92 protein-coding genes and 1 tRNA gene (2 of these 93 running past the window's edge) are annotated in these 115343 nt (G+C 47.3%); 49 read left to right on the top strand and 44 right to left on the bottom strand.

What is annotated here, in order from left to right; translation table 11 throughout:
* Positions 1-899, top strand: partial view of a PP2C family protein-serine/threonine phosphatase gene (locus F0P94_RS00670; protein WP_150901778.1) — the 3' portion only. The gene continues 325 nt to the left of window position 1, outside the view; 899 of the gene's 1224 nt are visible here — the last part of the coding sequence; its start codon lies beyond the left edge, outside the window; the stop codon is at positions 897-899.
* Here the strand turns inward: F0P94_RS00670 and F0P94_RS00675 are convergent.
* Both F0P94_RS00675 and F0P94_RS00680 read right to left on the bottom strand, forming a co-directional pair.
* The gene (locus tag F0P94_RS00675) at positions 876-2345 is read right to left on the bottom strand and encodes an O-antigen ligase family protein (RefSeq protein WP_150901779.1); all 1470 of its coding nucleotides are present in this window, start codon (positions 2343-2345) and stop codon (positions 876-878) included. The two genes, F0P94_RS00670 and F0P94_RS00675, sit on opposite strands and share 24 nt — an antisense overlap.
* Complete coding sequence (locus tag F0P94_RS00680; RefSeq protein ID WP_150901780.1) at positions 2342-3475, bottom strand: GumC domain-containing protein; 1134 nt, start codon at positions 3473-3475, stop codon at positions 2342-2344. The genes F0P94_RS00675 and F0P94_RS00680 overlap by 4 nt, the downstream gene beginning before the upstream one ends.
* A 162-nt stretch (positions 3476-3637) precedes the next feature.
* On the opposite strand from F0P94_RS00680, the gene F0P94_RS00685 reads away from it, so the two are divergent.
* From F0P94_RS00685 to F0P94_RS00715, 7 genes are all read left to right on the top strand, one after another.
* On the top strand, positions 3638-5038 hold the full coding sequence (locus F0P94_RS00685; protein WP_225307106.1) for an oligosaccharide flippase family protein: 1401 nt from the start codon (positions 3638-3640) through the stop codon (positions 5036-5038).
* 98 nt (positions 5039-5136) lie between these two features.
* Positions 5137-6195, top strand: a complete 1059-nt coding sequence (locus tag F0P94_RS00690; protein WP_150901782.1) for a glycosyltransferase family 4 protein — start codon at positions 5137-5139, stop codon at positions 6193-6195.
* Complete coding sequence (locus tag F0P94_RS00695) at positions 6195-6839, top strand: polysaccharide deacetylase family protein (protein ID WP_150901783.1); 645 nt, start codon at positions 6195-6197, stop codon at positions 6837-6839. The genes F0P94_RS00690 and F0P94_RS00695 overlap by 1 nt, the downstream gene beginning before the upstream one ends.
* Positions 6836-7930 (top strand): glycosyltransferase, encoded by a 1095-nt coding sequence (locus F0P94_RS00700; RefSeq protein ID WP_150901784.1) that lies wholly within the window; start codon positions 6836-6838, stop codon positions 7928-7930. The genes F0P94_RS00695 and F0P94_RS00700 overlap by 4 nt, the downstream gene beginning before the upstream one ends.
* A 280-nt stretch (positions 7931-8210) precedes the next feature.
* Positions 8211-8981, top strand: coding sequence for a TatD family hydrolase (locus F0P94_RS00705; protein WP_150901785.1), 771 nt, complete (start codon positions 8211-8213; stop codon positions 8979-8981).
* Complete coding sequence (locus tag F0P94_RS00710; RefSeq protein WP_150901786.1) at positions 8982-10052, top strand: asparaginase; 1071 nt, start codon at positions 8982-8984, stop codon at positions 10050-10052.
* Between the two features lie 71 nt (positions 10053-10123).
* A tRNA-Ser gene (locus F0P94_RS00715) sits at positions 10124-10211 on the top strand.
* Between the two features lie 408 nt (positions 10212-10619).
* Here the strand turns inward: F0P94_RS00715 and F0P94_RS00720 are convergent.
* The 13 genes from F0P94_RS00720 to ftsH form a co-directional block, all read right to left on the bottom strand.
* Positions 10620-11279, bottom strand: a complete 660-nt coding sequence (locus F0P94_RS00720; protein ID WP_150901787.1) for a response regulator transcription factor — start codon at positions 11277-11279, stop codon at positions 10620-10622.
* Entirely contained in the window at positions 11251-12075 is an 825-nt protein-coding gene (locus tag F0P94_RS00725; RefSeq protein WP_150901788.1) for a sensor histidine kinase, read from the bottom strand. Before F0P94_RS00725 ends, F0P94_RS00720 begins: the two co-directional genes overlap by 29 nt.
* Entirely contained in the window at positions 12042-12701 is a 660-nt protein-coding gene (locus F0P94_RS00730; RefSeq protein WP_150901789.1) for a hypothetical protein, read from the bottom strand. The genes F0P94_RS00725 and F0P94_RS00730 overlap by 34 nt, the downstream gene beginning before the upstream one ends.
* A gap of 123 nt (positions 12702-12824) precedes the next feature.
* Positions 12825-13319, bottom strand: coding sequence for a hypothetical protein (locus F0P94_RS00735; RefSeq protein WP_150901790.1), 495 nt, complete (start codon positions 13317-13319; stop codon positions 12825-12827).
* A 536-nt stretch (positions 13320-13855) separates the two neighbouring features.
* Positions 13856-18688 carry a carboxypeptidase regulatory-like domain-containing protein gene (locus F0P94_RS00740; RefSeq protein WP_150901791.1) on the bottom strand — a complete coding sequence of 1611 codons (4833 nt, stop codon included), beginning with the start codon at positions 18686-18688 and terminating at the stop codon, positions 13856-13858.
* Positions 18689-19586: 898 nt separating this feature from the next.
* On the bottom strand, positions 19587-20870 hold the full coding sequence (locus tag F0P94_RS00745) for a PQQ-dependent sugar dehydrogenase (RefSeq protein WP_150901792.1): 1284 nt from the start codon (positions 20868-20870) through the stop codon (positions 19587-19589).
* Between the two features lie 608 nt (positions 20871-21478).
* Positions 21479-22114: a class I SAM-dependent methyltransferase gene (locus tag F0P94_RS00750; protein ID WP_150901793.1), complete on the bottom strand. Its 636-nt coding sequence runs from the start codon at positions 22112-22114 to the stop codon at positions 21479-21481.
* A gap of 327 nt (positions 22115-22441) precedes the next feature.
* A complete protein-coding gene (locus tag F0P94_RS00755; RefSeq protein ID WP_150901794.1) occupies positions 22442-23953 on the bottom strand; it encodes a response regulator in 1512 nt (503 codons plus the stop codon).
* An 11-nt stretch (positions 23954-23964) separates the two neighbouring features.
* A complete protein-coding gene (locus tag F0P94_RS00760) occupies positions 23965-27504 on the bottom strand; it encodes a hybrid sensor histidine kinase/response regulator (protein ID WP_150901795.1) in 3540 nt (1179 codons plus the stop codon).
* Between the two features lie 388 nt (positions 27505-27892).
* Positions 27893-28354, bottom strand: coding sequence for an Hsp20/alpha crystallin family protein (locus F0P94_RS00765; protein ID WP_225307073.1), 462 nt, complete (start codon positions 28352-28354; stop codon positions 27893-27895).
* 288 nt (positions 28355-28642) lie between these two features.
* Positions 28643-29887 carry an MFS transporter gene (locus tag F0P94_RS00770; protein ID WP_150901796.1) on the bottom strand — a complete coding sequence of 415 codons (1245 nt, stop codon included), beginning with the start codon at positions 29885-29887 and terminating at the stop codon, positions 28643-28645.
* 635 nt (positions 29888-30522) lie between these two features.
* Entirely contained in the window at positions 30523-32166 is a 1644-nt protein-coding gene (locus tag F0P94_RS00775; protein ID WP_150901797.1) for a T9SS type A sorting domain-containing protein, read from the bottom strand.
* A gap of 796 nt (positions 32167-32962) precedes the next feature.
* Positions 32963-34906 (bottom strand): ATP-dependent zinc metalloprotease FtsH, encoded by a 1944-nt coding sequence (ftsH, locus tag F0P94_RS00780; RefSeq protein ID WP_225307075.1) that lies wholly within the window; start codon positions 34904-34906, stop codon positions 32963-32965.
* Positions 34907-35740: 834 nt separating this feature from the next.
* Here ftsH and corA point away from each other — a divergent pair.
* The 5 genes from corA to F0P94_RS00805 all read left to right on the top strand — a co-directional run bounded on the left by corA (position 35741) and on the right by F0P94_RS00805 (position 42366).
* A complete protein-coding gene (gene corA, locus F0P94_RS00785; protein ID WP_150901798.1) occupies positions 35741-36691 on the top strand; it encodes a magnesium/cobalt transporter CorA in 951 nt (316 codons plus the stop codon).
* Positions 36692-37268: 577 nt separating this feature from the next.
* Positions 37269-38237, top strand: coding sequence for a CapA family protein (locus F0P94_RS00790; RefSeq protein ID WP_150901799.1), 969 nt, complete (start codon positions 37269-37271; stop codon positions 38235-38237).
* A gap of 333 nt (positions 38238-38570) precedes the next feature.
* Entirely contained in the window at positions 38571-40919 is a 2349-nt protein-coding gene (locus tag F0P94_RS00795; protein WP_150901800.1) for a TonB-dependent receptor, read from the top strand.
* Positions 40919-41725 carry a DUF4249 domain-containing protein gene (locus F0P94_RS00800; protein WP_150901801.1) on the top strand — a complete coding sequence of 269 codons (807 nt, stop codon included), beginning with the start codon at positions 40919-40921 and terminating at the stop codon, positions 41723-41725. Before F0P94_RS00795 ends, F0P94_RS00800 begins: the two co-directional genes overlap by 1 nt.
* 431 nt (positions 41726-42156) lie before the next feature.
* Positions 42157-42366: a heavy-metal-associated domain-containing protein gene (locus tag F0P94_RS00805; protein ID WP_150901802.1), complete on the top strand. Its 210-nt coding sequence runs from the start codon at positions 42157-42159 to the stop codon at positions 42364-42366.
* Positions 42367-42469: 103 nt separating this feature from the next.
* Here the strand turns inward: F0P94_RS00805 and F0P94_RS00810 are convergent, their stop codons facing one another.
* On the bottom strand, positions 42470-43525 hold the full coding sequence (locus F0P94_RS00810) for an MBL fold metallo-hydrolase (RefSeq protein WP_225307076.1): 1056 nt from the start codon (positions 43523-43525) through the stop codon (positions 42470-42472).
* Between the two features lie 262 nt (positions 43526-43787).
* On the opposite strand from F0P94_RS00810, the gene F0P94_RS00815 reads away from it, so the two are divergent.
* From F0P94_RS00815 to F0P94_RS00845, 7 genes are read left to right on the top strand one after another with little or no spacing between them, the layout of a single operon-like run.
* The gene (locus tag F0P94_RS00815) at positions 43788-44471 is read left to right on the top strand and encodes a DUF4178 domain-containing protein (protein ID WP_150901804.1); all 684 of its coding nucleotides are present in this window, start codon (positions 43788-43790) and stop codon (positions 44469-44471) included.
* Positions 44458-45825, top strand: a complete 1368-nt coding sequence (locus F0P94_RS00820) for a DUF4178 domain-containing protein (RefSeq protein WP_150901805.1) — start codon at positions 44458-44460, stop codon at positions 45823-45825. Before F0P94_RS00815 ends, F0P94_RS00820 begins: the two co-directional genes overlap by 14 nt.
* A gap of 2 nt (positions 45826-45827) precedes the next feature.
* On the top strand, positions 45828-46013 hold the full coding sequence (locus F0P94_RS00825) for a hypothetical protein (protein WP_150901806.1): 186 nt from the start codon (positions 45828-45830) through the stop codon (positions 46011-46013).
* A 7-nt stretch (positions 46014-46020) separates the two neighbouring features.
* The gene (locus F0P94_RS00830; protein WP_150901807.1) at positions 46021-46239 is read left to right on the top strand and encodes a DUF350 domain-containing protein; all 219 of its coding nucleotides are present in this window, start codon (positions 46021-46023) and stop codon (positions 46237-46239) included.
* Positions 46240-46245: 6 nt separating this feature from the next.
* Positions 46246-47757 (top strand): polyamine aminopropyltransferase, encoded by a 1512-nt coding sequence (locus F0P94_RS00835; protein ID WP_150901808.1) that lies wholly within the window; start codon positions 46246-46248, stop codon positions 47755-47757.
* A gap of 1 nt (position 47758) precedes the next feature.
* On the top strand, positions 47759-49396 hold the full coding sequence (locus F0P94_RS00840) for an NAD(P)-binding protein (protein WP_150901809.1): 1638 nt from the start codon (positions 47759-47761) through the stop codon (positions 49394-49396).
* Complete coding sequence (locus tag F0P94_RS00845) at positions 49393-50466, top strand: hypothetical protein (RefSeq protein ID WP_225307078.1); 1074 nt, start codon at positions 49393-49395, stop codon at positions 50464-50466. The genes F0P94_RS00840 and F0P94_RS00845 overlap by 4 nt, the downstream gene beginning before the upstream one ends.
* Before the next feature lie 41 nt (positions 50467-50507).
* Here F0P94_RS00845 and F0P94_RS00850 read toward each other — a convergent pair whose 3' ends face one another.
* Complete coding sequence (locus F0P94_RS00850) at positions 50508-54209, bottom strand: BamA/TamA family outer membrane protein (RefSeq protein WP_150901810.1); 3702 nt, start codon at positions 54207-54209, stop codon at positions 50508-50510.
* A 460-nt stretch (positions 54210-54669) separates the two neighbouring features.
* On the opposite strand from F0P94_RS00850, the gene F0P94_RS00855 reads away from it, so the two are divergent.
* A complete protein-coding gene (locus tag F0P94_RS00855) occupies positions 54670-55518 on the top strand; it encodes a hydroxymethylglutaryl-CoA lyase (RefSeq protein ID WP_150901811.1) in 849 nt (282 codons plus the stop codon).
* A gap of 2 nt (positions 55519-55520) precedes the next feature.
* A complete protein-coding gene (locus tag F0P94_RS00860; RefSeq protein WP_150901812.1) occupies positions 55521-56258 on the top strand; it encodes a (Fe-S)-binding protein in 738 nt (245 codons plus the stop codon).
* Positions 56259-56380: 122 nt separating this feature from the next.
* Here F0P94_RS00860 and dapA read toward each other — a convergent pair whose 3' ends face one another.
* The 3 genes from dapA to F0P94_RS00875 form a co-directional block, all read right to left on the bottom strand.
* The gene (gene dapA, locus F0P94_RS00865; protein WP_150901813.1) at positions 56381-57244 is read right to left on the bottom strand and encodes a 4-hydroxy-tetrahydrodipicolinate synthase; all 864 of its coding nucleotides are present in this window, start codon (positions 57242-57244) and stop codon (positions 56381-56383) included.
* Positions 57245-57527: 283 nt separating this feature from the next.
* Positions 57528-59579 carry an NAD-dependent DNA ligase LigA gene (gene ligA, locus F0P94_RS00870; RefSeq protein ID WP_150901814.1) on the bottom strand — a complete coding sequence of 684 codons (2052 nt, stop codon included), beginning with the start codon at positions 59577-59579 and terminating at the stop codon, positions 57528-57530.
* A gap of 476 nt (positions 59580-60055) precedes the next feature.
* Entirely contained in the window at positions 60056-60568 is a 513-nt protein-coding gene (locus F0P94_RS00875; RefSeq protein ID WP_150901815.1) for a DUF4920 domain-containing protein, read from the bottom strand.
* 172 nt (positions 60569-60740) lie between these two features.
* On the opposite strand from F0P94_RS00875, the gene F0P94_RS00880 reads away from it, so the two are divergent.
* From F0P94_RS00880 to F0P94_RS00900, 5 genes are all read left to right on the top strand, one after another.
* Positions 60741-60944, top strand: coding sequence for a hypothetical protein (locus F0P94_RS00880; protein ID WP_150901816.1), 204 nt, complete (start codon positions 60741-60743; stop codon positions 60942-60944).
* Positions 60945-60950: 6 nt separating this feature from the next.
* The gene (locus F0P94_RS00885; protein WP_150901817.1) at positions 60951-61310 is read left to right on the top strand and encodes a hypothetical protein; all 360 of its coding nucleotides are present in this window, start codon (positions 60951-60953) and stop codon (positions 61308-61310) included.
* A gap of 261 nt (positions 61311-61571) precedes the next feature.
* Positions 61572-62204 (top strand): cytochrome c oxidase subunit 3, encoded by a 633-nt coding sequence (locus tag F0P94_RS00890; protein ID WP_150901818.1) that lies wholly within the window; start codon positions 61572-61574, stop codon positions 62202-62204.
* Positions 62205-62310: 106 nt separating this feature from the next.
* A complete protein-coding gene (locus F0P94_RS00895) occupies positions 62311-64287 on the top strand; it encodes a M1 family aminopeptidase (RefSeq protein WP_150901819.1) in 1977 nt (658 codons plus the stop codon).
* A 275-nt stretch (positions 64288-64562) separates the two neighbouring features.
* Positions 64563-65003: a hypothetical protein gene (locus tag F0P94_RS00900; protein WP_225307080.1), complete on the top strand. Its 441-nt coding sequence runs from the start codon at positions 64563-64565 to the stop codon at positions 65001-65003.
* A 99-nt stretch (positions 65004-65102) separates the two neighbouring features.
* Here F0P94_RS00900 and F0P94_RS00905 read toward each other — a convergent pair whose 3' ends face one another.
* Positions 65103-65534: a DUF2147 domain-containing protein gene (locus F0P94_RS00905; protein ID WP_150901821.1), complete on the bottom strand. Its 432-nt coding sequence runs from the start codon at positions 65532-65534 to the stop codon at positions 65103-65105.
* A gap of 302 nt (positions 65535-65836) precedes the next feature.
* Between F0P94_RS00905 and F0P94_RS00910 the strand changes: the two genes are divergently transcribed.
* Both F0P94_RS00910 and F0P94_RS00915 read left to right on the top strand, forming a co-directional pair.
* A complete protein-coding gene (locus F0P94_RS00910; RefSeq protein ID WP_150901822.1) occupies positions 65837-66223 on the top strand; it encodes a hypothetical protein in 387 nt (128 codons plus the stop codon).
* A gap of 605 nt (positions 66224-66828) precedes the next feature.
* The gene (locus F0P94_RS00915) at positions 66829-67773 is read left to right on the top strand and encodes a DUF6089 family protein (RefSeq protein WP_150901823.1); all 945 of its coding nucleotides are present in this window, start codon (positions 66829-66831) and stop codon (positions 67771-67773) included.
* Positions 67774-68162: 389 nt separating this feature from the next.
* On the opposite strand, the gene F0P94_RS00920 is transcribed toward F0P94_RS00915, so the two are convergent.
* Positions 68163-68750, bottom strand: coding sequence for a C40 family peptidase (locus F0P94_RS00920; protein ID WP_150901824.1), 588 nt, complete (start codon positions 68748-68750; stop codon positions 68163-68165).
* Positions 68751-68970: 220 nt separating this feature from the next.
* Here F0P94_RS00920 and F0P94_RS00925 point away from each other — a divergent pair, with 220 nt between their 5' ends.
* The 3 genes from F0P94_RS00925 to F0P94_RS00935 all read left to right on the top strand — a co-directional run bounded on the left by F0P94_RS00925 (position 68971) and on the right by F0P94_RS00935 (position 71902).
* Positions 68971-69414 carry a hypothetical protein gene (locus F0P94_RS00925; RefSeq protein WP_150901825.1) on the top strand — a complete coding sequence of 148 codons (444 nt, stop codon included), beginning with the start codon at positions 68971-68973 and terminating at the stop codon, positions 69412-69414.
* A gap of 139 nt (positions 69415-69553) precedes the next feature.
* The gene (locus F0P94_RS00930; RefSeq protein WP_225307082.1) at positions 69554-71362 is read left to right on the top strand and encodes a M61 family metallopeptidase; all 1809 of its coding nucleotides are present in this window, start codon (positions 69554-69556) and stop codon (positions 71360-71362) included.
* Positions 71363-71404: 42 nt separating this feature from the next.
* Positions 71405-71902 carry a DinB family protein gene (locus tag F0P94_RS00935; protein WP_150901826.1) on the top strand — a complete coding sequence of 166 codons (498 nt, stop codon included), beginning with the start codon at positions 71405-71407 and terminating at the stop codon, positions 71900-71902.
* Between the two features lie 570 nt (positions 71903-72472).
* Here F0P94_RS00935 and F0P94_RS00940 read toward each other — a convergent pair.
* The 3 genes from F0P94_RS00940 to F0P94_RS19950 form a co-directional block, all read right to left on the bottom strand.
* A complete protein-coding gene (locus F0P94_RS00940) occupies positions 72473-74407 on the bottom strand; it encodes a KUP/HAK/KT family potassium transporter (RefSeq protein ID WP_150901827.1) in 1935 nt (644 codons plus the stop codon).
* A gap of 255 nt (positions 74408-74662) precedes the next feature.
* Entirely contained in the window at positions 74663-75277 is a 615-nt protein-coding gene (locus F0P94_RS00945; RefSeq protein ID WP_150901828.1) for an FKBP-type peptidyl-prolyl cis-trans isomerase, read from the bottom strand.
* A 152-nt stretch (positions 75278-75429) separates the two neighbouring features.
* Entirely contained in the window at positions 75430-75558 is a 129-nt protein-coding gene (locus F0P94_RS19950; RefSeq protein WP_262714320.1) for a hypothetical protein, read from the bottom strand.
* Positions 75559-75915: 357 nt separating this feature from the next.
* On the opposite strand from F0P94_RS19950, the gene F0P94_RS19540 reads away from it, so the two are divergent.
* From F0P94_RS19540 to F0P94_RS00960, 4 genes are all read left to right on the top strand, one after another.
* On the top strand, positions 75916-76059 hold the full coding sequence (locus tag F0P94_RS19540; RefSeq protein WP_191906873.1) for a hypothetical protein: 144 nt from the start codon (positions 75916-75918) through the stop codon (positions 76057-76059).
* Positions 76060-76172: 113 nt separating this feature from the next.
* On the top strand, positions 76173-77729 hold the full coding sequence (locus F0P94_RS00950) for an FMN-binding glutamate synthase family protein (RefSeq protein ID WP_191906874.1): 1557 nt from the start codon (positions 76173-76175) through the stop codon (positions 77727-77729).
* Position 77730: 1 nt separating this feature from the next.
* A complete protein-coding gene (gene rnk / locus F0P94_RS00955; protein ID WP_150901830.1) occupies positions 77731-78138 on the top strand; it encodes a nucleoside diphosphate kinase regulator in 408 nt (135 codons plus the stop codon).
* 169 nt (positions 78139-78307) lie between these two features.
* A complete protein-coding gene (locus tag F0P94_RS00960; RefSeq protein ID WP_150901831.1) occupies positions 78308-78805 on the top strand; it encodes a DUF421 domain-containing protein in 498 nt (165 codons plus the stop codon).
* A 424-nt stretch (positions 78806-79229) separates the two neighbouring features.
* On the opposite strand, the gene F0P94_RS00965 is transcribed toward F0P94_RS00960, so the two are convergent.
* From F0P94_RS00965 to F0P94_RS00980, 4 genes are all read right to left on the bottom strand, one after another.
* Positions 79230-82628 (bottom strand): methylmalonyl-CoA mutase family protein, encoded by a 3399-nt coding sequence (locus F0P94_RS00965; RefSeq protein ID WP_150901832.1) that lies wholly within the window; start codon positions 82626-82628, stop codon positions 79230-79232.
* 137 nt (positions 82629-82765) lie between these two features.
* A complete protein-coding gene (locus F0P94_RS00970) occupies positions 82766-83647 on the bottom strand; it encodes a toll/interleukin-1 receptor domain-containing protein (protein ID WP_150901833.1) in 882 nt (293 codons plus the stop codon).
* Between the two features lie 44 nt (positions 83648-83691).
* Entirely contained in the window at positions 83692-84105 is a 414-nt protein-coding gene (locus F0P94_RS00975; protein WP_225307083.1) for a hypothetical protein, read from the bottom strand.
* A complete protein-coding gene (locus tag F0P94_RS00980) occupies positions 84095-84868 on the bottom strand; it encodes a hypothetical protein (RefSeq protein ID WP_150901834.1) in 774 nt (257 codons plus the stop codon). Before F0P94_RS00980 ends, F0P94_RS00975 begins: the two co-directional genes overlap by 11 nt.
* 402 nt (positions 84869-85270) lie before the next feature.
* Between F0P94_RS00980 and F0P94_RS00985 the strand changes: the two genes are divergently transcribed.
* The gene (locus tag F0P94_RS00985) at positions 85271-86263 is read left to right on the top strand and encodes an aldo/keto reductase (protein WP_150901835.1); all 993 of its coding nucleotides are present in this window, start codon (positions 85271-85273) and stop codon (positions 86261-86263) included.
* A gap of 309 nt (positions 86264-86572) precedes the next feature.
* Here F0P94_RS00985 and F0P94_RS20055 read toward each other — a convergent pair whose 3' ends face one another.
* Entirely contained in the window at positions 86573-87181 is a 609-nt protein-coding gene (locus F0P94_RS20055; RefSeq protein ID WP_449369374.1) for a hypothetical protein, read from the bottom strand.
* Between the two features lie 124 nt (positions 87182-87305).
* On the opposite strand from F0P94_RS20055, the gene F0P94_RS00995 reads away from it, so the two are divergent.
* Positions 87306-87647, top strand: a complete 342-nt coding sequence (locus tag F0P94_RS00995) for a carboxymuconolactone decarboxylase family protein (RefSeq protein ID WP_150901837.1) — start codon at positions 87306-87308, stop codon at positions 87645-87647.
* A 133-nt stretch (positions 87648-87780) separates the two neighbouring features.
* On the top strand, positions 87781-87996 hold the full coding sequence (locus F0P94_RS01000) for a hypervirulence associated TUDOR domain-containing protein (RefSeq protein ID WP_150901838.1): 216 nt from the start codon (positions 87781-87783) through the stop codon (positions 87994-87996).
* Between the two features lie 359 nt (positions 87997-88355).
* On the opposite strand, the gene F0P94_RS01005 is transcribed toward F0P94_RS01000, so the two are convergent.
* From F0P94_RS01005 to F0P94_RS01020, 4 genes are all read right to left on the bottom strand, one after another.
* Positions 88356-89258, bottom strand: coding sequence for a manganese catalase family protein (locus tag F0P94_RS01005; RefSeq protein ID WP_150901839.1), 903 nt, complete (start codon positions 89256-89258; stop codon positions 88356-88358).
* Between the two features lie 407 nt (positions 89259-89665).
* Positions 89666-90805 (bottom strand): SMP-30/gluconolactonase/LRE family protein, encoded by a 1140-nt coding sequence (locus F0P94_RS01010; protein ID WP_150901840.1) that lies wholly within the window; start codon positions 90803-90805, stop codon positions 89666-89668.
* A gap of 570 nt (positions 90806-91375) precedes the next feature.
* A complete protein-coding gene (msrA, locus tag F0P94_RS01015) occupies positions 91376-91948 on the bottom strand; it encodes a peptide-methionine (S)-S-oxide reductase MsrA (protein ID WP_225307084.1) in 573 nt (190 codons plus the stop codon).
* Between the two features lie 238 nt (positions 91949-92186).
* The gene (locus F0P94_RS01020; RefSeq protein ID WP_150901841.1) at positions 92187-94472 is read right to left on the bottom strand and encodes a T9SS type A sorting domain-containing protein; all 2286 of its coding nucleotides are present in this window, start codon (positions 94470-94472) and stop codon (positions 92187-92189) included.
* Positions 94473-94594: 122 nt separating this feature from the next.
* On the opposite strand from F0P94_RS01020, the gene F0P94_RS01025 reads away from it, so the two are divergent.
* Complete coding sequence (locus tag F0P94_RS01025) at positions 94595-94825, top strand: hypothetical protein (protein WP_150901842.1); 231 nt, start codon at positions 94595-94597, stop codon at positions 94823-94825.
* An 83-nt stretch (positions 94826-94908) separates the two neighbouring features.
* On the opposite strand, the gene F0P94_RS01030 is transcribed toward F0P94_RS01025, so the two are convergent.
* Together F0P94_RS01030 and F0P94_RS01035 are read right to left on the bottom strand one after the other, a co-directional pair.
* Positions 94909-95478 (bottom strand): DUF1003 domain-containing protein, encoded by a 570-nt coding sequence (locus tag F0P94_RS01030; protein WP_150901843.1) that lies wholly within the window; start codon positions 95476-95478, stop codon positions 94909-94911.
* 495 nt (positions 95479-95973) lie between these two features.
* On the bottom strand, positions 95974-96684 hold the full coding sequence (locus tag F0P94_RS01035; RefSeq protein WP_150901844.1) for a LuxR C-terminal-related transcriptional regulator: 711 nt from the start codon (positions 96682-96684) through the stop codon (positions 95974-95976).
* 312 nt (positions 96685-96996) lie between these two features.
* On the opposite strand from F0P94_RS01035, the gene lepA reads away from it, so the two are divergent.
* The 4 genes from lepA (at position 96997) to F0P94_RS01055 (ending at position 102933) form a co-directional block, all read left to right on the top strand.
* Complete coding sequence (lepA, locus tag F0P94_RS01040) at positions 96997-98784, top strand: translation elongation factor 4 (protein ID WP_150901845.1); 1788 nt, start codon at positions 96997-96999, stop codon at positions 98782-98784.
* Between the two features lie 393 nt (positions 98785-99177).
* Entirely contained in the window at positions 99178-100074 is an 897-nt protein-coding gene (locus F0P94_RS01045) for a bifunctional 5,10-methylenetetrahydrofolate dehydrogenase/5,10-methenyltetrahydrofolate cyclohydrolase (protein WP_150901846.1), read from the top strand.
* A gap of 335 nt (positions 100075-100409) precedes the next feature.
* Complete coding sequence (locus tag F0P94_RS01050) at positions 100410-100991, top strand: 7-carboxy-7-deazaguanine synthase QueE (RefSeq protein WP_150902380.1); 582 nt, start codon at positions 100410-100412, stop codon at positions 100989-100991.
* A gap of 4 nt (positions 100992-100995) precedes the next feature.
* Entirely contained in the window at positions 100996-102933 is a 1938-nt protein-coding gene (locus F0P94_RS01055; protein ID WP_150901847.1) for an OmpA family protein, read from the top strand.
* Positions 102934-103025: 92 nt separating this feature from the next.
* Here F0P94_RS01055 and F0P94_RS19545 read toward each other — a convergent pair whose 3' ends face one another.
* Both F0P94_RS19545 and F0P94_RS01060 read right to left on the bottom strand, forming a co-directional pair.
* Positions 103026-103256, bottom strand: coding sequence for a hypothetical protein (locus tag F0P94_RS19545; RefSeq protein WP_191906875.1), 231 nt, complete (start codon positions 103254-103256; stop codon positions 103026-103028).
* A 635-nt stretch (positions 103257-103891) separates the two neighbouring features.
* Positions 103892-105181: a citrate synthase gene (locus tag F0P94_RS01060; protein WP_150901848.1), complete on the bottom strand. Its 1290-nt coding sequence runs from the start codon at positions 105179-105181 to the stop codon at positions 103892-103894.
* Positions 105182-105545: 364 nt separating this feature from the next.
* Between F0P94_RS01060 and F0P94_RS01065 the strand changes: the two genes are divergently transcribed.
* The 4 genes from F0P94_RS01065 (at position 105546) to F0P94_RS01080 (ending at position 108618) form a co-directional block, all read left to right on the top strand.
* Positions 105546-106550, top strand: a complete 1005-nt coding sequence (locus tag F0P94_RS01065) for an NAD(P)/FAD-dependent oxidoreductase (protein ID WP_150902381.1) — start codon at positions 105546-105548, stop codon at positions 106548-106550.
* A gap of 4 nt (positions 106551-106554) precedes the next feature.
* Positions 106555-106875, top strand: a complete 321-nt coding sequence (locus F0P94_RS01070) for a 2Fe-2S iron-sulfur cluster-binding protein (protein WP_150901849.1) — start codon at positions 106555-106557, stop codon at positions 106873-106875.
* Between the two features lie 137 nt (positions 106876-107012).
* On the top strand, positions 107013-107792 hold the full coding sequence (locus tag F0P94_RS01075; protein ID WP_150901850.1) for an SDR family NAD(P)-dependent oxidoreductase: 780 nt from the start codon (positions 107013-107015) through the stop codon (positions 107790-107792).
* 64 nt (positions 107793-107856) lie between these two features.
* Positions 107857-108618, top strand: a complete 762-nt coding sequence (locus F0P94_RS01080) for a ZIP family metal transporter (RefSeq protein ID WP_225307085.1) — start codon at positions 107857-107859, stop codon at positions 108616-108618.
* A gap of 199 nt (positions 108619-108817) precedes the next feature.
* Here the strand turns inward: F0P94_RS01080 and F0P94_RS01085 are convergent, their stop codons facing one another.
* From F0P94_RS01085 to F0P94_RS19550, 4 genes are all read right to left on the bottom strand, one after another.
* On the bottom strand, positions 108818-109228 hold the full coding sequence (locus F0P94_RS01085; protein WP_150901851.1) for a group III truncated hemoglobin: 411 nt from the start codon (positions 109226-109228) through the stop codon (positions 108818-108820).
* Positions 109229-109433: 205 nt separating this feature from the next.
* Positions 109434-109763 carry a cupin domain-containing protein gene (locus tag F0P94_RS01090; protein ID WP_150901852.1) on the bottom strand — a complete coding sequence of 110 codons (330 nt, stop codon included), beginning with the start codon at positions 109761-109763 and terminating at the stop codon, positions 109434-109436.
* A complete protein-coding gene (locus F0P94_RS01095; protein WP_150901853.1) occupies positions 109747-109971 on the bottom strand; it encodes a hypothetical protein in 225 nt (74 codons plus the stop codon). Before F0P94_RS01095 ends, F0P94_RS01090 begins: the two co-directional genes overlap by 17 nt.
* A 112-nt stretch (positions 109972-110083) precedes the next feature.
* Entirely contained in the window at positions 110084-110233 is a 150-nt protein-coding gene (locus F0P94_RS19550; protein ID WP_191906876.1) for a hypothetical protein, read from the bottom strand.
* 141 nt (positions 110234-110374) lie between these two features.
* Here F0P94_RS19550 and F0P94_RS01100 point away from each other — a divergent pair, with 141 nt between their 5' ends.
* The gene (locus F0P94_RS01100) at positions 110375-112795 is read left to right on the top strand and encodes a heavy metal translocating P-type ATPase (RefSeq protein WP_150901854.1); all 2421 of its coding nucleotides are present in this window, start codon (positions 110375-110377) and stop codon (positions 112793-112795) included.
* A 560-nt stretch (positions 112796-113355) separates the two neighbouring features.
* Here F0P94_RS01100 and F0P94_RS01105 read toward each other — a convergent pair.
* Complete coding sequence (locus F0P94_RS01105; protein ID WP_150901855.1) at positions 113356-114303, bottom strand: bifunctional helix-turn-helix transcriptional regulator/GNAT family N-acetyltransferase; 948 nt, start codon at positions 114301-114303, stop codon at positions 113356-113358.
* A gap of 436 nt (positions 114304-114739) precedes the next feature.
* A protein-coding gene (locus tag F0P94_RS01110; protein ID WP_150901856.1) for a phosphatase PAP2 family protein crosses the window boundary here: on the bottom strand, positions 114740-115343 show its 3' portion. The gene runs 215 nt beyond the window's last position; 604 of the gene's 819 nt are visible here — the last part of the coding sequence; the start codon falls outside the window, past its right edge — the gene reads right to left on this strand; it ends in the stop codon at positions 114740-114742.

A 115343-nucleotide genomic window follows, 5' to 3' on the forward strand; every position in this document is an offset into this window, starting at 1 on the left:
TTGCCATTCCGGTAATTCAGGATAACCGGGTGTTGGCGTTTGTGCTCATTGGCAACATTCATCCGTATTATTCCAGCTTAGGGGCACTTTCTTTTATTCAGACCCTGAGCAATATCCTGATCGTAGCCATGGAAAACCATAAGATGGCCAAGCATCGCCTGGCCCAGGAAGCCATGCGCAATGAGATCCGGATTGCCCGGGAAGTGCAGACCATGCTTTTTCCAAAATCCCTGCCCAACGATAAGGACGTAGCCGTACATGCCAGCTATATTCCGCACTCTACCATTGGCGGCGATTACTACGATTACGTGAAGATAGACGATGATCAGTTATTGCTGTGCGTGGCCGACGTTTCAGGTAAAGGAGTACCGGCTTCGCTGCTGATGTCTAATTTTCAGGCCGGTTTGCGTACCATTCTGCGCCAGACCTCCGATCTGCAGACGGTGGTTTCCGAACTGAATTACCTGATCTACCGAAATGCGATCGCGGAGAAGTTTATTACGGCTTTCTTTGGTATTTACAACCGCAAAACGCGGGAGCTGCATTACGTAAATGCGGGCCACAACGCGCCGGTGCTACTTTACGAGAATAATTCCTACCATTTGCTGAACGAAGGCTGCACTATGCTGGGAATCTTTGAGGAACTTCCGTTTATGTCAGTAACCAAGGTGCTCATTCCGCATAAATCCACGCTCATGTGCTACACCGACGGCCTTACGGAAGTGTTCAACAAAGATGAAGACGAGTACGGCCTGGAAAACGCCATTAAGTTCCTGCAGAATTCCCGGTACATGAACCTGCAAACCCTGCACAGAGAAATTCTGAATGATATTAAGGAATACAACGAAGCGGCCGGTTTCAGCGACGATATTACCTTACTTTCCTGCCGTTTCAAGTAGCGTTTCCTGCCGGCGTTCTTCCCTGGTCCAGAGGTCTAGCTTCACCAGCAGGGCTATGGAAATGTAAAAGAAAGAGCCCACTTTATCTACTTCGATCAGCTCATTCAGGGTAAGGTGGAAGATGATGACCACCAGGCATAAGCCGGCGCCGGTTATAAGGGCGCGGTATTCCGGTTTCCGGGTGCGGTGGTAAAGCGTTTGCGGTAATATGAGCAGGTAAGCCACCAGAATCAGCAAAAGTACGGCCCCGATAATGCCCTGTTCGGCAAGCTGCAGCAGAAAGTAATTGTGGGTCGTAGATTTTTCCGGGTTATCGCTTACGTAGGTCCGGAAGCTTTTAACGGTGTGCTTTTTGTATTCCGGGTAAAAAGTATTCGGGCCGCTGCCAATTAAGGGCTTATCGTAGGCCATGTTCACGGCTGCCACCCAGCGGTAAACCCGTTCCATGCCGGAAACATCCTCGAAGTTATAAGTTGCTTCCAGGTGCTTTTCAAAGTTATCGCCGTAAAAAATGGTTTTTTCGTATTCCGGCGCATACAACATGTAGGTGTTCTGGTTTATCATATAGCCTAACCCCAGAGCGGCTCCCAGGTAAGCGGTAGCCACTCCCAGTTTGGTGATTTTAAACCGGATGGCAAGGTAATAGAAAGCAGCTATGGGCAGGGAAAGCCAGGAGGCCCGGGTATAAGAAAACGCTACCCCCAGCAGCAGAATAACCAGAATAACGAGTAAGATTCCTTTCAGGCTTTTCCGTTCGAGCTGAAGTAAGGTAAATACATAGGGAATGGCCAAGGCAATAATGGCGGCGTAGATCACGTGGTTCCGGAAAAAAGGAACAACCGCCTGCTGCACGGCATCGAAGGCAAAACCCAGCAAGGCATGTTTTACCAGGGCAATGGAAACAATAAGGGTAAGCGGAACAAGGAAGATCCACAAAATTTTGCGCACATCTTTCACGCTTTTCACATACGAGCCGGTAAAGAGCAGAAATGGCACAATGTACCAGGCCTTTGCCAGCATGTATTTAACCGACTTAAGCGTGTCTACGGAATAAAGCGTGAGGAATAAAGCCCAGAAATAAAGCAACCCGGTCAGGATTATTAAGGGGTGCGAAAAAAAACGTTTATCGGGCCGTGCTCCCAGCAAAAATGATAATAGGTAGCAACCCATTAAGGCCACCATCAGAGGTTCGGTAGGCACATCTAAGGTTAAGCCGCCACCAACTGGGGTATGAATGGAAAAGGGAAGGCTGAAGATAAGCAGGTAATAAAGAATGCGGTAATTATTCAGCGCAAGAAATAAAAAAATTACCGAAAGCGGCGCCAGGAGCGCAAAAACCGTGTTCTTGATGAGCCCAACGGAAATGGCGCCGATTAAAATGGTGCCAAATGCCCAGAATACGGTTTTTTCGGAAATTTTTAACTGTATTTTGCCTGGTAAGATCATGCCGCTGCCCGGCGCATTTCCCGGTAATATAACTCAAGCAAGGCAACAAAGATAACCGAAAGAACAAAAGTCAGTACGGTGGCGGATACCACGATCAGCCAGCGGATCGGCTTTGCTTTTTTCATGGCCGGATAGGCTTTTTGTACCACATAAATGGTAGATACTTTGCTGGTTAACGAAAGTTTGGCATGGTCAAAAGCTTTTCTGGCATCGCTTAACTGGCTGCGTAAGTATCTGAACTGAAGTTCAAGGTCGGTAACCTGGTCTATTCCATTCATATAGCCTTCCAGGTTGTAGGAGTGGGTATTGGTTTTGGTAATGGCTGCCACCGCTTTTTCCAGGCCATTTACCTGAGCCTTAAGGGCAATGATTTTCGGATCTGTAGCACTCAGGCTTTTACTGAGAACTTCCAGTTCGCCCTGGGCTTTCAGCATATCCGTCTGGTTTTTCAATACGCTTTCGCTAATGGAGCGGCCTTCATTCACTAAACCATAAATAGAGTGTTTTTTCCGGGCCTTGCTTAAAGAGTCGCGGATGGCAACGAGTTTTTCGAAAATATAATCATAGCGCTGCTGCTGAATATGCAGGATCTTCTTTTGGTTTTCGAGCGTGAGCTCATAATTCATCTGGTCGATCTTATTTACCATGTCGTTGGCAATGGCAGCCGCTTTGTGCTTGTCTTCGCTGTAAAAGGTCAGCTCAATGGCGTCGCGTTCGGTCTGAACAATGTTCAGGTCGCCGATAAAATTGTCTAATACAGCTTGTTTGCTCAGATCATCGGTCATGTCCTCAAAGCCGTAATCCTTGTAGAGCTTGTATTTATAAATAATATAATCGGCTACGGGCTGCGATAAACCAATGGTGGTGATCCGGTCAATATCTTCCCGCGTACCGAATTTCTCGATCTTTTTATTTCCATCCATGATCTGGTCCGGGTCCAGGGTAGCCAGGTTGGTCGGGTAAAAGACCGTGGTAGATTTATAGACGTTTGGCAATATAAGCGAGATGATTACGCTGGCGACAAACGCTAAAAGAGTAAGACCTAGAACATGGTATTTCCACCGGTTAATGATTGGCAGCAGCCCGGTCAGGCTTTTAGGGCGTTCGGATTTTGTTTGGATTGCACTCATTGTAAATGAATATTCCTTCAAATTTACCTAAAAATCTCAAATTTACCTAAATTCCTCTTCCCGCTTTAAGCTTGTCTGAACTAGGTTGCTGTTTTCCAGTGCATAATTCCGTTACTTTGCAGCCGCAAATTCTTCAGACAAATTAAAAAGCTTCTCGGAAATATCAGTTTTATATTACTGCTCAACCTGCTGGTGAAACCGGTAGGCATTGTGGTGGAGAACCTGGTGCAGAATGAGATCGGGCACGAAGCTTACGGCTTGTTCAGTGCTCTTTTCTCGCTGGCCACCATCGGCGCCGTGTTTTCCGATCTAGGCATCAGTCAGCTGGCTACCAAAAAGATCGCCGCCGATTCCAATTACTTTTCGGCCTATTTTCCTACTGTTTTTCCGGTCAAGATCTTTCTGGCCCTGGTTTATCCGGTGGTAATGGTGGGGCTGGGCTGGGTGCTGGCCTACGATCTGCCTACCCTTTATTTACTGGCTATCGTGGCTTTTACTTTCGGCATTTCCCAGTTCATTTTGTTTTTCCGGGCTACGCTGCAGGGAAATCAGAATTTTAACGTAGATGCGGTGGGTTCGGTGGCCGATAAATTCCTGCTGGTGTTCCTGGTGCTGGCTTTGTTGCCAATAGGGCTTACGCTGGAGAATTTTGTGTATGCCCGTGCCCTGGCTACCGGTTTGGCTTTTCTGGCGCTGTACTTTCTGGTGGTTAAACTTTACGGCAAGCTGAAAATAAACCTGAACCGGCTGCACCTGCGGGAATTGCTGCGCGAAAGCCTGCCTTTTGCCCTGATCACACTGGTTTACGGCGTTAACGAACGCATCGATATTGTAATGCTTGAAAGGCTTTCTACGGCTACCGAAGCCGGACTTTATGCCGGGCCGTACCGCTGGGTGGATGCGGTAATGATGTATCTTTGGACGATCCTGCCGATTTTCTTTGCCAAGTTTGCGTTGAATATTCAGTCTAAAAAAGAACAGGAAAAATTGCTCCATTTCGGGCAGGTGGTGGTAAGCGTGCCCATCATTTTTGTTTCGGTTTTCGGGTTATTTTATGGCGAAGTTTTCTTTTTTCAGTTCAGCAACAGCACGCCGGAGGAGATCGGGTTTATGGTGCGCAACCTGCAGATCTTATTCCTGAACGTTTTGGTGCACGGTTTTTTTGCCATTTACAGTACCCTTTTAACCTCTACCAATTACGAAAAACCGGTAAGCGTGGTGGTTATGCTCAGCATTGTCCTGAACCTGACCCTTAATTTTATTTTTATCCCGGAATATGGTTCTTTAGCTGCCGCCTGGAATACCCTGCTGTGCGCTGTATTTGTTTCAGTTGGTTATTTTATAATGGTAGCCCGGAAAGCGAAGATCCGGTTACCGCTAACCCAGCTCGGAAAACTTGCCGTGCTCACCGTTTTGCTCTACGGAATATTTGCCGGCCTGCAGTTGGTTTCCGAGTGGTGGCTTTTAAATACGGTTTTTGCCGGAATTATTTTCCTGGGTTTGGTATTCTTGCTACGTATTGTTAGTTTCGCTGACCTGCGCAAATTACGCAAGCAGGATTGAGAGGAGCCCCACGGTTGAAAATTGCAGTAAATACCAGGTTTTTGCTGGCTGGAAAATTAGAAGGTATCGGGAAATTCACCCTTGAAACCTTGCGGCGCATGGTAGTAAACCATCCCGAAGCCGAATTTTATTTTTTCTTCGACCGGCCTTACGACAATCAGTTCATTTTTGGGCCAAACGTTACCCCGGTAGTGTTGAATCCGCCGGCCCGGCACCCTTTCCTGTTTTACATCTGGTTCGAAATAAGCGTTGCCAAAGCCCTGGCCCGGATCAAACCTGACGTTTTTCTTTCTACCGACGGCCTGACCACTTTAAAAACGGCCGTGCCAAAAGTTACGGTAATGCACGACCTGGCTTTTGAGCATTATCCCCAGGATATCGATTTTATTTTCAGAAAGTACCTGCAGTATTTTTCCCCGAAGTTTGCCCGCCGCTCCGAACGCATTATTGCCGTTTCCGAATTTACCCGGCAGGACATTGTAAAAACCTACGGCATCGAAGCCAAGAAAATTGATGTGGTGTACAACGATGCCAGCGCTTTTTTTGCTCCGAGTCCGGAAGCCGAACAGGAAAACACGCGCAACAAATTCAGCAAAGGCAAACCCTATTTTATTTTTGTAGGGGCCATTCACCCGCGCAAGAACTTGGTTCACCTCTTTAAAGCTTTCGATTCCTTTAAACAGCAAACCGGCAGCGAAGCCAAACTGTTAATTGTGGGCCGGAAAGCCTGGAATTCGAAAGACATAAGCAATACGTTTGAGCGGATGAAGTTTCAGGAGGATGTGGTTTTTACCGGCCGCGTAACCGATGAGGAGCTCCGGCAGCTTTACGGTGCGGGCCTGGCCAACGTGTATGTACCTACGCTCGAGGGTTTCGGAATTCCGATCGTGGAAGCCCAGAAATGCAACTGCCCGGTTATTACCTCCAACATCAGCTCCATGCCCGAAGTAGGAGGGGAGGCTGTGCTGCTGGTGGATCCGTTTAACGTAGGGGAAATTGCCGGCACCATGAAAAAAATAACTGAAGATGCTGCTTTGCGCCAGACCCTCATTTACCTGGGCCGCCAGAACCTGAAACGGTTTTCCTGGGAACGGAGCGCCGGCCAGCTCTGGGATAGCCTGATGCTGGCCACTGAATCTACCAGGAAGCCTGCCTGATGCGTTTGTTTCGCCTGCCTGAATTTATCCGGAATCTGCTGCCCCAATTGGAATGGCGCAAATCCGAAACCGAACCGGTTATTTACCTGACCTTCGACGATGGGCCGGTGCCGGAAGTAACAGCTTTTGTACTGGAACAACTCGCCCGTTTTCAGGCCAAAGGAACTTTCTTTTGCGTAGGCGAAAACCTCACGAAATACCCCGAAATCGCAAACCGGGTTCTGGAACAGGGGCACCGGCTCGGCAACCATACCTTCAACCATTTAAAAGCCTGGAAAACCGCTTCGGAACCGTATCTTCAGAACACCAAAAAATGCGCGGAAGCCTTAGTGCCCTATTTAACGCCCTCTGAAATTTCCGGGGAAGAAAAACCGCTCTTCCGACCACCTTACGGGCAAATTTCCCTGAATAAAATAAAGCAGCTGCAGCCCGATTACCGCATTATTATGTGGGACCTGCTTACCTGTGATTACGACCAGGCCTTGCGGCCGGAAGCCTGCCTGGAAGCCAGCCTGAAATATACCCGCAACGGCTCCATCGTGGTTTTTCACGACAGTTTTAAAGCGCGGCGTAACCTCGAATACGTTTTGCCCCGTTATCTGGAACATTTCCACCAGCTTGGTTACCGGTTCAGCGCCCTATGATCTTTTCTGTCGTTTTCTTTGCGGTTTACTTCAGCATTTTTGCGGTCCTGCTGCTGCTGCTTTTCCGGGAGAACTGGCAAAAAAGGGTACACTTTCCAACCGAAAAAGTAAAAGTCAGCATTTTAATTGCCGCCCGCAACGAAGCCCACAATATAGAGCGCTGCCTAAACTCCATTTTAAAGCTCGATTACCCCCAGGAATGCCTGGAAGTGCTCATCGGTGACGATGCTTCCACGGACAACACTTTTGAGGTAATTTCCAGGTTTATTTCCGACAGGCCCAGTTTTAAACTGATCTCCATTAAAGACCGGTTGGGTTGTGCGAAGGGAAAAGGGAACGTGCTGGCGCATTTAGCCCACCAGGCCACTTTCGATTATTTTTTCATTACCGATGCCGATATGGAACTGCCTGCCGACTGGATCGAAGCCATGCTGGCACGCGCCTCCCCCGGCATCGGGATCGTAACCGGCATTACCACCGTAGAAGGCCACCATTTCTTTGCCCGCATGCAGGGCATCGATTGGCTGAATGCGTTGGGAATGATCCAGGTGGTATCGGACCTGAACCTGCCGGTTACCACCATGGGCAACAACATGCTCGTTACCCGCGAAGCCTACGAAAGCACCGGCGGTTACGAGAAAATACCCTTTTCCATTACCGAAGACGTGCAATTGTTCCAGGAAGTATTGAAAAACGGCTACGGTTTTAAAAACGTTTACAGCCACCAGGTACTGGCCGTAACCATGCCCGCCCAGCGCCTTCCCGACCTGATGCACCAGCGCAAACGGTGGATGAAAGGCTCCATGCACCTGCCGCTTTACATGAAAATCGTGCTGATCGTGTACGCATCCTTTTATGCCGTCATGATACCGTTCTTTTTCCGGGTGCCGTTTTTTTACGCTTTTTCTGTGCTGTTCCTGAAGTGGCTGTTCCAAAGCATTTTTATTCAGGTTTGCTTAAAACGGGTAAAGCGAAGCGCTTCCTTAACCGAGTTGGTTTTGTTTGAAGTGTATCAGTTTTTTACCTCGGTGCTGCTCATTATTTTCTTCTTTCTGCCGGTAAAAGTAATCTGGAAAGGCCGGAAATATTAACGAACTTTGAACCGAAAACTCCCGGAAGTAAAACGGTAGATTTTAGCGGGAAAAAGTATTGGCTGAAAAGTTAGATTGTAATCGACTTTAAGTAAGCAGGTAAAGAGTCCCCCTTTTGAGGGGGTAGGGGGAGGACAGGAGATTTATCTGATTTTTAAAGAAGATCAAATAAAGTAAAAATCCTCCCCCTACCCCCTCCAAAGGGGGACCTCAAAAAAACTAGATATATCCCTTTTGAATTGTTTTACCAATTACCGGAGTACCAGAATAGTTTTTCAACATGAATTTAATAGACACCCATGCCCATATTTATGCCGCCGACTTTAAGGCCGACCAGCAGGAAACCTTGCTTCGGGCGCAGGAGGAAGGCGTAACCAAAATCCTGATGCCGAATATCGACCATACTTCGGTAGATGTGATGCTGGAAACCGAAGCCGCCCACCCGGAGCTCTGCCTGGCCATGATGGGCTTGCACCCGTGTTCGGTAAAAAAGGATTTTCAGCAGGAATTATACCGGATCGAGGACTGGCTGAACAAACGGAAATTCATTGGCATCGGCGAAACCGGCATCGATCTGTACTGGGATAAAACGTTTCTGGCGCAGCAGCAGGAAGCGCTTCAGGTGCAGACAGCATGGGCCATTCAGTTCCAGCTGCCCCTGATCCTGCATACCCGCGATTCTTTTTCGGAAACCTACGAGATCATTGCCCGCAACCAGCACGAAAATCTGACCGGTATTTTTCATTGTTTTTCCGGCACGGCCGAAGAAGCAAAAAAAGCCATCGACCTGAATTTCTACCTGGGTATTGGTGGCGTAGCGACTTTCAAAAACGGCGGCCTGGACAAAGTGCTGCCGGAAGTTCCCCTCGAAAGAATTGTGCTCGAAACTGATTGCCCGTACCTGGCGCCGGTACCGCACCGCGGCAAACGCAACGAACCTGCTTACCTGAAACTGATTGCCGAAAAAGTAGCTCAGCTCAAAAATATATCGGTGGAGGAACTGGCCGAACAAACCACTAAAAACGCCCAAAAACTTTTCGGCCTGAAATAAATGAATTACACCAAAGTAGATATCCTGACGGCAGCGCCGGAGCATCCGCAGGCCAAAGTACTGCTTATTTACACCGGCGGCACCATTGGCATGGTTTACGACGAAACCGGCCGGCACCTGATCCCTTTCGATTTTGAGCAGATCATTGCCAAAGTGCCGGAGTTGCAGCAATTCAATGTACTGCTCACCGTGCTCAGCCTGAACCAACCCATCGATTCCTCAAACGTCTCCATCAACCACTGGCTCGACCTGGCAAAAATAATTGAAGAGCATTACGCATTCTACGACGGTTTTGTGATCTTGCACGGTACCGACACCATGGCTTACAGCGCTTCGGCCCTAAGTTTCCTGCTCGAAGGCCTGGCCAAACCCGTAATTTTTACCGGTGCGCAGGTGCCCATCGGCAAGATCCGGACCGATGCCCGCGAGAACCTGATTTCGGCTCTGGAAATTGCCGCCGCCGGCGGAGCGGAAGGAAAAGTACTGGTACCCGAAGTAGCCATTTATTTCGACAACCTGCTGCTTCGCGGTAACCGGGCCAAAAAAGTGGAAAGCAGCCATTTCGATGCCTTTAAATCCGGAAATTACCCGCCTTTGGCAGTAGCCGGAATCGACCTGGAATTTGAACAGTCTCAGATCCTGAGCAAACCCGACAAGCCCTTTAAAGTACACCAACAGCTCGACAACCGGGTAGCCGTTTTAAAACTGTTTCCCGGAATTTCGGAAGGCGTGGTGCGCAGCATTCTAAAAGCCGACGACCTCCGCGGCCTGGTACTGGAAACCTACGGCGCCGGTAATGCCCCCACGGAAGCATGGTTTTTAAATGCACTGCAGGAAGCAATCCAAGCCGGCCTGGTAGTGCTCAACGTATCGCAATGTGATGAAGGCAACGTGAATCAGGGCCTTTACGAAACCAGCCGGTACCTGGAAGAAATGGGCATCATCGGCGGCGCCGACATTACTACCGAAGCCGCCATAACCAAGCTGATGTTCGTGCTGGGCTTGAACTTACCGTCATCTGAAACCCGTAAATTACTGAAGCATGACCTGAGAGGGGAAATTTCTATTTAAAAAACGCGATAGATTTTGCTTAAAAAGCTTGCAAAAGCTGAAATTTAATCTTTCCTTTGCAATCGCAATACAGAGAGGTGTCCGAGTGGTTGAAGGAGCACGCCTGGAAAGTGTGTATACTCCAAAAGGGTATCGTGGGTTCGAATCCCATCCTCTCTGCAAGTTTTATAAAACCCTGTAAGTGAATATCTTGCAGGGTTTTTTGTTTAATTATAGTACCGTCGCGCCGGTGTTTTGAACACGATTTTAAGGCGCAGGGAAAGTTCTGAATTATTATTTGGGAACAATTTATCTGATTTTAGGACCTGTCTGCCCGCATTCCTGAACACGCTGCCCAGTGCATTACCAATTAATTTTAGAAAGTGGGATAATAAATCCCTCGGCTCGGTTAAGACGGGATTACAAATCCCGTCAAGCAAATTTTAATAATTTATTTGGTCGAGCACTAGGGTAAGAAATCCCATCAATTTAATAAATCCTGAAAGTCAGGTTCAGGCAATAACCCGTCGCAATATTCTGCCAGACACTTCCTGGTACAATTCTGTAAAAAAGTAAACAACTTCTGTTTTATTCAATTTTAAAAATGCCGTTCTTAATGGCATAAATAACCAACCCTACCCGCGACTCCACTTCAAGTTTTTTGAATAGATTTTCCCTGGTAGATTCCACCACCCGGGGGTGAATATTTAACAGCGGCGCAAACGATTTATAGGGTAATTCGGTACAAGCTAGTTTTAAAAATTCTATTTCCCTTTCGCTCAGATCCGGGTGTACTTCCTTTTTCTTATGGTGTAAGCATTTTATTGCAAGCTCTGCCACTCTGCTGGAATAATAGGTGCCATCCGTTTCTAAGGTTCTAAGCGCTTTTTCAAGTTCCGAAGGATCGGTATTCTTTAAGATGTAGCCGTTTACCCCGCACCTGAGCATTCTTAAAATCGAGTTGTCATCATTGTGCATGGAGAGGGCAAGCACTTTTATTTCCGGGTAGTGTTTGGTGAGCCACTCCGCCGTTTGGTAACCGTCCATAACCGGCATGCTGATGTCCAGCAGGATGATCTCCGGTAAATTCTCGGGCGAGAGCTTGTTAACCAGGTCTTTGCCATGTTCCGCTTCCCAGACTACTGTAAATCCTTCAAAGTCGTTTACCAACTCCAGGATCCCTTTCCGAAAGAGCTTGTGGTCGTCTGCTATTACTACTTTAACGTTGGAGGGCTGGGGCGTTGTCATAGGTATGTATTTGGATCTTCGGAATTTCTAAAATTATTCGCGTTCCCCGTGAAGGTTCACTGTTAATGGAATAGGTTGCGCCAATGAGTTTGGCCCGGTATTGAAGGTTGAATGCGCCGGTACCCTGGCTGCTTTCTGCGGGCTGGGGATTAAAGCCGATCCCGTCATCCTTAATCTGGAGCAATAACTTTTCCGGCAGGTAATTCAGGCTTACTTCCAGATTGGCCGCGCTGGCATGCTTAATGGCATTGTTCAGGGCCTCTTGCGCAATTCGGAAAATGAGCAGCTTTTTATCTTGCTGCACCTCATACTCCTGCCCCTGGATCTGGAAGTTGACTTGGTGAACGCCGGATCTCCGGATAAGGTCAAGCTGGAACTGAAGCAATTCCGGTAAATGCTGGTGGTTGAGGTACTCGCTGTTCAATTGTTTGGAAAGATCCCTTAAATCCTGAATGGCTTGGTCTAATAGCTCCTTGCTGGTTGAAATCTTGCTTTCGGTTTTGGTGGCATTTGCAAGATCCAGGGTGCTGATGTTTAAGCGAACCAGGGAAAGGATCTGGCCGATATTGTCATGGATTTCTTGGGAGATCATCAGGAAGGTTTGTTCCTGCACTTCGAGTTTCGAGTGCAGAATTTCCCGGTTAAATTCGTCTTCCATGGCGGACTTTTCCAGCAGGTGCGTAAACCTTTTTTTCTGATAAAGCACCATGAAAAGGAAGATAAAAACGGCAAGGCCAAACAGCAAGACCGTGCCCGCCCCAATTACAATGAGGATTTCCTGAGCCGGCCCGCGCATAAAAACCCGATGGTGTAAAGCGAATATAAAAGGTAATTCAAAGAGTAGTTGATCACGATCAGCTTGCTTGCCAGTCCCAACTCTTCCCTCATTAAGTAATTTAAAAAGCCCATTAAGAAAAATGCCCCGCTGTAGAAAAATATATTACCCGTGCTTATCCAGAACAAAGGCGTTGCCGAAAGCTTTACGATCTCTGCCCTGGTAAGCAGGTCGTAAAAATAGCTTAAAGAACTTAGAATAATCAAGAAAGAGGCCCCCATGATGGCATAGGAATTTACGGAATCTGTTTGCTGCACAAAAACCGACAGGAAAAGGTGCGCGGCCAGGAACAAAGGAACGGAAACAGTAAGGGCTTTTTTGATCCAGGTTTTTGTGACTGCTTTCCGGTAAATAAGGGCAATTAAGGTATAGCAGAAAGGAAGGTAATAATGGTAGAGAAAATGCGTGTTTTCGGAAGCAAAAAAAAGCCGGTAAAAGGCTATGCTCTCTACCAGAAAAGTAACCCCGGTTAAAGTGGAAAAAAGGGGGGCATAACCTTCCAGGTTTTTGCGGTTAAACAAACTAGCCAGAAAGCTTGCAAATAAAATGCACAGGTAAACAGAGAATAAGAATAACAGGTGGTTCATTAAAGGGCAGTACTGGTCAGAAAAAGCGCAGGGCTAGCAATCTGTAAATTTACTAACCCTGTACCAAAGGTAAAATTTAATTGAAGCTGAATAAGGAGACTCCAATTTAGCGCGGCCATTGCGTTAGCTCTTACAGCAATGGCCGGCTAAATCGTAAAAGGAGTACACCCCTTCTTCATTAATTACAAGGTTGCCTCTCACATCACACCCTGCAATTAATACTGTTTGCGCTAAGCTTATATTTTGAATCCTGGTTTGATATTCATTGTAATCTTCTTCCGCCTGCAGGCTAACCAGTTCCCGCAATTTTAAAACTTGCCCCTGGTCAGGTAAAGCAGGATTCCCGTTTTCATCCATTGCCGTTAAGCCCAAACAAACAGCAATGTGTTTGGTAGAGCCCTTCACTGCTTCGATCAAAGCGTTCAGGTTATCGATATTGAAAAACAACACTTTGGGTTCTAGCGCTGCATTTATTCCCAGGGTTGGGCACATGTCTGAGACAGCGTTAATTCTGGCCTGGTACAAGGACATCATTAATTCAGCCGTACTTCTTTCTATCGGTTGCCCAAGACCTGCTGCAAAATTGGTAACTGTATTGTTGGTAGTAGAATCTAACATTTAAGTTTGTTGTGATTTGCATAAGTAGTTTTGTGAGCTCGGTGGTAAAAGTAAATACTTAGTTGAAGAAGCCATAATCAGGTAAAATGCTGCTTAAAAACCTTGGTTGATGTTTTGGCTTATAAGTCAAAATGTTATGAATTGTTTTGTTTGTTTTAATGGGATTTTTCCCATAGGTTGTGTGCGAAATCACCCAGAAATAATAAGGCCAGGCATGCGGTAAAAATGCTTTGCTTGCAATTTCCGTTTCTGAAAGCGGCCTTGAAGCCGGAAGATGATTGCCGAAGGGATAGCTGATAGCTAACGTATAATTTTGGACCTGCTTATCTTAAAATGTATGGGTTTCAATTGACTTACAACCATTTATCAAAAAAAAATAAGGATTTTAAAACGTGCAAATCTGGGTTACTTGAGGAGAAGTAAGAAAGGTTTTCCGCAGGCTACAAATGCCACATTTAAAAAATGTCTAAGAGTGTCATCCTGATCAAGAAAAAGCAGCCTGTTAAAGCTGCTTTTTCCGCTCAGATCATACCGTTTTATTCCGCCTTAATACTGATTTTAGTGCCTGCCACCCAATACTTGTGTTCGTTGGTGTAGTAGAGGTAGGCTGCGCTGGCAGGGCTTTCAAAAGTGCCGGGGAATTCTGCTTTCAGGTCCAGGTTTACTTCCACTTCTTCGGATGGGGCCATGTCGCGGAAGTAGCAAACCAGGCGGTTACCGGTAATTTCATAATAGTCGATCACTTTCCTTTCCTGAAGCTCTTTCAACTGCCACGGCTGCACGGACATGCCCGCCGGAATTCCTATCAAAGCCAAAGTCATGGGTAAGCCTTCGGCCTTTTCATTTTTAAGTTTCACCTGGTACCGGACTGTGCTGCCCACCACAGCTTCTGCAGCGCGCAGGTCCGTTTCCAGTCTAACTTTACAATCCGGGGAACTGGGCGGCAGGTTGGAATAATAATTCAGGGCCATGGAATAGGGAAGCGGGTTGCTGGTTTTCTGGTACTGAACTTTTACGCGGTAATTGCCTGGCTTTTCAAAATGTTTTTCAAGCTGGTTTATCTGGATTTCGCCGGTTTGGTTTGCCAAGTAGCTTTTTTCGCCGGCCTTTTTGCTTTCCACATAAAGCTGCACGGTGCCGTCTTCGCTGGTGCGTTTGCTGAAGCGGGCGTAAGCGGTTAAGGCTTTCAGCGTTAAAAGGGTAGCCTGCGTGGATCCAAAACTGCCATAACCGTTGCGGGATTGTAAGAGAAATTTTACGCCTTTCTGAAGTTGCTGCATCGGTTTCTGGTCGGCTTTCAGGATTGCCAGCACGGCCAGCGCGGTAGTTTCCAGCTGTAAGGCTTGCCCGGTGGAATACGTAACGGAGTGTCTGGTGCCGGTCCAGCTGCCATTATCTGCCTGCAGTTTCAGGAGCTTCGTTAAACAGGTCTGGCCGCGATCCTTATCGCCGGAGGCAAAAAGGGCATTGGTGGTTAAGGCAAGCTGGTAAGGATCGCTGGAGTTTTCGCTTGCAAGAAAAACCTGGTCCATTTCTTTTTTCAGCTCTTTGTTGCCCGCTTCCGCCAAGGAATAGACAATATAAGCATTGGTAATAGCAGCATCCGCCCGGCCGTAACCAAACCCTCTGGCCGAAAGATTGAAGCCCCCGTTGCCATCCCGGCGGTTCAGCATCCAGGCTTGGGTTCTTTCCAGCATATCCGGATCCACGTTGCAGCCTAACCTTTTCATGTCCGTGAATTGCAGCAGACCGTAAGCCGTTAAGCCTTCGTGGGCAGGTACGCCGCCAAACCACTCATAGCCTTTTTCTTTCGTTTCGAAGGTCGTAAGCCGTTTATAACCTTTATCCATCAGTTCTTCGGCCCTGGCCATGGCGTTCAGGTCGGGCTTATCTTGTTCTTTCAGGTAATCGAGCACCATCAGGTTAGGGTAGCTGGAAGATGCAGTTTGTTCAAAACAGCCGTAAGGTTCCCGCAAAATTCCCTCAATGCCTTTCAGCAGATCGGTAACCACCGACGGATACGCTGAAAAAGAGATCTGGGCGGTGCCCGGCGTCATGTTGGTCATGTCGAGCTGGTATTCCTTTTCTTTGTGGTCGCCGGCAATGGATTGACTCACGGGGTAGCCGCGTTGCTCTACTTTTACCGGCTGGCTGAAGCCGTCTCGGTGGCCCTGGGCTTCGAAAGCAGCTGCAAAACTGGAATTTCCCGAAGCGCCGGTAACCAGATAGTCAAGGTAAAAAGTAGCGGTACTATTGGCTTTTACCACCAGGTTTTTGTTTTCCTGGCCCAGAAATTTCCATCCTTCGGGGTGCTTTATATTTAAGTTGCCGGTTACATCTTTTCCGGTATTGTTTTTAAGAATTAAGGGAACGCTTAAGCGGTCGTGCTGCAAGGTGACTTCCGGTAATTTGGCAGCTACGCTGAAGGGCAGCTGGGAGTAGAATTTGTGTTCTTTTCGGCCGGGGCTGCCATCCGTAGAAATTCCTTCCACCAGAATATTGTAAGAAGTAATATCATCGCCGGTGTAAAATTCCAGTACCGCCACGCCGCTCCGGCCTATTTTTAGGGCCGGCTGCCAGAAAAGCGTTCTCCGGAAATCGGTTCGTTCCGTTATCGGTTCACTTGATGTGTAAACCGGTGCGGCAAATTCCCGGATGCGGGTGTAGCTGTGCGGTTCGGCCGGCGTTTTGGCTTTATTGGTCCCTTCCTTTGTTTCCAGTTTATTATCCAGGTTCCGGCTGTTGCTCTTAATGACCCGGGGCTTTGCGCTACTGATGGAGCTCGCCGGAAGGTTGGGTGAAACCAGTTGTTTCACGCCGTTCACATAGTAAACCGTACCGGTATTGCGGGAGCCCCGGAGGCTGAGCCCTCTTCCGCCATCGGCTGAACTAATGCCGGAAGCGGTAGCAACACGTGTTCCTACATCTACGGTAGCCATTTTCCTGATCTGCTCGGAAGACAAGGTTTGACCCACTTTTTCCGGGCCAATAATCGGTTCGCGGTAAGCGGTTACCGATACTTCAGCCAATTGCGTAACGGATGCAAGAAGCTCCAGGCGAAGCGAAGTGGTTTTTTCTTCCTTTAACTCTACACCGGTAATTACGCGCGGTCTATACCCCACATAAGCCGTTTCCACGGTGTAAGTACCCGGGGGTATTCCGGCAATAGCATAATCGCCGTCAATATCGGTTGTTCCATAAGCTTTTTGCACGCCTTTCTGTTTAAGAATTACCGTTGCAAAAGCAAGTGGCTCCCGGGTTGCTTTGTCGATTGCTTTGCCGGCAATTTTAGCGGTATAACGGGAAGGTGAATAAGTAACGTTAACGGCTTGGGTAGTTCGTTTGGTTTTGCCGGTATTTCCTGCTACCGTATGAGTTTTAACAGGATAAAAGACCTTAACGTGCGGACTGTAGTAACCCTCCACCTCAATACCGGTTATCAAGCCAGGATCGTAGCCTTCCATCAGAACTTCAATATCGTACTTGCCCTGGCTTGTATTCCGGAACCTGAAGAAGCCATCGGCAGCGGGAGTAGTAGTTTGCAAGAGCTGGCCTTGCCTGATTAGTTTAACCTGGCTGTTCTGCGGAATGGGATAGCCGTTGAACAGGCTTACCTGGCCCGCAACCTCGTTGTAACCCGACTGGATTTTATACTCAATCTTATACCGATTTTTGGGGAGTAATTTTTCGCCGGAATACTGGTAATGCGGGAGTTGCACATGCTTAACGGCTTGCCAGGTAAACCGGCGCCAGCCACCAGTTTTCAGCAACAGGTCCAGAGCTACCGGCGCTTTGGGTTCTTCTTTGTCGAAATAGAATCTGGGCTCTTCTACCTTGCCTTTAATTTCCGTTTCTACCAGCATCCACGACAGAATATTGCTGGACTTGTCGTTCATGTAGGTAAGCAGCTGGTCGTCTACTACCGACACCATGACGTCGGCCGGCATGGGCATGCCGGTTTCGTCGGTGGCCGAAACGGTAAGGCGTACTTTTTCCCGGGGCAGGTATTTCTCCTTATCGGTCTTTATCTTTAGTTGTAATTGCTTGTGGTTATTTACGAAGACCAGTCTTTCGGCGCGTTCAATGGTTTTCTGGTCGAAAAGCGTCAGCTGCAAAACCCCGATTGGCAGGTCAGCAGTGGAGAATTCTACGGGGTTGTCGCCGGGCTTTAAGTTCAGGACCTTCTCGTAGTACATCTGACCGCGTATTTGCCCGACCAAAGCGGCCCTGGCGGTAATAGCGGACCGGATATTCACTTTTAAAACTTCCCCTTCCGGCCGGGAGACCTGCAGCACATAGCCCGATTCCATGGGTTCCGGCAAGGGATAGGTAGAAGTGATTCCAGCCGGGCTGGTCAGGCGGGCTTTGTAGGTTTTGTCCGCTTCCGGTTTAAAACTGAATTCGCCCATGCCATCGTGGAAACTGCTGAAAGAAGCCACCACTTTGCCGTCCTGGTCGAGCACCTGACCGCTTACGTCGGCGGGTTTGTTAAACTCGTTCAAGGCCCGGAAGGCTAACTGGCTTTGCAATCCGTTTACCAGTTCTCCGCCTTCCGGGAAGAAGTTCAGTTGTACTTTATTCAGGACAATGGGAATGGATTTGGAAACGGATTCGTAGATGCCTTCATGTTTGAAGATCAGGTTCAGGTGGCCATCGGTACTGGTAAGCGTTTGAGGCAATTTGAATTTAACCAGGGCATTCCCTTTTTTATCGATGGTTCCTTTGGCCTGTTCCACTTTTTCCCCTTTCAGGCTTACCACAAAATCGAAAGTAGTTCCGCTGAGGGGGCGGTTCTCGTTGGTTAAGGCCTTTACTTTTGCACTTACCAGACTGCCGGGACCGTAGGCTTTCTGTTCAAAATCCAGGGTCAGTTTCAATCGCGGCATAACTACCTCCTGCACCTGAAATTCCCGTTCAAAAGCCAGGTTGTTCTCGCTCAGGCCGGAGTTGTTTCCATAAACTTTGAGCTTGTAAAGGCCGCCGGGTTGGTCGGGTTTCAGATCGAAACTTCCCTTGTAAATGTTGTCGGTGGAGTTGTAGTTCGTGTATTGGGTGGCCTCCACGGTACCCTGCGGGCCGATTAACTGAATTACCAATTGGCCGGGCTGGTGCGCCAGCGTATTGCCGTTCCGGTTGAACACACTGTACCAGACCACTTCGCCTGGTTCGTATAAGGGTTTGTCCGAAATCAGGTAAATTTTATTCGTATAGTTGGCCTCGGAATAATAGTTGAACTTTAAACGGAGATCGACCAGAAAACCGGCAATTGTAGAGGGGTTTGGCTTCCATGACCACAGGAAAGCAGCTAGCAGGAGAATGCCGGACAATTTTACCAAAAATAATTCCGAGCGGGTAGTAGGCGATTGCATAAGCAGAATGGTTAGCGTGGAATATTTCGTTACATATCAGGTTGATTTGTTTTTAGGAACTAGAGAAAATTACCTGTTGCATTCAGGCTTCAACAAAGGCTTTGTTTTTTAATGACCACCGGAAAATGGATTATGTTGCACCGGTTTTCTGCATTTAAGTGCTTTACCTTTAAAGCATTAGTTGCGGAAGTCGGAATTTGTAGCGGAATTAGCGGATAAATAAGGCCGAAACCAGTGTTTGGGTGAGGTTTAGAAATGTTTGTGTAAGATATAGGAAGCTTTTGCTGTACTACTTTATTAAGCGGCCTTTATGTCTGAACTATGATTTAATGAATTGTATGATTTTTCCCTCCCGAAAAGTCTATTTCGGGAGGGGAGCGGAATTAGAGAAGAGAAGAGAAGAGAAGAGAAGAGAAGAGAAGAGAAGTTTACAGGGTTGCCAAAAATGCTGCTGTAAGCGCAAGATTGTTTGAAATTTCACAGAACTGTATTTCGCGATTTTTACTTTTTGAGCATTCCTCGCTTCTGTATTCGGATGCATTTTTCGAAAATAAATCCTGTAAATCTTATTAATCCCTAAAATCGTGTTCAGACAAACCTGCTTGAGAAATAACTTTATTGTACAGCCGGTTTAGTTTAGAAGAAATGCATTCCTTAGACGACCTGCAGAGCCAGCTGGTTTTGTCGGTTCTAATTAATTTTACCAGAAGCTTATAAATCTGTTTTACTACATTAAAAAAATTAACCTCCCGGTTCAGCTTGTTCCTTGAACATTGCGAACCGGGAGGTTAATTTCTGACTACAGGTAAAATAAGTTGTGCTGCTTTTCTAAGCAAAAACAATAGCGTTTCAGAAAAACGTTGAGTTACATTTCAGGCTAACTTGTTTAATTCAAGAATTATTTCTTAGGAACAATTTTCCAGAGCTCCCCATCCGAATGATCGGTTACTACATACAAAGCGCCATCGGGGCCCTGGCGTACATCGCGGATGCGTTTGCTCCGGTCTGCCAGCAAATGTTCTTCGCCAACCACGCGGTTATTTTCCAGTTTCAGACGCACAAGTAGTTGGTCTTTCAGACTGCCGACGAACAGGTTGCCGCGCCATTCCGGAAAGAGGCTACCGGAGTAGAATTGAGCGCCGGAAGGGGCAATTACCGGATCCCAATAGTACACGGGGCGCTCAAAACCGGGCTTATCGGTAACGGAATTTGGTACCGGGCTGCCGGAATACTCTTCGCCGAAGGTTATCAGTGGCCAGCCGTAGTTCTTGCCTTTTTCGATCAGGTTCAGTTCGTCGCCGCCTTGCGGGCCCATTTCCACTATCCAGAATTGGCCCTTCTCATCGAAAGCTGCTGCCTGCACATTGCGGTGGCCCAGGGTCCAGATCTCCGGCATGGCGTTCTTCTGGCCGATAAAGGGGTTGTCGGGAGCCGGAGCACCATCGGGCGTGATGCGGAGGATCTTACCCATGTGGCTGTTCAGGTGCTGGGCTTGCGGCCGGATTTCTTTATCCGAGCGTTCGCCAAGGGTCACGTATACCATACCATCCGGTCCAAAGGCCAGGCGCGAGCCGAAGTGCATTTTACCATCGTAAGTAGGCATGGCCCGAAAAATCGTTTTAACCTGTTCCAGTTTGGTGTTGTCGGCAGAAAGTTTGCCGCGGGCCACACTGGTCGCGTTGCCGCCTTTCCGCGGTTCGGAAAAACTCCAGTAGATCATCCGGCTGGTTTTAAAATCCGGGCTGAGTTCTACATCGAGCAAACCACCCTGACCGCCATAGTCTACCGGCGGCAAACCGGTTAGGGGTTGGCCCATATTGCCGGAGGCCGAAATGATCCGCATCCGGCCCGGTTTTTCGGTAATGAGCAGATCGCCGTTGGGCAAAGGTTCTACCGCCCAGGGCTTTTCCAGGCCTTTTGCCAGTACTTCTACGCTAATAGGAGTTTCCGATTTCATGGCACAGGCCCGGGTTTGGCCTTCAAAGGCTGGCTTCTGGTCAGGGGAATTAGCCTTTCTGGTTTCCAGCGGAGTGCAACCTTTTTGTCCGGTTTGGTTCGTGGCAGTTGCGTTAGAAGCCTTTGCATGGCCATTTTCGTTTTGGCTAGCCGTTTTCTGGTTGCAGGAGATGCCGGCTGCACCAAATGCAATTGCCAGGGTAAATACAGCGGAAGAAAGTTTCATGCTTTTTTCGATTAAAAAAATACCGTTTTTCAGAGAACTTTGGTAAAGTTATTTAGTCCGGTATATTCCGCATGCTGAAGTTTTAAGCCTCAGGCTTTTCCTTTTCCTACTTACCGGAATCGGTTTTACTCTTTTCCCGGATTAAAGTTTATGACTTGGTTTTTAGTTTGCAACAGGAAGTTGTCAGTTTAAACTGGTGTTCAGCCGGCGTTTATTTTTAAGGTGCATACTGCAAGTTTAGGCGAAGCCGTAACTTGTAGGTAAACATCTGGTCAGTTTATAACTGACCTTGCCTGCAAGGCAATCAAAGCTGCTGCCATGGAATTCCGGAGTAAATGATCAGTAGCTTGCTCCTTTAAACCTGGTTATCAGAAGGCATTAATGCGGTAGAGCCTAAACTTGCGACAGCTATTTTAGTAAGTTTGTAAAGCCGGTTTTGTTGACATCTACACTGGAATTTCATTGCAGCAGTTTTGGTTGCCTTGCAGGCAAGTTCAGTTGCAAACTGAACAATAAATTACACACAAGTTACGCTCCGCTAAACTTGCGCGATGAACACTAAAACCGGCGCTTGCGTAAATTCGCTTACTAAGTTTTTCCTCTTAAATCTATTTCCGGATCGCACCAATTATTACATAAGAGCCTTCGCCATAACCAGGTTTGGCAAGCTGGGTATCGTTTATCTGATCGAGCGGGTTAAAGAGGGTTTGTACTGGTTTAACCTGGGTAAAGCCGGTTTCCAAGAGCCAGTTTATTACCGTTTTCGGGGCATAGAAATTCGCGTGTTTGTAGAAGGGGCTCGTTTCCCTTTTTTCTTCGTATTCAGTTCCCAGAGGGCTGTCGCGGTCTACAAAACCCACGATCAGGATGCCGCCGGGCTTCAGTACGCGTTGGGCTTCCCGGAAGGCTGCCTGTACGTCGTTGAAATAACTGATGCAGAAATTCATCAGCACAAAATCGAAGGTAATGTCTTTGTAAGGCAGGGCTTCGGCGGTGGTATCCATTACTTCAAAGCCTTTTTTAATGGCAACGTCCCGCATGGCGGCAACCGATTCGGTACCTTCTTTTATTCCGAGCGCTTCGGCATAATGGCCGGTGCGGATCTCTACCTGCAAACCGCGGCTGTTGCCCGGTGGCAGAAAATCGCGGATGGCTTCCACTTCCGACTGGAAAACGTTGGGGTAGCGCTCGAACCAAGCTTCGTATTCTGCCAGTTTCGTTTCAAATGGGGCTGTTCTGATCATAAGATTTCTGGTTTATTAAAGTAAATTATCTGTTGCATAAACCCGTTAACTAATGCTATGTTTTTCCGGAAAAAAGTGCCCTGGCAATTATCCAGTCTGGTGGAAGGCAGCAGGCTTAAGTCGGGTTAGCTTTGCTGAGGCTAGTACATAGTCAAGTTGATTTTTAGAAAGGGGGTTACAAATTCCACGGCTCGGTTAAGACGGGATTACAAATCCCGTCAAGCAAATTCTTGTTATTAACCTGACAGTGTACAAGCTTAGCCTTTCACCAACCAATTCAGGTTCGATAAATTAACCAGTCGAAGCCAGCAACTGCCTTCCTTGTCATTATTTCCGGCTACTAACCAGAGGCAGGGTAAAGGTAAAGGTGCTGCCTTGGCCGGGTTTGCTTTTTATTTTTAGTTTGCCGCCATGCTGTTCAATAAATTCCTGGCTCAGGTTCAGGCCCAGGCCGGTGCCTTTTTCGCCTTCCGTGCCAAAGGAAACCACGTTTTCGGTGTTGCGGTGCAGAATACTTTTTACCGCTTTCGGACTCATGCCAATGCCTTCGTCTATCACGCTGATCTTTGCCTTCTGCTTTTCCGGATTTGCGGTAATGGTAATGGTTTTGCCGGGTTCCGAAAATTTTATGGCATTCGATACCAGGTTGCGCATAATGGTCTGCAGCATGTTGCGGTCCGCGTTTACCTGCAATTCGCCGGACAGTTCCAGAACCAGACTTACGCCTTTGGTTTCGGCCTGGGTTTGCATGTGCCCGGCCAGTTTCCGGAGTTCGGCGTTGAGCGATAAGTTTACCGGAGTAAAAGTTACAGATTTGAACTGGGCCATCGACCACATCAGCAGATCGTTAAGCAGGTCCAGGGTTTTGCTTGTATTGCGCCGCGCTTTGTCTACTTCGGCCAGAATCTCTTCTTTCGAGATCGTTTCGCCGCTTTTCAGGATTAGCATCAGGGCAATTTCGTTGCTGAAGATCAGGTTTACCAGGTCGTGGGCAATAATGGAAAGCAGTTTGTCTTTGTAGGCGCTGTGCTGCAGAAGCTGCTGGTTCAGGCGGTTTATTTCTTCCTGCTTTTCCTTCAGCTCGGTTACGTCCATGGAAATCTGCAGCAGGGCCGGCAGTTTGGTGCCGGAAAAAGTAAACGGTATTTTATTCGTCTGGTAAAACCGGCGTCTCCCGTCGGGCAGCTTCAGGTGTTCTTCACAGGTCTGTACTTCATTGTACCCGTCGCCGGGCGGACAAAGCTTTTCGTCTATCACTATTTCGTATTCGCAGCCTTCGGGCAAAGCGGGTTCGGGCAAGCCCAGAATATCTTCTACTTTTTTCTGGTAAAATTCGGCGGCGGCGTTATTGGCCAGCACAATGTTGCCTTCAATATCTTTGGCGTATAACCGGTGCGGTACCAGATCGATCACCTGCCGGAGGCGTTTTCGATTATTGCTTAAATAAATTACGGTGTTTACCCGGGTAAGTAATTCCTTGGTTTTAAAGGGTTTGGTTATGTAATCGGCGCCGCCAATGTCGAAAGCTTTTACAATGTCTTCTTCCTCGCTTTTGGCAGTAAGGAAGATCACCGGAATATGCCGGGTGCCGTTGTCGTTTTTCAGGATCTCGCACACGTCGTAACCCGAAATTTCCGGCATCATGATATCGAGCAGAATGAGGTCGGGCTGAATTTTATGGGCAATTTCGATGGCTTTGTGCCCGGAACCCGTTAACAGCAACCGGTAATACGGGTTTAATACCGTGGCCACCAGCTGCAGGTTTTTCGGGTTATCGTCCACCACCAGCACTACGCTTTTTTCCTGCCGCTGGCTTAGGTTAAATTCCGGTGCATGCATAAAAATGGGTATTATTGATCTGGTTGCGGGAACTCGAGCAAAAGCTTCCTTAAGCTTTCTACGTCGAAACTGCTCCGGGCTACCGACAATTGCTTCAGATATTGCGCAAGTAAAAAGTGAAGCTTATGCTTTTGCATGTAAGCGTTGAGCCGGGTAATCAGCGTTGTAATCGATTCCAGATCAAGTACATCGGCCAGTTCGGCTGCCTGGCGGGAAAACTCCTGCAGCTTCCCGGCCGTTTTCTGCAGCAGCGCCTGCTTCTCCGGTTCTGCTATCTTTTGGCCGTGCTCTACCGGGTTTTCTTCCGGAGTGGATATTGCTTCGGTGCGGTGCGGCAGGTAGCGTACCAGGATCTCCAGGAGCTGGCGTTTGTTTACGGGCTTGGCGAATACCGCTTCGAACAATTCTTTATCTGCTATTCCGTTGGGCTTTTTGACCGAAGCCGTGAAGGCAATGATGGGAATATGCCCCGTTTTTTTATTTTGCTTTATGGCCTTTGCCGCTTCTTGTCCATTCAATTCCTTCATTACCAGATCCATCAGAATTAAGTCAGGAGAGGTTTTGGCGGCAAGCTTTATGGCTTCTTTACTGCTGTTGGTTGTTTTTACCTTAATATTTTTATCTGCCAGAAAGGCTTTAGCCAGATCGGTATTGGTTTTTTCATCGTCTACCACCAGCAGGGTAGGATTATAGAAATCGATCCGGAATTTGCTCAGGTCCGGTTCTTCGGCTTCAGAAATAAGTTCTTTGGTTTTAAAGAAGAGCACATCCTGAAGTATAATTTTAAAAGTGGTGCCTTCTCCGGGCCGGCTTTCCACGTTGATCGTGCCATTCATAAGTTCTACCAGTCGCCGGGTAATGGCTAAGCCGAGCCCGGTGCCGCCGTATTGTTTTTTAATTACCCGGGGGGCCTGCCAGAACATTTCAAATATTATTTTCTGGTCTTCTTTATGAACCCCGATGCCGGTATCGGTAACCGAAATAACCAGGTTGCAAACATGTTTCCGGGGTTTTATATTGATGGCTTCCACGCTTACCGTTATGCTGCCCTTCGGCGTAAATTTTACGGCGTTGCCGATTAAATTTATCAGGATCTGCCTCAGGCGGGTTTCGTCCAGCTGAAAGGTATCCGGAAGATCGGGCGCCAGGTCCGTATTGAGAGTCAGGCCTTTTTTCTCTACTGCCGGCATAAACATGTCATTCACTTCCTGAAGCAACTGCCGGAGCAGCACCTTTTCGGAAACCAGTTCCATCCGTCCGGCTTCAATTTTCGATAGATCGAGCAGGTCGTTTATCAGGCGCAACAGGGCGTTGCCGCTGGCCTGGATGGTGCGCAGGTACCCAAGGGCCGTTTTATCTTTTACCAGGCTTTGCAGGGTTTCCGAAAAGCCCAGAATGGCATTCATAGGGGTGCGAAGCTCGTGGCTGATATTGGCCAGGAATTCGCTTTTGGCCCGGTTGGCGTTTTCGGCCTGCAGGTAACGCTCTTTGCCCAGCTGGACTTCCGCTTCGGCCAGCTTATTCTCCAGGAGCAGCAGCACCAGGTTCCGGGCGGCTTCAATAGAAGTTTCTTCCTGAGGAGTCGGGATCCTTACATTCTTGTAATACACCACCAGTATGCCGATCATATCCTGGTGCGTTCCGATTATCGGGTAGGTCCAGCAGGCGCACAACCCTTCTGTTCTGGCCAGTTTCCGGAATTCAGAAATAGGTATCCCTTCTTCGATATCTGCCACCACTACCTTGTCCTGATCGGGCAGGGAGACGGTGCAAAAGGCCGTAAAGTCACTCAGGTCTGTGCCGTTTACCGACCGGATAAACGAATCGGACAAGCTTGGGGCGGCAATGGTAACGAGCCGGTTGTTTTCAACCCGGTAAAGGGCACAGATCATGCCGTCGTGCAAATGCTCGATCTCGGTTAAATAATAGTTCAGAGTTTCCGGCAGCCCGGCATTGGGCCGGGCATTTTTCTCCAGTACGGTCTTGCCTAAGCGCTCCATTTCCCAGAAAAGCTTTTCCTTCGAAATATCCCGGAAAAAGACCGACAGGCCATTAACGGAAGGGTAGGCGCTCAGGTCGACCCAGATCTTACGGGTGTAAAGCAATTGCTGGAAATGTACCGGTTTATTTTCACGAAGCGCCTTCGAGAAATCGCGGTAATACCGGGTGGGAGGGTATTTAGGCAGAAGCTCCGTTAAGTTCCTGTTCAGGGCATCCTCCTTTTTTATACCTAAAATCCGCTCTGCTTCCTTGTTCCAGGACTTCACGGTAAAGTTTGGGTCCAGGGAAATGAAGCCGTCGGTAATACTTTCCAGGATTTGTCTTTTTTCCTCATTATTTCTTTCCAGGTTCTGTTGCGCTAAAACAATATTCGTTATATCGTTAGATACAATCAGACTGCATTCCGAACCATTATTCAATACCGGAAGGGCATGAACTTCGATGTAAAGCTCTTCCCCGGCTTTGGTTTTGTGGCGGGTAAATTCCTTGTAAGTGGCCTTCCGGGGATGATATTTTTTTATAGTTTCCAGCCGGGCCTTCTGGTATGCAGGCGGAATGATATCTAATAAGGTCATGTGTAAAAATTCCTGCCGGGAGTACCCATATTTGTTTAAGGCGGCTTCGTTTACATCTATAAACCGTAGGGTAATATTATCGAATACCCACATAGGCATAGGGCTGTTCAGGAATAGTTTACGGTAGCGTTGTTCCGATTCCAATAAGGCTGCCTCCGCTTGCTTATAGGCAGTAATGTCCTTGGCGATGGCATAAACCCCGACTACGCTATTCTCTATCCAAATGGGTAAATTGGTAATAAAAAGTATTTTCCAAGTGCCTTTCGTTGAAATAATTGGCGCTTCATAGGATTGTGGTATGCCATGGGCGGCCGCCTGAAAATGCTCTTTGATATAGGGACGATCTTGAGGGAGTACAAATTGAAAGAAAGTCATTTGCATGAGTTCTCCATAGCTGCATTCCGTAATGTCCAGGGTTGCATTATTGGCACTGGTAAAGTGGCCGTTCAGGTCGAAAAAGTATACGGCGTCCGGGTTCTGGTCTATGAGGGAATGTAGAATCTGGTCGTTCCGGATCTGAATAAGATTCCTGCGTCTATCCTGTTCCTGCAGCAATACCAGCGAGGTCATATCCGAAGCTGAATTCAGAATGTATTTTAAATTTCCGGCTGCATCCAGAACGGGTGAATGGTGGATTACCCAATACCTGATTTCAAACTTATTGGACCCGGGTATGCGGATATCGTAACGCAGCAGGTTTGTCTGGTGCGGCTTTTTGGTTTCGAGCACCTGAAACAGTGATTCTATTATTTTTTCTGCGCCGTTATTTTCCCGGTCCCACGGATTTGGTGGGAAAACTTCAAAAAAGCTTTTCCCGATAACCTTTTCCCGATTATAATTATTCAGGATTTCGTTCCTGCCATTCAAATCAAAAATGGTAAAGCGGGGGGCATCTGGCAATAAAATAAGATAAGGGTCCGGCAGGGCCTGAAAAACATCATAGAATAAAGTGAACTGATCCCTTGGTGGTTGCATAATTCGGCACCGGTTTTTTTTGTCTGCAGGCTACCATTTTATAAATCTGCTAATTGCAATTCAGGCTCAGGCGAGGGAAAAATTCTGAATAATTCCGGCAGAATTTACAACTTAAGCATAGGTACCCAGCTAGTTAAAAACCCTGTTAGCTTTATTAAGTTGGCATAATTTAGTGATCCGTACCAATCAGCAAGTTAGCGGCACAAGCCGGATTCAGAAGGTTTGGCAGAGTTTGAATTCAGGAAAAGGAAGTATGACCGGGCTGCCAATTAAGGAAAGATAAACTTCAGTCCGGCAGGGCGGAAATGCTAGAATTTATAAGGGAAAAAGTAAGGCATGGGCAAAAAAAATGGCAGGTTCAACCTGCCATTTTTGAATGATAAAAAGGTTATTTTATGTTGATCTGGCGCCGTTTCTGTTTGCCGGTTTCTTCCACTTTCGGAATGGTCAGCATTAACACGCCGTTTTTGTACGAAGCATCGATATCTTCTTCGCGTACGGTTTCCGGCAGGCGGAACGAGCGCTGGAACGAGCTGAAGTTGTATTCGCGGCGGGTAAAGTTTTCATCGCCCTCGTTTTTTTCCATCTTTTTCTCCGCACTAATAATCAGCATGCGGTTCTGAACATCTACGTGAAAGTCTTCCTTGTTCAGACCCGGGGCGGCTACTTCGATCTGGTATTCTTTTTCGGTTTCGCGGATGTTGGTGGCCGGTACATTCTGCATGAGCTGGCCCGGCATAAAGCGGTTTCCGAAAAAATCGTTCTCGAACAGGCGGTTCATGTCGCCGATCAGGTCGGGAAGGATGCTGCCGGTTGCAGGTACATTGCTGGTTCTTCTTGAAGGCATCATAACGAATTAGTTTTTAAGGTTGAACATAAAATTTATGTGTATCTTTTTTTCACGGGCCGGGAGAGAAATCTTTGCCTGGGGCATCTGCTGGGCTGCCGGAACGGGCAGCAAGTGAAAATAAAACCTTCGTACTTACGAAATGCCTGAAAGCTGTGTTAGGGCAGAATGTTCAAATACATCGAATTATACGTTAATACGGGTTAACAACAGGTTAAACGCTGAATTTGAAAGCGGAAATTATACCGCCACTTCCAAATAAAGGTTAAGTTTAATGGGAAGGGATTATTTTCAGACGATATCCGTTTTCAGGATTTCCAGGTTAGCCGTTTCATTTAAATCCTGCTGCAATAGCCTGATCCGGAAGCTATTGAGGCAGGAAACCAGCACCAGGGCGGCGCAACCCAGGGCAATGTCGTTCATGGCGATATGATGGTCGAGGAGGGAACCGACAATGATCGGGGCCACGGCGCTGCTGAAAACCATGATCATGGAAAAAAAACTTCTTACCAGGCCCACTTTTTCGCTGCCGTAAAGTTCAGCAATAATCGCATTGCTGATAATTCCGCTCAGCCCGGCAGAAATTCCGGTTAACAGTAGAAAGAACAAAGCCGCAAATTTGCCCGGAATTATGGCCAGCGCCAGCAGGCCCAGCATTAAGGGGATGAGGTAGAACGGGAAAAGGGTGCGGGCTGAAAGCCGGTCGGTAAGCAGCCCGCCGTATAGCGAAAAAAGGAAACGGACCACGGCATAACCGGTAAAGCAAAGCGAGTAATATTCCAGCGGCCAGCCTTTTTCTTCGGCAAAAATGTACTGGTAAAAGAAAATGCCCGTACCAATAAAGCTGAAGGTTACCACCGGCGGTAGCAGGATCCAGAACGCTTTTCCGTTCACCAGGCTCCGGTAAAAGGCCCATTTTTCTTTACCGCTTACTTCGGCGGTTGGGGTGGCCACATCATAGGCTTCTACGTTTTGCTGCCGGATCACAAACAACAGAATTACCAGCATGGCCGCGCTTATAAACAAGGCTACCTGCCAGTTCCAGTAAGAAAGCGCTACGCCTATAATCAGGGGGAAGATCATTTCGCCCATCGGAAAACCCAAAGAAGACAAACTCAAAGCTTTGCCCCGGTCAACGGTAAAGTGGCGCGACATAACTGTAAGGCTGATGTGGCTCATTAACCCCTGGCCGCCTAAGCGGAGCCCGATAAGCGCCAGAAAAACCATGGCCGGATGCACGGCAAAAGCCAGGAGCAAACAGGCCGAAACCAGCAGCAAAATGGTGCGGGTGGTAAAGGGCCGCAACGGACTATGATCTACCAGGTGACCGTACTGCAAAAGGAACAGCGAAGAAACCAGCGTTGCGGCCGCATAATAACTGCCAAATTCGGAACGTGAGAGTTGGAACTGGCTTAAGATGAACGGTACAAAAAGCGAGATCAGGAAAGTTTGTCCGAAGCTCGAAAAAAACGTAAGCAACCACCCAAATGCTACCGGGTTGAAGTTGTTTTTCAGGAAGAGGTAATATGCCCGCATATGATCACAAGTTAACGTGGAACAAGTAGCTTTATGGGAATTTTAATGAAGCCGGAGATGCCTAAAACCCTGCGAAGCTGAAACGCTATTACCCTATTATGCTATTTGGTGAAATTTTGTTTTGCCTTTTTCGGGGATTGTCGTTTGGTTTTAACTTAGAGTTTTCTGCCGTTAATTTGCGTAAAATGGCGTTTAAGCCTGTAAATACCTGATTAGTAAGTGGCTTGGATGTTTTTTTAAATTTGGAAGACTGCAGAGAACAGTGCAATTCTTTTGCTTTTTCAGAAGGATCGAAGGATATCAAAAATGTGAAAATACCGCTTAATACGTACGTAATTACCCGGCCTGAATTAAGAGGCTGTTAAAACGGTAGGTATTTGCCGGAAAATCTGCCTTGGCCGCAACCGCTACCGCCGGTTTTAATGCCGGAGCTTCTGGAAGGAAGGAGGAAAGTGGTTATAAGAAAAAAGGTTACCGCCATTATAAATGGAAGTAACCTTAATTGATTAAAAAACAAAGGTATCAGGAATTAAACTACCCGATATTTTCCGAAGCAACCTTTCCGGTAAGCGGCTTACAGGAGTAATTACATTTTCAGTCCGGATAATATTACTCAGATACCAATGTCTTTTTCCTTAGTTGCCGACCGCAACCCTGATGGCCTGGCTCGATTTATTCGTAGTAAGGCGGAGCAGGTAAACCCCGGAAGCAAGTTCTGAACCTGCGGCTTTTTTGTTGAATTCTACGGAATGTACTCCCGCTTTTTTACCTGAAGCCGCGAAGGTTCTTACTTTCTGACCGGTCAGGTTGTAAAGTTCCAGCGCATGCACGGTTTCGCCTTCGGCAACGGTAAATTGCAGGGTTGCCTGGTTCTGAACCGGCATTGGGTACACGTTTAAACCAGCTTTAGAGGCAGTATTGCCGGCAGTGGCAGGAGTAAACGGTTTGGTATTACCCTTGCGTAGGTTCTGGTTGCTGTGGTGGCTGGATTTATACAAGATGTACTCCTGCTTGTCGTCGTAGAAGGAGTACAGCGTTTCGTTGTTCATGTCGTGGCGGCCGGCTACGGAAGGCGCATACTGGTTTCCGTTCAGGTCGAAATTAGCTATCGAGTAATCCGTGTAATACGGGATTCCGGTATAATCCAGCTGGCGTACCACGATCTCATAATCCTTATTAATGATGCCGCAATTTGAATCTTCGTAAGCCCAGGCTACTACAACCGTTTTATCTACGAAGGCAACTGCCGGGTAAAGGTTCGGGCATTTTTCAAGACTATGCTGGTCGTTCACTACCGTTGTATAAAAATTACCTGGTCCATGGGCTCCTGCATTCATGCTGTAAGCTACAATCTGATCCAGCCAATTGGAATTATCGATGCGGTGGGCAACAATCTGAACATCGTAAGGATCGGAGCTGATGTTCTGGTGCGGGGCGGCAATACGGGGCGTTTCCAGAACGGAACCGGAATTTACATAATCTACTTTATAAACAATGTTGCAATTTGAGCTGCCGTTATTCAACACGTCGTAATAGTCTTCCTGTTGCAGCAAAAGCACTTTGTTCGAGCCATCATCATAAACATAGGTAAAAGAAACAACGGTTTGGCCGGTGTTCCAATCGAAATACAGGGCTACATCCGGCTGGGAGCTTTTCACACCAGACACACAACTGCCGGAAACTTTGAAGATATTGCCGTTCAGGCCGCCACTGCCATAAAACTCGAAGCCGTGGGCATAGATCTCGTTGTTCTGTTCGAAAGTGATTATGCCGAATTTGTTTTTAAAATCGGTGTCGATGTTTGGGTTACTGCTGGGACCGTTGCCCGGGATATCTACCTGTTGCGGCCCATTAATGAGGTTCATGTTGCTGCCGTCGAACTCCCATAATTCTGCCCAGATTTCCGGGCCGCTGCCCTGGTCAAGTTCATAGGTAATAATTATCCGGCCGAACCAATGTGCATCCATTACAATATCCGGATCGCGTACGGTACCCAAAGAGGTTCCCTTAATGTATTCCGAACCAACAACGGAGCCGTTGGCCCAGTCCCAGCCAAAAGATGGCTTAAGCCCATCCCAGGCCATGATCTTAAACTCTTTGCCGTTGTATTCCCCAACATCGTTCCCGGTATTTTCTACCTTGTAGATCTGGTTTCCGCCGGGATCGGCCATGATGTTGTCCGGATTGGCAGCCCATTGGAACTGCGCCTGGGTGGGGTTGGCTGCAAACAGGAAACCTCCGGTAAGCAGGCTGAGCGTGAGTAATTTTACGTTTTTCATAAAAATTTTTTAAAGGGTTTAAATAAAAATTAAATATTAGTAAGCGGGTAAGGCACTAAACATTTAACTCCCTTCGCAACTGCACACCAACCTGGCAGGAAGTTTCAGATAATTTGCATAGAATTCGGAATGTGGATTAAAATCTATTTGTGAATTGATATAACCAAAGCTAACGTTAAGTTATCCTTTTTTCAAGGACAATGTGGGTTAAATCGTAACATCTAAATTCTTATATGTTTAGCGCCGGAATGTTGGTTCTTGCGTTTTGTTCGAACATTGTTCATGTAAAATTTGGCTTTAAGTAAGGTGCTTCGTAACATTTTGGTATAAAGAACAATATGAAAAAGCCCCTGAAATTTCCAGGGGCTTTTTCATATTGTTTAAAAACTTTTAATATCGGGGCAGCAATAGTCGGATAAAATGCGCTTTCCTTAATTTGGCATTCTGAAATAAACTTGTGATTCCTGTAATTCCGGCTCACCTGTTTCTTCTAACCTGACAATAGGTGTAGTGTAATTTAAAGTTAAGGAACAGGTTTTATATTAAAAGATAAAGCCTTGATTGGGACAAAACGGATGGGCCGCTTATAATAACGGAAGCTGCAGAATTCATATTCTCCAATTACCTGGCAGCAGCTCTGATTGCCCTGCAGACAAGGTCTTTACAAACTTACCAAAGGTTTACCTGCGAGTTACGCTTCGCTAAACTTGCGCGATGGACGGCCATGTTCAGGCATAACCGGTGAATTGGATAAGTTTGAATTGATTAAGACAGGAGGATTTTAAAATCATATTTATCAGGCAGCTGGCAGTATTTCCCGGCTTGGGCGATCGCCCAGGATTCTTACCAGTTCTTCTTTGTAAACCACTTCTTTTTCCAGCAACAGGTTGGCCAGTTCGGCTAATACGCCGGAATTTTTCTGCAACAGGTCTTTGGCCAGCTGGTAGGCTTCGTCCACTAGTTTCCGGACTTCTGCATCTATTAACTTGCCGGTTTCTTCACTGTAGGGCTTTACCAGCCGGTTGTCCTGCTGCCCGGTAGAATCGTAAAAGCTCACGTTGCCAACCTCTTTGTCGAAACCGTAATAGGCCACCATCATGTACGCTTCTTTCGTTACTTTTTCCAGGTCGTCCAAGGCGCCGGAAGTAACTTCCCCGAAGATTAGTTCTTCCGCTGCCCGGCCACCCAAAGCAGCAGCCATGCGTTCTTTGAATTCCGCTTCGGAGCGAAGCTGCCGTTCTTCCGGCAGGTACCAGGCGGCTCCCAGGGCTTTCCCGCGGGGAATGGTAGAGATTTTTACCAGCGGATCGACGTGCTTGAGCCGCCAGCTTACCACCGCGTGGCCGGCTTCGTGGTAGGCAATTACTTTTTTCTCCTGAGGCGATATGATCTTGCTTTTCTTCTCAGAGCCGGCAATAATGCGATCCAGGGCATCCATGAAATCCTGACGGTCTATTTTTTCTTTATTCCGGCGGGCGGCTACGAGGGCGGCTTCGTTGCAGGCATTGGCAATATCGGCGCCGGAAAAACCAGGCGTCTGGGCGGCCAGGAAATTAACATCTACACTTTCGTCGATTTTTAAGGGACGTAAATGCACTTTGAAGATCTCCTGCCGTTCTTTCATGTTGGGAAGCTCGAGGTAAATATGCCGGTCGAAGCGGCCGGGACGGAGCAGGGCCGGATCGAGCAATTCGGCGCGGTTTGTGGCTGCCATTACAATTACGCCGCTGTTGGTTTCAAAGCCGTCCATTTCGGTAAGCAACTGGTTCAGGGTGCTTTCACGTTCGTCGTTGGATCCTGCATAAAGCGAGTTTCTCCCCCGCGATTGGCCGATGCTGTCGATTTCGTCGATAAAAATAATACAAGGGGCTTTTTCTTTGGCCTGCCGGAAGAGGTCGCGCACGCGGGAAGCGCCCACGCCCACAAACATCTCAACAAATTCAGAGCCTGATATGGAAAAGAAGGGGACTTTTGCTTCGCCGGCTACGGCTTTGGCCAGTAAGGTTTTGCCGGTTCCCGGCGGGCCTACCAAAATCACGCCTTTCGGTATCTTGGCCCCCAGGCGGGTAAACGTATCAGGACTTTTCAGGAATTCGATCACTTCTTTTACTTCCATCTGGGCCTCGTCGAGACCCGCAATGTCCTGGAAAGTGGTCTGATTTTTATCAGCTTTTTCAATTAAAGTAGCTTTCGATTTGCCAAAACTGAATACCGAGGAACCGCCAGCCCCGCCGGCAGACTTGCGGACTACATAACTCCAGAAAAAGAACAGCAGCATTAAAGGGAAAATCCAGCTTAAAATGCTGCCCAGCCAGTTGCTTCTTTTAATGTAGGTAACCGGTACTTGTTTAGCCAGCGGCACATTTTTCTGGGCTTCTTCGAGTTGCCGTTCAAACGATTCCAGGGAGCCGATGGTCATGTGGTAGTGCGGTCCCTGCAAAATGGAAGTTCCACCGGAGGGCTTCATCACTTTATTGAAAGGGGGCGTATCGGCAAATTCTTTTTTAATGTAAATATTGGCCGTTTCGTCGTTGATCACTTCTATTTTTTGTACCGCATTTTTACTGAGCATGTCTCTTTGTACTGCCAGCCAGGTGGTTTCGCTGGTTTTATTGGCCGAATCATAAACCAGGTACATGGTCATCATTCCCAGAATGATCAGGTAGGTCCAGATGCCCGAGACATTCTGGGGAGTAGGCGGCCGGCCCGGCAATTTTCTGGTTGGTGGTGTAGGTGCCAAGAATGTTGAATTAAAAAGGTTGTTTCGTTACTTTTTTACCAGTTTCCGGTACCATTTTGCTTTCTTCCTTCCGCTTATTTCCGTTCTTTTCTGCTGGTTGAATAAACCCTTGCAAACTGAAAAATAAGCTTCCGTACGTTTCTTTCCGGAGCTGGAAAGGGCATGAGCCGGGATGCTGGTATGTAGTTTAAACGCTGTTTTAAGAAGAGCCTTTCAAAGTAAAAAGGGAACGCGGGCTAATTTTGAGGGAAGGGTTTAGGAGTTGAAGGTTTTTCTCCTTTAAATTTTTCCCACTTAACCCAGGACCTTGTCTGAATACGATTTTAAGGATTTATAAGAAAGACAGGATTGAATTTTGAAAAAGAATTAATTCGGTTTTAACGTTAAACAGGGTATTAAAAAAGCAAGAAATTATGCATTAGCCAATCCGAAGGCGTTCCGGCCTGAAACTGAGCTTTAAGCAGCCATTTTGACGTACTTCAGAGTTCTTATTTTCGACTTTCGCTACGCGCGTGCGGTTCTTCTTTTAACGAAATTCCAGAAGATCATTTAATCCTGTCTTTCTAATAAATCCTTAAAATCGTGTTCAGACAAACTAACCTTGTTTTTATTTATTTAACATAAAAACAGCAATTAAGAAAGATAAAGCCAGCTTAAAACTAAACCACGAATTAAGCAAGGGCCTGAGGGGTAGAAAGATTAATGTAAGGGCCCGGTAACCGGGTAAAGCATAAATTTCTTTATGTTTGTACTGGTAGCTGCCTAAAACCCGGAACCGAAAATTTTCGTCAAGAGGCAAGTTGCATTTTCTTCTAAAACCATTACCGTTAGTCCATGATCAGAAGTTTTTATCTCCAGAACGATGAGCTGCATTGGGAAAAGAATCCGGAGGACTTACTGGCTACCGAAAGAGGGCGCGTGATCTGGATAGACCTGCAGGCGCCAACCGCGGAGGAAATGCAACGGGTGGAGCAGGCCTTCGGCATCGAATTCTTTACGCCCCAGGAAGCGGCTGAAATTGAAAGCAGTTCGCGTTATTTCGAGGACACCACCGGCTTTGAGGCAAACAGTGCATTTGTGGTGTTCGAAAGCGGCGCTTACATAACCCGGCAGATCTCTTTTATTCTGAAAGGGGATATCCTGTTTACCCTTCGGCCCACGGAAATGAAAGCCTTTGCGGAAACGGTACGGAAAATGAAAACCTTCCGGAGCACTACCACCAAAGCCATGCAGATCTGGCTCCTGCTGCTGGAAACTCAGATCGATTTTGACGCCGACTTTATCGAGTTCCTGACCCGCACTACAAACAATGTAAGTAAAAAGCTGGTGAAGGAGCAATCCATTGAAGAGGAAACGCTGATCCGGCTCACGGAGCTGCAGGAAAATACCATTCTCATTCGCGACAGTATTGTGGATAAGCAACGGTTGGTTTCGTCCCTGCTCAGGAGCTTTTCGGTGGCAGATGCCGAGAAAGACCGCCTCCGCATTATTATCAAAGACATTAATTCGCTGTTGCAGCATGCTCAATTCAGCTTTGAACGGCTTGAGTACCTGCAGAATACCTTTCTGGGTTTAGTGAATATCGAGCAAAACCAGGTAATTAAGATCTTTACCGTGGTAACGGTGGTGTTTATGCCGCCAACTTTAATTGCAAGCGTTTACGGGATGAACTTTAAGGTGATGCCGGAATTGGAGTGGGCCGCCGGGTATCCGTTTGCGTTAATTTTGATGGTAATTTCTTCAATGGGTTTTCTCTGGTATTTCAAGCGGAAGAATTGGTTGTAGAATCCTTTTTAAGGAATTGGACATTGGTATCCGGATATTAGTATCTGGACTGGAATATGTAAAATTCTGTAATTCAGTAGATTGTATTGTTGCATTATCAGCCAGGTTATGCGGGTATTTTAGCCTTGCTGCTTAACCGTCAGCAAAAGCAGACGGCAATGAACTTTTGATAATTGCCTTGTTGCTTTTGGTGTTTACTTCATAGCTATTCCTGCAAAGTTCAATTTATTGCGTCTTCCCGACGAAAGGAGGGATCCCATCCAGTTGGTAGTCACTTGTAAAGGGAATAAAGGACTTTCCTTAAAATTAGTAAATGGAGATAAGTAACACGATTGATTTAGTTTGACAAGTAGTTTGTTTCCTCACTGTCATTCTGGAAGAAACCTGTGATTTCTGTGCTCCGGATTCTCAAGTTTCTTCCAGAATGACAATGGTGGTAGTTTAAAGTAAGTTTGTCCACTTTCTTACTTGCCTTTAAAGTTCATTTGTTTTACCGCCTTTTTTCAGGCTGCCCGGCCGTAGCTCTTAACTTTCAGCTCCTGAAACAGTAGGTTAAAGAAGAGAAAAAGTGCACGGTATGGAGCAGCAACGGATCTTAATTGGGTTGGCAGGAGATGTGATGATCGGCAGGGGCGTAAGCAACAGCATTGCGCATACCAATTACCGGTACCTCTGGGGAAATGTTTTGCCTTTGCTCAAAAGCACCGACCTGAATATTGGCAACCTGGAAACCACCCTGACCCATTGCACCAAAAAAGTATTAAAGGTTTTTAATTTCCGTTCCGAACCCCTGCATGTGAATGCTTTGCTGGAAGCTAATTTTCAGCTCGTGAATGTAGCTAATAACCATATCCTGGACTTTGGGCAGGATGGTATGGAAGACACCTTAAAAACCCTGAATGTTGCCGGAATAAAGCATACCGGCGCCGGCCGGAACCTGGCGGAAGCTACCGCGCCTGCTTTTTCCGAGGTAAAAGGCTTAAAGCTTGGCATGCTGGGTTTTACCGACAACGAACCAACCTGGAAAGCCGGTCCTGATTCCGGAGGCATCAATTACCTGAACCCTGAAAACGAAGAGGACCGCAATACAGCTCTGGCTGACATCAGGAGGCTACGCCCGGAAGTGGATTTTCTGGTGGTAAGCATTCACTGGGGGCCAAACATGCGCGAGCAGCCGCCGGCCCATTTTCAGGCTTTTGCCCGCGAAATGGTGCAAAACGGAGCCGACCTTATTCACGGGCACAGCGCCCACATTTTTCAGGGCATCGAGCTTTTTGAAAATAGACTGATCCTGTATGACACCGGCGATTTTATTGATGATTACGTCGTGGATTCCCGGCTTCGCAACAACTTGTCTTTTCTTTACCTGCTTGAACTGGAAAACGCGAAGATTTTAAGCCTGAAACTGGTGCCTACCTGCATTCATAATTATAAAGTGAACCTGGCAGAAGGCAGCGATTATGAATGGTGCATGAAACGGGTGCAACAGCTTTCAGCCGTTTTGGGAACGCGGATCAGCCATGAAGGGATTATTACTTTAAGTTGAATTCGGGTTGTGATTTTTGCAACGCTTGGGTAATACAAATTGCTTGCTTTACCTTATTTTAGCCCATTTGTAAGCAGGTTTTGCTTTGGGTGTTTGATGTTGTTAAATGATTTGCATTTTAAATTTAACATTGGAGTTGCCCGATAGATTGCATTTGGAAGTTTAGGTGGATAGTAATGTATGATGTTGAAAATAAAAATGTTATTTCGGAAAATGAAAGCCAATGAGGAAAAAGTAAGGCATTTTTTTAGTGAATAAATTCTCAAAACCTTTTTGATTGTAGCATTTACCAGGAAAAAATAACGACTTTTGCGGAAAATTTGCTCATCTGCAATGTTAAGAAAACCAAAAAACTTTTCCGGTAAATTTCTGCTGTTGTTCCTGTTGTTCCTCAACAGCCAGCTGGCTTATTCACAAGGAGCCCGCTACACCATTAGCGGCTACGTCCGCGATGCCCGCACGGGCGAAGAACTGATCGGCGCTTCAATTTTTGTAAAGGAGTTGCCCAATGCCGGCACCCAGACCAATTCCTACGGGTTTTATTCCCTTTCCATTCCTGAAGGCAATTACCACCTGGTGGCGCAATACATTGGTTATAACGCCAAATCTTCTTCCGTTAAATTAAACCAGAATACGAAACTGAATTTCAGCCTTTCGGGCCAGGAAACGGAATTGCAGGAAGTAGAGGTAACCAGCACCCGCAAAAACGAAAACGTGGTGCGTACCCAGATGGGCGTGGAAAAGCTGGACATGCAGGAAATAAATACCATTCCGGTTTTAATGGGCGAAAAAGACGTGATCAAAACCATGCAGCTGATCCCGGGAATTAAATCGGCGGGCGAGGGGAACGGCGGTTTTTACGTGCGCGGCGGCAGCGCCGACCAGAACCTGATCCTGCTGGACGAAGCGCCGGTGTACAACGCCTCGCATTTGCTTGGTTTCTTTTCGGTTTTCAATTCCGACGCCATTAAGAACGTAACGATCTACAAAGGCGGTATGCCGGCCGAATACGGCGGCAGATTGTCTTCGGTGCTCGATATTAAAATGAACGACGGCAATAACCAGAAATTCGGCGTAAGCGGCGGCATCGGGTTAATTTCTTCGCGCATAAACGTAGAAGGCCCGATCGTGAAAGAAAAAGGTTCATTTTCGGTATCGGCCCGCCGTTCGTATGCCGATATTTTCCTGAAGCTTTCTTCCGACAGCGCCATCCGCGATTCGCGCCTGTATTTTTACGACGTAAACGCCAAAGCCAATTACCGCATAAACGAAAACAACCGCGTATTTTTATCGGGTTATTTCGGCAAAGATGTGCTTGGTTTTCAGAACCTTTTCGGCTTCGACTGGGGAAATGCCACAGGTACCTTGCGCTGGAACCACTTATTCAGCGATAAGCTTTTTTCGAACACCTCGCTTATTTACAGCAACTACAAATACAACATCGATATTAATGCCGGCGCCACCGATTTCAACATCATTTCCCGCATTCAGGACTGGAACCTGAAACAGGATTTTGAATATTATCCGGGGGCGCGTAGCACGTTTAAATTCGGACTGAATTCCATTCACCATAAGATCGTTCCGGGCGCTATTTCCGCCGGCGAATCTTCGACCATTAACAGCCGCAAATTGCCGAACCGGTATTCCTGGGAGAATGCTTTTTATGTATCGCACGATTACAAACTTACCGAGAACCTGAACCTGGCTTACGGGCTGCGGGTAAGCAGTTTCAGCGTGCTGGGGCCGGGTAATTTTTATACCAATAATGCCGCCGGTGAACCGATCGATACCACCGTTTACGAGTCAGGTAAGTTGGTGAAAACCTATGTGAATCCGGAACCACGCGTGGCCTTAAGTTACATCATCAGCGAAAAACATTCCGTTAAAGCTTCTTACGGTCGGAACGCCCAGTACCTGCACCTGCTTTCCAATACTACTTCCGGCAGCCCAACCGATCTGTGGCTGCCTTCCGGTACGTTTGTAAAGCCCGGCCTTGCCGATCAGGTTTCGCTGGGTTACTTCCGGAATTTCCTCGACAACAACTACGAATTCTCGACCGAAGTTTACTACAAAGATCTGCAAAACCAGATCGATTACCGCAACGGCGCCCAGCTGGAATTTAACGAGAACGTGGAAGGCGAATTGCTGATCGGGGAAGGCCGCGCCTATGGCATCGAGTTTTTCCTGAAAAAGAAATACGGAAAATTCAACGGCTGGGTGGGCTACACCTTGTCGCGTTCGGAACGTAAATTCGACCAGATAAACAACGGCAGTTATTACCCGGCCAAGCAAGACCGCACCCACGATATTTCTCTGGTGGGTATTTATAACCTGAACGAAAAATGGACCTTTTCTTCCACCTTCGTTTATTATACCGGCAATGCCGTAACGTTCCCGAGCGGTAAATACCGGATCAACGACCGCATCGAAAACCTCTACACCGAACGCAACGGTTACCGCATGCCGGCCTACCACCGTCTCGATGTCGGGGCCACCTGGATCCGGAAGAAAACCGAGAAGTTCGAGTCGAGCTGGTCGTTTTCAATCTACAATGTGTACGGGCGCGAAAATGCGTACATCATTCAGTTCGAGCAAAGCGAAACCGACCCGAGCCGGACCGAAGCCAAACAAATTGCGCTTTTCAAAATGGTGCCATCTTTCAGCTATAACTTTAAATTCTAATGAAACTTAATCATACCTTTTCTATACTGAAACCTACCGTTTTACGGGCTTTGCTGCCGGCAGTAATGCTATTGTCTTCCTGTGAAAAAGTGCTGGACATAGACCTGAAAGAAGCCGAGCCGCGGGTTATAATTGAAGCCAATGTAAGCGACCAGCCCGGGCCCTATTCAGTAATAATTACGCGGAGTGTGAGTTTTAATGAAACGAATAATTTCCCGACGGTAAATGGCGCCGAAGTAATACTGAGCGATAATGCCGGCAACTCCGAAACCTTAACCGAAACCGCGCCGGGCGTTTATAAAACAGCCGGTTTTCAGGGCGTTCCGGGCCGGAATTATTTTCTGAAGATCAAGGCCAACGGGCAGGAGTACGATGCCGTTTCCAGCATGCCGCAACCCATTGCGATCCAGGAATTAAAGGTGCAGAAATCCACTTTCGGCGGCGATAGGTTAATGCCGATCATTAAGTTTCAGGACCCGCCGGAAACCGGGAATTATTACCGGGCCTTTTACATCGTTAATGGCAAAGCTTCCAACCGGTTGCTTTATTTAGATGACGACAATCATAACGGCAACATTATTGAAGGCAATTTCTTCGATCCGGACATTGAATTGAAATCCGGCGATGTGGTTACGATTGTGCTGCAAACCATAAACGAAAAAATGTACCGGTTTTTGCGCGAAGAAGATATGTCCGGCAGCAGCCAAGCGGCTTCTCCGGCTAACCCGACGAGCCATTTCAGCAACAATGCCTTAGGATACTTTTCAACCCACGGCCAGACTTCGGCTACCGTTACGGTTCCGTAATTTTTAAGGCAATTGGTCGTGGGGTTTTATTGCAAAGATGAGTTGATAAAGGACGCCTATTGGATAAAGCCCTTATTAGGTGGGCTATGATTAGGACAAAAAATTAATATTGAGTCATCTCGACGCCAGGAGAGATTTCCCGAATAAGGTGGAAAAGCCTGAATAATAGGTATTAACAACTTGATGAGATCTCTCCTGGCGTCGAGATGACGGGAAAAGCTAAAGTTTTGCACTTTATTACCCTTTCTAACCCTGTAAAAGCCGCTTCATGTTTTCCGAAATTGCCCAACTTCAAATAAAAGAAACTTTACGAAATTGAAAAAACGGTAAGAAATATGCACTGGAAAACCTTATAAATTAATCCGGAAATTCTGTAACGCATTGGGGCTTAATTGTAGCGAACTTTGTTCTATAAGTAAAGAACCACAATTATGAAAAAGCTTCATTTTAAAACCAATATCAATTGCGGCGGCTGCTTAAAGGCCGTAACCCCAACCCTGAACCAAACCGAAGGCATTAAATGCTGGCAGGTAGATACTGAAAATCCGGAAAAAATCATGACGGTGGAAACCGAAACCTTAACGGAAAAGGAAGTGATTGCTGCCGTGGAAAAGGCGGGCTTTAAAGCTTCAGCGCTTTAATTTTAGAATTCTTATTGGGTTAACATTTATTCAAAACAGTAGTTTAACAGGAAAGGCTAAGCATTTAAATTGACCGGTTTTTTCCTGCTTTAAGCTACTGTTTTTATTTGGATTTCTGTTGCCACCAATGGCTTTGCGTGGCTGGTTTATCAAGCTGAACCAGTTCGCCGATCTGGGGAGTGGTAACCACTATTCCTTGCTTTTCGGTTTCAGCCAGTAAGCGTTCAATAGGTTCGGTCCAGGCGTGAAGGGCGAGGGCGAACTTACTCCAGTGGATTGGCATGAGTACTTTTCCTTTCAAGTCGAGGTGCGCCTGGGCGGTTTCTTCGGGCATCATGTGAATGCTGGGCCAGTTGGTATTGTATTGCCCGCATTCCAGCATGGTGATGTCGAACGGTCCGTATTTTTCTCCGATCTGCTTAAAGTGCTCACCATAACCCGAATCACCGCCCAGGTAAATAGATTGATCCCTGCTTTTCAGTACGTAGGAAGTCCAAAGAGTTTCGTTGCGGTCGGTGAGGCTGCGGCCGGAAAAATGGCGCGCCGGGGTGGCGGCTAAAAACAGTTCTGGCGTAATTTGCACTTCATTCCACCAATCCAGTTCCTTTATATTTTCCTGCGGAATTCCCCAGTCCTGCAGGTGCGCGCCCACGCCCAGGGGTACGTAAAACTGCTTTACTTTTTTGGCCAGTTTCTCTATCGTTTTGCGGTCGAGGTGGTCATAATGGTCATGCGAAATTAAAATGAAATCGATGGCCGGCAGGTCTTCTACCTGGTAAACATCGGTGCCTAAGAAGTTTTTCGGGCCTAGGAACTGAAAAGGTGAAGTGCGCTTGCTGAAAACCGGATCGACGAGGATATTCTTTCCCTGCCATTGCAGCAGAAACGAAGAATGCCCGAACCACGTAAATTGCAATTTCTCAGAAAGTACCGGTTGCGTAAGGTCTCTTTTAATTACCGGAATAGCTTCTTCGGGCGATTTAACCACGTCGCTGGAAAAACGGTCTTTCATAATCTTCCAGAAAGAAGCGTTCTCCGCCATCATTTCCGTCCTGGTCTGGTTTTGAAACTTGCCGTCTTTAAAATTCGGGGATTGCTGCAAACGGGCGAGCCGGGCTTTTTTCGGTTCTTTATCGGAAGAGAAATTAACTTGGGTCATCAAAAGGCTTGCGCTAAAAAGGCAGGTTAAAAGAAGCATAAGGTTTTTTTTGTTTCGGAAGGGTAGCATTCAGGTGTTGTAATTGGGCAGCGGTAATTAAAATAAGGTGAACAATGGTTTAAGGAAGGCTGTCTTTGCATACGGATACAAACGTAGGAAAAGCAAATAAATTCTAAGACAAACAAATTCAATAAATTCGGATAAGGTTATGGCTTTATTCAAAACAAAGGCTAATTTTGCTTCCTTTACGCTTTCTTCATAAATGCTTCAAAAGGTCGGCCAGTTTTTTGGTTGTGTAAATTGTAAAAGATCGTTGGTTTTCCGGACCGAACAGGCCAATTGCGTGATCTGCACCAATTGCCGGGCGCTGAACTACCGCCTCTCCATCCCGGAAAAAGAAGCGCCGGTAACCGAAAAGGTGAAGGAAGAAATGAGCGTGATCCGGGTAGGTACTACCGGCACGTTCCGGGAAATAAAATTTGAGGTGGTCGGCCGGTATCAGTATCTTTTCAAGGACGGTTACCGCAACCATTGGCAAATAGTTTTCAGCGATGGCCGGGAGAGCTGGCTTGGCGATTGGGCCGGAAACTACAGTATTTTTCAAGCCCATAATAATACAGTTGCCGAAACTTTTGCTAATGCCGTTCCGGGAAAAAAAGTAGAGATCAATAAAATTTCCTTCGAGCTCGAAATGCTGGATGAGCACCGCCTTACGCTTGCCGAAGGCGAAGTAAACGATCTGGTTTTAGGGCTGAAAGGTTTTATCTCCTTGTTTTTCATAAACCCTTCCGGGGCGATGGCGCTGGTAAACATTTACCCCCAGAAGAAAGCAGATGCCCCAAAGGGGGTGTACCAAACCCCGCGCATCGAAATTTTTACCGGCAATTACGTGGAATTTTCTTCCCTGAATTTACAGAATACCCGCAACTACGATGATTGGCGCTGAAGTTGAAGTTTTAGAAAAGTTGCCGGAAACCAGCAGCATAACCTGCCCGAAATGTAGCCAGGAATTGCCCTGCCATACCTATGCTCAGGCCCGCAATATTGTGTGTAACAAGTGCGACCGGATTTTTGAGATCCGGGAAGGCGGCTTGCTTACGGTAAAGCAATTTGAAAAATACACCTTGCCGCCGGTATTGCCTCTGGGCGCCAAAGGCCGGTTAAAGGGTGTGCCGTTTACGGTAGTCGGATTCATTGTTTATCAGGAACGCGACAGCCATTACCGGTGGCGGGAGTATGTTTTGTTTAACCCGGTGCAGGGGTATGCTTACCTTTCGGAATTCAACGGGCACTGGAATTTCTTTCAGCCGATCTACGATTATTCGCACGGCAATAACCTGCACCGTTCCTTTGTGTATGAAGGCGCGACGTTCAACCTGTTCCACCGGTATTATTCCAAAGTGGTTTACGCCAGCGGTGAATTTTTCTGGAACATAACCTCCGGCAGTCCCTTTTGCACGGAATATGTTGCGCCGCCATACATTATTACCCGCATAAAAACCGAAAAGCAGCTTACCTGGCTTTTGGGTGAATACCTGGAGCCGGAACTTATAAAAGAGGCTTTCGGGCTGCAGGCGGAAATGCCGCAACAGATCGGGATCGGCGCTACCGAACCGCTTTCCGGGGGGCTTTCCTTCGGGAAGATCAAGAAGATTTCGGTAATAGCGGCGCTTGCTTTGTTGTTCCTGCACCTGTTCTTTATGATAATTGCCAGGAAAGAAGTAATTTCAAATACCGAATTTACTTTTGCCACAGCAGCTGCACCTCCGGTACAGCCGGGTCCTGAAACCGATCCGGTTACGCAATCCTATTTGCTTTCGGTAAACACCAGTTCAGCGGAACAGCCTCCTATTGTAGGGCCTGCTTTTAAGTTGAGCACCGGCCTATTAGGATCTTCCAATATGCTCGTTTCCTTGTCTGCGCCGGTTCAGAACGATTGGTTTGCCACGGCCATTACGCTCCGGAATACGACTACCATGCAGGAATACGATTTTGAACTGGGCGTGGAATATTATTCCGGTTATGAAGACGGCTATTCGTGGTCGGAAGGAAATCATTCGACGGAAACCTTGCTGTCGGCTTTGCCGGACGGCGAATACCAGACGTTTATCCGGCCGTACCAGTCCCAGCAAAATGTTCCTTTTTTTACCCTGAAGCTGGAAAACGATGTGCCGGTCTGGTCTAATTTCTGGATCATCCTGCTGCTGATCACTGCGTTTCCGGCCATTCAGTATTTCCGGGAAAAGAACTTTGAAATGCGCCGCTGGATGAACTCCGATTTCTCGCCCTACGATCAATAAGGATGAAAAAGTTTAAACTCTCGACCTTCAATATTTTTATGGTTTACCTGGCATTTCTGCTGGGCTACTTTGTGTACGCCGGTTTTGCTGGTTCGCGTTTGCTCGGCGACGACAAAGAAGAATACGAACCGGAAGGCGTGCGTACGCATTCCGGAAATTCCCACCATTACCGTTCCTATCATAAATAATTAAAACATGGAAGCATACCTGAACTACAAGTACATCGTTTCGTCGGTGGTTTATTCCTTTATCGGCATTCTCATTCTGGCCCTTTCTTTCTGGATCCTGGAAAAAATTACGCCCGAAAATCTCTGGAAAGAGATCCTGGAAAGGCAGAACCTGGCCCTTGCCGTTATTTTAAGCGCTTTTATTTTAGCCATTGCCATCATTATTGCTTCGGCCGTTCACGGGTAAATTAACATGCGCATTAGTATTCAGGCCCTGCTGTTGTTTTCGGTGTTTGTGGTGGCCACCTGCGGACTGGTTTATGAACTGGTAGCCGGTACGCTGGCCAGTTACCTGTTAGGCGATTCCGTAACCCAGTTCTCTACCATTATCGGTGCTTACCTGTTTTCCATGGGCATCGGCAGTTATCTTTCCAAGTACTTTAACCGCAACCTTATTGCCTGGTTTATCCAGATAGAGGTGCTGGTGGCGGTAGTGGGTGGCAGCAGTTCTACTTTGCTTTACCTGCTGTTCGATCGGGTGGAGTCGTTCCGGCTGGTGCTGTATTTGCTGGTGGCTTTAACCGGCATTCTGGTAGGGTTGGAAATCCCGCTGATCATGCGCATTCTCAAAGACCGGTTCGAATTCAAAGACCTGGTATCCCAGATCTTTACTTTCGATTATATCGGCGCGTTGCTGGCTTCGGTGGTTTTTCCGCTGTTTCTGGTACCGTTCTTAGGTATTTTGCGCACCTCTTATCTGTTTGGTTTATTCAACGCGGTGGTGGCTTTGGTGCTTTGCTTTTACTTTAACCGCGAAATTCGCTGGGCAACTTACCTGAAAGGAACCTGTGTAATGGCTATTTTATTTCTGATGGCCGGTATGGTTTACTCCGATAAGATCCTGGCTTTTACCGAAAGTTTGAATTATCCCGATAAAATAGTGTATACCGCCCAATCGCCGTATCAGCGGATTGTGCTAACCAAAAATTCCCACGATTACCGGCTTTTCCTGAACGGGAACCTGCAGTTCAGCAGCGCCGACGAATACCGGTATCACGAAGCCCTGGTGCATCCGGGCTTAAACGGTATCGAAAAGCCGGAAAAAGTGCTGGTATTAGGCGGCGGCGACGGTTTGGCGGTGCGGGAAGTTTTGCGTTATCCGGACGTGAAGAAAGTTGTGTTGGTTGACCTGGACAAGGAAATGACCCATATTTTTACGCATCATGCCTCTTTGCTTGATCTGAACCGGAAATCACTTTTATCGCCTAAGGTAACCGTAGTAAACGCCGATGCCTTCCAATGGATAAAAACCAATACCGAGCAGTTCGATTTTGTGGTGGTCGATTTTCCGGATCCGGGAAATTATTCGGTGGGAAAACTCTATACCAATACGTTTTACAACCAGCTTAAAAGGGTAGTGGCTCCGGGCGGACAAGTGGTTATTCAGGCTACTTCGCCGTTTGTGGCACCCAATTCTTACTGGTGCGTGGTAAATACCTTGCAGGCGGTCGGTTTCCGGACCCTGCCTTACCATGCCCACGTGCCTTCCTTCGGCGACTGGGGATTTGTAATGGCTACTTTAGAACCCGGTTTTAAACTGGAAAAGGAATTTTTACCGGAACTGAAGTTTCTGAACAAAGCTACTTTCGAGCAGATGTGCGTATTCCCGAAGGATATGCCCGGCAAACAAACGGAAGTGAATAAGCTGAACAACCAGGTACTGGTGCATTATTTTGAAAAGGAGTGGGGGAAGTACCTGAATTAAAATGGCAGCAGAAAAGGGCAGAAGAAAATTCTTGATTCAGAGTTTTAAAGCGTTGGCCGGCTTACCGCTGGCTGGCAGTATTTTAAACGCCTGTGTGCCGGAAACGAAAAAAGTAATTCCCGGAAAATTAAAAGGGCCTGATTTTAAAGCCGGTCATTTGCTCCGGAAGGCGCTGAGCGTTGTACCCACCCAAACCGAAACGAAGGATGTGGTAATTATAGGCGGGGGGATTTCCGGATTATCGGCAGCATGCTGGCTGAAGCAAAATTCCGATCAGGATTTCTGTTTACTGGAACTGGAAGAAGAAACCGGCGGCAATTCCAGGGGCGGAAAAAATGCGCACACCGTTTTTCCCTGGGGAGCGCACTACCTGCCTTTACCCAATAACGATCTGACCGAGCTCTTAGCCTTCCTGCAGGAAAATGAAGTAATAACCGGCTTTAATGCAGCTGGCTTGCCCATTTACCGGGATGAATGTTTGTGCTTTGATCCGGAAGAAAGGCTTTACATTAACGGTCACTGGCAGGAAGGCCTCGTGCCGAACTGGGGCGTGCCGGAAGCGGATCTGAAACAAATTAACCGTTTCCTGGAGCTGATGGCAGAAATGAAGCAGGCCAAAGGCACCGACGGAAAATTTGCTTTTACCATTCCGATTTCAGCTTCTTCGGCAGATGAAAATTTCCGCCGGTTAGATAAGCTGACTATGGCAGAATGGCTGATTCAGAATAAGTTAACTTCCGATTACCTGCACTGGTACGTGAATTATTGCTGCCGCGACGATTTCGGGACGGATGCGAAAGATACCTCGGCCTGGGCCGGAATCCATTACTTTGCTGGCCGGAAAGCCCAGGCCGCCAATACCGATCCCGACCGGGTACTTACCTGGCCGGAAGGAAACAACTGGCTTGCCCAACGTTTACGGAAGCCGTTAGAAAAGCACATCAGAACCGGAAAATTAGTTTACAAAGTAAGTTTAGTTAAGGGCAACGTAGCCATTGATTATCTGGATATTGCCCAAAATACTTACCACCGGATTTTAGCCGGTAAATGCATACTGGCAACGCCGCAATTTGTAAATGAACGCATCCTAAATATTCAGCCGGAGCAAGGTGGTAACCGGAATTATAAGGCTTTTTCGTATGCTCCCTGGGCAGTGGCAAATCTGGCTTTGGAATCACCGCCGGCCGGACGGGGCGTTCCGCTTAGCTGGGACAATGTAGTTTATGGCAGCAAATCTTTGGGGTATGTACTGGCCAATCATCAGCAATTACAAATTTATCCGGAAAATCCGGTAATTACGTTTTACCTGCCGTTGCCGGATGAAGACCCGGCAAAAGCCCGCCGGATGGCCTACGAAAAAAAGCAGGAAGATTGGGCGGAACTAATCCTGGCGGAACTGGAAAAGGCGCATCCTTTCATTCGCGAAAACGTGAAGAATCTGGATGTCTGGATTTGGGGCCACGGCATGATCCGCCCTTCCGTTGGATTTATCTGGGGAGAGGAGAAAGCCGCTGCCGAAAAGCCGGTTCTTGATAAGATCTTTTTTGCCCATACCGACCTGAGCGGCATTTCTATTTTCGAAGAAGCCTTTTACCAGGGTATCCGGGCAGCGCAGCGGATGGTGGAGGGTAAAGCATGAAATTGAAGCAACCCTGGCTGCACGGGCCTGTAAGCGATGGTTTGTTTGTGCTGGCGCCGCCGTTCTTATGCTTATTGGCCGTGCTGTTTTTCCCGGATTTCTTTCAGCAGGCTAATCAGCGCGTTTCGTTGGAAGCCTGGGTGGTACTGGTCCTGCTGATTGATGTGGGGCACGTTTACAGCACGCTTTTCCGGACCTATTTCGATAAGGAAGCTTTGCAGCAGCACCGGCAGCTTTTCCTTTGGGCGCCCCTGGCGGGCTTGATAATTGGTATTTTGCTGTATTCTCTGGGAAGCCTGATTTTCTGGCGGGTACTGGCTTACCTGGCGGTTTTTCATTTTGTACGGCAGCAATACGGCTTCATGCAGCTTTATTCGCGTCGCGAAGTTAAAACCAATTGGGAGCACCGGATCGATAAAGGAATGATCTATGCGGCTACGCTTTACCCTTTGCTTTACTGGCATTTAGAAGGTAACCGGAACTTCAACTGGTTTATAGCCGGGGATTTTGTGGTGTTGGATCTGCCGGAGTTGCTGCCATTAATGACATGGGGTTACGGAATATTAATCGTACTTTTTCTAGTGAAAGAGCTAAGGTTTTCGCTCAAGCATAAATCGGCCAATATTCCCCGGAATCTGGTGGTAACCGGAACGGCTATGTCCTGGTACCTGGGCATCGTGCATTTCAACGGCGACCTGGTTTTTACACTTTTCAATGTGGTTTCGCACGGCATTCCGTACATGGCACTAATCTGGTTTTATGGCCGGAAAAAGAAGATTACGGACACTTCAACGGTAAGCGGAAAACTGCTAAAGTACACGTTCAGTACTGCCGGGTTATTCTTGTTCCTAGGTATTATCTTCGGGTTGGCTTTTCTAGAAGAAGGTTTCTGGGACGCGCTTGTCTGGCAGGAACATCCCGAAGCTTTTTCTTTTTTTCAGTTTTTCCCGGCTGTAAAAGACCAAGCCTTTCTAACCCTGGTCGTACCGTTTTTAGCCGTGCCGCAACTCACGCATTATATCCTCGATGGATTTATCTGGAAAGTTTCCCGGGATAAAAACCTGACTTAAACCGTGTCCACCTGCTTTTTTACCTCTAATACCCTACCATTTTACCTGTCCAGCACCAGTCCCAGCGAGAACATTACTTGCAGCGCTTCTTCTTTCGAATGCCCGAATAATACGCTGAGCGCATAGCGTTCTTCTACCGGGGCAATGTAAAAACCGGCGCCGTAGCCGCGGTGCCACCCTTCGCCATCGGTACCCCGGTACCACACTTTGCCTTGGTCGTAAAAAGTTACGATTCCGTAATAAAATGGCAGCACCGGATTTGCGAGCTGACCTAAATGGAAACGCAGTTCGGTGTTCAGGTAAGCGGACCGGTCGCCGAAGAAACGATTGTTTACGTAGCCCCGCAAATTATCGCGTAAACCCAGGGAGGTGTATTTGTAGAAGGGCAGGTTTGTGCCGTAGTTTTTTGCCCCGCCGATTTTAGTGGCCAGGGTAACCGGAATTTTAACCCGTGCCGTCAGGAAATACTGGCCGTAGGTTTCAGTTAAGCCAAAGGTGTTTTTCTCCCGGTTCAGCCGGTGGTAGGTGGTATGCTGAATATTAAAGCGAAGGCCCCGGCGGGTAAAGGTAACGTTGTCGCGCAAATCGAAATCGAGTTCGGCATTCCCGCCCAGCAAGCTTTCTTTCCCCACGATCAGTTCCCCCTCCGGCCTTTCGGCTAAAATGGTGCCTGCTTCAATACTGGAATTCAGGTTCTCATACAAAGGACCGAATTTTAAAAAGCTTTTCCGGAGGAATATGGTATGAGTAAAACCTTCTACGCGTACGCCTTTGTAACGTGCCTGGTAGAAGCGCTCGTTGTAGAGATCGTTGTTTTTAGTCGTATTATTTCCCAGGCCAAAGAAATTATAAAAAGGAAAGAAATTGCCGTACGTAATGCCGCCGCCAAAACCCCAACCACCGAAAACACTGTTCCAGATTCCGGTTCCACTCAATAAAAAGGCTCCCCGTTGCGTCCCCCGAATGTTGAAGGAATATAGCCTTTTAATATCGGGTTCCCGGAACACGTAGCGGCCAAATTTCACGTTCAGCGAAGCGCCCAACCCATCGGAGCGGTTGTATATTACCGCGGGTACCGGTGACATATAGTTGTAGCGGAATTCCTGACGGTTGTAATCGTTCACCCCGATTTTATTGGAGCGGAAATCCTTTACTTCCGGGCCTGCCTGCAGCTCGGTATCCGGCGTATCGTACACCCGGGTGTAATGCTTAGGGCCGGGTACAACGGAATTGTCGCGGATAATGTCGTCGCCGCCGCCGCCGATCACGCGCACCAGGATGCTGGTTTCGCTTTTGCCGGTAATCTCCACCACATCCTTCCCGTCCAGGGCAAAAATGCGGATCTCCTGGGTTTCCTTCGGATAGAAGGTGCGGTCGAAATAGGCTTCGCCTTCCGGGCCGCCCGTCTTTTTGTCTTTTTCGAACTCCTGCACCCGTACCGTACCGTTTTCAAGGCGTTCCACCCGGAAATATTCGTTTTTGTTCGAACCCACAATATCCACTACCAGGGCCAGGTCTTCGTAATATTCATCCAGGGCCTGGGGCAGGGTTTTGATGCGGTGTTTCAGTTTATTGCCGATCTCGTTGCCCGATACCGGGATCACTTCGGCGGGTTCGGCGGCAATGGCTTTATCGATGGTTGCGTCGGTCATTTCGCGCTGAAGTTCGGCGGCAATTTTCTGCCAGTCTTGGCGGGAAAGCGATTGCAGCAGCGCCCTATCCAGGTGCCGCGCCTGGTAGGTTAGGCTTCGGATGCCTTTGTAATTATACCCGAAATTCTGAATGCTTTTCACCCCGAACGGCTGATCGGCGAGCCAGGGAATAATCCCGTTCCAGCGGGAAAAAACGTGGTCGCGGTCGCGGGGAATGGGTTTGTAAATTCTTTCGCCGCCGGGAGTATCGTAGCCCGCCCAGCGCCAGTTGTCGTCGTGCTTGCCAAAGTCGCCCACCCAGATATCAAAGGCGCGGGCCTTGCCGAAGGCGTAGGCATCGAGGCGGTTATCGTGGTCGTCGTAGAGTTTGCGGAAAAGGCCGTAGGAGCGGGTAATATCGTCGGCATTGGCAAAACCCTTTTTACCTTTGGGCGGATCGATGGGCCGGTCTTCTAGCATTCCGAAAAGGCCGGCATATTTTACCCGGTAAGGTCCTAAGGCCGGATCGTTGGGGAGTACGTAGAGCCGGGGCCGGGCATGCAGGATGTCGGTGGAATCGAGCAGGGCCGAAGCGATCAGGGCGCCATAGGGTTGAGCTGTAGCCATAATGTCGCGCAATACGTCGGTAACAAAAGTGTTGCGAAGCGTCAGGGGTAAGGCTTTTATCGGATCCTTATCCACAGAGCGGAACACGTAATCGCGGCCGTTCCTGGATTTGAATTTCAGGGAAATGGTTTGCCGGCCGCCACCCGGCCCAACCGGTCTCAGGCCGCCGTAGGTCCTTCGAAGATCGAGCAAAGGCACTTGCACCGGGGTCGTCCAGGTGGTGCGGTAGAGATTGCCGAAAAACAGGCGTTTCAACGGATTGGCGCGGTATTGTTTGCCGGCTGCAACTGTTACTTTCCCGTTTACCACATCCAGGTCCGTGCCCGGCACCGTATCCGTTTCGGGGCAGGGGATATGGTATCGGTTTAATGGCGCAACCTGCTGGGCCACATCCAGGCAGGGCGACTGGAACAGAGTCTGGGAATAAAGTTCGGTAAACCGCGCTCCGGAAATACCGAAGAAATGTACGTTCACTTCGCCGTTCGGGAAATAATCGAGGCGGGCAAAACCGGTTTTGGCAGCGCCGAACAACAAAGCCGGCTCTTTGCCCAGCGGTTCCTTTTCGGTAATGCTGCCGGAAATGATGTGGTAGCTTTCGTCGGTCTGGTTCAGTTGTAAATTGTATTCGTGCGAAGAAGCATAGATCAAACCCGGGTTCTGCTTAAAAATATTCAGCATTTGCTTCCGAAAAGCGGCATAATCCTCGTGGGCCATGTCGCGGGGCGTGCCAATGTTCTGGCGGTAAGCGGCGTAAATACTGCCCAAACCAGGCAAAGGAATACGGTTTTTAGGGTTTTTATCCGAAAATGGGAACAGGTGTTTTTTAAGCGTCATGCGGCCGCCGTAAACGCCGTTGGAAACCAACGGATGATGCCCCACGACGAGCACGTTGCGGTTGCCGGATTCTACAATTTCTTCTTCCAGCTGTTCGGCAAATTCCTGGCGCGAAAGGATCTTGCAATCGGTATCGGTAATTTCCGGTTTGTCGTACGGGTGCATCCACCAGGGCGAATTGATGGCAATAATCCGGAGGAAAGGGTTTACGTCCAGCACTTCCGGGCCGGGACAGCCGGTACCCGGCAAAAAACCGTTCTTAAAAGGCAGGTTGGCATTGATGTATTTTTCCAGGCGCTTCACCGCTTTCAGGCCGTTTTTGCCGGAGTTGTTCCAATCTTTGTCGCCGGGGATGAAAAAAATTTTTCCTTTGGGATTATCTTTCACCAGGTTCAGCAACTGGTTCAGCTGCAGTTTTTCTCCTTCGGTAGGATTTTCGGGCCAGCCTTTATTAAAAGCAATATCGCCCAGGTGAATAACGGCAAATGGTACGGTCTGTTTGTCTATCTCCTGTTTTAAAAGTGTATAATTTTCCGCGGAAACAGGTTTGGTGGCGGTATTGCCGATCAGGAAAACCGGGTAGGGGGCGTTTTGAGCAAAAACAGTACGGAAGCAGCAGAAAAAAGAGAGCAGCGCAAGAAATCTTAACATGGGTAAAGCGTGTTCGGAATGCTTTAGTTGTGCAAATTTGTGTGTACTAGCGAAAGCAAGTTAAGGTTTTATTGCGTAGCATTGTTAAAGGATTTTAGAATTACTGATCAGGTTTTTAGTTCGCTATATTTCAAATTTTATTCAACAACCACAGGTACTATCAGGTTCGGTAATGCCCTGATGAGTTTGGGTATTTGAATTTCATTGCCGTCTGCTTTAGCTGACGGTTTAAAAGATTTCTTATTCCGGCTTTAGCCAAAATATTTCCTCTGAAGGATTAGCCTGCTTTCCGTCAGCTAAAGCAGACGGCAATGAAATTTGAGTTATGGGATAATTTCAGAATGGAAGGCCAAAAAGCGTAAAGATTCCTCTAAAAAATGCGCTTCTCTTTTTCTTTTTCCGGCAATTTCCTTACAGCAGATTGTGTATATTTACGGCCATTTAGTTGGAGCCCGACCTTATGAAAATAATTGAATGCCCGCGCGATGCCATGCAGGGTATCACCGAATTTATTCCTACCGAAACCAAGATATCGTACCTGAATACCTTATTGCAGGTCGGGTTCGACTCTTTGGATTTTGGCAGCTTTGTTTCGCCGAAAGCCATTCCGCAAATGCGCGATACGGAGGAAGTGCTGGCTGGCCTTGACCTGAGCGCGACCAAAACCAAGCTGCTAGCCATCATTGCGAATTTGCGCGGTGCGGAGCAGGCAGCAACGCATCGAGAGATCAAATATCTGGGCTTCCCGCTTTCTATGTCGGAAATGTTTCAGCAGCGCAACACGAACAAATCCATTGCCCAGGCGCTTGAGGAGCTAGCTCAGATCCAGGATGTTTGCGTGAAGAACGGCAAGGAACTGGTAACCTATATTTCCATGGGCTTCGGCAACCCTTATGATGAGCCCTGGAATACGGAAACCGTAGGCGAATTCGTGCAAAAACTCGATAAGCTGCAGGTAAAGATCATTTCCCTTTCCGATACCATTGGCGTCTCCAACCCGGAGAATATCACTTATTTGTTTTCGAACCTGATCCCAGCGTTTAAACACATTGAGTTTGGCGCGCATCTGCATACCAATCCGAATACCTGGCAGGAGAAAGTGGAAGCCGCGTATAATGCCGGTTGCCGCCGTTTCGACGGGGCCATGAAAGGCTTTGGGGGCTGCCCGATGGCCAAGGATGAACTGGTGGGGAATATGGCTACCGAAAATATGGTACAATATTTCAACCAAAAAGGTGTTGATTTAGGATTGAACGAAACTGCATTTGCCTCCGCCCTGGCACAGGCCGGTTCTGTATTTGCGCATTAAGCATGGCCAAGATCAAAGTAGATATTTTTATTCCCTGTTTCGTGGATCAGTTGTACCCGGAAACGGGTATGAACATGGTGAAGGTGCTCGAACGGGTGGGATGCCAGGTGCGCTACAATGCTAACCAGACCTGTTGCGGTCAGCCGGCTTTTAATGCCGGTTTCTACGATGCCAGCCTGGAAGTAGCCAACAAGTTCCTCGACGATTTTATCAGCGATGAATCCGATTACATCGTTGCGCCTTCGGCTTCCTGCGTAGGGCACGTGCGGGGCGCGTACGCCGATATGTTCGTTACATCGCCGCGCTTTATCAATTACCGGAGCATGGAGCGCAAAGTCTACGAGTTCACCGAATTCCTGACCAAAGTGCTCGATATTGAAAAGATACCGGGCGCCAGTTTAAACGGAGTAGCCACGTACCACGATTCCTGCAGCGCCTTGCGGGAGTGCAAGATCAAGGCGGGGCCGCGGGCTTTGCTGCATTACGTAGATGGGCTGCAACTGGTGGAAATGGCCGATACGGAAACCTGTTGTGGTTTCGGCGGCACTTTTGCTGTGAAGTTCGAAGCAATTTCGGTAGCTATGGCCCAGCAAAAAGTAGAGCACGCCCTGGCCACCGGCGCGTCTTACATTATCTCTACCGATACCTCCTGCTTAATGCACCTGGAAGCGTATATCAGGAAAAACAACATTCCGCTGAAAACCATGCACATTGCCGATGTACTGGCAAGTGGGTGGTAATTTTTGAACACGATTTTCAGGATTTAAAGGATTGGCAGGATTTACAGGGAAGACATATCAGAAAGAAAAATCTCATATGATCCTGTAAATCCCTAAAATCCTGAAAATCGTGTTCAAAGAAATTACATTAAATTCTGGATCTTATTCTTTAAGCCCGCGGAAGCTTCTACCAGCGGCAGGCGCACGGTGGCTGAGCAAATTCCGTACATTTCAAGCACGGCTTTTACGCCAACCGGGTTGCTTTCTTCGTACATCAGCGGGTTAAGGTCCAGGAAGTCGAACATGAGCTGGGAAGCTTCTTTGAAGTTATTTTCCAGAGCCAATTTAACCATGTGGCTGAATTTACCCGGGAAGCCGTTGGCCAGCACCGATATCACGCCGTCCATGCCGAAGGAGATCATCGGAACCGTTAAAATATCTTCCCCGCTGATTACCAAAAAGCCTTCCGGTCGGTTCTTGGCAATGTGCATGCACTGCTCCAGGTTTCCGGACGCTTCTTTAATGCCGATAATGTTGTCATGATGGGCCAGTTTCAGGGTAGTTTCGGCGGTCATGTTGCTGCCGGTGCGGCCCGGAACATTGTACAGGATCACCGGAACCGGGCAGGCATCGGCAATGGCCATATAATGCTGATAGATACCGGCTTGCGAGGGTTTATTGTAGTAAGGGCTTACCGATAAAATGGCAGAGATGCCGTGAAAATCCGTTTCCTGAATGGTTTCTAGCACATGCTGGGTGTTGTTGCCGCCAATGCCGTAAACCAGCGGTACCCGGCCGTCTACGTGCTTACGCACCGTATCCAGAATTTCTTTTTTCTCCGCTTTGGTGGTAGTTACCGATTCGGCAGTAGTGCCGTTAATAACCAGGTAATTTACCCCGCCATGAATTACAAAATCCAGCAGCTTTTTCAGGGCTTCGTAATCTACGCTCAGGTCTTTGGCAAAAGGAGTAACCAACGCTACCCCGGTTCCTTTAAATTTATCCATTTTCTTTTCGATTTTTCGATTGTTCGATACTCGATTGTTCGACTTTAGATTTTTCGAAGTTCGAATTCTCGACTTTTTTGTTTTTTATATTTTAATGTTTCGACCCAGCTCTTTAATAAACCGGATACAGTTATTTTATTTAACTTTTTATTGATTTCAGTACCGTTTTTCAGTACCATTTTACTTTAAACTGAATATTCCCGATTAAATTTTAAATCGAAAATTCGAACTTCGAACATTCGAACAATCTAAAGTCGAACAATCGAGTATCGAACAATCGAATTTATTCAAGCATTTTCAGAAATTCCTGTTCGGAAATAATCTTTACGCCGAGGGAATTTGCTTTTTCCAGTTTCGAAGGTCCCATTTTGTCGCCGGCTACCAGGTACGATAGTTTTTTGGAAATGGAGCTTACGATCTTGCCGCCGTTTCGGGTGATCAGGTCCTGTAATTCGTCGCGGCTGAATTGCTCGAAAACTCCGGAAATAACAAACGTATGCGGCGATAGTTTTTCAGAAACCGGTCCGGCATTTTCCTGCTCAGGCAAGCTGAATTGTAATCCTTGGGCCTGCAACCGTTCAATCATAGTAATGTGTTCGGGCCGGCTGAAATAATGCTGCACCGAAAATGCGATCCTTTCGCCGATCTCCGGAACCGCTACCAATTCTTCCAGCGTAGCATTTTTCAGGTTGTCGATGGTGCGGAAGTGTGCGGCTAATTTCTGGGCTACGGTGTTTCCTACAAACCGGATTCCCAGACCAAACAACACCCGGTCGAAAGGCACTTCTTTGGATTTGTTGATGGCGTTCAGGATATTCTCTACCGTTTTTTCGCGGAAGCTAACTTTGCGGGTTTTGCCGGTCTCTTCATCCACAAACGTTTTTTCCAGCCCGAAAAGATTTTCAAAAGTAAGGTCGTAGAACTGGTCCGGGGTGCGCACCAGGCCGCGGTCGAAAAGCAGCTCTATTTTGCCTTCTCCGAGGCTTTCAATGTTCAGGGCTTTGCGGGAAATGAAGTGCTCCAGTTTGCCTTTGATCTGGGGCGGACAGCCGTCTTCGTTCGGGCAGTAAAAATTTGCTTCGCCTTCGGCCCGGATCAAGGCGCTGCCGCAAGCGGGACAATGGTCGACGTAAGCAACTTTCGGGCTGTTGGGCTGCCTTTTGCTTGTATCCACGCCGGTAATCTTCGGAATGATTTCGCCGCCTTTTTCTACAAAAACGGTATCGTTTACGTGAATATCCAGGCGCTCGATCTCGTTGGCATTGTGCAGGGAAGCGCGTTTTACGGTGGTGCCCGCCAGTTGAACCGGCTTCAGCAAAGCCACCGGCGTTACTGCGCCCGTGCGGCCCACCTGGTAAATAATATCGAGCAACGGCGTAGCGGCGTTCATGGCTTTGTACTTGTAGGCAATGGCCCACCGCGGACTCTTGGCCGTATAGCCCAGTTCCTCCTGCTCGGCGTAGCTGTTAACTTTTACCACAATGCCGTCAGTGCCGATCGGGAGTTCGAAGCGTTTGCTTTCCCATTCGTTTATAAAGTCCCAAACCTCGTCAATCGAGTGGCATTTGCGGTAGGTTGGCGAAACATCGAAACCCCATTTTTTTAAGGCTTCCAGGGCTTCGGAATGACTTTCGTAAGGCAGGTTTTCGCCTAAAAGGCCGTACACGTAGCAGCTTAATTTGCGTTTGGCCACGATGGAAGAATCCTGCATTTTCAGGGTGCCTGAAGCAGCGTTTCGCGGATTGGCCAGTAAGGCTTCGCCAATGTCTTCGCGTTCTTTATTCAGTTGTTCGAATACCGAAAAAGGCATGAAAACCTCGCCGCGCACTTCAAATTTCTCCGGAAAATCTTTGCCCTGTAAATGAAGCGGAATATTTTTGATGGTACGCACGTTGGGCGTAACGTCGTCGCCACGGGTGCCGTCGCCCCGGGTTACGCCGCGCACCAGTTCGCCGTTCTCATAGGTCATGCTCATGGCCACGCCGTCGAACTTCAATTCGCATACGTATTCAAAATCGCCTTCCAATACTTTCCGCACCCTGTTGTCGAATTCGCGGAGCTCGGTTTCCGAATAGGTATTGCTAAGCGAAAGCATGGGGTACTGGTGGTAAACCGTCGGGAAGGTTTTGGTGATGGTGCCGCCCACGCGCTGGGAAGGGGAGTTAGGCGCTTTTAAGCCCGGAAATTCAGCTTCCAGTTTCGTCAGTTCTTCCAGCAGCATATCGAACTCGAAATCGGTAATTTCCGAAATGCTGTTCTGGTAATACTGGTGGTTGTAATGGTTTATCTGGCGGGTAAGTTCGGCAATGCGTTCGGCAGCTTGGGCTTCGGTCATGGTAATCTCTGAATGTTCGGCTAAGGCAAAAGTACGAAAAAGCTTGTCAGGAAAACGGTTGAAAACGGTAGCAATTTAAGCGAAAAAAGAAAAGGCTGCCTTTGGGGGCAGCCTTTATTTATAAATACTAACTCAGGAAACTTAGTGCATAGTCTAGTTAATTTTAAGAAAGTGGGATTACAAATCCCACGGCTCGATTAAGACGGGATTACAAATCCCGTCAAGCAAAGGTTAAAACTAAGTAGAGTTGCTACGTTTAGCAGTTTTCGTCCCCCTTTGAAGGGGGTAGGGGGAGGACAGGAGGTTTATCCGATCATTTTTGAAAATCAAATAACGTGAAAACCTCCCCCTACCCCCTTCAAAGGGGGACTTTTCTCTTTTCATAGAAAGGAACTGGAAAATTCAAACGGCGCATTAATAGAGCCTAACAAATTTAAAGTCCTGATACCAATATCCAGATACCAGCATCTATTAATTTAGTTGTTCTGAATAATAATGCCTTTGGCTACGAAAACGAGCGTTGTATCCGGCGTGGTAATAGCTTCAATTTCGGCTTTCGGTTTGCCGGCATCTTCCAGGTAGTGGCGCTGCTCATCTACCGAAACCACTTCTCTGAAAGCAGTACCGTCCACAATGGCGGTTTTTCCGGAAACATCTTTCGGTACAAAGAAATCATCTTCGCCGAACATGACGCGCATTGGTTTGCCGTCGGGCATGTTGAAGGTAACCCAGCAGCCTTTATTCTGGCAAACTTCATCGATCTGGCCGGTGATTTTTACCTCTAAGCTATCCTGGGCCGCCATTTTGCTTTTCAGTTCGGCTGCAGGTATGGCACCGTCCGGGGAGATTTTTTCGCCGTAGCTGTTTCCGGCTTCGGCGGTAGTTTTAGTTTTTTCTATGGTAGTATTTTCGGTTTGGGTTTCCGTTTTGTTGCAAGCAGCAAATGCTAAAAAGCCTACTGCTAAAGTAGAGTAAAGAATTTTTTTCATAGGGTAAAGGAAGTAGTGGGTTCAGGGCAAAGATAAGTTTTTTGCAAAAATTTTAACCTTTTGTTTTTTAAAAGTAAAAGGTTCGAGGAATATTCCTGCCTGCCGGATGGTGCATTTTAGCGCAAAATTCCTTTAATTCGTTTATCAGAACCTTAACAACCTGCCAAACGCTATGGAAAACAATGCAAAAAATGCCGGCAACCCGGCCGATATGGCCATTGCTTTAATCGAAAGCCTTTCCAACCTGAACGCCGACGTAAGCTTCGATTTTGAGAACATGGAAGTGCGCCTGCCCGGAAAACCCAATGCCCCGGAAACCGAACTGAAACTGAACGGCACGCTCCGCATCCGGACCAAGGCCAATAAAAATCAATAGGAAGGCGTGGGAGGAATTCTGGAAATAGATGCCCAGCTTATCGTTTCCCTGAACGGCGACAGCTTTGTAGTGGTGGCCGAAGGGAATTATATTATCGTTAATTTCAAAGATTTTAAAGCGCTGGAGCGGGTAACGGCCGGCGGCGGCAAATCCGCTGCTTCCGAAAGCAAGCCTTCCGGCACTAAAAAATCTTCCGGCGGCCCGCTGAAAAAGCTCAACGATGTAAATACGCTCATCCGCCGGCTGGGACTGGTGGTGGATGTGCGGGTGGGCAATAAGTCCTATGTTGAATTTGGAGCCGGCAATTCTGCCAAAATTAAGGCGGCGGCTATTTTTGGAAAAATCGGCTCTTTTTTCAGTAAATAAGCTACCATTTTTTACCTTCCTTTCCGGGCAGGCCGCTGCCCGGTTCAACCCCGTTTTTACGGTGTTTCCCTAATTATTTATATTTTTAAGGCTATTTGCGTAATACCTTTTGCGCACCCTCCGTATCTTATTATGGCGGCTTATGGCGGCGCTTGAGTGCAATTTTTGAATTAACCGGAAATTGTCGGGTAGTCGTAAGGTTACTGATTATGGGAAATTTTTAGAAAGCTGTTTTTTTTTATCAGGGGAGGGGGATCGTGTATGAAGTCGGACAACAAAAATAAAATCGGGGCAGAGCACGCTTCGGCATTTTCGAAGATCGAAAAGATTCATCCGCTTAAAATGTTGCTTTACCTGGCCCAGATCGGGATTGCAATATTGTTCCTGATGCTGGTATTTGGTTTCGTGCGTTCAGAACTCTTTCTTCACCAGAATTCGGTTACCCCATTCCCCCGGTTCTTCAGCGTAAGTTCTATTCTTATACTGTTGAGCAGTTATACCATTTCGCGCGTTTCTAAATTTTACCGCCAGGATGAGCTCCGGAAAATGAATGAGTACCTGAGCTTTACTTTAATGCTGGCCCTGATGTTTGTGCTTTCGCAACTGGCCGGCTGGTACGAACTGGCCAAAAGCGGTATTTACTTTAAAGGCCAGCCCTTCGGTTCATACATTTATCTTATTTCTGCTCTTCATATTCTGCACCTGGGCGCCGGCATTATGTATCTGGTGTACGTTTATTTAAGAACCATGTATGCCGCTGCCGATCCGGTCCGGACGCTGGTTTATATCCGGGATCCCTACCGGCTTTTGCAGTTAAGCATGCTGAGCACCTACTGGCATTTTCTGGATGGTTTGTGGCTGGCGCTGTACTTTATCTTCCTTTTTTTATTTTAACCATTCGCTAAATTCCTGGCAATACTGCTGAAAAAACAAACTGCAAAATCCGTATGTTTGTGGTTAGGCATCAGGGTTCCCGGTGCACTTATATTCGCGTTTTTACATGAAGAAAAAAATTAAAGCAGGCCTGGCAATGCTTGCCTGCCTGGTAGCACAGCAGGCAATGGCCCAGTCGGGCGCTAAATGTGCCGAAAGCCGGCTTCGCCCAACGGCTCGGGTTGCCCAGACAACCGTAAGCCAGCAACGGCTCCTGAACAAATACGACGTCAACTTCTATAAGCTCGATGTAGCCCTGGAGAAAACGTCTACTTACATTGCCGGCAATAACCTGATCCAGGCAAAAAGCCGGGTGGCCGCCCTCGATACGTTCGCTTTTGAACTCCACCAGGACCTGAACATCGATTCGGTGTACATAAACGGCCAGAAGCGCACTTTCACCCGCCAGGCCGGCATGACCTACGTGCGGCTTACGACCCCGATTGCTGCCGGCAACGCGGTAAATGCATGGGTATTTTACAAGGGCACGCCGCCGTCCGGCGCCTCAGCAGCAATTGGCAACGGCATGTCCAACGGCACGTCGCCTTCCTGGGGAAACCAGGTTACCTGGAGTCTGAGCGAACCGTTTGCCGCTTACGAGTGGTTCCCGGTAAAACAGATCCTCACCGATAAAGCCGATTCTTCGGAAGTCTGGGTAACCACCAGCGCCGTTAATAAAGTTGGTTCCAACGGCCTCCTGAAAAACACTACTACGTTGCCAAACGGAAAGAAACGCTACGAATGGAAATCGAGGTACCCGATTGCCTATTATTTGATTTCGGTGGCGGTAGCCGAATACGTGGATTATACCATTTATGCGAACCCGCCAGGAGCCCCAAATCCGATTCCGATCCAGAACTACATTTATAATAACCCGGGTACTTTGCCGGCCTTTCAGGCGGAAATCGATAATACCGCGCCGCTACTGGTGAAGTTTTCGGAGCTTTTCGGCCTGTATCCGTTCTACAAAGAAAAATACGGGCATTGCATGGCACCGCTTTCCGGCGGTATGGAACACCAGACCATGACCACCCAGGGCTTTTTTGAATTTACTTTAACGGCTCACGAACTGGCGCACCAGTGGTTCGGGGACAACGTGACCTGTGCCTCCTGGCGCGATATCTGGCTGAACGAAGGGTTTGCCAGTTACGCGGAATACCTGGCGCTGCAGAACCTACGGCCTGGTCAGCAGGTAGCCTGGATGAACAGTACGCATAATTCGGTAATGGCGGCTCCGGGCGGAAGTTTGTACGTACCAGCTGCTGATTCCATGAACGTAAACCGGATCTTCGACTCTCGCCTAACCTACGACAAAGGCGCTGCGGTGGTGCACATGCTTCGGTTCGAAATGAATAACGATGCCTTGTTCTTTGCTACGTTAAAGACGTACCAGCAGGCCTTAAAAGACAGCACGGCAAAAACGCCTCAATTCAAAGCCATTGCCGAATCGGTTTCCGGCAAAAACCTGACGCCTTTCTTTAACCAGTGGGTTTACGGCGAAGGGTATCCTACTTTCAGTCTGATCTGGAACCAGGTAGGTAATAATCTGGTGTTTCAGACCACCGAAACGGTTTCCCGCTCTACAGCAACCAGCTTTTTCGAAACAGATGTAGAGTATAAAGTTACCACTTCGGTAGGCGATACCATTATCCGGGTGCGCCAGCAGCAGCCGAAGCAGTTTTACCAGATTCCCATACGGGGCACGATAAGCGGCATGCAGGTAGATCCGAATAACTGGATCCTGAACCGTACCGGTACGATCGCTAAAAATACGAGCTTGGTTTCCGGCATCAGCGCTCCATTGGCTGCAGGCCAGAAACTGAACCTTTTCCCGAACCCTACCACCGACTGGCTGCAGGTATCTGACTTAACGTTCAAAGCGGAATCAATCCGGATCTTTGATATGGCCGGAAAACAGCTCCGTTCGGAAAAACCGCTTTCCCCTCAGCATAGGATCGATGTGAAAGGTCTTCCGCAAGGCATGTATCTGCTGCAATTCAGCAACAAAGAGAAAACTGTATCGGCGCCCTTCCAGAAACTCTAAGCAGGCGTTTTTAAACAATTCCTCCGGTGGCAGGTTTAACTATTCAAGGTGGTTGAACCCGCCACTGGTTTTTATGGGGTTTGCTGCAACCGCCTGATTTTCAGGGTGGCAGCGAGGAGAAAAGCATAAGATTTTAACCGGTTTGCCCCGGATGATATTTTTACTAATTTTACCCTCCGCATAACTCCTTTCAACCCAGGCTTTCCGGGATTTATGTTGATTTTAAATGCCTGAAAGTGAATTAATTAGTGTGTATGGCTGTAAAAAAAACGGAATTGAAGCGACAACTACTACAGGAATGCCTCCGGATCCAGAACGAGCAGATACAGGCTGCCAAAACCGCCATGGAAGAGGCCCAGGAAAGTGCCAACGAACACCACGGCGCCATCGAAGATAAGTTCGAGTCTTTCCGGGAGGCCTGCCAGATCCAGCGCGATATGTACGCCCGGCAGCTCGACGAAGCGATGAGCACGCTGCAGATCCTGAAACGGATAAATTCCATGAAAGAGAATTCGGAAATTATGCTGGGCAGCGTGGTGGAAACCGATGTTCAGGATTTCTTTATTTCCATCAGCCTCGGCGCCATTAAGGTGAACGATAAAACTTATTTTGCCATTTCGGCGATGTCGCCGTTGTTCAAAGCCATGGCCGGTAAAAGCATCGGCGATACCTTTGGCCTTCGCGATAAGCAATACAAGATCAAGAATATTTACTAAGCTGGTTACAGCCCAATAAAAAAAAGGTTAGCTTCTACAGCTAACCTTTTTTCGTTTTAAAACATCCTGTTTTATTTCCAGCGATTTATTTTATGCGTTTTATTTTACCCGGGTCCATTTCTGGGACCGGCCGATCAGGGAAACGCCGATGTAGCCTTTTACTTCCATCTGATCTTTACTCAGCATTTTCATGTAGCAGGAATAGGTCTTGCCGCTCAGCGGATCGTAGATCGTACCATCGTCCCATTTATTGCCGGAGTCATATTCAAAATTCTGGATGAAGACCAAACCATGGATCGGGCGGCTCTGCAGTTTTTTGTCGGGATTGTTGATGTCGGTTTTCGGTTTTCCGTCGCGGTGTGGTTCTTTGAGCCACACTATTTTGCCGCAGAGCTTGTCTCCGCACTGAAATATTTCAAAGCGGGCATCTTTCGGCTCGTTCGTCCAGACTCCGAGCGGGGAGTATTGCTGCGCCATTGCCAGGCCCTGAAAGGCTAAGAAAAGCACAAGGGCGAAAAGGTACTTCTTCATAAGCTGATAATTTTGATAAAGCGATAATGATAACGAAATATAAGCATTTTCTGTGCCTTTTTCACCAAAAAAGCGTAGGCTTTTGAAAAGTTAAATTAGAGCATGTTTAAATTTCATTTTTGCAAGCGAAAGTTTTCAGTACCGAGTTCTGAGGAAGGCTTTTTAGAGCAGCATAGCAGGGCTACGGTGCGAGAAAAAGACGAACGCAGGTTCCGGTAATGGAAATTTGCAGCGCAAAGGATGAATTTTAAACATGCGCTTACCCCGTTTTTAACTTCTTTACCGGAGCTTCCCTTTTTAGCATGAAAGTATACCGTTTTTTACTCCGCCTGCATGGCATTTTTTATTTTCTGACCGGGATCTGGCCGGTGGTGCACATTCACAGCTTTATGGCAGTTACCGGTCCGAAAAATGATATCTGGCTCGTAAAAACCGTAGGGCTTACCATTGTGGCCTGCAGCCTGGGTATGATCGGGGCTTCTTTCCGGAAATACGTGCAGCCCGACGTAATTCTGATTGTGCTGGGCTTTGCCGCTTTCCTGACCCTGATAGACATTTACTATACGATGACAGACGTAATTGCCCCGGTTTACCTGGCCGATGCCGCAGTGGAAATGCTTTTTATTCTGGCCTGGCTCTGGTGGTGGAAATTTCAGAAACCAAAGCAGGAAACGGTACTGAATTCCTGAAAAAATAAATAAAAATGTTGCCCATACTTTTGAACTAAGTTGTTTCGTTTTACCTTTATGAAAAAGTAGCGAGTGCTGCGGCCGGTCCGGAAAAATGCTTTGAATAGCAACAATACGCGGACAGGTTATGTCGGACTTAAAGAAAGGAGGTAAAAATGTCTAATCCCCAACGAATCTTATCAGGCCTGAGTAATGGTGTTCACTTTAATATAGGTGAGCTGGTGTAACCACCACTATAAGTTTGCGGTTACACTGCAACGTTGCTTTAAGATTACTTCTAGCCCGTACCCTGACTTTCTTTAGTCTACGGCCTGATAAGATTTTAAAGGATTCCGGCCCGGAAAATTCTTCGTGAATTTTCCGGGCTTTTTCTTTTTAAAAGCTTTACTGGCGGATAAAAAAGGATAAAACTTAAAACGTAAAAATTATAACTCCAGGAAGAACTTTTGAAGATTTTGGGAACACTTCAATAATATATATGATTTAATAAATATTCGCTTTTCCGGGCTCTTGTCTGGTGTTAAACGGGTGCTTACATTTGGTTTAACTGGTTTACCGACGATCCTTTTTCTAAAGTTTATTAGCAATTTCAGCCCGAAAAGCATATGAAGAAAAAACTACTCCTCTCCGTTCTATCAGTTTCCCTGGCCGGTTTCCTGCTTCCTTTTACCGGCAACGCCCAGGAATTTACCAAGCGGCAGCGTTATTTTTCGGTGGGTGTTTCTACCATGGCCGCCAATTACTTCGGCGACCTGAGCCCGGCCACGGCCGTTGCGGGCGCCGACCTGCAGCAAACCCGTACCAACTTCGGCATTTCAGCTTCGCGCAAATTCTTTCCGCGCCTGAGTGGCCGCGTGAGCTTTTCGTGGAGCCGCCTCCGGGGCGACGACGGCAGTTCGGCCAATGGCTCAGAATTTTATACCAACGGCCGCCTGCAACGCAACCTCAGCTTTCGCAACGATGTGAAGGAGCTGGCCGTGGTAGGGGAATTCGACCTGTTTCCGAATTACAGTACGTTTTTTAAGCGGGCCCAGCTAAATCCGTATGCATTTTTAGGGGCCGCCGTTTTTCATCATAACCCGAAAGCCTATTACGAAGGCGACCTGATGGAAAAGGGCTGGTACGCGCTGCAACCTTTGCAAACCGAAGGTGTGAAGTACCACAAAATGCAGGTAAGCGTTCCGTTTGGTCTGGGCGTACGCTACCGGCTTAATAACCAGTTCGACCTGGGCTTTGAAGTAGGCTGGCGCACCACCTTTACCGATTACCTGGACGACGTTAGCACGAATTACGTAGACAAAAGCGACCTAAACCAAAATGGAGGCAAAGCTGCCTGGGTACTGGCTGACCGTTCCATTGAAGTGCCGGAACTGAAAGAGCGCGAGATTATGCTTACTGCCCGCAACGGCGAGCAATACCCGGCAGTCGGCGGGGTAGGGGCAGCCGGTACGCCGCGCGGCAACGATACCTACAACGACTGGTATGTGCTTTCCGGTTTCACCTTAACGTACTACCTCAATCCAACCAAAACCACTTCCAAATTCCGGTAAGATTTACCTTTAATAAAATAAGAAAATGCTATGGTAAAGGGCTTAAAAAGTCCGGTACTCACCTCGTAGCGCAGGCTTTTAAACATTGCCGTCAATTCAAGAGATATAAATTAAAATGCTGTTTCGAACATCTTTGTCCGAAACTAAACCTAGTGCGGACATCCTTGTCCGCGTGTGTGGTTACGGGGACAAGGATGTCCCCGGCAGGTTACTTCCGGACATAGATGTCCGGAAGAGCAAGAAATCAAACACTCCTCGTAGCGTAGGGTTTAAACCCTACGCTACGAGGAGTGTTTGATTTATGAGATTATTTAATTATCCTGCCAATCCTTTTAATCCTTAAAATCACAGTTCAGACAATTTCATTGCCGTCTGCTTTAGCTGATGGTTTACAGCACCCGGCGCACTTCCAGGAACCGGCGTTCGTAATTGGTGCCTTCCACTTCGCTGATCTTTACGCCGCCATTGGAGGAAGCATGTACAAAGGAAATAGTACCCTCGTTTTTGCTGATCACGATACCAACATGGCCGGGAGTTCTTTTCTTTGAATTGGTTCCGGTGAAGATCAGGATGTCTCCCCGGCGAACCTGGGTGCGTAGTACCGGTTTGCCGGCTTTGGAAAGCAATTCCGAAGAACGCGGTACGTTAATGCCAACTTTTGAGAAAGCGTAATTTACGAAACCGGAGCAATCGAAACCTTTTTCAGAAGAACCGCCGAACCGGTAAGGCGTGCCTATTTTTTTCATTCCGAAAGCGATCAGATCTTCTACCAGGTGGTGTTTTTTGGGCTTGGCTTCGGCCAGTTTTTCCTGACTTTCCGCTACGGTACTTACGGTGTCCGGTTTAACTGCCTGTAAACGAACGGGTTTTGGCTTGGCGGTTGCGGCTTGCGGGGCTTTGCCGGAATAGGTTTTGAATAAAACTAAAATGAACAGGAGCAAAACGGCTCCCAGGTAACCTCCTCTGATATGCTTCATGCTTTTCGCGTTGGTTTCGGGGCTAACAAGTCCGGGTTCTAATAAAGTTCAGACCGTTTTATGTTAACTTTTTGCCGCTTAAAGGCTGATTTCCGGCGTTCGCCCGAACAGGAAATGCATTGGCGAAGTGGCAGGGAAGTATCGGGTGAATGGTTTGGTACCTGAATAAGGCCGATTTATATTTATTAAATATTAAAAGCCAAACCAGGAACCTACTACCATGGAAATATATCATTCAAAAATCTTATCGGTGCATTATGTATCGGCCAAAAAGCTGCTGCAGTTAACCTGTACCGGCAGGGTAAATTCCCGCGACCTGAAAAGCTGCTACCGGCGGGCCTTGGTTTTTGCCAAGCGCAAGCAGGTAAAGCACTGGCTTTTCGATTTTTCCCGGCACTACGAACTCTCTGAAAGCGACCGCAAATGGCTTGATACCTGTTTTTTCCCGAGTCTGATGATCGCCCTGGGCCCGGAAAACTTCATTGGCATGGTGGTGCCCAAACTATTTTACCGGCAGCTATTTCAGGAAGTAGGGCAAAGCGGCATGCAAACCTATAATTCTTTCATTAAGCTCAATACCTTTTGCTCCAACCCCAAAGCTACCCGCTGGTTAGGCAATCAGAACGGTACAGAAGCATTTACCGAGGCATCAATTACGCTGTAAACAAGCCCTTTATAAACCCGCTTTCAGACTGAGGAACAGTAGGCAAAAGCCGGAAAAAACCGTTTTCAGAACCAGGCTGAATTTTGATTTCAGGCCGAATTGCTGTATTATGCAGGTTTAAACGCAATACCGCAACCTTATGGCCAACACTTTCAAAAAGCCTTCCGCTTACCCTTTTCTGTTATTTTTCCTGTTCCTGAATTTCGCTGCTCTGGCGGCTCCCAAACTGAGCTACCGCCTGGCCATGCCCGAACCGCAAACGCATTACTTCGAAGTGGAAATGCGCCTGCAGGATTTCAAAGATAAATTCATCGATGTAAAAATGCCGGTCTGGGCGCCGGGTTCTTATCTGGTGCGGGAATTCCCGAAGAATGTGGAAGGCTTTACGGCAACGGCCGGAAACAAAAACCTGAAAGCCGAAAAGATAAACAAAAATACCTGGCGGGTATATGCCGATAAAAACCGCGATGTACTGGTAAAATATAAAGTATATGCCTTTGAACTGACCGTAAGAACTAGCTTTGTAGATGAAATGCACGCCTACCTGAACGGTACCAGCGTTTTTATGTATCCGGCTAAGTATAAGCAATTGCCTTCAGAACTTACCATCGAGCCCTACGGCAACTGGAACCAGATCTCAACCAGTCTGCCAACGGTTGGCGGCAACAAATGGAAACTACGCGCCGACAATTACGATATTCTGGCCGATTCTCCGATCGAGATCGGTACGCATAAGATCCTGACGTTTGAAGCGGCCGGCGTTCCCCACGAAGTTGCCATGTTCGGCGAAAGCAATTACGACGATGCCAAAATTGTAGCCGACATGAAGAAGATCGTGGAGGAGTGTACGAGGGTGTTCGGTGAACATCCGGTTAAGGGCAAGTACGTGTTCATTATTCACAACGTGCTGAGCGGCGGTGGCGGCCTGGAACATTTAAATTCCACCACCCTGCAGGTTGCCCGCTGGGGCTACCAGCCGGAAAACAGCTATAACGGGTTTCTGGCCCTGGTGGCCCACGAGTATTTTCACCTCTGGAATGTAAAGCGCCTCCGTCCGGAACCGCTTGGACCGTTTAACTACGACGCCGAAAATTACACCACCTTGCTTTGGGTTTCCGAAGGGTTAACGAGCTATTACGACGACCTGCTCGTACGCCGGGCCGGTTTTTATTCCCCGGAACGCTACCTGGATGTGATGGGCAGCAGCATTACGAACGTAGAAAACACCCCTGGCGTAAAAGTGCAGACCCTGTCCGAATCGAGCTTCGATGCCTGGATCAAATCGTACCGCCCGAATGAAAACTCCCGCAACGCCGAAATTTCCTACTACTCCAAAGGCGCGTTGATTGGTATGTTGCTGGACCTGGAAATCATGAACCAGACGAAAGGCGAAAAAGACCTGGACCAGGTATTCCGGAACATGTACCAGAAGTATTATAAAAAACTGAACCGTGGTTTTACCGAAAAAGAATTCAAGGAAGAACTGGAAAAAGTGGCCGGCATAAAGTTCGATACTTTCTTCCGCGATTATGTGAACGGAACGGTTACGCCTGACTACAACAAATACCTGAATTACGCCGGCCTGAGACTAACTAACCTGAATGCCAACAACCAGGATGCCGCTTTAGGCGCGAACACTTCTAACCGCGACGGCAAAATTGTAGTTACCAGTGTAGTGCGCGACGGCAGCGCCTGGAAAGGCGGCCTGAACGTGAACGACGAAATTATTGCCCTGAATGGCTACCGCATCACTGACGATCTGAACAAATCCATTGCCGGCCGCCAACCGGGCGATCAGCTAAACCTGATCGTGAACCGCGACGGCCGCCTGCTTTCCCTTGACCTCACCCTGGAAAAGAACCCGAACGCCCGTTACCGGATCGAAAAACTGCCGGAACAAACTCCCGCCCAGCAAACCATTTACCGCAAGTGGCTGCGCCTGAGCTAACCTCTTAAAAACGCTAACTTTTAACCTGAAAAACTATAAACGATGTACCGTAAAATTGAAGACTTTGTAACCGACTGGGCGTACGAAACCGAAATGACGCTGAAGATTTTTAACGCGCTTTCCGATGAAAGTCTGGTTCAGAATTTTCACAACGAACACCGCACCTTAGGCCGCCTTGCCTGGCACATAACGCAAACCCTGACCGAAATGACGCACCAGGCCGGATTGCCAATGGAAGTGCTTTCGGACATGCCGGAAAACCTGACCGCTTCCAAACTTGCGGAGACCTTTGCAAAGGATGCAGAAGCAGTTAAAGAAGCCGTTATTGCTAACTGGACCGATGCGAACCTTACAGACAAAGTGCAGATGTACGGCGAAGAATGGACCAAAGGCCTGGTACTCTCCATCCTGATCCGTCACCAAGCCCACCACCGCGGCCAGATGACCATTCTGATGCGTCAGGCCGGCTTAGTTGTAATAGGTGTTTACGGTCCCGCTAAAGAAGAATGGGCCGCCATGGGTATTCCGGCAATGGCTTAGTTTAGTGATTAATGATTAGTGATTAATGATTAGTAACTGACGTTAAGCAGGTTTTTTGAGGTCGCCCTTTTGAGGCAGGGCCGTTTCATTCTAAACTAAAACAGCTTTTTCGGATATTTTTATCCGAAAACTTCCTGCTGGGGATCTATTGATCCCCGTAATGTGGCCTGAAAATGGTCAACGCGGGTTAATAAACCCGCAACAGGATGCTTCCGGATCGATAGATCCGAAAGAGCAAACGAGGAGAATACGCTAGAATGAAACGGCCCTGCCTCCAAAGGGGGACTTTTCTCCTGCTTGCGTAATGTCAGTTCGTAAATAATGATTTATTCTTTTTGCTTTAGTGAAGCGTTTCTTTAAACAATGCTTCCAGAAAAGGAATATCAGAAATAAAAGGTAAAGGGCTTGCTTCGGAATAGAAGCAAGCCCTTTACTTTTTACATGAAAATAATAGCGTCTTTTGGGTGGAATTCCTAGTTGAAGCTGTAACCCTTTTCCCAAAAAACCATACCCACTAATCACTAATCACTAATCACTAATCACTAATCACTAATCACTAATCACTAATCACTAGATCACCCTTTTGAGCTCTACTTTCTGAACCGGATTAATTACGAGCGGTACTTTTTCTACTTTTACCGAGCTGGTATCCAGGCCGAACCATTTGCTTTCGGAACTGGTGAATTGCTTGATCCAGAAATAGGTTTGCATGATGACCTTTTCCTTGAAAGGCAGATCGTTTTCGTAAGACAGGAATTTCTCCAGCACTACGAAACGGAAATCGCCGGTCAGGTTTTGGCGGCCTAAGGATTCGTAGCGGGAAGTAATGTCCACTTCGCCGTTTTTTACCATGTCTTCCACCACTTTCCGGAAAAATAAATTGATGCGCTGCTCTACCCGGAAACCCAAGCGGAAATTGATCCGGATAACGTCGTTATCGGCAATGTGGTGTACTTTGTATTCCATGGTAAAGGGTTCATCCAAGGTATCTACGTGCACAAACCAGTAAATATCGGCGCGTTTGGGACGTTTCTGGAAGATGGAATAAATGATCTTCGATTCAATTTCCTTGGCTTTGGCTGAGCTCGTTAAAAATACCAGGTGGGTAGAATATTTCGGTACCGTTTCATCTACGCTAAGCTCTTTCAGGCTTTCAAGGTAATTGCTCAGGCGTACATATTCGGTAAGGCGCCGTTTGATGTTAAATGCCTTCAGCCAGATGTACATAATGGTAATAATGGAAAACCCAAGCGCCAGCGGCACCCAACCCCCATGCGAAAATTTGATCAGGTTAGCGGCCAGAAACGAAAGCTCAATGCCCAGGTAAACCACCACAAATAAACCGATCAGTACCCGGGAAACCTTGATTTTTACCAGGTAATAAGTAAACATAACGGTGGTCATGAGCATGGTAAGCGTAATGGCAAGCCCGTAAGCCGCTTCCATATTAGCCGATTCTTTAAAGTAAAGCACCACGCCAATACAGCCAAGCAGCAACAGCGTGTTTACGCTGGGTACAAAAAGCTGCCCTTTCACATTGGTGGGGTAATTCAGCTTAACCTTCGGCCAGAAATTAAGGCGGATCGCTTCTGAAATAAGGGTATACGAGCCCGTAATTAAAGCCTGGCTGGCAATAACGGCGGCAATCGTAGCAATGGCAATACCAGCCGGTAAAAACCAGGCGGGCATGATGCCATAAAACGGGTTTTCATCCAGTTTCTCGCCTACATGCAAGGTTAACCAGGCGCCCTGCCCGAAATAGTTCAGCACCAGGCAGGTTTTCACGTAGATCCAGCTGATGCGGATATTACTTTTACCGCAGTGACCCAGATCGGTATAGAGCGCCTCCGCCCCGGTAGTACAAAGGAAAACCCCGCCCAGTAACCAGAAACCACCCGGATAATTCACCAGCATCTGGTAACCGTAATAAGGGTTCAGGGCTTTCAGGATTTCCGGATGGTGCAGAATATTGATCACGCCCAGCGCGCCCAGCATAAAAAACCAGATGAACATTACCGGCCCGAAAGCCTTGCCCACGATCTGGGTACCGAAGCGCTGCAGCATGAACAGAAAAAACAAAATGCCGATCACGATGGGAACGGTCGGAATGTCGGGTTTAATGATGCGCAAGCCTTCTACGGCCGAAGAAACCGAAATTGGCGGGGTGATCATGCCGTCGGCTAACAGGGCCGCGCCGCCGATCATGGCGGGCACAGTAAGCCATTTTGCTTTGCGGCGCACCAGGGTATAAAGCGTTAATATGCCGCCTTCGCCCTTGTTATCGGCCTGCAGGGTCAGAATCACGTATTTAATGGTGGTGAGCAGCGTAAGGGTCCAGAATACGCAGGAAATGCCGCCGTAAACCAAGGTTTCGTTTATGGGCGTATCGCCCATGATCGCTTTCATCACGTAAAGCGGTGAAGTACCGATGTCGCCGTAAATAATGCCCAGCGAGATCAGCAGGCCAGCCGTCGAAAGACGGTTGTGGCTATTGTGGTTTCCCATTTTAGTAGAAATTCTTCAAATTTAAGGGTTAAGGAGTTCCGGGTCCGGCAAAAAGGATACAAAGTACCCTGCCTCTAACATGTCAGCTTTCCGCGAACGGAAACTACAGATCGGCCCAATGGAGTGAATACGTTTATCGAATAGGTTTAGCGAAAATTTGCCGGATAGGAGAAAGTTTGTGCCTGCCGGTAAGAACAACAAGCGGGCGCAAAAGAAAAGACGGAAAGCCGTCTGGCGGCCTTCCGTCTTCAGGGGTTATTTTACTTCAAGCAGTTCAACATCAAAGATCAGGGTAGCGTTCGGGCCGATGTCGGCGCCGGCGCCCTGGGCTCCGTAAGCCAGGTCCGAAGGAATATACAAGCGCCATTTTGCGCCTTCCTGCATGAGCATCAGGGCCTGGGTCCAGCCGGCGATTACGCCGTTTACCGGAAAGGTTACCGGTTGGCCGCGCTCGTAAGAACTGTCGAAAACGGTACCGTCTATTAAAGTGCCTTTGTAATGCGTGGTAACCTGATCGGTGCGGGCCGGGGTTTTGCCGGAGCCTTCGCGGAGGATCTCGTATTGCAGGCCGCTAGGCAGGGTGTGCACACCTTCTTTGCTTTTGTTAGCTGCTAAGAATTCCTGGCCTTCGCGTTTGTTGTTTTCGCCCTGTTTACCGGCTTTCTCCTGGAATTTCTGTTCCATTTCAGCCTGCAGCTGCATCATGGTCTGCTGGGTTTCTTCGGCCGAAAGGAGGGAAGGTTTACCTGCCATGGCATCTTTCAGGCCGGCAACTAATTGTTCCGCCTCAATTTCAATGCCTTGTTTGCTGAAATTGGAAGCCATGTCGCGGCCGATAATGTAGCTGATTTTTTCTTTTAACGTCTTCAAGGTTTTTTCTGAAAAGTTCAGCGCAAAAGTAAATGCTGTTTTCGGGATTGCCTAATTTTTTAGCGCTTAACAAATTAAATGGTAGGCTATGTAAAGAAAAAAGCAACCACGGCCGGTTGCTTCTCTGCTATATCAGTTAAAAAAATCGGGTATTATAAGTAGAGGTGGTAATCTTCGTCGGCGAAGTTCAGGGTTATTTCGCCCGGGCTCAGCCAGGAGGTTACCAGAAAACCGACGGTGCCCAGCACCAGCAGGGATGAGATTGCAGCAAACTTTTTCATGGGGTTGGAACGGTTAGGAATTTAAATCTAAACGCTGCTGTAATCAATTTGTTCCATAGCCATTATTAAATATAAAGCTATTAAGTTGTTATTCGAGTCAACGGAGTTAATATTCTGGTAAATAGCCTATTATAAAAGGTCATTTTAACCTTTCTTATAAGCCGGAAATTAAAGGTTGCTGACATGGAATGAAAGCGGAAATATTTTGGTTGCTTCTATATCGGTTTCCGGATAAAAGCCGTTATGTTAGCAAGTGCTGCAGGCCAATTACCGGTATTTACTTTTTGTAGCGTTTACTTGCCGGAAATCCTTTTGCTTTAAATAAAAATAGGCAATATTTGCAGTAAAAATAATAATATGATTCCTTTCGGCAACAATTGGTCTTTGGAGACAAACCAGCTTACTGGTTTTGTAGCTTCGTCGCACCACGTATCGCAAAGCGATATGCTGAACGGCTATTGTCTGCCTTTCTATACGGCACAAAAAGACTTTAATAAGTAAGTCGGAATTGCATTTACCGGCCTTTTCTACCCTGGCCAGCAATTCCGATCAAAGCCTCCGCATTAAACTTCCAATTTTTTAACTCAAATTTTCTTTTAACAATGGTCATGAATATGAGCATTCGGCGAATGCTTGCTTTAGCATTTACAGCAGCATATGCAGCTGTTTTCGCGGTTTCTGTTTCCAACCCTTACGCCTGGTGGTTACTGGCTTTATTAGTACCCCTGAACGTGGTGTTGGCTCACAACCTGCTGCAGCGTAAACATGCTATCCTCCGGAATTATCCGCTCCTGGGTTACCTGCGTTACTTTTTCGAAAGCATCCGGCCGGAAATGCGCCAGTACTTCTTCGAATCCGACCTGGATGGCAAACCGTTCAGCCGGCGGCAACGGAGCATTGTTTACCAGCGGGCCAAGAACGTAAAGCAAACGGTGCCTTTCGGGATGCAAAGCAACAGCCAGGAGCTCGGCTACGAGTGGATCGCCCATGCCATGTTCCCGGCCCATGCCAATCTGACCGACCTGCGGGTAAACGTAGGCAGCAGTCGCTGCAGCCAGCCGTACAATGCCAGCATCCTCAATATTTCGGCCATGAGCTACGGCTCGCTGAGCAAAACCGCGGTAATGGCTTTGAACGGCGGTGCCCGCCTCGATAATTTCGCCCACAACACCGGCGAAGGCGGCATCAGCCCGTTCCATTTGCAGGAAGGCGGCGACCTGATCTGGCAAATTGGTACCGGGTATTTCGGCTGCCGGAACAAAGACGGGAATTTCGACGAAAAGCTGTTCCAGGAACAGGCTGCTCACCCGAATATCAAAATGATCGAGCTAAAGCTTTCTCAGGGTGCCAAGCCGGGCCACGGCGGGATTCTGCCCGCCGCTAAAAATACCCCGGAAATTGCCGCGATCCGGAAAGTGGAGCCGCATACCACGGTTGCATCGCCGCCGTCGCACAGCGCCTTTTCCGACCAGTTCACCCTTTTGCTTTTCATTGAAAAACTACGGGTACTGGCCGACGGGAAACCAATTGGTATAAAGCTTTGCCTCGGAAACAAAGACGAATTTGAGCGGTTATGTCAGGAAATGAAGCACAACAACCTTTTCCCTGATTTTATTGCGATAGACGGGGCGGAAGGCGGAACCGGGGCTGCTCCTTTAGAATTTACCGATAGCTTAGGCATGCCGCTGAACGACGCACTAAGTTTTGTGCACCAGCGTTTACAATATTATGGCCTCCGGAAAGAAATAAAACTGATTGCCGCCGGGAAAATTATTACCGGTATCGATATCATAAAAACGATTTCGTTGGGGGCGGATATGTGTTACAGCGCCCGTGGTTTTATGTTCTCGCTGGGCTGTATTCAGGCCCTGCAATGCGATTCCGGGAAATGCCCGGTAGGAATTGCCACCCAGGAAAAGAGCCTTTACAAAGGGCTGGACGTTTCGGATAAAAAGGTGCGGGTAGCTAATTTCCATCGCAATACCATAAAAGCCACCATTGAGGTAATGGAAGCATGCGGCTTTGCTTCCCTGGAAGATATTTCAGCCGACAAAGTATTCCGGAGAGTAGAGCAGGGCAAGAACCTGAGCTTCGGCCAGATCTACTTTAACCAAACAGGAAATCATTCTGGCAATAGTTTAACGAAAGGCCATAACTTAATTCCTAATTAATATGAACAATATATATGTAACCCAAAAAGACCATCAGCGCCTGCACGAAATGGTGCAGCTCCAGCGTGGCAACAACGGCAACAGTAAATACGCAACCCAGCTGGGCACTGAACTGAAACGCGCCAAGCAGGTAAAACCCGAAGACATTCTGGATTGCGTGGTAACCATGAACTCCAAAGTGCGTTTGCGCGAACTGAAATCCAAAAAGGAATTCGAGATCACCCTGGTGTACCCGCAGGACGTAAACATTAACGAGCGCAAAGTTTCCATTCTAGCGCCCGTGGGCATTGCTATTTTAGGTTGCAAAGAAGGCGACATAGTAGAATTGCCGATGCCAACCGGTTCAGTTACGTACGTAATCGATAAGGTACTTTATCAGCCGGAAGCCGCTGGTGATTACCACCTGTAGCAGCAAGCTTCTAAAGCTTAAAAGCGAGCCCGGTCATTTGATCGGGCTCGCTTTTTTTATGCCACCAACTTCTGATGCCAATCGTGATAATTCCTGCAAGGTTTAACTATTTACAGCAACCCTGAAAAGAAAAGCAAGCGTAAACGGTAAGGGAAACAGCCAAAAACCTATGGAGTTCCTGAACCTCGACTTTGCCAAAATTTTCCGTATCGAAACTTCCGTTCTGGAATTGATTTTGAGAGGAACGTTATTTTTCCTGGGGATCCTGCTGCTGTTGCGCATCATGCCCCGCCGCACGGGTGGGGAACTGGGGGTAATGGACCTGATCTTCGTGATCCTGATCGCGGAAGCCGCTGCAAATTCCCTGGGCGGGTATTCTTCTGTAACCGAAGGCTTTATTGTGATCGGTACTTTAATGGCCTGGAATTACCTGGTAAACGTGTTGAGCTACCATTTCCCGTTCATCGAAAAACTGGTTTCTGCGCCGCCCATGGTTATCGTAAAAGACGGAAAACTGCTGCGAAGAAACATGCGCCGCGAATACCTGACCGAAGAAGAAGTAATGGAACAGATCCGCAAAGCCGGCTTTGACGACGTGCAAGCAGTGAAAAAAGCATTTATAGAAAGCGACGGTACAATCAGCGTGATCGGCAAGGAAAAGAATTAACGTAGGCTTTTTAGGTTTGCGAAATAGATATTAGCGGTAGGTTTTTATGGGAAATTCTACCGTTTTTTATTGGTGTTGGTAGTGTTTATGGGGTAATGTTAAATTGTTGGTGAAAACACCAACAACGGCGGGATTCGGCCGGACGGCGTGAAAATGGTTATTTGAAATAATCATCTGTAGAGACGCAATGCTTTGCGTCTTATCCGGAGGTAGAACCAATCAAAACCATCTGAATTTCCCTTCCTGGTAGGTGGCATCATTTCATTTATTTTTACGGCAGTGGTCAGACGCAAAGTGTAGAGACGCAAAGCATTGCGTCTCTACATTTCCAACCCCCAAAACAAAAAAGGAAGCTGCTGGCAGCTTCCTTTTTTGTTTAAAGAAAATCGAACATTCGAACTACGAAAATTCGAACAATCCAAACTTACATATTTCTTCGATACTGTCCGCCAACTTCAAACAACGCATTTGTAATCTGACCCAAGGTGCAGTACTTCGCAACCTCCATCAGTTCATCGAAAATGTTTTCGTTTTTGATCGCTTTTTCCTGCAGGCCTTTCAGCAAGCCCGGAATTTTATCTTCATTCCGCTTATGCTGTTTCTGCATTTCGGAGATCTGGAACTGCTTTTCTTCTTCGGTTGCGCGAATTACTTCGGAAGGAATAATGGTAGGAGAGCCCTGGCTGCTGAGGAAGGTGTTTACCCCAATGATCGGGTATTCGCCGGTGTGTTTCAGGGTTTCGTAGTAAAGGCTTTCTTCCTGAATTTTGCCGCGCTGGTACATGGTTTCCATAGCACCTAATACGCCACCGCGTTCCGTGATTCTATCGAACTCCAGCAATACTGCTTCTTCTACCAGGTCTGTAAGTTCTTCGATAATGAAAGAGCCTTGCAGCGGGTTTTCGTTTTTGGCTAAACCTAATTCGCGGTTAATGATCAGCTGGATGGCCATGGCACGACGAACGGAACCCTCGGTTGGCGTGGTGATCGCTTCGTCGTAGGCGTTGGTGTGCAGGGAATTACAGTTGTCGTAGATGGCGTAAAGGGCCTGCAGCGTGGTGCGGATGTCGTTAAAGTCGATCTCCTGGGCGTGCAGCGAACGGCCGGACGTCTGGATATGGTACTTCAGCATTTGCGAACGCGAATTGGCGCCGTATTTCAGCTTCATCGCTTTCGCCCAGATCCTGCGTGCTACGCGACCGATAACTGCGTATTCCGGATCGATGCCGTTGCTGAAGAAGAAGCTCAGGTTTGGCGCGAAATCGTTGATGTTCATTCCGCGGCTCACGTAATATTCCACGAAAGTGAAACCGTTGGCGAGCGTGAAGGCTAACTGCGAGATCGGGTTGGCGCCGGCTTCGGCAATGTGGTAACCGGAAATAGATACCGAATAGAAATTCCGGACGTTGTGGTCGATGAAATACTGCTGCACGTCGCCCATTAAACGCAGGGAGAATTCAGTGCTGAAAATGCAGGTGTTCTGCGCCTGGTCTTCTTTCAGAATGTCGGCTTGTACGGTTCCGCGAACGGAAGCTAAGGTACGTTCTTTAATAGCAGCGTAAACATCGGCCGGTAAAACCTGGTCGCCGGTTACGCCTAAGAGCATTAAGCCTAAGCCGTCGTTGCCTTCCGGTAGTTCGCCCTGGTAGGTTGGACGCGCCTGGCCTTTTGCTTTGTAAATGGCTTCGATCTTGGCGTTAACTTCCGCTTCCAGTCCGTTTTCTTTGATGTAAAGCTCGCACTGCTGATCGATGGCGGCGTTCATGAAGAAAGCCGTTAAGATAGCCGCCGGACCGTTAATGGTCATCGAAACCGAGGTTTTCGGATCGGCTAAGTTAAAGCCGGAATACAGTTTTTTAGCGGCATCTAAGCTCCAAACGCTTACGCCGGAGTTACCAATTTTACCGTAAATGTCCGGACGGTGATCCGGGTCTTCGCCGTAAAGTGTTACCGAGTCGAAAGCCGTGGAAAGGCGTTTGGCTGGCATTCCCAGAGACACGTAATGGAAACGACGGTTGGTGCGTTCCGGTCCGCCTTCGCCGGCAAACATCCGGGTTGGGTCTTCGCCTTCGCGCTTGAACGGGAATACACCGGCGGTGTATGGGAATTCACCCGGAACGTTTTCCTGCAGGTTCCATTTCAGGATATCGCCCCAGGCTTCGTAGCGCGGCGTAACCACTTTCGGAATTTGCAGGTGCGATAAGCTTTCGGTGTGCGTGGCAATTTTCAGTTCCTTGTCGCGCACCTTGAAAACGAAGAATTCATCTTTGTAAGACTGGCGTTTCGCTTCCCAGTTATCCAGTAATTTTTTGTTCTGACCGTCCAGTTTCAGGGCCGTTTCTTCGTAGGCGTATTCCAGCTGCTTTACCAGGCGGTCTTTGTCTTCCACGTTCATCCCGGAAATGGTGTCGATGGAATTGCGCAGGCTGTAAAGTTTCTGCGCCACTTCGCCCTGTTCTTTCACCCACTTATCGTAGTTGCGGTTGTTCTCCGAAATTTCGGATAAGTAACGCGTGCGGCTCGGCGGAATGATGTACACTTTCTCGCTCATTTCGGAAGAAGTGCTCAGGTGCGATTCGAATTTCACGCCCGATTTATCGCTTATTTTCGCCATTACGGCTTTGTATAAACGGTTCATTCCCGGGTCGTTGAACTGCGAAGCGATGGTGCCGAAAACCGGAATGTCGTCGTCGGAAGTATCCCAGAGCTGGTGGTTGCGCTTGTATTGTTTTTTCACGTCGCGGATGGCATCGAGGGCGCCGCGCTTGTCGAATTTGTTCAGGGCAATGATGTCAGCGAAATCGAGCATATCGATCTTTTCCAGCTGCGTGGCGGCGCCGTACTCCGGCGTCATTACGTACAGGCTGGCATCGGAATGCTCAATAATTTCGGTGTCACTTTGACCAATGCCGGACGTTTCCAGGATGATGAGGTCGAAGTGGGCGGCTTTTACGATATCTACGGCGTCCTGCACGTATTTACTTAAAGCCAGGTTGCTCTGGCGGGTAGCCAAGGAGCGCATATAAACCCGTTCGTTCGAAATGGCATTCATCCGGATGCGGTCGCCTAATAATGCGCCGCCGGTTTTGCGTTTCGAAGGGTCTACGGAAATAATGGCAATGGTTTTGGTCGGGAAATCGATGAGGAAACGACGCACCAGTTCATCTACCAGGGAAGATTTACCCGCGCCGCCGGTTCCGGTTATTCCCAGGACAGGAGTTGTTGGTTGTTCGTTGCTGGTTGCTGGGGTTCCGATAATTTGCTCCCGCATTTTAGCGTAATCTTCGGGGAAGTTTTCGGCGGCGGAAATTAAGCGGGCAATGGCTTTTACGTCTTTGTTTTTGAGGTGCTTTACTTCGCCGTTCAGGTTCTGGCCGGTCGGGAAATCGCAGCGCTTGAGCATATCGTTGATCATGCCTTGCAGGCCCATCGCGCGACCGTCGTCGGGAGAGTAAATGCGGGTTACGCCGTAGCCTTCCAGTTCTTTGATTTCGGTAGGGAGAATTACGCCGCCGCCGCCGGCAAAAATGCAGATGTGGCCGGAATTTTTCTCCTTCAGCAGGTCGTACATATACTTGAGGTACTCCACGTGGCCGCCCTGGTAGGAGGTAAGCGCAATGGCCTGGGCATCTTCCTGAATAGCGCAATCCACGATCTCCTGCACGGAACGGTTGTGGCCCAGGTGAATTACTTCGGCGCCGGAAGCCTGGATGATGCGGCGCATGATATTGATACTCGCATCGTGGCCGTCGAAAAGGGAGGCAGCCGTAACGATACGGATGTGATTTACAGGTTTATACGGTTCTATTTTGGTAGCTTGCATACTGCAGTGTTCTGGTTGAGATAGAAACTGCTGCGAAGGTACGGAAAATTGAGGGAAATGGGAAAGGGAGGGGAAAATGGTTAATGGGCAATTTAGTCTTGACTTGACCACATCTGGCACCAGGTGTGAATCGGAAATTAGTTAATAAAATCTGGTCTTTTACCAAGAGCAGGTTTAGGTAGTTGGGGTTTATCATAAATTGACAGTAATAACTCCGAAAACTTTTTGTCAAATTCTTGGTCATTAATCATATCAACTGCAATAAATTGTTGCATAAAATTTGGCACAGAAGTTTCTATTGTACCACTTCTCAGCACTGGGATATATTTCTTATTTGTAGTTATAGTCTTATATAACTCAGTATTAAGGATTGAATATTCAAAGCCAACACCGCCTTCTCTCTTTTCAGATTTTAGTTTATAATTAGGAGTGAAAATAATTAAGACTTTATCTGACTTATTTACAGAATTCTCCATAAAATGAAACATATTATGCCCTGGGCCAAGCTCATAAACATCAAGTAAAACCCTAACTCCATTCTCAAATAACTTGTTAGCTAAATCAATAACCCATTTTTTATGTTCTTCATTATCCCATGAATATGAAATAAAGACAATTGGGCCTTGTTCTTCAATAGTTTCTTGATTTATAACTTTTGGTGTTGGAGGATTAATAGCAGTATTAGGCGTTAAGTTAAATATGTTAAAGATATCTTCGGAATCTTTATTTTCAATATTTACATTATTCTTCGATTCTTCAACTTCTTGCCAAATTAGTTTAATAATTTCAGTTCTAGTAGGCTCATCAAATGACATGAGAATATCATAAAAGTAAGCTTTTCTACTTGTGCTCAAGCTTTTACCATTCCTTAGGTCCATATATTGTTGATAATCTGGAAAAGAGGGATCAAAAGTTCGAACTAAATTAATAAAGCGGGGCCCAGAAAAATATGCTGGTGTGCCTTTAACATTTATCGTATTGAATAAGGTATTAAAGCTACGTATCGAGTTTAAATCCATTTATAAATATTTCAGTTTTAATAATTTGAATTTAAGGCTTAAAACTAAAGTAACCACATTACAAATAAAGTTGTAACTAAAGATATTCCATAGAATGGTAATATTGTTTTTGAAACTAATCCTCGTAACCAAGTCCGATCTTCATCATTATAATTTGATGCATCCATACTAAAATCGATGTTATTGATATTTTTAGCTGCAACTTCTTTATACAACTCTCTATATTGTTTTTCTATAGAAATAAAAAAACCGTCTAATATCCAAAATGCTGGTATTACAATATAAGAAATTAACACATAATTAATATTTGCATCTTTTGCAGCTAATGCAAAAAGAGCGGCGACTAAAGTAATAGTCCAACCTTTAATCATAAAAGAATTAGAATTCATCCTTGTAATTACATTTTGTATGAATTCTAGGTGCTTTAGTTTGTTTTCATTCATATCATTATAATTCATATAGAGCGTTTAATGCTTCAAACTTGTTATTATATTTACCTTTTGCCCATTTATTAAAGATCGTTTCGTAGTTTAAAAATACTAGATGACTTAAATCTAAATTATAATTAATCTTTAATTTCTTTTCTTGGTCGGCTGAGGCAAATATCTTTCTTGATTCTGTTAAAGGAAGCTTTTTCAATCTGTCGGGAATGTTTTCTCGCAAAGTTTTAGATATTGCTATTTCTGCATAAATCCATGGGGAGTCAGTTAGATCTAAATCCTTGTATGGTTTAACAGATTGTGGTGTCCTTAAGAAAAAAAGACATTCTGTTTTATCCATCATCATAGATAATGCTGTAGAAAGCATCATATGTACATGGCTGGATGCAAAATTAACCTGATTATATGAATAAGTTTCTTTTAAAGGTGAAGACCAAGAATAATTATCATTTATAGTTTGCAATAAATCTTCTGAATTCCCCCAAATACAAGAATCAACAAACGATTTTATATTAAATCTGCTCTCTAACCATCCAGCTAAATAGATGGCTAACTTTTGATTTTTATGAGAATGAGAAATAAATAAATCAAAGTTTAAATCAGGAAACCAATTTTCTTGGATCTTTGAGCCATTTAGTGAGCCGTCATGGAATAAAAAGCTGTCTAATGTCTTCTTTATTTCAGATTTATATTGTTCATATGATTCAATTCCAATTCTGTAAAACTTTTCAAAGATTGCATCTTCTTTTAAATATAAATCTACTTTAAACCCCTTAAACATAAACTTTAATTAAATAGCTTCTTTAGAAAAAATACTGAATATTTATTTCACCTTAATATTCAAAAGGCTAAATATAAACCAAATTTTGTTTATCAGGTGATTTATGTTGTTGACTTTCGATAATTTTAGCAATGATTAAAGATACCCGCAAAACCCTAGCATTGTAGATCTACCACCCCAACACCTCCTTTGAAAGGAGGGGAGCTTTTTTTCTTCCCAGCTTCCTTTTGACTTTTTGAGGCTTAAACCCTAGCGTTTTTGCCTGGTAAAACCTCTTAGATTCAGAACCGTTATTGCCTTTACGTTATCCTGAAGCTACCATTTAGCTGGCAGGATAAAGCAGCATCTGAACTTCCGGAAAGGCTACCATCAAACCTTTTCCGGCTAACCAAAAATCATAAAATGAAAAAAAGAAATCTTGGCAAAAATGGGCCCGCCGTTTCCGCAATGGGCCTGGGTTGTATGGGGATGAGCGATTTTTACGCCGGCCGCGACGATGCCGAATCGGTGGCTACCATTCACCGGGCGCTGGAACTGGGCGTAAATTTCCTGGATACCGCCGATATGTACGGGCCTTATTTAAACGAAGAACTGGTGGGCCGGGCTATAAAAGGCAAACGCGACCAGGTTTTTATTGCCACCAAATTCGGGATCGTGCGCGACCCGAACAACCCGGCCGTGCGCGGCATAAACGGCAGCCCGGAATACATCCGCAAATCGGTGGAGGGCAGTTTGCAACGGCTGGGCGTAGAAACCATAGACCTGTATTACCAGCACCGTGTAGATCCGAATGTTCCCATAGAAGAAACGGTTGGCGCGATGGCCGAACTGGTGCAAGCGGGCAAGGTGCGTTACCTGGGTTTATCGGAAGCCGCCGCCGAAACCATTGCGCGTGCCCACCAGGTTCACCCCATCACGGCCGTGCAAAGCGAGTATTCCCTCTGGACCCGCGACCCGGAAAGCAACAATGTGCTGGCTACTTGTCATAACTTAGGGATCGGGTTTGTGCCTTACAGTCCTCTGGGCCGGGGTTTCCTGACGGGCGCCTTTAAAACGCCGGAAGATTTTGAAGAAGGCGATTACCGCCGGTTTAGTCCGCGGTTTCAGGGCGAGAATTTCTACAAGAATTTAGAACTGGTAAACAAAGTAAAAAGCCTGGCAGAAGCCAAAGGTTGTACCGCGTCGCAGCTGGCCCTGGCCTGGGTATTAGCGCAAGGCGAAACCATTGTTCCTATTCCCGGCACGAAACACCGGAAGTACCTGGAGCAGAATGTAGGTGCGCTAGAAGTAACTTTAAGCCCGGAGGAGTTGAAAGAGATTGATGCTATTTTTCCGCTTGATGCGGCTGCTGGTTTAAGATACCCGGAGCAGATGATGGGTTCGGTGAATAAGTAAGGAAAGTGGATATTCGCTTTTAGGTTGCTGGAAGTGCTTTTTTTATTTCTCTACCCAGGAAGTACAACCACCCCCAACCCCTCCTTTTTTAAGGAGGGGAGCTTTTTCTTCGCTGCTTTTTTTTGGTTTTTGTGCTTGAAAGGATAGTGTTTTTCTCCCGCTAAGTGGCTTGGTTCTCCCGGGACACATAATGAGTTTTTCGGTCTCCTGAGGTCAACCACCCAATCCATCCTTGAAAAGGAGGGGAGCTTTTGCGTCCCTGCTTCTTTAGAGTTTTTGTGCTTGAAAGCTACGCTTTTCAGCTGCTTGCTACAAAACACTGCTGCTTAAATTCGGTAGAAAATAGCTCCCCGCCTTAAAAAAGGAGGGGTTGGGGGTGGTTGTACTTCCTGGGCACTGCAGCCTAAAGTGAACTAATCCGTCTTTTCTGGCTTTTGCTTTCCAAACACGAAACCCATGAAGCCGCAAAAGAAAGAACCGCTGCATAACCAAGCGCACCTGAAAGTTTTTCGAAAAGAGCTCCGCAGTAACCTGACCCCGGCGGAAGCGGTGCTTTGGAAAGCTTTGCAGGGAAGTCAGCTGGAGGGAAGGAAGTTCAGGCGGCAGCATAGTTTTGGGAAGTATATTCTGGATTTTTATTGTCCGGCGGAAAGGTTGGCGGTTGAACTGGATGGGCGGCACCATTTTTCGGATGCGGGTTTTGAAGCGGATTCGGAAAGGTCGGCGTTTTTGGAGAGCCATGGAATTAAGGTTTTGCGGTTTGAGAATAAGGAGGTTTTTGAGCAGCTGGATGGGGTTTTGGAGGAGATCCGGTTGGCGTTTGGGAATGCGTGAATTTAACCACCCCCAACCCCTCCTTGAAAAAAGGAGGGGAGCTTTTGCTTCGCTGCTTTTATTTGACTTTGCGCTTGAAAGCATAGCGTATTTCTTTAGTTTCGGTTTAGTTTTTAGTTTAAAAACATAGCGTTTTATATTCACCGTCAGGTAATTGTATCCATATAAAATATCCGGCGTAAGACTTAATTCACCTAAAGCCGGAACGATGGACCACGATCACTTTTTTCCGCAACCTACCCGCGAAATTGCCGAAAAGCGGGCTGCTCTGGCGCCTGAAGCGCTGGAAGCCTGGCGGAATTTCAGTCGTACGGTTTATAAGGAAGGTGCCCTCCCCGAAAAATACAAACAACTGATTGCCGTGGCGGTGGCGCACGTAACGCAATGCCCGTATTGCATTCGCAGCCATACCGCTTTGGCGGTCCGGAAGGGCGCAACGCAGGAAGAAATTATGGAAGCTATTTGGGTGGCGGCGGAAATGCGGGCAGGTGCTGCGGTAGCCCATTCGGCGCTGGCCATGGATGAAATGGAAAAGCTGGCGGGTAAGTAAACTTTCCGGATTCTTCGTTTAAAACAGAACCGGGTTTTTAGGTTATAAACGGTAGCATTTTGAATCGAAGAACCGGTGAATTTTGCGTATTAGAAATTACCTCAATCCTGATTTTAACTCAAAGAAAAAAGCGATGGAAAAGCACTTTAAAACCGGAGATCATGTGCGATGGAATTCGGAAGCAGGTTACGTTTCGGGTAAAATTATTAAGGTGCATACTACCGATTTCGAGTATAAAGGTTACACCCACCACGCCAGCAAAGACGAGCCGCAATACGAAATTAAAAGTGATAAAACCGATCATATTGCCGCGCACAAAGGTTCGGCGCTGACTAAAATTAACAGCTGAAACGGTAGCGAATAGGCGGGAAAAGTCTGTGAGTAGAAAAGTAGAGAAAGCATAACCGGCAACCGGTAAAACGTTCCGGATCATCGGGCAGGCTACGCACAGTCGGGAGGAATTCGTACAAGCTTTATTGTCTTTTCAGCAAGATCAGGAAAACCTTTTTACTGCGGCGTTCTGCAAAACGCATCACCTGGAAAAATAGAAATTGTAAGCAAACCGAATTGGTTTTAGAGGTGACTGGAATCGTTTTATAGAGGCGGTTTTCTTTAAGTTCTTCTTCCTTCTGAAAGAAAAAAAGCAGCAAGTGTATTGCTGCTTTTTTGAAATCAGGATTTTGGTTTTCTGTTAGCTTTGGCAGTAGTTTAAAATTTGATGCCCATTTTCTTAGCGATGTCTTTGAACATTTCCGGGTCGATGTGGTCGCCGCTGGGGGCGCTTAGTTGCGGTTCTTCTTCCAGGTCCGGAGCGGGGTAGCCATCCGGGGAGCCAAACACCACTTCCAGGGGCTTTCCGTCTTCCGGGTGCGGACCGTTGAACACCAGAGCTACTTTCTGGTAATCGTCTTTGCTGAAGGTGTAAAGCCGGCGGTGGATGCCGCTTGCTTCGTATTTGCGGGTTTCCGGGAAGGCTTTGTTGTCCATGTCCGGGATCGGGAGAAGTTTGGTTACTTCCACGCCGGTCAGTTTTTCCAGGGCGCGGGCGTAGCCTACAATGTGAAGGCCGCCGCGTACCAGCAGGTAACCCACCATTTCGCGGGCTGTTGGGTCGGTTACCATTTCGTACACCCGGATCTTGTTGGCGCGGGCGCCGCATTCCAGGAAGAAATTGTGCAGAAGGTCCATTTTAAGGTTACCGCTGCTGAACACATTCTCGCCGCTCCACCAGCCACCCATCGAATCCATGGGCAGGGCAGACTGGCCGCTGGCAATAAAATGGCGGGCATTCCGGAAATCGGTGGCATTTTTCAGCGGGCCGGGTTCCGGATCAAGGCCGCGCTTGGTAACGCCGGTAAGCAACAAGTTAATGGCATACGAAACCAGTTCGATGTGGCCGTATTCTTCGCCGGCAATGCTGCCGATCAAATCATAGAAGGGGCGTAGTTTATTTCTTCCGCGGAAATTGAACGACTGAAAGGTGTAATTCATCAGCGTCGACATTTCCCCGAATTTGCCGCCGAGCAGTTCCTGCACGGCAGCAGCATCGTTGGCTGACGGATTTTTAGGCTTTGGCAGCTCGATGGGCAGCCGGTCCATTTTTAAGATCATAGTTTTCGGTTTAAGAGGTGGGAAATACTATTGACCCTTTGAAAACCTTTTAAACTGTGTAATGTTTGGGGCCGGTTGGCTGGAGAAGATCGATGGTTATTGATGGGAACTAATGCGTAGGCTATGTAGCGGGGAAGAAAGCGGGGTTGGTTATTTGTCGGGTAAAAGCCGGCTGATGTATGGTTGTTGGTGAGAACACACAACAACGGCGAAAGGTCGTGCCCGATTATTTAATCTTTAAGGAATACCAGAGATGGTTCTTTAAAATCACAAGTCCTTTTCAGGACTACAAAGCATGTTTTATGGTTATTTATATGTACTCATGGTTGCGCAAAAAACAAAAGAGCCTTCGGCAGAATCAGGATCGCTGCCGAAGGCTCATGCCTAATCTCCAGATTAAGTAGCCTTTATTTAGCTACGGCCGGAAATTTATAGATCTCGAATTCTATGTTGGAAATATCGCCTTCCGATTCGCCGAGGTGGCTGAGGGTGAAGTAAAGCTGCCCGTCTTTGCCCAGGGTAAAGGTATCGGGCCATTTAAGCACGGAATCCTGCACGAGGGTTCTCATTTCCCCGGACGGAGTACGGTAAACGATGGCATTTTTCTCCAGATCGGCCATGTACAGGTTGCCGGCTTTGTCGAAGATCATGCCGTCGGGCGCCGGGGTTTTACCAAGGTTCTTTACATTTTGGGCAATTTCGGCTTCGTTGCCGGCGGCCAGGGCAGCGGTGGGTACCTGGTACAGGGTGTAGCCGGTTAAAGCGTGGTAAAATAAATAATCGTTGTCCGGCGATAAAGCGATGCCGTCGGAATGGATCTGCGGTTTTTTGCCTTCGCGGGTCCAGGTTTTACCATCTATCTTTAGAGATATATTTTCGGATTTGGTGGAAGGGTGGTTTGCCAGGAACCGCTGCGCCTTTTTTGTTTTCGGATCCAGGACTACAATGGCGCCCATGCCGGAATCGGTAATGTAAATGCGGCCGTTTTTATCGTCTACCCGCAAATCATTTAAGTAAGATTTTGCCGGGGCTACGGTTTTATCGAAGGTGTATTTGTTTTTCAGCTTGTTCGTGTTCAGGTCGAACTCGTAGAGCATGGCATTGCCCACCACGCCTTTCATTTTAGGGCTGCTGGGGTCCAGTACGTAAAGCGAATTGCCGTGCGCCACCACCGATTGCACACAGGTAAACTGGTTGGCTCTGGGTTTGCCGTTCCAGAGGTTCCAGGTGGAATCGGGATAGGCTTTTACGTTGCCGTCGGGCATAATTTCTACTACCGAAAAAGGGATGAAATCGTGCCAGCGCGGAAAGTTGGCAAACATGCGGCCGTTATCGGCAATGGTAATGCCGGTTACCTGCGCGCCGGTAAAGCCGATCACTTTGGTCAGGCGGCCGGCCAGGCGGTTGGTTGCAGTAGCGGAAGTATCGGAAGTGGTTGCGGTGTCGGTCCGGGTGGTGGTTTTGGTACTTTCGGTGGTGGTACGTTTCTGTTCGCAACCGGTAACTAAAAGAAAGGAAAGAAAGGTAAGCGTTAAAAAGTGTTTCATAATTTAAACGTTAGCTGGTACAAATTGCTTTTCTTTCTTTATACTTAAGCTTTTGCGTAGGGTTAAGATTGGGGTGAAATGGTAGCTTTCCGGCCGGGAAAAGTAAAAGGCTTTGTGGTGAGAAAATATTCGCTTTAGCATTGGCAAGGTCGTTTCATTTAGGAAGCGGTCTTTGAATCAGGAGTTCCTTGTAGCGTAGGGTTTAAACCCTACGCTACAAGGAACAAGTAAATCTGGCTTTAGGAAGATGGCTTCCGGGAGGAAAGTATGACGGCCGGAAACAAAGAAAGCAGCCCGTTTGAGCTGCTTTCTTCCTTTAGTTTAACTTTCCCTATTATCTTCGGAAACCGTTTTTGCAGCTGTCGCCTCAATGAAGTTGAAAACTTCAGATTCATTTATAGGTCCAGGTTACCGCTTCGCTAAAATCTGAACCAGCCAAAGTAAGATTAATGCGGCTTGTCTCTACGGGTGGAATTTTCGGGGCAAAGTTGCCGTTAGGCAGAAATAACAAAGGCACGGATCATTTCCTTGCCTTTGTCTTACGTTTGATTGAATCCGGGAAAAAGGACCTTAATCCGCTTTCAGTTTTTCTTTAAATACCTTCTCAAGTTTTTCCATTTTCGGTTTTATTACATACTGGCAGTAAGGTTCCTGGCCGTGCAGTTTGTAGTAATCCTGGTGGTAGTTTTCGGCTTTGTAAAATGTAGCTGCCGGGGCAATTTGCGTTACAATAGGGTTGGGGAAAACCTGCTGCCGGTTCAGTTCCTGCATAAAGTTTTCGGCTACTGCCTTCTGTTCGGGCGTGTGGTAAAAAATTACGGAACGGTACTGGGTTCCCACGTCGGCGCCCTGGCGGTTCAGGGTGGTTGGGTCGTGCAGTTTCCAGAAGATTTCCAGTAGCGTTTCGTACGAAATTTCCTTCGGGTTATAAGTTACCTGAATTACTTCGGCGTGGCCGGTGGTTCCGGTGCAGACTTCTTTGTACGAGGGGTTTTTGGTATGGCCGCCTTCGTAACCCGATTCTACTTTGTACACGCCTTTCAGATCCTGGAAAACGGCTTCGGAACACCAGAAACAGCCCATGCCAAAAGTAGCGGTTTCCATGGAAGGGTTTCCGGAGGTATTATTTTCTGCTGAAGTCATAAGGGTAATGAATAAGGTGAAAATTGCTGCAAGATAAAGCCTGAACTTGTTGTTTTTCATATTTTCCGAACTATACGAAAGTATTACTAATAAGACCAGAAAACCAGCAAGGAAATTCATTTTTGACTTTATTGCCTAATCCGATAGCTTTTTCAGAAATATAAACGGTAGGTTTTTAAAAGAAAAAGCAGGCTCCGGATAACCGAAACCTGCTTTTTACAAAGTTGCAAAATTGAGCTTAGTTTGCTTTTATGAATTTACCGGTGCTCAGTACTTCCTGGCCGCTGGTAATTGTATAGATATAAATACCGGCCGGCAGGTTGTTTACGCTGGTTCCGGCTTCAGCACTCATTTGGGTTAAGTTCAGTGTTTTTACCTGTAAACCGCCAATAGTATAAATCTGTAAAGTGGCATTTTCAAGCGTGCTGCCGTTCAGGTTGAAGCGGAGGCTTTCTTTTACCGGGTTCGCTGCTAAAGCGATTTCCGGCTTCAGGGTTTTGTTAAACTTAACGGTAGCCACTTTGCTGTACTCAAATGTACCGTTGTAGTCTACCTGTTTCAGGCGGTAGTAAAGTTGCTTTTCTGCTCCGTTTACCTGATCGGTGAAGGTGTAGTTTATTACCGAGGAACTGTTGCCATGGCCTCTTACCTGACCGGCTTCAGTCCAATTCATGCCGTTACCGCTTCTTTCAATAATGAATTTATCGTTGTTCAATTCGGTAGCCGTGGCCCAGTTAAGCTCTACGCCGTTGCCTTTTACCATGGCTTTAAAGGAAAGTAATTCTACCGGTAATGGCTGGAATTTGTTTAACGGGGCATTTTCGCCGGTTACTCCGAATACCGAAAAGCTGGTAACGTTAGCAAGGCTTCTGGTGTAAGGGCTGCTTCCGGAAGCGGGGGCCAGCGTAGAGGTAGTCCAGCCTTCGGTGGTGTATTGAGAGATGCCGGTCTGGCTACGGTTAAAGTCAAGTTGCTCATCGGCACTGGTCCACTGGAATTGTACGGTTGCGTTAGTGCCGCCTTCGGTTTCTTCTTCCATGATCCAGGTGGTGTTTACTACTTTGCTGGTAATCTCGCTGCCGGTCGGTACAAAAGTTTCGTCGTAAGCGGTGTAAAGTTTCGGCATAACCGATACATAAAAATTATCGGCGGTACTGCTGTTTGCCAGCGTAATGGTGGCCGGGTTGTAGGTGGTTTCGGTTCCTACCGGGAATGTAACAGTCTGGCCTTTGCCGATAGCCTGCATCAGAGCGCCGGTACCTTTGGTCTTAATGTAATTGGCCGCGTTTGCTCCCGTAATGGTGCTGCCGGACTGCATGAGCAGGTTATTATCTTTTAAAACCAGGGAACCGGAAGTAAAGGAGAGTTTACCTCTTACCGTAATATTGGAATTCAGTTGTTTTTCACCGGTACCGGATACCGTTAAATTGCCGTAGGTTGCTGCTGAAATAAGCTGGTTCCCCTGGGCATAATCAACGGTACTTGTAGAGGCAAGCGTACCTAAATTCGGAGCCGCTGCACTTCTTACGGTAAGCGTGGCATTTGCCTGCAGGTCCAGGGCTGCCGTTAAAACCGTTCCAGCCGGGATGGTAAAGTTAACGGCGGATCCGCCATTGTCAAGAATTACTTTAGAACCGAAACCACTCACTGTCCAGCTTTTTGCAATGGTTTTGGCAGAACCGTTCCGAATGTTAAAGATCTGTCCCGGATTGGTGAAGTTTGCCGGTGAATTTCCGCTGCCATCTAACCGGCTGCCCCAGGTGTTCAGTTCGCTAAGATCGCCGGCGCTTTTGGAATAGTATTGGTTTGGGGTTAGGGCTGCAATGGTAACGTCATCAATCGCCAGGGCGTGGTCGTTGGCTTTATGGTTAATATCAGTCCAGCGGAACATGATCTCGCTTCCCGGAGCCAGGGAGATGCCCGTTACAGTATATTCTACATAGGTGCGGTTCGCGGCAAGATTGCCATCCAGGGCGTAAGCAGTGCCGCCTTTCACCGGAGAAGTGAAATCCAGGGCCGTTACTGTATTCCAGGTGCCGGAAGTCTGGACTACCGAGGTAATTGCGCTAGCGCTGGTGCGGTAGGAGAATTCCAGGGACTGGGCACTTGCCTTGCTGTTGCGCCATTGTTCGCCGGTAAAACTGATATTAAAAGCCGTAATGGTAGCATTGGTATTGTTTTTCATGCGTACCCCCCAATAGTAGTTGCCGGTGTTGCCGGAACCGATAGAACCTAAAGCTCTGTCGGCACTGCCGGTAGCGCCAAAATTGTAAAGGCTTGGGTTGCTGTTGGTGCCATTGCTCACTACCAAAGTAGTCAGGGAACCGTTCGAACGATCGGCATACCAGTTAGGAAGGGTGCTGTTGTTTACCCAGTTTACAGAACTTACAGCGTTCAGGGTATTAAAATCCTGAGTATAGGCTGCTTCTTTTCCAAGGCCGGTAATAGAAACCTGGGCCTGGGCTGATGAACCGCTTAAGAATAAGATAAGGGCGGCAGCAATTTTCTGATATGTTCTGAACATAATATTCGGCTTTAAATGTATTCTGATGATTGCCAGGGTTTGTTTCCGTAGCTTTCTGATACAAATTTGGCCTGAATAATGGCTCAGCTCTTTTTTATTCGATGAACAGGTGGAAGTAACCGATGAAAATGCCGGTTTGCCCGATGAAAAATGCGGCGGGATTTTCCGGTGAACCGATAAGATTTATCAGAGAAAGGTGCTTTCGTATGAACCTTGGAGCAATTGTAGTTGTTAGAACCACCTTAGTTGAGACGGGAATTCCGTTGACTGAAGTCAACGGCAATGGATTTAAGATTACAAGGTTTACTTTTCATACCTGTGGGATGGCTGGAAATTATAAAAAACAGCGTTAATAGTTTAAGCTCACCATTTAAATACATGGCAATTCCTTGCCGTTGACTGAATTCAACGGAATTTCGGCATTGGATTAAGAATCTCAGGTGCCTTCTTTTTTGTTTTGAAGGCCTTTCTTTATCTGCTGTTCTTCCATGGTGTCGAGTACTTTTTCCGGCTGCACATCCTTTTCCAGTTCTTTTATTTCCGGGTCGTAGGCTTCTTCAATGTTCATTTTTTTGGCGATTTCCGATACCATTTTTACCAGCCGGGTTACTTCGTGTTCGGTTAAAAGGCTTACCTGCAAATCCAGGTCGGCGCGTTTATCGGCTTGCGCCGTCATGCGGTTCTGGCTGATGAGCACAAAGGTGGAAAGGAAAATAGCTTCTACGGAGGCTTCCATGGCCAACACCACAAAAGTAGGGTCGAAGGGTTTTAAGCCCAGCCAGCCCAAGTTCCAGACAATCCAGAGCCCGAAAAGAACGAGGTGGATGTAAACGAAAGCCATGCTTCCGGTAAAGCGGGTAATTGCATCGGCAATCCGGTTCTCCACCGATTTTGCCTTTTTTTCCTGCCGGCGTCGCTCCAGTAAAGCTTTTATGTTGCGTTCCACAATCCCCGTCATCTGCGATTGGGGTTGGGGTTCCGGACCGGAGGAAAGTTGCTGGGCCATAAGCGGGAAGGTAAATCTTCCTTTCTATACGTTTTATCGGTTGTTGCGGATCGGCCACGCAAGCGGTTCAGGTAAAAAAGAAGAAAGCCGCTATCTGTTGAGAAATAGCGGCTTTAAACGAGAAGCTTTTTATTATAAAAGGATGATGAGCGAACCTGTTTGTCTGAACACGATTTTAAGGATTGATAGGATGGACAGGATTATTTGTAAAAAAGTTACTGTGAACCCGGAGCGGAAACAGAAAGAGTGAAGTTGAAATGGTGCCGGAATTGGTGCCGGAATTGGTGCAGTAAACTCCTGGTTCATTTAAAACTTACAAAAGGCTTTGGTTGCAGGTTCTATTGTTCGGGCATACGCCGCTCCTGGATTGTAATTATCTCTTTCTCTGTAATTAGATTCTGTCTATCCTTTCAATCCTTTAAATCGTGTTCAAGACAATTCGGCTAAAATACACCTAGAGTTAAATCAATTTCTGAATTGCCAAAAAAGTGGAAATCAGATCAGATCGAAAGCCATGGCGTACTGGGAAATTTCGTAAGAAGAGGAAACGCTGAGTTTCTTTTTGAAGTGCTTCCGATGGGTGTCTACGGTTGCAGTAGAAATAAATAAGATATCTGCAATTTCGTTCGAGCTCTTACCCAGGGCGGTTAATTTCAGTACGTCGCGTTCCCGGTTGCTGAGGGTGGCAAATTTGCTATAGTTATTGCGCAAAAAGTCGTTCTCTTTCTGAAGCCGCTCCACTTTGGTGGTTAAATGATGGGAAGTATCTAAGGGCAGGGCTATGGTAATATTTAAGACAGGCCTGCCATCGTCGTCGTGCATCAGGATCTTTGTGGAAGAAGCGTACCAGGTCCACTTATGATCTTCCGAAGGCCGTACCTGCTGGAAATAGCATATCCATTCCTGCCGGTCGTTGCGTTGGAGCAATTCCATTATTTTAGGTACAAAATGTTTGGATTCTTCGGGATTAAAAAAGCGGTCATGGTATTCAACGCCTAAGTTTTTTAATTCTTCCACGGTAAAACCTAAAATTTCGGTTCCCCTTTCAGACATATAAACTACCGATAAATCCAGGTTATTGTGGATGATTATTACGCCGGGAAGTTCATTGGCAATAGCTTCGATCTCTGCAATTTTGGCTTGAATGCGTGCCTCCAGCGAGTTTCCGTCTTCGGTAGGAGGCGTACTTGGGGTAGCGTTTTGCATATAGTGGTGAATTTGGGAATTTCAATTTACTAATTATTATAATAAAATTACCTGCTACTGGGTATTTTAATTCCGAAAATTTATTATAGGGAAATAATTACAGAGAAAGGAATTTTTCTGGCTAAAGCTGCCTTTTAAAAGGTAAACAGAAGGTGCAACGCGGCAGAAGGGCTAAAGGCTTGTTCCAGCCCTTGCCATATAATTGGGCAACCTAAATTTTCAGCAATAATATAAGAATAATGGCCGGAGAACGGCGCGGCATTATTCGTTTTGCCCAGATATTTGTACCTTTGCAGCTTGTAGACCCTACATATGAAGAATATTCGGAATTTTTGCATCATTGCACATATAGATCACGGTAAAAGCACCCTGGCCGACCGCCTCCTGGAGTTTACCTCTACGGTAGCCCAGCGCGAAATGCAGGCGCAGCTTTTAGATAACATGGACCTGGAGCGGGAACGCGGCATCACCATCAAAAGCCACGCCATCCAGATGGTATATAATTATAAAGGCGAAGAGTACATCCTGAACCTGATCGATACCCCCGGCCACGTCGATTTTTCTTACGAAGTTTCCCGTTCCATTGCTGCCTGCGAAGGCGCATTATTGATCGTGGATGCCTCGCAAGGTATTGAAGCCCAGACCATTTCCAACCTGTACCTGGCCATCGGCAATGACCTGGAAATTATCCCGGTACTGAACAAGATCGACCTGCCGCATGCCATGCCGGAAGAAGTTTCGGACGAGATCATCGACCTGATCGGCTGCGATAAAGCGGACATTATTCCTGCTTCCGGCAAGGCAGGTATTGGTATTAAAGAAATTCTGGATGCCATTTGCGAACGCATTCCGGCCCCAAAAGGCGATCCGAACGCACCGCTGCAGGCGCTTATTTTCGACTCCGTTTTTAACTCTTACCGCGGTATCGAGGTTTATTTCCGGATCATGAATGGTACGCTGAAAAAAGGCGACAAGGTAAAGTTCGTGAACACGGGCAAAACCTATAATGCCGATGAAATTGGGGTGCTGAAACTGAACCAGGAACCACGCGACGTGATGAGCGCCGGCAACGTGGGCTACCTGATCTCGGGTATTAAAGATGCCAAAGAAGTAAAAGTAGGCGATACCATTACCACGGTAGATAACCCGACGAAGGAATCGATCCAGGGTTTTGAAGAAGTAAAGCCTATGGTTTTTGCCGGTATTTATCCGGTAGAAACCAGCGAATTCGAAGAATTGCGGGCCAGTATGGAAAAGCTGCAGCTGAACGATGCCTCCCTGGTTTGGGAGCCGGAAAGCTCGGCCGCCCTTGGTTTTGGTTTCCGTTGCGGGTTCTTAGGCATGCTGCACATGGAAATTGTGCAGGAACGCCTGGAACGCGAATTCGACATGACGGTAATTACCACCGTACCAAGCGTGCAGTTCAAGGTATTTTCCACAAAAGACGAAGAAATTACGGTAAATGCGCCTTCGGATATGCCGGAGCCGAACTTCATTAAAACCATTGAAGAACCGTACATCAAAGCCCAGATCATTACCAAATCCGATTATGTAGGTTCGATCATTTCGCTTTGCATGGACAAACGTGGTATTATCAAAGGCCAGAATTACCTGACTTCCGACCGCGTGGAAATGATCTTTGAAATGCCTTTGGCTGAGATCGTATTCGACTTTTTCGATAAACTGAAAACCATTTCCCGCGGCTACGCCTCTTTGGATTACGAACTGATCGGTTTCCGGACTTCGCACCTGGTGAAGCTGGATATTATGCTGAACGGCGAAAAAGTGGATGCGTTAAGCGCCATCGTGCACCGCGACAAAGCTTACGACTGGGGCCGCCGCCTGTGCGAAAAGCTAAGAGAATTGCTGCCGCGCCAGATGTTTGAAATTGCCATTCAGGCCGCCATCGGGCAGAAGATCATTGCCCGCGAAACGATTTCGGCCATGCGCAAGAACGTACTGGCCAAATGCTACGGCGGTGATATTTCCCGTAAACGGAAACTCCTGGAAAAGCAGAAGAAAGGAAAGAAACGGATGCGCCAGGTCGGCAACGTAGAGATCCCGCAGGAAGCGTTCCTTGCTGTGCTCAAACTCGACTGATGTGAAAAACAAAAAGCCCCAACGTGCGAAAGTATTTTGGGGCTTTTTGTTTTCGATTATTCGACTGTTCGAATTTTCGTAGGTCCGACTTTTTGAGGTGAAAAGGGTAGCGCTTTAAATAATTTCTTCCATATGGTTAAAACTTTTGATTAATCTTTCAAATAATAAGAAAATTAAAAACTTATTATGGGAGAATTATTTAAAAAGTACTGGGAAAAAAAAATCCGAGGAAGAGATTTTAAAAGGTTTGAAAAACTTGAACAATCCTAAAGACAAAAAAATAAGAAATGAGGAAATACAGTATTTAACGAGATTACTCCGGAAGTATAAAATTTCAAATCTCTTAAATGAATAAAATTATTAATTCTTAATTATAAATTATTAATTACAAACATGACTCTCCTAGACGGAAAACAAACAGCCGAAACCATTAAAGAAGAAATTGCCGCCGAAGTTAAGAACATCATTGCCGAGGGCGGCAGAGCGCCTCATTTAGCGGCTATTCTGGTAGGTAACGACGGCGGTTCGGTAACTTATGTAACGAATAAAGTGCTGGCTTGCGAAAGAGTGGGCTTCGAATCTACTTTAATTCAGATGGAAGATACCGTTTCGGAAGAAATACTGCTGGGCAAGATCGCGGAACTGAACAACGATCCGGAAATAGACGGTTTTATTGTGCAGCTGCCTCTCCCTAAACACATCGATACCGAAAAAGTACTGGAAGCGGTAGATCACCGGAAAGACGTGGACGGTTTTCACCCGGTTAACGTAGGCCGGATGGTGGCCGGATTGCCTGCCTTTTTACCGGCTACTCCCTATGGAATTCTGCAACTACTGGAGCGGTATAAGATCGATACCTTCGGGAAGCATTGCGTGGTGGTTGGCCGGAGCAAGATTGTGGGTACGCCCATGAGCATTCTGATGAGCAAATGCACCTATCCGGGCGAATGCACCGTTACCATTTGCCACCGCAATACCGTGGACCTGGCACACCACACCCGGCAGGCCGATATTCTGATTGTGGCCATTGGTAAGCCGGAATTCATTACCGCCGATATGGTGAAAGAAGGAGCCGTGGTGATAGATGTGGGAACCACCCGGGTGGCAGATGCTACGCGCAAGGCTGGTTTTAAACTGAAAGGCGACGTGAAATTTGACGAAGTGGCGCCGAAATGCAGCTATATTACACCGGTGCCTGGCGGGGTTGGTCCTTTAACAATAGCCATGTTGCTGAAGAATACCTTGCGGGCGGCCAGGCACGAAATCTATGGTGAACTTGCCGCTAACTAAATGTTTAAGTGTGGTTGGCAGGTGGTAATATGAATTTTTATAGGCTTCACCATTTCTTCAGAATTTTAACCGATCATTCGTGCTTAAAGGCCGTATAGAAAGCAAAAGCAGGTTGCCTGGCAGCCAAAAAATAAAAATGCTTATATTACGTTCTTAAATAGTATCGAAAACAGCCTTGCTGCTGTACTTAAAAGATTTGGTTACCTTTATGGTTGCTCAGTCGCTAATGTAGGTGGCTGAGCAATTTTTTGAATTTAATTACCTTGGAAACACTATTACGCAATTCAGCTGAATCCCCGGAAATTGTTCCTGCCGACGGAACAAAACTTCCGTTGATGGAAGCCTTTTACACCATACAGGGAGAAGGTTTTCATGCCGGCCGGGCCGCATATTTTATTCGTTTAGGTGGCTGTGATGTCGGCTGCCACTGGTGCGACGTAAAAGAGTCGTGGAATGCCGACGACCATCCGCTTACCTCCATAAACAGCATTGTAGCGGCGGCAGCGGCTTTTCCGGCGAAACTGGTGGTTATTACCGGCGGCGAACCGCTGATCTATAACCTGAAACCGTTGACCCAGAAACTGCACGAAAAAGGCATTCAGACGTTTATTGAAACTTCGGGTGCCTATCCGTTATCCGGCGAGTGGGACTGGATCTGCCTTTCGCCGAAAAAATTTAAAGAGCCTACCGAAAGCATTATGCCGCACGTAAGCGAACTGAAGGTGGTAATTTTCAACAAATCCGATTTTGCCTGGGCCGAAAAATTTGCTTCCCGGCTCGATCCGAAAGCTCGTCTTTTCCTGCAGCCGGAGTGGAGCAAGTCGGAGCAGATCACCCCGCTCATAGTGGATTATGTAAAGAATAATCCGAAGTGGCAGATCTCTATTCAAACCCATAAGTACATGAACATTCCGTAGGTATATGTTCCGAAAGAGCTGGTTAATTGTGTTTTTTGTTTGTTTGCTGTGCCCGAAGGTTTTCGCCCAATCCGAAAAACTTTCGTCTACGGTTCCGCGCGCGGTACTCATGTATCAGCGTAGCATGCAGGCCGCCAAAGACCGCGATTTCCAGAAGGCGATCGAGCTGATGGATAATGCCATTAAACGCGATCCTAAATTCGGAGAAGCCTATTTGCGCCTGGGCGGCTATTACAAAACGATGGCTAATAAGGGCCTTGCCTTCGAAAATTACAAGAAGGGCATCAGCGTTTTGCCTTTCAACCCGGCCCTGGTAAATGATTATCTTACCGTAGCCGATGCAGCCATTAACCAGGGCGATTACAAGTTTGCCGAAGAGCAGTTTACTAATTTCTTAAAGGCCAGCGAAGGAAATCCGAAGGTACAGAAAAACGTGCCGTATGCCGAAATGCAGGTTAAAAGCTGCCAGTTTGCCCAGGAAGCCATGAAGAACCCGGTCGATTTTAAACCTTCCCGGTTAGGCGGCCATATCAACCAGTTTGCTTACCAGTACTTCCCGACGGTTACGGCCGATCAGCGGCATTTTCTTTATACCGGCCGTGGCGCCAGCCCGGATGCCGACGAGAACCTGTACCTGTGCGAAAAAGTGGACGGCCGCTGGAGCGCGCCTGCTTCGGTTTCGGCCATGATCAATACCCAGTATAACGAAGGGGCCGGCACGATTTCCGGCGACGGCAAAACCCTGGTATTTACTTCCTGTGAACGACCTGATTCCCAAGGTGATTGCGACCTGTATATTTCCGTTAAAAAGGGCGACCAGTGGAGCAAACCGAAAAACATGGGCCCGATCGTAAACTCCGCATCCTGGGATTCCCAACCATCTTTATCGGCCGACGGGCGGACGCTTTATTTTTCTTCGCTCCGGAAGAACGGCAGCTTTGGCCAGGAAGATATCTGGGTAACGCGGCTGCAGGAAAACGGTACCTGGAGCGGGGCGGTTAACGTTGGCGCGCCCATTAATACGCCCGGAAAAGACATGGCGCCCTTTATTCATGCCAGCGGTACCACGCTTTATTTCACCAGCGACGGCCACATTGGTATGGGCGGGCTGGATTTGTACGAAGCCAATTTCGAAAACAATGCCTGGTCTATGCCCCAGAATATGGGCTATCCGCTGAATACGTTCGAAGACGAAGGTTCTATTTTCATTACGTCTAACAATACCAAAGGCTATTATTCCCGGCAACTTACCAACCCGAACAGCGGCAAACGGGCCATCGATCTGTATGAATTTGACGTTCCGGCTGCCTGGCGGAGCAAAGAAACCACTACCTATGCGGCCGGACGGGTTTTTGATGCAGTAACCAAACGCCCGATCAAAGCTGATGTGCAGCTTTACGACCTGGCCAAAGACGAGCTGATGCAACAGGTAAATTCCGATCCGGTAAACGGCGAATACACCATTGTGCTGAACGAGGGCACCCAGTATGCCATGTACGCCGCCGCGGACAATTACCTGCTCAAAAGCCTCAACTTCGATTACCTGAACAAAAAAGATTTTAACCCGCTTACCCTCGATATTTACCTCGATCCGGTAAAGCCGGGTGCTTCAGTAGTGCTGAACAACATCTTCTTCGGAAGCAACAAATATAATTTAGAAGGAATTTCCAAAACCGAACTCAAAAAACTGATCACGTTTATGCGCCGCTACAATACCATTCGGGTAGAGATATCGGGGCATACCGACGATGTTGGTTCGGATGAAGCCAACAAAGAGCTCTCGGAGAAACGGGCGCAATCGGTAGCGGCTTATCTTGCTGCCAATGGTATTTCCAAAGACCGGATCAAAGCCATTGGCTACGGCGAAACCAAACCGGCCGTACCGAATAATTCGGAAGCGAACCGGCAGCAAAACCGCCGCATCGAGTTCCGGATTTTGTAAACTAAAGCCGTTTGTTTTTGTTTCTTAAGTTTCCTTTTTGTCATCCTGAGCGCAAGCGAAGGACCTCGTCGGCTATTGGTAGTTTTTTAGTTTTAATTGCTACTGTTTTTCAAATTTTCTTCCTGGTTTTTAGTAAAAGGGTTATTTATTCTAAGCTTTCTTCTTTGCTCCTCATTACTGTAAAAAGAACCACCCCCAACCCCTCCTTGAAAAAAGGAGGGGAGCTTTTTTTTCTCCCTTTCTTTATTTGGCTTTTGAGCCTGAAATAATAGTGTTTTCTGCCGTTTGCTACAAAACGCTGCTGTTAAAATTTGGAAGTACAATGCTCCCCGCCTTAAACAAGGAGGGGCTTGGGGCAATGCTGTCAACTTAAGGAAAGGGCCAATACATTATTAGGTCATTCTGAGCCTGTCGAAGAAACTATTGGTTACTACTATGGCATTTGGGCGTAGCAATAAATGCCTTTCTTTCGGGTTCGGTACGCGATAGTTCCCTCAACTTCGTTCGGGATGACCATATAAACTCTTAAATTGACAGCATTGGGGGCTGGGGGTGGTTGTATTTTTAAGTTCTGCACAATAGGATAACCGCACCATTTTTGATAGCTGAATCGGAACGACGACTTTTTGGAACAACTCCGGCAACTGAGTTTGGGAGTTTGAGAAAAGGCAGCTTTAGCAGTTGGATTGAGTCTTGGAGGGATTCAGATGGCATTTGGAACGTGAAAAATTAACCACCCCCAGCCCCTCCTTGAAAAAAGGAGGGGAGCCTTTTTTCAAGGAGGCAACCTCTGAAGGGGAGCTGACTTGTAGTTCTTCGTATTCTCAGAATTCAAATTCCCTACACGTTTAGAGTAAAGTCCTGAAAATGCTTAAATCCTGAAAATCCTGATGCTGAAAGTAAAAAAGAAAACCCAGCCGTTTGGCTGGGTTTTTTGCTATAAAAACATAACGTTTAATTATTTGCGCTCTGCCATTGGAATATAATCGCGAACGGTTTCGCCGGTGTAGATCTGGCGCGGACGGCCGATCGGCTCTTTGTTCGTGCGCATTTCTTTCCACTGGGCGATCCAGCCTGGGAGACGGCCTAAAGCAAACATAACCGTAAACATTTCGGTTGGGATGCCCATGGCGCGGTAAATGATACCAGAGTAGAAGTCTACGTTCGGGTATAGTTTGCGGTCAATGAAATAAGGATCGGTCAGGGCAGCTTCTTCCAGTTCCTTGGCAATGTTCAATACCGGATCTACTACGCCCAGGTCCGCCAGAATGGTGTCGCAAGCCGCTTTGATGATCTTCGCACGCGGGTCGAAGTTCTTGTAAACGCGGTGACCGAAGCCCATTAAACGGAACGGATCGTTCTTGTCTTTGGCTTTCTCGATCCATTTTTTAGAATCGCCGCCGTCGGCTTTAATGGCTTCCAGCATTTCAATTACTTCCTGGTTTGCACCGCCGTGCAGTGGTCCCCAAAGGGCACAGATACCAGCAGAAACAGAAGAGTAAAGCGAACCGTTTGCCGAACCTACCAGACGTACGGTAGAAGTTGAGCAGTTTTGTTCGTGATCGGCGTGCAGAATTAAGAGTTTGTTCAGGGCATCTACTACTACCGGGTTTACTTTATATTCCTCGGTTGGGTAAGCGAACATCATGTGCAGGAAGTTCGAGCAGTAATCGAGGTTGTTTTTAGGGTAGATAACCGGGTGGCCGATCGAGTTTTTATAAGACCAGGCGGCAATGGTAGAAAGCTTGGCAATTAAGCGGATAATGCTCAGGTTCATTTCCTCTTCGGTCTGGTTCGGGTTCAGCGACTCCGGGTAAAAAGCGGTAAGCGAACCGGCCAGCGAAGAAAGAATACCCATCGGGTGGGCAGTAGAAGGGAAACCATCCAGGATCTTGCGGATGTCTTCGTGCACCAGCGTGTGCATTTTGATCTTGGTGCTGAATTCTTCCAGTTCGGTGGCGGTAGGAAGCGAGCCGTAGATCAGCAAATAAGCAACTTCAATGAAGTTCGATTTCTCCGCCAGCTGGTCGATCGGGTAACCCCGGTAGTTCAGAATGCCCAGTTCACCGTCGAGGAATGTGATGGCGCTTTGCGTGGCGCCCGTATTTTTATAGCCCGGATCGATGGTGATGTAACCGGACTGGTCCCGGAGCTTAGAGATATCAACTGCTTTTTCGTTTTCGGTGCCGGTAATTACTGGCAATTGGTAAGATTTACCATCTAAGATAATTTCTGCGATTTCTGCCATTAGAGAAAAATATGGTTGTGAGTAGTTTGCTTATCAAGACCGCAAATTAGATAAAAATCAATTAAAAAGAAATGTAAAATTCCTATTCTTGAATTTATTAACCTTGGCTTAATTTTAACCAAACCTGAACTGCGCCTTAATACTATTTTAAATCATTAAAGTTTAATTTGTGTGCATGCATACTATATGAACTATGCCGGCTCTTTGATGATTTTTTGCATGAAAGTCGAAAGATGCTACAGAAATATGCTATTTTTAACGTGGAGGTACGTACCTTTGCGGCAGATTTTTAAAACGCTATACTTTAGAGCCTGAAATAAGGTTATTAAAGCAGCGTTCCTTATATAAAGTTAGTAACATGAATATGATAACCACCGATATTTGCATTATCGGCGCCGGACCGGTTGGCCTATTTGCCGTTTTCGAAGCCGGACTGTTAAAGTTGCGTTGCCACGTAGTAGATGCCATTGCCCAGCCAGGCGGTCAGCTTTCGGAGATCTATCCGAAGAAGCCGATATACGATATCCCGGGTTTTCCGGAGGTACTTGCCGGCGACCTGGTAAATAACCTGATGAAGCAGATTGAGCCGTTCAAACCTACTTTTACCCTGGGCGAACGCGTAGAGCACCTGCACAAACAGGAAGATAAATCTTTTATTGTAGAAACCGTAGCCGGAACCAAAATTGCCTGTAAAGTAGTGGTAATTGCCGCCGGTTTAGGTTCTTTCGAGCCACGCAAACCTGCTTTGGAAAACCTCGAGCAGTTCGAAGGCAAAGGCGTGAACTATATGGTGATCGATCCGGAGAAATTCCGCGGTAAGAGAGTGGTAATTGCCGGCGGCGGCGATTCAGCTCTCGACTGGTCTATTTTCCTGACCGGCGTTGCCTCCGAACTTACCCTGGTTCACCGCGGCAGCTCGTTCCGTGGCGCGCCGGAGTCGGCCGAGAAAGTGGTAACGCTTACCGAAGAAGGCCAGATGCGCTTGTTACTCAAATCGAACGTTACGGCCCTGAACGGGAACGGCGTGCTTCAGAAAGTAACCGTAGAAAGCGAGGATAAGAGTTCTACCGAAATTGAAGCCGATTATTTTATTCCGTTGTTTGGTCTGGTTCCGAAATTAGGCCCGATCGAAAACTGGGGACTGGAAGTTGAAAAAGGCGCCATCGTGGTGAATACCTTCGATTACAGCACCAACGTACCAGGCGTTTTCGCTATCGGCGACATCAATACTTATCCGGGCAAGCTGAAGCTTATTTTGTGCGGTTTCCACGAAGCGGCTTTAATGGCGCAAAGTGCTTACAGCATTATTAACCCGGATAAAAAATACGTACTGAAATACACGACCGTAAACGGCGTACCAACCCTGTAGGCATATGGACGAAATAAAAGTAACCGTTGTAGAGCCTTCCGGCGAACGCACCGAATTAACCGCGCCAACCGATATGGGCTTGAGCCTGATGGAATTCCTGAAAGCCAGCGAATACCCGATCCAGGCAACGTGCGGCGGCATGGCCCTTTGCGCCACCTGCCACGTAGAGGTATTGGATGGCCCCGAACTCCGCGAACCATCTGATGACGAAGCCTACATGCTCGAAAGCCTGCCGACTTCCACTTCGCGCAGCCGCCTTTCCTGCCAGATCAAGCTTTCCGAAGAAATAGACGGAATTGTGGTTAGAATTGCTGCCGAAGACTAAGGTATATTTTGAATGTTTTAAAAACTCCCGTCCGGAAAAGGCGGGAGTTTTTTGTTTTATAACGATACTGTTTTCAACTAAAAAGTCCCGAACGGCCAGGCAGATTATTCGTAAGCAGAACCAGCAATCTGAAAAATATGGACAAAACCTACGAAGGAAAAACCGTGCTGATAACCGGCGGCGCCCAGGGAATTGGCTTGGGTATGGCTCAGGCTTTTGCCCGCGAAGGCGCTACGGTTATTTTAGCTGATTGCGATCAGAAAGCAGGCGCCGAAGCAGTGGAGAAACTGAAGCAGGAAAAGCTGGAAGTTGCGTTTGAATTATGCGATGTAAGCCTGGAAAACCAGATCGTGGAATTGTTCGAAACAGTAGGCCGGGAGAATAAAAAACTCGATGTGCTAATAAACAATGCCGGTACCGGTTTTCAGAAACCCGTTCCTCTGGAAGAACTGCTGGCCTCCGATTTCGACCGGATCCTGAACGTAAATTTGCGCGGGCCTTTGCTCTGTACCAAATATGCCTTGCCGCTGCTGCAGAAAAGCAATTTCCCGGCAGTACTGAATATTACCTCCACAAGGGCCTTTATGTCGGAACCGAATACGTTTGGTTATTCTGCTTCCAAAGGCGGACTGGAAGCACTCACCCACAGTTTAGCCATTAGTCTGGCCGAAAAACGGATCCGGGTAAATGCCATTGCGCCGGGTTGGGTCGAAACCGGCCCGTGGGAAAAAGAAAGCAAACGCTACGAACCAAAACACAGCAAAGCCGATAAAGAACAGCATCCGGCGGGAAGGGTAGGAGTGCCCGAAGATATTGCCGAAGCAGCCCTGTTTCTGTGTTCCGAAAAAGCATGCTTTATTACCGGCCAAAGCTTAACCATAGACGGTGGCATGACGGTGAAGATGATCTACGTGTAAGCAAGCTACGTAAGTGTATTAACCGTCAGATTGAAAAGCTGATTAAAACCTAACGCTCAAAGATATGGATGTGCCTGAATGGATAATGGCGGGTGCCTGGGGTTTGCTGGCCGGATCGGCGCTGCTGATCGGAGCCGCAATCGGTTTTCTGGCACCTATCAAACAGCGGATAATTGCCAGTATCATGGCGTTTGGGAGCGGGGTGCTTATATCGGCCTTGTCTTTCGATCTGATGAATGAAGCTTTTAAACAGGGAGGGATCCGGCCGGCATCCATCGGTTTTTTTGCCGGAGCAGCTATTTTTACCGGGGCCAACATGATCCTGAACCGGCAGGGAGCCAAACACCGGAAGCGGTCCGGCAATCAGCAGCCCAAGCAAAGCGAATCCAGCGGCTTGGCTTTGGCAATCGGCGCCTTGATCGATGGCATTCCGGAGTCGCTGGTAATTGGGGTTAGCATGTTGTCGGGTGCGGGGGTAAGTATGGTAGCTGTTATTGCCATATTCCTTTCCAACCTGCCCGAAGGCCTGTCCAGTTCCGCGGGTATGCGGAAAGCCGGCCGTTCGTTGCGCTACGTTTCTACCGTGTGGTTTACCATTGCTGTTTTGTCCGGAGCTGCTTCCATTTGTGGCTATACGTTTTTCAGCGGGGTTTCCGACCAGACCATTGCCATTATCACTGCTTTAGCAGCCGGGGCAATTTTAGCAATGCTGGCCGACACCATGATCCCGGAAGCCTTTGAAGAGGAACATGAATTTACCGGCATCATTACGGTAACCGGTTTCCTGGTAGCTTTTTTTCTGAGCAAGGCCGAAATAGGTTTTTAAATCCGAATGCCTATTGCTTTATTTTTCCGAATTCCCGGTTAAACCAATGCCATCCGAAAAAGTATTCGTTTACCTTTCTGAAGCTTCTTTGAAGTTACCTTATAAATCAAGATTTCTCTGTAGAGCTACAGCGCTACAGAGAAATTCATTAGCCCAAAGCAATTTCAAAAGCTGCTCCGGGTATTTATGAGATAGCTTCTCAGTCGTTTTTCATGATGGGAATAGAAGGGTCTTTGCCTTGGATCGCGTTGATCTTGTTCAGGAAAATGCGGGCAATATTGGCCGCGCGTAACTTCGCCTCTTCGGTAACCGGTCCTTTAAAATTCTCCGTAAGCGTTTCGTGAAAAAGGTAAAGCCACTGGCTGAAATGTTCCTGGCCAATGGGCAAAAAAGCATGCTTCGGAAAAGTCTGTCCCGAATAAGACAAAGTTCCCAGTAAGATCGTGCTCCAGAAACGGTACATGATGGGTAAATGCTTTTCCCAGTCCACCTTGGAAAGGTCGTTGAAGATCGGCGAAAGCAGGGCATCCTGGTTTACTTTATCGTAAAAAGTATCTACCAGTTTTTTGATGTCCTCTTCCGTAGTTATATCGTGGCGTTCGGTATTCATATTTTTTAATTTGGAGATTTGAAGATTTGGAAATTTGAAAATGGAAAACTGGAAAGTAGGGCATTGAATCGTGATAATTAATAAAATTCAGGGACAAATTTAACCTTGAAGGTGTTTCAGTCTTTTTATTATTAACCAAAAATGATTTTGACGAATACTCTTCATTTTCAAATCTCCAAATTTCCAAATCTCCAAATTTTCAAATTCACTTCACCAGCAGCATTTTAAAATCGGCGATGGCTTTCAGGCTGTGCGGTTCCCTGGCCGGGATCAGGATCACTTCGCCGGCGCGGAGTAATTGTACATTGCCCTGCATGCTGAATTCACAAAAGCCTTCCAGTATTACCAACAACGCATCTTTGGAGGTTTTATGTTCCGGCAAACACTGTCCGGCGGAAAAAGCAAGGAGAATTGTTCTCTGACCGTCGTTGTCCAGTACCACTTTTCGTTGAAAATTATCTCCTGCATAACTGATCTGATCAGCCAGGTTTTCCATGTTTTCAGTTATTTCCGGGTTTTCAGGTAAATACGACATTTTGCTGCAGGTTTATTAGGTAAAGGCTCAGTTGATTTTTTACATGTTCGAAATAAGTGGCCAGCCCCTCCGGATTATTGCTTTTCCGGAACGACTCCGGCAACGGGATCGGGTTTTGTTTTAATTGCTCGAAAAGCGCCGGATCAGCCTTCTGAATTTCCAGCGAAAGAGCTTCAATTTCCTGAAGCGTGTGGCTTAGCGTTTTCATATTATTGCGAATTAACAGGAACAGAAGTCCTGTCAGGTATTTAAAAAAGTTGAGGTTTTGGTCCGGCTTAAAGGATCTGGTATGCAGCTACCGGCAGGTACCTATGTCAGGGTTAAATAAATAAAGTGAAGGTTATCTTTTCCGGGGAAGCGGATTGGGGCGTTAACTTTAAGGATGCTTCCTTAGAAGAGATTCCGATGCACTTGCGTGTCCAGACCAGGGTTGCCACCAGTACAAAAGCAGGTATCAGATAATCCTTCATGGCTTGCGGTTTAATTTTTCAAAATTATTCAATGGAGCTGCCCCCGGCCATGACCTAAATCATGCAGGGGCATGATAAACGTCATATTAACCGGCCCGGGAACACGGTAATTTTGTAAAGAACTAAAACCCTAAAGATCAGATGGAAGCCGCACCTTCAGTCGATTTAAAAACCTGCTACCACTGCGGGGAAGATTGTGACGATACGCCAATTCTCGCCCACGAAAAAGCCTTCTGCTGCGAAGGCTGCAAAGTGGTGTACGAAATTCTGGACGCCAATAACCTTTGTACTTATTATACCATAGAAGACCGCCCCGGAAACTCCGTAAAAGATCCCGTGGCCGAATCGCGCCTGGCCTACCTCGACGATGTTTCGGTGATAAACCAGCTGCTCGATTTTCAGAATTCCCAGATCAGCAAGATCACGTTTTACATTCCCCAGATGCACTGCAGCTCCTGCATCTGGCTGCTCGAAAACCTGCACAAACTCGATGCCGGCGTAACCGATTCCAAAGTGAATTTCCTCCGCAAAGAACTGGCCGTAACGTTTGAGCACGGGCAAACCAGCCTGCGCAAAATTGTAAAACTGCTGGCCGCCGTCGGCTACGAACCCAATATTACGCTGGCCGATACGCACGCCAAAATTCAGCCGAAAAGCTACAAAATGGCTTATAAATTAGGCCTGGCCGGCTTCAGTTTTGCGAACATCATGCTACTGAGTTTTCCGGAATACCTGGCTATGGCCGGAGATCTGGAGCAAAGCCTGGGCAGTTTTTTTGCTTATCTGAATATCGTTTTAGCTTTACCCGTTCTGCTTTTCAGCGCCACTGGTTTCTTTACTTCGGCCTGGCAGGGCATTAAGCAGAAAATGGTGAACCTCGACCTGCCGATTGCCATTGGCCTGGCTTCGCTCTTTACGGTGAGTATTTACGACATAGTAACCGGCAAAGGTCCCGGCTTCCTCGATTCCTTTACCGGCCTGGTATTCTTCATGCTTATCGGCAAATACTTCCAGCAGAAAACCTACGATTCCCTTTCCTTCGACCGCGATTATACGTCTTACTTCCCTATTTCGGTAACTGTGTTGCGCAACAACCAGGAAACCTACGTACCTGTGAAAGAACTGAAAACCGGTCAGCGCCTGCTCATCCGCAACCACGAATTGATTCCCGCCGATGCGATTTTAATGAAAGGCACGGCCAATATCGACTACAGTTTCGTTTCGGGCGAATCGGTGCCGGTGGCCAAAGTGGCCGGAGAAATTATTTACGCCGGCGGCCGCCAGGTAGGCGAAAGCATTGAACTGGAAGTGGTGAAAGAAGTAAGCCAGGGCTACCTGACCCAACTCTGGAACAGCAGCGTTTTCCGCAAAAAAGACGAAACCAATTTCGAAACCTACGCGCACGCCGTGGGCAAATACTTCATTACAGTTACCCTGATGATTGCTGCCGGTGCTTTAATTTACTGGGTGCCGCGCGATACCGATATGGCCATCAAAGCGTTTACTTCCGTTTTGGTTATTGCCTGTCCGTGCGCCTTGTCTTTGGCAACGCCGTTTACGCTGGGCAGCGCCCTGCGTATTTTCGGCAAGAATAAATTTTACCTCAAGAACCTGAGCGTGGTAGAAGAAATGGCCAAAGCCGATACCATTGTGTTCGACAAAACCGGTACCCTTACCGAAACCGACCAGTCGGAAATAAACTACTTCGGGGCGAAGTTTTCGCCGGAAGAACAGGTGCTCTTAAAATCGGTGCTGAAGCATTCTACCCACCCGCTGAGCCAGCGCATTTACAACCAGTTTGCCACTACTACGTTGCCAGTATTGAACTTTGCCGAAATTCCCGGCAAAGGCATTGAGGCGGAAGTGAAAGGCACGAACGTAAAGATCGGTTCGGCAGGATTTACCGGCGCCGTGCCCGGACCGCAAACCGAAACCCGCGTGTACATCAGCCTGCACGGTGAAGTTTACGGCTACTACGTATTCCAGAACAAATACCGCAAAGGCCTGGAAACGGTACTGAAATCGCTGAAAAAAGTAAAAAAACTGGCTGTACTCAGCGGCGACAACGACAGCGAAAGGGAACGCTTAAGAGCTTTATTCGGGCCGGAAGCTGAACTGAACTTCAACCAGAGCCCGGTGCAGAAACTCCAGTACATTCAGCAACTAAAAGACCAAGGCCATAAAGTAATCATGATCGGCGACGGCCTGAACGATGCCGGCGCCCTGAAGCAAGCCGATGCCGGCATTGCCCTGACCGATAAAGTAAGCGGTTTCAGCCCAAGTTGCGACGGCATTCTGGAAGCGAAGAACTTTGCTCTGCTGGGTACATTCCTCAAGTTCTCGAAAGTGAATATGCGGATTATTTTAGGTAGCTTCGGCGTTTCATTCGTCTACAACATTATCGGTTTAACCATGGCCGTAATGGGTGAGTTTACCCCGATCGTTTCCGCCATTTTAATGCCGATCAGTACCATAAGCGTAATTGTTTTTGCTACCATTTCGGTACAGATCGCGGCCAATAAATTGAAGCTGAACAAACCGGAAAAACTGGCTATGACCTAAAGTTTTCAGTTGGAAGACAAAAAAAGGCTGGTATGGATACCGGCCTTTTTTGTGGGTACTTTTTGAAGAGTTTACCCGGTATTAGTAGTTCTTTGTCTGAACACGATTCAGGGATTTGAATGATGTACAGGATTTTCCTTCAAAAGAAATATTACGTTCGCGGATATTACGTTCGCGGAGCGGAAGGAGAATTAAGGGAAATTAAAGGTAGCCGAAAGGTTTTCTTTCATAGGTTTTAATCACAAATTTCTCTATTTGAGAAAACTTCGCTTTTCTCCCGATTTAATACCAAATCGCCACACGCCAATTCCATTAAATACTTATACTAGTGCGAGCCTCCGGCTCGTATCACTTTCAAAAACTGATCAAATAATTCTGATACGAGCCGGAGGCTCGCACCAGCGATCAAGATAATTACAGGAATGGAAAAAGTTTTCAAAGAACTGTTATAATTCCTTTTCAAAGAAAATCCTGTCCATCTTTTCAATCCTTAAAATCATGTTCAGACAAAGCAGCCTGCGTAACTGCAAACGGTAATTGCTATCAGTTTAAAGTATCGCTTAATCAAGAACCAATTCCATCTGAATATTGCTTCGTTCGTAAGGGGAAGGCTTTCCCACGATCTTTTTAAAACCCAGTTTGTGGTACAGGTTTATGGCCGGAACCAGTTTGGTGTTGCTTTCCAGGAACAGTTTTTTAGCGCCTAAGGCCTTGGCTTTTTCAATGCAGGCTTTTCCCAGTAACCACCCGATGCTTTTTCCCTGGGCCGCCGGGCTCACCGCCATTTTAGCCAGTTCATACGTTTCATTATCCATTTTAAGCAGCGCGCAAACGCCCATAATTTCACCTTTATATGCTGCTACCAGAATATGGCCGCCCTTATCCAGAATGTACCCTTTCGGATCGTTCAGACTTTCCAGGTCTTTTTTCTCCAGCTTAAAATAGTGCTCGATCCATTCCACATTCAAATCCCGGAAACGGGTTTGGTGTTCGGGTTCATAAGCCTGAATGATTACCTGTTCACTTTCGCGTGCTTTCATTTTATTTTTTACCCTTTCAAATAAGTTTTGCTGCCCGAGCAGGAACTCGGTTTCTTCCATTGCCTTCCACAGATCGTACTGCATTTCCCTAAAAAGATCTTCCACCGCCTGCTGCACATCCGTAACCTGCTGCTTTAAATTCGGAACCATGGCTTTGCCTTTTTCGGAAAGCGAAAGCATGGTTTTGCGACCATCTTTTGCGTCTTTAGTTTCCATTACCAGATCCTGCTTTTTCATTTCCTTTACGATCTGGCTTACTGAAGCATGCGTTTGGCCTATTTCCTGGGCGATTTCGGTAACTGCCAGCCTTTCCTTTTCGGCCAGCATATAAAATACCGGAAACCACCTGGGCTCCAGTTTTACGTTGTACAGGCCATAAATTTTCAGGGCATCTTCGGTAACCGTATCGCTCAATTTCCGGAGCCGGCTGCCCAGAGCCATTTTTCCTGCTGCCTGATAAAAGTCCATAAATAAATTTTTTAAAAAGCTTACGTAAGTACTTACGCAAAAATAAGGTAAACAGAAATAATCTCCAAATCAGCAGCAAAAGGGAAGAGAAATAAGCAGGGGAGAATTTGCCAGGTTATAATCAATGCCGTCAACTTATGGATATTGCGCTTAAGCGCTCTTCCAGACATCTGTGTCTAGGAACAACCTGCCGGGGACATCCGTGTCCCCGTAACTTCACAAGCGGACACAGATGTCCGCACCAGAATAAGTTTCAGACACAGATGTCTGAAACAGCGGTTATTATTCATTCATAATTCCTTAAGTTAACCGCATTGGTTTTATAATGTGCTCCAAAGGAATTTCCAGGCTATAAATATTAAATCAGCCGAGTTCCCGGTCTGAAAGGTCACAAACTTCTACTGGAAACCGTAGGAAAAGGGGCCTGAAAAGTAATTCATTCAGCAAACCTGACCGGCTGTTTTTTCTGGTTAAAAGCATCAAAATTCAGTGCCAGACTGATGCCGGGGACGCCATAAAGGTAGGTTGGAGCCATCACAATGGTCGGTTTCCGGCCCCAGCGGTTGCGGTGCGATAAATAAGCTGCATGCGAGCACAGGATCCCGATGCCGGCGCCTACAAATACATCCGATTGCCAGTGCTTGTTTTTCAGCATCCGGAAGGCGCCCACACTCGTGGCAATGCCATAACCTGCCACGCCGTACCAGTTGCTCCGGTGCTTCAGCTCGGTATGTAAAATAGAAGCTGCCAGAAATGCCTGGGCGGTATGCCCCGAAGGCATCGATTCCATATTTTCGCCGTTTGGCCTTTCCAGATTGGTGATTTCCTTTAACCCGAACACAGTAACTGCAAAGAGTGCTTCGGCTTTTAAAATTACCAATGTGGTGTTGAGCAGATCGTTATTGGACCGCTGGTTGAAAAGGTTGGCTGCGGCCAGTTCCACGTAAGGCGCTACCAGGAAAGCGTCATCCAGCCAGGTGTCGAAGTTCGGGAACTCCCGCAAAATATCTTCCCGGGCATCGTAACTGCTGTAAAACCCG

Origin of the sequence: Adhaeribacter soli, from assembly GCF_008727925.1 — a bacterium.
GTDB classification, from domain to species: Bacteria; Bacteroidota; Bacteroidia; order Cytophagales; family Hymenobacteraceae; genus Adhaeribacter_A; species Adhaeribacter_A soli.

What these genes read in the sequence shown, in the direction of transcription:
- F0P94_RS00675 (WP_150901779.1), bottom strand. Translation starts at nt 2,345, where the DNA reads ATGATCTTACCAGGCAAAATACAGTTAAAAATTTCCGAAAAAACCGTA.
- F0P94_RS00680 (WP_150901780.1), bottom strand. Translation starts at nt 3,475, where the DNA reads ATGAGTGCAATCCAAACAAAATCCGAACGCCCTAAAAGCCTGACCGGG.
- F0P94_RS00690 (WP_150901782.1), top strand. Translation starts at nt 5,137, where the DNA reads ATGGTAGTAAACCATCCCGAAGCCGAATTTTATTTTTTCTTCGACCGG.
- F0P94_RS00695 (WP_150901783.1), top strand. Translation starts at nt 6,195, where the DNA reads ATGCGTTTGTTTCGCCTGCCTGAATTTATCCGGAATCTGCTGCCCCAA.
- F0P94_RS00700 (WP_150901784.1), top strand. Translation starts at nt 6,836, where the DNA reads ATGATCTTTTCTGTCGTTTTCTTTGCGGTTTACTTCAGCATTTTTGCG.
- F0P94_RS00705 (WP_150901785.1), top strand. Translation starts at nt 8,211, where the DNA reads ATGAATTTAATAGACACCCATGCCCATATTTATGCCGCCGACTTTAAG.
- F0P94_RS00710 (WP_150901786.1), top strand. Translation starts at nt 8,982, where the DNA reads ATGAATTACACCAAAGTAGATATCCTGACGGCAGCGCCGGAGCATCCG.
- F0P94_RS00720 (WP_150901787.1), bottom strand. Translation starts at nt 11,279, where the DNA reads ATGACAACGCCCCAGCCCTCCAACGTTAAAGTAGTAATAGCAGACGAC.
- F0P94_RS00725 (WP_150901788.1), bottom strand. Translation starts at nt 12,075, where the DNA reads ATGCGCGGGCCGGCTCAGGAAATCCTCATTGTAATTGGGGCGGGCACG.
- F0P94_RS00730 (WP_150901789.1), bottom strand. Translation starts at nt 12,701, where the DNA reads ATGAACCACCTGTTATTCTTATTCTCTGTTTACCTGTGCATTTTATTT.
- F0P94_RS00735 (WP_150901790.1), bottom strand. Translation starts at nt 13,319, where the DNA reads ATGTTAGATTCTACTACCAACAATACAGTTACCAATTTTGCAGCAGGT.
- F0P94_RS00740 (WP_150901791.1), bottom strand. Translation starts at nt 18,688, where the DNA reads ATGCAATCGCCTACTACCCGCTCGGAATTATTTTTGGTAAAATTGTCC.
- F0P94_RS00745 (WP_150901792.1), bottom strand. Translation starts at nt 20,870, where the DNA reads ATGAAACTTTCTTCCGCTGTATTTACCCTGGCAATTGCATTTGGTGCA.
- F0P94_RS00750 (WP_150901793.1), bottom strand. Translation starts at nt 22,114, where the DNA reads ATGATCAGAACAGCCCCATTTGAAACGAAACTGGCAGAATACGAAGCT.
- F0P94_RS00755 (WP_150901794.1), bottom strand. Translation starts at nt 23,953, where the DNA reads ATGCATGCACCGGAATTTAACCTAAGCCAGCGGCAGGAAAAAAGCGTA.
- F0P94_RS00760 (WP_150901795.1), bottom strand. Translation starts at nt 27,504, where the DNA reads ATGCAACCACCAAGGGATCAGTTCACTTTATTCTATGATGTTTTTCAG.
- F0P94_RS00765 (WP_225307073.1), bottom strand. Translation starts at nt 28,354, where the DNA reads ATGATGCCTTCAAGAAGAACCAGCAATGTACCTGCAACCGGCAGCATC.
- F0P94_RS00770 (WP_150901796.1), bottom strand. Translation starts at nt 29,887, where the DNA reads ATGCGGGCATATTACCTCTTCCTGAAAAACAACTTCAACCCGGTAGCA.
- F0P94_RS00775 (WP_150901797.1), bottom strand. Translation starts at nt 32,166, where the DNA reads ATGAAAAACGTAAAATTACTCACGCTCAGCCTGCTTACCGGAGGTTTC.
- corA (WP_150901798.1), top strand. Translation starts at nt 35,741, where the DNA reads ATGATCAGAAGTTTTTATCTCCAGAACGATGAGCTGCATTGGGAAAAG.
- F0P94_RS00790 (WP_150901799.1), top strand. Translation starts at nt 37,269, where the DNA reads ATGGAGCAGCAACGGATCTTAATTGGGTTGGCAGGAGATGTGATGATC.
- F0P94_RS00795 (WP_150901800.1), top strand. Translation starts at nt 38,571, where the DNA reads ATGTTAAGAAAACCAAAAAACTTTTCCGGTAAATTTCTGCTGTTGTTC.
- F0P94_RS00800 (WP_150901801.1), top strand. Translation starts at nt 40,919, where the DNA reads ATGAAACTTAATCATACCTTTTCTATACTGAAACCTACCGTTTTACGG.
- F0P94_RS00805 (WP_150901802.1), top strand. Translation starts at nt 42,157, where the DNA reads ATGAAAAAGCTTCATTTTAAAACCAATATCAATTGCGGCGGCTGCTTA.
- F0P94_RS00810 (WP_225307076.1), bottom strand. Translation starts at nt 43,525, where the DNA reads ATGACCCAAGTTAATTTCTCTTCCGATAAAGAACCGAAAAAAGCCCGG.
- F0P94_RS00815 (WP_150901804.1), top strand. Translation starts at nt 43,788, where the DNA reads ATGCTTCAAAAGGTCGGCCAGTTTTTTGGTTGTGTAAATTGTAAAAGA.
- F0P94_RS00820 (WP_150901805.1), top strand. Translation starts at nt 44,458, where the DNA reads ATGATTGGCGCTGAAGTTGAAGTTTTAGAAAAGTTGCCGGAAACCAGC.
- F0P94_RS00825 (WP_150901806.1), top strand. Translation starts at nt 45,828, where the DNA reads ATGAAAAAGTTTAAACTCTCGACCTTCAATATTTTTATGGTTTACCTG.
- F0P94_RS00830 (WP_150901807.1), top strand. Translation starts at nt 46,021, where the DNA reads ATGGAAGCATACCTGAACTACAAGTACATCGTTTCGTCGGTGGTTTAT.
- F0P94_RS00835 (WP_150901808.1), top strand. Translation starts at nt 46,246, where the DNA reads ATGCGCATTAGTATTCAGGCCCTGCTGTTGTTTTCGGTGTTTGTGGTG.
- F0P94_RS00840 (WP_150901809.1), top strand. Translation starts at nt 47,759, where the DNA reads ATGGCAGCAGAAAAGGGCAGAAGAAAATTCTTGATTCAGAGTTTTAAA.
- F0P94_RS00845 (WP_225307078.1), top strand. Translation starts at nt 49,393, where the DNA reads ATGAAATTGAAGCAACCCTGGCTGCACGGGCCTGTAAGCGATGGTTTG.
- F0P94_RS00850 (WP_150901810.1), bottom strand. Translation starts at nt 54,209, where the DNA reads ATGTTAAGATTTCTTGCGCTGCTCTCTTTTTTCTGCTGCTTCCGTACT.
- F0P94_RS00855 (WP_150901811.1), top strand. Translation starts at nt 54,670, where the DNA reads ATGAAAATAATTGAATGCCCGCGCGATGCCATGCAGGGTATCACCGAA.
- F0P94_RS00860 (WP_150901812.1), top strand. Translation starts at nt 55,521, where the DNA reads ATGGCCAAGATCAAAGTAGATATTTTTATTCCCTGTTTCGTGGATCAG.
- dapA (WP_150901813.1), bottom strand. Translation starts at nt 57,244, where the DNA reads ATGGATAAATTTAAAGGAACCGGGGTAGCGTTGGTTACTCCTTTTGCC.
- ligA (WP_150901814.1), bottom strand. Translation starts at nt 59,579, where the DNA reads ATGACCGAAGCCCAAGCTGCCGAACGCATTGCCGAACTTACCCGCCAG.
- F0P94_RS00875 (WP_150901815.1), bottom strand. Translation starts at nt 60,568, where the DNA reads ATGAAAAAAATTCTTTACTCTACTTTAGCAGTAGGCTTTTTAGCATTT.
- F0P94_RS00880 (WP_150901816.1), top strand. Translation starts at nt 60,741, where the DNA reads ATGGAAAACAATGCAAAAAATGCCGGCAACCCGGCCGATATGGCCATT.
- F0P94_RS00890 (WP_150901818.1), top strand. Translation starts at nt 61,572, where the DNA reads ATGAAGTCGGACAACAAAAATAAAATCGGGGCAGAGCACGCTTCGGCA.
- F0P94_RS00895 (WP_150901819.1), top strand. Translation starts at nt 62,311, where the DNA reads ATGAAGAAAAAAATTAAAGCAGGCCTGGCAATGCTTGCCTGCCTGGTA.
- F0P94_RS00905 (WP_150901821.1), bottom strand. Translation starts at nt 65,534, where the DNA reads ATGAAGAAGTACCTTTTCGCCCTTGTGCTTTTCTTAGCCTTTCAGGGC.
- F0P94_RS00910 (WP_150901822.1), top strand. Translation starts at nt 65,837, where the DNA reads ATGAAAGTATACCGTTTTTTACTCCGCCTGCATGGCATTTTTTATTTT.
- F0P94_RS00915 (WP_150901823.1), top strand. Translation starts at nt 66,829, where the DNA reads ATGAAGAAAAAACTACTCCTCTCCGTTCTATCAGTTTCCCTGGCCGGT.
- F0P94_RS00920 (WP_150901824.1), bottom strand. Translation starts at nt 68,750, where the DNA reads ATGAAGCATATCAGAGGAGGTTACCTGGGAGCCGTTTTGCTCCTGTTC.
- F0P94_RS00925 (WP_150901825.1), top strand. Translation starts at nt 68,971, where the DNA reads ATGGAAATATATCATTCAAAAATCTTATCGGTGCATTATGTATCGGCC.
- F0P94_RS00930 (WP_225307082.1), top strand. Translation starts at nt 69,554, where the DNA reads ATGGCCAACACTTTCAAAAAGCCTTCCGCTTACCCTTTTCTGTTATTT.
- F0P94_RS00935 (WP_150901826.1), top strand. Translation starts at nt 71,405, where the DNA reads ATGTACCGTAAAATTGAAGACTTTGTAACCGACTGGGCGTACGAAACC.
- F0P94_RS00940 (WP_150901827.1), bottom strand. Translation starts at nt 74,407, where the DNA reads ATGGGAAACCACAATAGCCACAACCGTCTTTCGACGGCTGGCCTGCTG.
- F0P94_RS19950 (WP_262714320.1), bottom strand. Translation starts at nt 75,558, where the DNA reads ATGAAAAAGTTTGCTGCAATCTCATCCCTGCTGGTGCTGGGCACCGTC.
- F0P94_RS19540 (WP_191906873.1), top strand. Translation starts at nt 75,916, where the DNA reads ATGATTCCTTTCGGCAACAATTGGTCTTTGGAGACAAACCAGCTTACT.
- F0P94_RS00950 (WP_191906874.1), top strand. Translation starts at nt 76,173, where the DNA reads ATGAGCATTCGGCGAATGCTTGCTTTAGCATTTACAGCAGCATATGCA.
- rnk (WP_150901830.1), top strand. Translation starts at nt 77,731, where the DNA reads ATGAACAATATATATGTAACCCAAAAAGACCATCAGCGCCTGCACGAA.
- F0P94_RS00960 (WP_150901831.1), top strand. Translation starts at nt 78,308, where the DNA reads ATGGAGTTCCTGAACCTCGACTTTGCCAAAATTTTCCGTATCGAAACT.
- F0P94_RS00965 (WP_150901832.1), bottom strand. Translation starts at nt 82,628, where the DNA reads ATGCAAGCTACCAAAATAGAACCGTATAAACCTGTAAATCACATCCGT.
- F0P94_RS00970 (WP_150901833.1), bottom strand. Translation starts at nt 83,647, where the DNA reads ATGGATTTAAACTCGATACGTAGCTTTAATACCTTATTCAATACGATA.
- F0P94_RS00975 (WP_225307083.1), bottom strand. Translation starts at nt 84,105, where the DNA reads ATGAATTATAATGATATGAATGAAAACAAACTAAAGCACCTAGAATTC.
- F0P94_RS00980 (WP_150901834.1), bottom strand. Translation starts at nt 84,868, where the DNA reads ATGTTTAAGGGGTTTAAAGTAGATTTATATTTAAAAGAAGATGCAATC.
- F0P94_RS00985 (WP_150901835.1), top strand. Translation starts at nt 85,271, where the DNA reads ATGAAAAAAAGAAATCTTGGCAAAAATGGGCCCGCCGTTTCCGCAATG.
- F0P94_RS20055 (WP_449369374.1), bottom strand. Translation starts at nt 87,181, where the DNA reads ATGCTTTCAAGCGCAAAGTCAAATAAAAGCAGCGAAGCAAAAGCTCCC.
- F0P94_RS00995 (WP_150901837.1), top strand. Translation starts at nt 87,306, where the DNA reads ATGGACCACGATCACTTTTTTCCGCAACCTACCCGCGAAATTGCCGAA.
- F0P94_RS01000 (WP_150901838.1), top strand. Translation starts at nt 87,781, where the DNA reads ATGGAAAAGCACTTTAAAACCGGAGATCATGTGCGATGGAATTCGGAA.
- F0P94_RS01005 (WP_150901839.1), bottom strand. Translation starts at nt 89,258, where the DNA reads ATGATCTTAAAAATGGACCGGCTGCCCATCGAGCTGCCAAAGCCTAAA.
- F0P94_RS01010 (WP_150901840.1), bottom strand. Translation starts at nt 90,805, where the DNA reads ATGAAACACTTTTTAACGCTTACCTTTCTTTCCTTTCTTTTAGTTACC.
- msrA (WP_225307084.1), bottom strand. Translation starts at nt 91,948, where the DNA reads ATGACTTCAGCAGAAAATAATACCTCCGGAAACCCTTCCATGGAAACC.
- F0P94_RS01020 (WP_150901841.1), bottom strand. Translation starts at nt 94,472, where the DNA reads ATGTTCAGAACATATCAGAAAATTGCTGCCGCCCTTATCTTATTCTTA.
- F0P94_RS01025 (WP_150901842.1), top strand. Translation starts at nt 94,595, where the DNA reads ATGAAAATGCCGGTTTGCCCGATGAAAAATGCGGCGGGATTTTCCGGT.
- F0P94_RS01030 (WP_150901843.1), bottom strand. Translation starts at nt 95,478, where the DNA reads ATGGCCCAGCAACTTTCCTCCGGTCCGGAACCCCAACCCCAATCGCAG.
- F0P94_RS01035 (WP_150901844.1), bottom strand. Translation starts at nt 96,684, where the DNA reads ATGCAAAACGCTACCCCAAGTACGCCTCCTACCGAAGACGGAAACTCG.
- lepA (WP_150901845.1), top strand. Translation starts at nt 96,997, where the DNA reads ATGAAGAATATTCGGAATTTTTGCATCATTGCACATATAGATCACGGT.
- F0P94_RS01045 (WP_150901846.1), top strand. Translation starts at nt 99,178, where the DNA reads ATGACTCTCCTAGACGGAAAACAAACAGCCGAAACCATTAAAGAAGAA.
- F0P94_RS01050 (WP_150902380.1), top strand. Translation starts at nt 100,410, where the DNA reads ATGGAAGCCTTTTACACCATACAGGGAGAAGGTTTTCATGCCGGCCGG.
- F0P94_RS01055 (WP_150901847.1), top strand. Translation starts at nt 100,996, where the DNA reads ATGTTCCGAAAGAGCTGGTTAATTGTGTTTTTTGTTTGTTTGCTGTGC.
- F0P94_RS01060 (WP_150901848.1), bottom strand. Translation starts at nt 105,181, where the DNA reads ATGGCAGAAATCGCAGAAATTATCTTAGATGGTAAATCTTACCAATTG.
- F0P94_RS01065 (WP_150902381.1), top strand. Translation starts at nt 105,546, where the DNA reads ATGATAACCACCGATATTTGCATTATCGGCGCCGGACCGGTTGGCCTA.
- F0P94_RS01070 (WP_150901849.1), top strand. Translation starts at nt 106,555, where the DNA reads ATGGACGAAATAAAAGTAACCGTTGTAGAGCCTTCCGGCGAACGCACC.
- F0P94_RS01075 (WP_150901850.1), top strand. Translation starts at nt 107,013, where the DNA reads ATGGACAAAACCTACGAAGGAAAAACCGTGCTGATAACCGGCGGCGCC.
- F0P94_RS01080 (WP_225307085.1), top strand. Translation starts at nt 107,857, where the DNA reads ATGGATGTGCCTGAATGGATAATGGCGGGTGCCTGGGGTTTGCTGGCC.
- F0P94_RS01085 (WP_150901851.1), bottom strand. Translation starts at nt 109,228, where the DNA reads ATGAATACCGAACGCCACGATATAACTACGGAAGAGGACATCAAAAAA.
- F0P94_RS01090 (WP_150901852.1), bottom strand. Translation starts at nt 109,763, where the DNA reads ATGTCGTATTTACCTGAAAACCCGGAAATAACTGAAAACATGGAAAAC.
- F0P94_RS01095 (WP_150901853.1), bottom strand. Translation starts at nt 109,971, where the DNA reads ATGAAAACGCTAAGCCACACGCTTCAGGAAATTGAAGCTCTTTCGCTG.
- F0P94_RS19550 (WP_191906876.1), bottom strand. Translation starts at nt 110,233, where the DNA reads ATGAAGGATTATCTGATACCTGCTTTTGTACTGGTGGCAACCCTGGTC.
- F0P94_RS01100 (WP_150901854.1), top strand. Translation starts at nt 110,375, where the DNA reads ATGGAAGCCGCACCTTCAGTCGATTTAAAAACCTGCTACCACTGCGGG.
- F0P94_RS01105 (WP_150901855.1), bottom strand. Translation starts at nt 114,303, where the DNA reads ATGGACTTTTATCAGGCAGCAGGAAAAATGGCTCTGGGCAGCCGGCTC.